This is a genomic window from Sphingomonas sp. ID1715 (assembly GCF_013044515.1).
Lineage (GTDB): Bacteria > Pseudomonadota > Alphaproteobacteria > Sphingomonadales > Sphingomonadaceae > Sphingomonas_B.
On sequence record NZ_JABEPR010000001.1, the window covers coordinates 391621 to 504872 of the forward strand.

The 113252-nt window shown below is 64.5% G+C and carries 115 protein-coding genes and 3 tRNA genes (1 of these 118 running past the window's edge); 38 read left to right on the forward strand and 80 right to left on the reverse strand.

Translation table 11 applies throughout. The features are described 5' to 3' along the window. Positions 1–45: 45 nt before the first annotated feature. The 9 genes from HJG53_RS01915 to HJG53_RS01955 all read right to left on the reverse strand — a co-directional run bounded on the left by HJG53_RS01915 (position 46) and on the right by HJG53_RS01955 (position 6419). A complete protein-coding gene (locus HJG53_RS01915) occupies positions 46–501 on the reverse strand; it encodes a hypothetical protein (RefSeq protein ID WP_058454895.1) in 456 nt (151 codons plus the stop codon). A 54-nt stretch (positions 502–555) separates the two neighbouring features. Beyond that, positions 556–1197, reverse strand: a complete 642-nt coding sequence (locus HJG53_RS01920; protein ID WP_058454896.1) for a lytic transglycosylase domain-containing protein — start codon at positions 1195–1197, stop codon at positions 556–558. After that, positions 1185–1706, reverse strand: a complete 522-nt coding sequence (locus tag HJG53_RS01925) for a S26 family signal peptidase (protein ID WP_058454897.1) — start codon at positions 1704–1706, stop codon at positions 1185–1187. Before HJG53_RS01925 ends, HJG53_RS01920 begins: the two co-directional genes overlap by 13 nt. Next, positions 1699–2007: a helix-turn-helix domain-containing protein gene (locus HJG53_RS19030; RefSeq protein WP_082657684.1), complete on the reverse strand. Its 309-nt coding sequence runs from the start codon at positions 2005–2007 to the stop codon at positions 1699–1701. Before HJG53_RS19030 ends, HJG53_RS01925 begins: the two co-directional genes overlap by 8 nt. A gap of 30 nt (positions 2008–2037) precedes the next feature. Further along, positions 2038–2919, reverse strand: a complete 882-nt coding sequence (locus HJG53_RS01935; protein ID WP_082731460.1) for a phytanoyl-CoA dioxygenase family protein — start codon at positions 2917–2919, stop codon at positions 2038–2040. 5 nt (positions 2920–2924) lie between these two features. After that, on the reverse strand, positions 2925–3539 hold the full coding sequence (locus HJG53_RS01940; protein ID WP_058454899.1) for an acyl-homoserine-lactone synthase: 615 nt from the start codon (positions 3537–3539) through the stop codon (positions 2925–2927). A 92-nt stretch (positions 3540–3631) separates the two neighbouring features. Then, on the reverse strand, positions 3632–4378 hold the full coding sequence (locus HJG53_RS01945) for a LuxR family transcriptional regulator (RefSeq protein ID WP_066113774.1): 747 nt from the start codon (positions 4376–4378) through the stop codon (positions 3632–3634). Positions 4379–4464: 86 nt separating this feature from the next. Further along, a complete protein-coding gene (locus tag HJG53_RS01950) occupies positions 4465–4767 on the reverse strand; it encodes a helix-turn-helix domain-containing protein (RefSeq protein WP_302477340.1) in 303 nt (100 codons plus the stop codon). A 506-nt stretch (positions 4768–5273) separates the two neighbouring features. Further along, positions 5274–6419: a CaiB/BaiF CoA-transferase family protein gene (locus HJG53_RS01955; RefSeq protein ID WP_041685272.1), complete on the reverse strand. Its 1146-nt coding sequence runs from the start codon at positions 6417–6419 to the stop codon at positions 5274–5276. 32 nt (positions 6420–6451) lie between these two features. Between HJG53_RS01955 and HJG53_RS01960 the strand changes: the two genes are divergently transcribed. Then, positions 6452–7501, forward strand: coding sequence for a LysR family transcriptional regulator (locus HJG53_RS01960; RefSeq protein ID WP_011415069.1), 1050 nt, complete (start codon positions 6452–6454; stop codon positions 7499–7501). A 164-nt stretch (positions 7502–7665) separates the two neighbouring features. On the opposite strand, the gene HJG53_RS01965 is transcribed toward HJG53_RS01960, so the two are convergent. The 14 genes from HJG53_RS01965 to HJG53_RS02030 form a co-directional block, all read right to left on the reverse strand. Next, positions 7666–9819: a TonB-dependent receptor gene (locus tag HJG53_RS01965; protein ID WP_254447470.1), complete on the reverse strand. Its 2154-nt coding sequence runs from the start codon at positions 9817–9819 to the stop codon at positions 7666–7668. A 190-nt stretch (positions 9820–10009) separates the two neighbouring features. After that, positions 10010–10912 carry an SDR family oxidoreductase gene (locus tag HJG53_RS01970; RefSeq protein ID WP_054525393.1) on the reverse strand — a complete coding sequence of 301 codons (903 nt, stop codon included), beginning with the start codon at positions 10910–10912 and terminating at the stop codon, positions 10010–10012. A gap of 105 nt (positions 10913–11017) precedes the next feature. After that, positions 11018–12163 (reverse strand): acyl-CoA dehydrogenase family protein, encoded by a 1146-nt coding sequence (locus HJG53_RS01975; protein WP_011415064.1) that lies wholly within the window; start codon positions 12161–12163, stop codon positions 11018–11020. 37 nt (positions 12164–12200) lie between these two features. Beyond that, the gene (locus HJG53_RS01980; RefSeq protein WP_011415063.1) at positions 12201–13439 is read right to left on the reverse strand and encodes a thiolase family protein; all 1239 of its coding nucleotides are present in this window, start codon (positions 13437–13439) and stop codon (positions 12201–12203) included. A 43-nt stretch (positions 13440–13482) separates the two neighbouring features. Beyond that, positions 13483–14277, reverse strand: coding sequence for an enoyl-CoA hydratase/isomerase family protein (locus tag HJG53_RS01985; protein ID WP_054525391.1), 795 nt, complete (start codon positions 14275–14277; stop codon positions 13483–13485). A gap of 66 nt (positions 14278–14343) precedes the next feature. Further along, positions 14344–15888: a class I adenylate-forming enzyme family protein gene (locus tag HJG53_RS01990; protein ID WP_026108915.1), complete on the reverse strand. Its 1545-nt coding sequence runs from the start codon at positions 15886–15888 to the stop codon at positions 14344–14346. A 129-nt stretch (positions 15889–16017) separates the two neighbouring features. Continuing rightward, complete coding sequence (locus tag HJG53_RS01995) at positions 16018–17652, reverse strand: GMC family oxidoreductase (RefSeq protein ID WP_171127518.1); 1635 nt, start codon at positions 17650–17652, stop codon at positions 16018–16020. A 76-nt stretch (positions 17653–17728) separates the two neighbouring features. Then, positions 17729–19153 carry an aldehyde dehydrogenase family protein gene (locus HJG53_RS02000; RefSeq protein WP_067678632.1) on the reverse strand — a complete coding sequence of 475 codons (1425 nt, stop codon included), beginning with the start codon at positions 19151–19153 and terminating at the stop codon, positions 17729–17731. A 1-nt stretch (position 19154) separates the two neighbouring features. Further along, the gene (locus HJG53_RS02005) at positions 19155–19298 is read right to left on the reverse strand and encodes a hypothetical protein (protein WP_011415058.1); all 144 of its coding nucleotides are present in this window, start codon (positions 19296–19298) and stop codon (positions 19155–19157) included. Positions 19299–19383: 85 nt separating this feature from the next. After that, positions 19384–21927, reverse strand: coding sequence for a TonB-dependent receptor (locus tag HJG53_RS02010; RefSeq protein ID WP_058802514.1), 2544 nt, complete (start codon positions 21925–21927; stop codon positions 19384–19386). Positions 21928–22536: 609 nt separating this feature from the next. After that, positions 22537–23466, reverse strand: a complete 930-nt coding sequence (locus tag HJG53_RS02015) for a 3-keto-5-aminohexanoate cleavage protein (protein WP_011415056.1) — start codon at positions 23464–23466, stop codon at positions 22537–22539. Between the two features lie 13 nt (positions 23467–23479). Then, a complete protein-coding gene (locus tag HJG53_RS02020; protein ID WP_011415055.1) occupies positions 23480–24271 on the reverse strand; it encodes a cyclase family protein in 792 nt (263 codons plus the stop codon). Positions 24272–24287: 16 nt separating this feature from the next. Beyond that, positions 24288–26438, reverse strand: coding sequence for a TonB-dependent receptor (locus tag HJG53_RS02025; protein WP_231729059.1), 2151 nt, complete (start codon positions 26436–26438; stop codon positions 24288–24290). A 238-nt stretch (positions 26439–26676) separates the two neighbouring features. Beyond that, positions 26677–28095 (reverse strand): amidohydrolase family protein, encoded by a 1419-nt coding sequence (locus HJG53_RS02030; RefSeq protein ID WP_058454905.1) that lies wholly within the window; start codon positions 28093–28095, stop codon positions 26677–26679. Positions 28096–28217: 122 nt separating this feature from the next. Here HJG53_RS02030 and HJG53_RS18950 point away from each other — a divergent pair, with 122 nt between their 5' ends. Beyond that, on the forward strand, positions 28218–28925 hold the full coding sequence (locus HJG53_RS18950; RefSeq protein ID WP_058454906.1) for a TetR/AcrR family transcriptional regulator: 708 nt from the start codon (positions 28218–28220) through the stop codon (positions 28923–28925). Between the two features lie 219 nt (positions 28926–29144). On the opposite strand, the gene HJG53_RS02040 is transcribed toward HJG53_RS18950, so the two are convergent. From HJG53_RS02040 to HJG53_RS02050, 3 genes are all read right to left on the reverse strand, one after another. Next, complete coding sequence (locus HJG53_RS02040) at positions 29145–30470, reverse strand: integrase arm-type DNA-binding domain-containing protein (protein WP_082657688.1); 1326 nt, start codon at positions 30468–30470, stop codon at positions 29145–29147. 190 nt (positions 30471–30660) lie between these two features. After that, a tRNA-Met gene (locus tag HJG53_RS02045) sits at positions 30661–30737 on the reverse strand. A gap of 56 nt (positions 30738–30793) precedes the next feature. After that, entirely contained in the window at positions 30794–31294 is a 501-nt protein-coding gene (locus tag HJG53_RS02050; protein WP_171127519.1) for a 2'-5' RNA ligase family protein, read from the reverse strand. Positions 31295–31317: 23 nt separating this feature from the next. On the opposite strand from HJG53_RS02050, the gene HJG53_RS02055 reads away from it, so the two are divergent. Beyond that, positions 31318–31983: a glutathione S-transferase family protein gene (locus HJG53_RS02055; protein WP_171127520.1), complete on the forward strand. Its 666-nt coding sequence runs from the start codon at positions 31318–31320 to the stop codon at positions 31981–31983. Here HJG53_RS02055 and HJG53_RS02060 read toward each other — a convergent pair. Beyond that, positions 31980–33929: a potassium transporter Kup gene (locus HJG53_RS02060; RefSeq protein ID WP_171127521.1), complete on the reverse strand. Its 1950-nt coding sequence runs from the start codon at positions 33927–33929 to the stop codon at positions 31980–31982. The two genes, HJG53_RS02055 and HJG53_RS02060, sit on opposite strands and share 4 nt — an antisense overlap. Before the next feature lie 124 nt (positions 33930–34053). Then, positions 34054–34518 carry an Lrp/AsnC family transcriptional regulator gene (locus tag HJG53_RS02065; RefSeq protein ID WP_171127522.1) on the reverse strand — a complete coding sequence of 155 codons (465 nt, stop codon included), beginning with the start codon at positions 34516–34518 and terminating at the stop codon, positions 34054–34056. Positions 34519–34625: 107 nt separating this feature from the next. Here HJG53_RS02065 and ald point away from each other — a divergent pair, with 107 nt between their 5' ends. The 3 genes from ald to HJG53_RS02080 all read left to right on the forward strand — a co-directional run bounded on the left by ald (position 34626) and on the right by HJG53_RS02080 (position 36902). Next, positions 34626–35729 (forward strand): alanine dehydrogenase, encoded by a 1104-nt coding sequence (gene ald / locus HJG53_RS02070; protein WP_171127523.1) that lies wholly within the window; start codon positions 34626–34628, stop codon positions 35727–35729. A 173-nt stretch (positions 35730–35902) separates the two neighbouring features. Further along, complete coding sequence (locus HJG53_RS02075) at positions 35903–36121, forward strand: DUF3072 domain-containing protein (RefSeq protein ID WP_171127524.1); 219 nt, start codon at positions 35903–35905, stop codon at positions 36119–36121. A gap of 151 nt (positions 36122–36272) precedes the next feature. Next, positions 36273–36902: a PEPxxWA-CTERM sorting domain-containing protein gene (locus HJG53_RS02080; protein WP_171127525.1), complete on the forward strand. Its 630-nt coding sequence runs from the start codon at positions 36273–36275 to the stop codon at positions 36900–36902. A gap of 13 nt (positions 36903–36915) precedes the next feature. On the opposite strand, the gene HJG53_RS02085 is transcribed toward HJG53_RS02080, so the two are convergent. The 8 genes from HJG53_RS02085 to HJG53_RS02120 all read right to left on the reverse strand — a co-directional run bounded on the left by HJG53_RS02085 (position 36916) and on the right by HJG53_RS02120 (position 44405). After that, positions 36916–37548: an N-acetylmuramoyl-L-alanine amidase gene (locus HJG53_RS02085; protein ID WP_171128104.1), complete on the reverse strand. Its 633-nt coding sequence runs from the start codon at positions 37546–37548 to the stop codon at positions 36916–36918. Between the two features lie 56 nt (positions 37549–37604). Continuing rightward, complete coding sequence (locus tag HJG53_RS02090) at positions 37605–38492, reverse strand: DMT family transporter (protein WP_368039481.1); 888 nt, start codon at positions 38490–38492, stop codon at positions 37605–37607. Between the two features lie 43 nt (positions 38493–38535). Continuing rightward, a complete protein-coding gene (locus HJG53_RS02095) occupies positions 38536–39369 on the reverse strand; it encodes a protein-glutamate O-methyltransferase CheR (protein ID WP_171127526.1) in 834 nt (277 codons plus the stop codon). Then, complete coding sequence (gene cheB, locus HJG53_RS02100; RefSeq protein ID WP_171127527.1) at positions 39366–40442, reverse strand: chemotaxis-specific protein-glutamate methyltransferase CheB; 1077 nt, start codon at positions 40440–40442, stop codon at positions 39366–39368. The genes HJG53_RS02095 and cheB overlap by 4 nt, the downstream gene beginning before the upstream one ends. Before the next feature lie 31 nt (positions 40443–40473). Further along, positions 40474–40839, reverse strand: a complete 366-nt coding sequence (locus HJG53_RS02105) for a response regulator (protein ID WP_171127528.1) — start codon at positions 40837–40839, stop codon at positions 40474–40476. 84 nt (positions 40840–40923) lie between these two features. Continuing rightward, on the reverse strand, positions 40924–41358 hold the full coding sequence (locus HJG53_RS02110) for a chemotaxis protein CheW (protein WP_171127529.1): 435 nt from the start codon (positions 41356–41358) through the stop codon (positions 40924–40926). Continuing rightward, a complete protein-coding gene (locus tag HJG53_RS02115) occupies positions 41358–43706 on the reverse strand; it encodes a chemotaxis protein CheA (protein ID WP_171127530.1) in 2349 nt (782 codons plus the stop codon). The genes HJG53_RS02110 and HJG53_RS02115 overlap by 1 nt, the downstream gene beginning before the upstream one ends. A gap of 54 nt (positions 43707–43760) precedes the next feature. Further along, the gene (locus HJG53_RS02120; protein WP_171127531.1) at positions 43761–44405 is read right to left on the reverse strand and encodes a histidine phosphotransferase family protein; all 645 of its coding nucleotides are present in this window, start codon (positions 44403–44405) and stop codon (positions 43761–43763) included. Positions 44406–44628: 223 nt separating this feature from the next. Between HJG53_RS02120 and HJG53_RS19035 the strand changes: the two genes are divergently transcribed. Then, positions 44629–44874, forward strand: a complete 246-nt coding sequence (locus HJG53_RS19035) for an SWIB/MDM2 domain-containing protein (RefSeq protein ID WP_368039508.1) — start codon at positions 44629–44631, stop codon at positions 44872–44874. Here the strand turns inward: HJG53_RS19035 and HJG53_RS02130 are convergent. After that, positions 44855–45253, reverse strand: coding sequence for a M67 family metallopeptidase (locus HJG53_RS02130; RefSeq protein WP_368039482.1), 399 nt, complete (start codon positions 45251–45253; stop codon positions 44855–44857). The two genes, HJG53_RS19035 and HJG53_RS02130, sit on opposite strands and share 20 nt — an antisense overlap. 16 nt (positions 45254–45269) lie before the next feature. Here HJG53_RS02130 and HJG53_RS02135 point away from each other — a divergent pair, with 16 nt between their 5' ends. Both HJG53_RS02135 and rpoH read left to right on the forward strand, forming a co-directional pair. After that, positions 45270–46226: an RluA family pseudouridine synthase gene (locus tag HJG53_RS02135; RefSeq protein WP_171127533.1), complete on the forward strand. Its 957-nt coding sequence runs from the start codon at positions 45270–45272 to the stop codon at positions 46224–46226. A 62-nt stretch (positions 46227–46288) separates the two neighbouring features. Beyond that, positions 46289–47194 carry an RNA polymerase sigma factor RpoH gene (gene rpoH / locus HJG53_RS02140; RefSeq protein WP_171127534.1) on the forward strand — a complete coding sequence of 302 codons (906 nt, stop codon included), beginning with the start codon at positions 46289–46291 and terminating at the stop codon, positions 47192–47194. Positions 47195–47295: 101 nt separating this feature from the next. Here the strand turns inward: rpoH and HJG53_RS02145 are convergent, their stop codons facing one another. Next, complete coding sequence (locus HJG53_RS02145; protein WP_171127535.1) at positions 47296–47685, reverse strand: GIY-YIG nuclease family protein; 390 nt, start codon at positions 47683–47685, stop codon at positions 47296–47298. Positions 47686–48025: 340 nt separating this feature from the next. Between HJG53_RS02145 and mtgA the strand changes: the two genes are divergently transcribed. From mtgA to HJG53_RS02170, 5 genes are all read left to right on the forward strand, one after another. Continuing rightward, positions 48026–48754: a monofunctional biosynthetic peptidoglycan transglycosylase gene (mtgA, locus tag HJG53_RS02150; protein ID WP_171127536.1), complete on the forward strand. Its 729-nt coding sequence runs from the start codon at positions 48026–48028 to the stop codon at positions 48752–48754. Further along, positions 48742–50862 carry a penicillin acylase family protein gene (locus HJG53_RS02155; protein WP_171127537.1) on the forward strand — a complete coding sequence of 707 codons (2121 nt, stop codon included), beginning with the start codon at positions 48742–48744 and terminating at the stop codon, positions 50860–50862. Before mtgA ends, HJG53_RS02155 begins: the two co-directional genes overlap by 13 nt. A 76-nt stretch (positions 50863–50938) precedes the next feature. Continuing rightward, positions 50939–51157 (forward strand): hypothetical protein, encoded by a 219-nt coding sequence (locus tag HJG53_RS02160; protein WP_171127538.1) that lies wholly within the window; start codon positions 50939–50941, stop codon positions 51155–51157. 92 nt (positions 51158–51249) lie between these two features. Next, positions 51250–51909 (forward strand): transcriptional repressor LexA, encoded by a 660-nt coding sequence (gene lexA, locus HJG53_RS02165; RefSeq protein ID WP_171127539.1) that lies wholly within the window; start codon positions 51250–51252, stop codon positions 51907–51909. A 238-nt stretch (positions 51910–52147) separates the two neighbouring features. Beyond that, positions 52148–52612, forward strand: a complete 465-nt coding sequence (locus HJG53_RS02170) for a hypothetical protein (protein ID WP_171127540.1) — start codon at positions 52148–52150, stop codon at positions 52610–52612. A 217-nt stretch (positions 52613–52829) separates the two neighbouring features. Here the strand turns inward: HJG53_RS02170 and HJG53_RS02175 are convergent, their stop codons facing one another. Then, positions 52830–55019: a ComEC/Rec2 family competence protein gene (locus tag HJG53_RS02175; protein WP_171127541.1), complete on the reverse strand. Its 2190-nt coding sequence runs from the start codon at positions 55017–55019 to the stop codon at positions 52830–52832. Between the two features lie 56 nt (positions 55020–55075). On the opposite strand from HJG53_RS02175, the gene gltX reads away from it, so the two are divergent. Genes gltX through HJG53_RS02190 form a run of 3 tightly spaced genes read left to right on the forward strand, consistent with a single transcriptional unit; the run spans position 55076 to position 58298 of the window. Next, positions 55076–56518 (forward strand): glutamate--tRNA ligase, encoded by a 1443-nt coding sequence (gene gltX / locus HJG53_RS02180; protein WP_171127542.1) that lies wholly within the window; start codon positions 55076–55078, stop codon positions 56516–56518. A gap of 3 nt (positions 56519–56521) precedes the next feature. After that, entirely contained in the window at positions 56522–57805 is a 1284-nt protein-coding gene (locus tag HJG53_RS02185) for a citrate synthase (RefSeq protein WP_171127543.1), read from the forward strand. Continuing rightward, positions 57783–58298, forward strand: coding sequence for a DUF3833 family protein (locus HJG53_RS02190; RefSeq protein WP_171127544.1), 516 nt, complete (start codon positions 57783–57785; stop codon positions 58296–58298). Before HJG53_RS02185 ends, HJG53_RS02190 begins: the two co-directional genes overlap by 23 nt. Here the strand turns inward: HJG53_RS02190 and HJG53_RS02195 are convergent. Beyond that, entirely contained in the window at positions 58295–59608 is a 1314-nt protein-coding gene (locus HJG53_RS02195; protein WP_368039483.1) for a sensor histidine kinase, read from the reverse strand. The two genes, HJG53_RS02190 and HJG53_RS02195, sit on opposite strands and share 4 nt — an antisense overlap. Continuing rightward, on the reverse strand, positions 59605–60681 hold the full coding sequence (locus HJG53_RS02200) for a DUF2336 domain-containing protein (protein WP_171127546.1): 1077 nt from the start codon (positions 60679–60681) through the stop codon (positions 59605–59607). The genes HJG53_RS02195 and HJG53_RS02200 overlap by 4 nt, the downstream gene beginning before the upstream one ends. Positions 60682–60786: 105 nt before the next feature. On the opposite strand from HJG53_RS02200, the gene HJG53_RS02205 reads away from it, so the two are divergent. After that, entirely contained in the window at positions 60787–62238 is a 1452-nt protein-coding gene (locus tag HJG53_RS02205; protein WP_171127547.1) for an ABC transporter substrate-binding protein, read from the forward strand. A 46-nt stretch (positions 62239–62284) separates the two neighbouring features. Beyond that, complete coding sequence (locus HJG53_RS02210) at positions 62285–62725, forward strand: DUF4112 domain-containing protein (RefSeq protein WP_171127548.1); 441 nt, start codon at positions 62285–62287, stop codon at positions 62723–62725. Here the strand turns inward: HJG53_RS02210 and HJG53_RS02215 are convergent. The 8 genes from HJG53_RS02215 to HJG53_RS02250 form a co-directional block, all read right to left on the reverse strand. Then, positions 62703–63005, reverse strand: a complete 303-nt coding sequence (locus tag HJG53_RS02215) for an I78 family peptidase inhibitor (RefSeq protein ID WP_171127549.1) — start codon at positions 63003–63005, stop codon at positions 62703–62705. The genes HJG53_RS02210 and HJG53_RS02215 overlap by 23 nt on opposite strands. After that, positions 63002–63850, reverse strand: a complete 849-nt coding sequence (gene nadC, locus HJG53_RS02220; RefSeq protein ID WP_368039484.1) for a carboxylating nicotinate-nucleotide diphosphorylase — start codon at positions 63848–63850, stop codon at positions 63002–63004. The genes HJG53_RS02215 and nadC overlap by 4 nt, the downstream gene beginning before the upstream one ends. Beyond that, positions 63843–64853 (reverse strand): quinolinate synthase NadA, encoded by a 1011-nt coding sequence (gene nadA / locus HJG53_RS02225; protein ID WP_171127550.1) that lies wholly within the window; start codon positions 64851–64853, stop codon positions 63843–63845. Before nadA ends, nadC begins: the two co-directional genes overlap by 8 nt. Before the next feature lie 42 nt (positions 64854–64895). Then, complete coding sequence (locus tag HJG53_RS02230; protein ID WP_254447473.1) at positions 64896–65684, reverse strand: hypothetical protein; 789 nt, start codon at positions 65682–65684, stop codon at positions 64896–64898. A 61-nt stretch (positions 65685–65745) separates the two neighbouring features. After that, positions 65746–66399, reverse strand: coding sequence for a DUF4230 domain-containing protein (locus HJG53_RS02235; protein ID WP_171127551.1), 654 nt, complete (start codon positions 66397–66399; stop codon positions 65746–65748). Next, positions 66378–67238, reverse strand: coding sequence for an MBL fold metallo-hydrolase (locus HJG53_RS02240; protein ID WP_171127552.1), 861 nt, complete (start codon positions 67236–67238; stop codon positions 66378–66380). The genes HJG53_RS02235 and HJG53_RS02240 overlap by 22 nt, the downstream gene beginning before the upstream one ends. Before the next feature lie 41 nt (positions 67239–67279). Next, positions 67280–68920 carry a M56 family metallopeptidase gene (locus tag HJG53_RS02245; RefSeq protein WP_171127553.1) on the reverse strand — a complete coding sequence of 547 codons (1641 nt, stop codon included), beginning with the start codon at positions 68918–68920 and terminating at the stop codon, positions 67280–67282. Then, complete coding sequence (locus HJG53_RS02250; protein WP_171127554.1) at positions 68917–69285, reverse strand: BlaI/MecI/CopY family transcriptional regulator; 369 nt, start codon at positions 69283–69285, stop codon at positions 68917–68919. The genes HJG53_RS02245 and HJG53_RS02250 overlap by 4 nt, the downstream gene beginning before the upstream one ends. A gap of 135 nt (positions 69286–69420) precedes the next feature. On the opposite strand from HJG53_RS02250, the gene HJG53_RS02255 reads away from it, so the two are divergent. Together HJG53_RS02255 and HJG53_RS02260 are read left to right on the forward strand one after the other, a co-directional pair. Continuing rightward, positions 69421–71181 (forward strand): copper resistance system multicopper oxidase, encoded by a 1761-nt coding sequence (locus HJG53_RS02255; RefSeq protein ID WP_171128114.1) that lies wholly within the window; start codon positions 69421–69423, stop codon positions 71179–71181. A 173-nt stretch (positions 71182–71354) separates the two neighbouring features. Continuing rightward, complete coding sequence (locus HJG53_RS02260) at positions 71355–72029, forward strand: copper resistance protein B (RefSeq protein ID WP_254447474.1); 675 nt, start codon at positions 71355–71357, stop codon at positions 72027–72029. On the opposite strand, the gene HJG53_RS02265 is transcribed toward HJG53_RS02260, so the two are convergent. The 7 genes from HJG53_RS02265 to HJG53_RS02295 are packed head-to-tail and all read right to left on the reverse strand — an operon-like array spanning position 72026 to position 78382. Next, positions 72026–72937 carry a fumarylacetoacetate hydrolase family protein gene (locus HJG53_RS02265; protein WP_171127556.1) on the reverse strand — a complete coding sequence of 304 codons (912 nt, stop codon included), beginning with the start codon at positions 72935–72937 and terminating at the stop codon, positions 72026–72028. The genes HJG53_RS02260 and HJG53_RS02265 overlap by 4 nt on opposite strands. A 17-nt stretch (positions 72938–72954) precedes the next feature. After that, on the reverse strand, positions 72955–74079 hold the full coding sequence (locus HJG53_RS02270) for a cupin domain-containing protein (RefSeq protein WP_171127557.1): 1125 nt from the start codon (positions 74077–74079) through the stop codon (positions 72955–72957). 9 nt (positions 74080–74088) lie between these two features. Beyond that, entirely contained in the window at positions 74089–75093 is a 1005-nt protein-coding gene (locus tag HJG53_RS02275; RefSeq protein WP_171127558.1) for a carbon-nitrogen hydrolase family protein, read from the reverse strand. Between the two features lie 39 nt (positions 75094–75132). Continuing rightward, positions 75133–76368: a kynureninase gene (kynU, locus tag HJG53_RS02280; protein ID WP_254447475.1), complete on the reverse strand. Its 1236-nt coding sequence runs from the start codon at positions 76366–76368 to the stop codon at positions 75133–75135. Further along, entirely contained in the window at positions 76368–76994 is a 627-nt protein-coding gene (gene kynB, locus HJG53_RS02285) for an arylformamidase (RefSeq protein ID WP_171127560.1), read from the reverse strand. Before kynB ends, kynU begins: the two co-directional genes overlap by 1 nt. Continuing rightward, positions 76991–77905 (reverse strand): tryptophan 2,3-dioxygenase, encoded by a 915-nt coding sequence (locus HJG53_RS02290; RefSeq protein ID WP_171127561.1) that lies wholly within the window; start codon positions 77903–77905, stop codon positions 76991–76993. The genes kynB and HJG53_RS02290 overlap by 4 nt, the downstream gene beginning before the upstream one ends. 3 nt (positions 77906–77908) lie before the next feature. Further along, complete coding sequence (locus HJG53_RS02295; RefSeq protein ID WP_171127562.1) at positions 77909–78382, reverse strand: Lrp/AsnC family transcriptional regulator; 474 nt, start codon at positions 78380–78382, stop codon at positions 77909–77911. A gap of 196 nt (positions 78383–78578) precedes the next feature. Here HJG53_RS02295 and phhA point away from each other — a divergent pair, with 196 nt between their 5' ends. Continuing rightward, positions 78579–79409, forward strand: a complete 831-nt coding sequence (gene phhA / locus HJG53_RS02300) for a phenylalanine 4-monooxygenase (RefSeq protein WP_171127563.1) — start codon at positions 78579–78581, stop codon at positions 79407–79409. 33 nt (positions 79410–79442) lie between these two features. Here phhA and HJG53_RS02305 read toward each other — a convergent pair whose 3' ends face one another. After that, positions 79443–79754 carry a helix-turn-helix transcriptional regulator gene (locus tag HJG53_RS02305; protein ID WP_171127564.1) on the reverse strand — a complete coding sequence of 104 codons (312 nt, stop codon included), beginning with the start codon at positions 79752–79754 and terminating at the stop codon, positions 79443–79445. A 131-nt stretch (positions 79755–79885) separates the two neighbouring features. On the opposite strand from HJG53_RS02305, the gene HJG53_RS02310 reads away from it, so the two are divergent. Beyond that, complete coding sequence (locus tag HJG53_RS02310; RefSeq protein WP_171127565.1) at positions 79886–80620, forward strand: SDR family oxidoreductase; 735 nt, start codon at positions 79886–79888, stop codon at positions 80618–80620. 43 nt (positions 80621–80663) lie between these two features. On the opposite strand, the gene epsC is transcribed toward HJG53_RS02310, so the two are convergent. From epsC to HJG53_RS02335, 5 genes are all read right to left on the reverse strand, one after another. Beyond that, positions 80664–81641: a serine O-acetyltransferase EpsC gene (epsC, locus tag HJG53_RS02315; protein ID WP_171127566.1), complete on the reverse strand. Its 978-nt coding sequence runs from the start codon at positions 81639–81641 to the stop codon at positions 80664–80666. 119 nt (positions 81642–81760) lie between these two features. Next, positions 81761–81836, reverse strand: a tRNA-Glu gene (locus HJG53_RS02320). A gap of 72 nt (positions 81837–81908) precedes the next feature. Further along, complete coding sequence (locus HJG53_RS02325) at positions 81909–83456, reverse strand: DHA2 family efflux MFS transporter permease subunit (RefSeq protein ID WP_171127567.1); 1548 nt, start codon at positions 83454–83456, stop codon at positions 81909–81911. Beyond that, on the reverse strand, positions 83456–84601 hold the full coding sequence (locus HJG53_RS02330; protein ID WP_171127568.1) for an HlyD family efflux transporter periplasmic adaptor subunit: 1146 nt from the start codon (positions 84599–84601) through the stop codon (positions 83456–83458). Before HJG53_RS02330 ends, HJG53_RS02325 begins: the two co-directional genes overlap by 1 nt. Beyond that, entirely contained in the window at positions 84601–86043 is a 1443-nt protein-coding gene (locus HJG53_RS02335) for an efflux transporter outer membrane subunit (protein WP_171127569.1), read from the reverse strand. The genes HJG53_RS02330 and HJG53_RS02335 overlap by 1 nt, the downstream gene beginning before the upstream one ends. 51 nt (positions 86044–86094) lie before the next feature. Between HJG53_RS02335 and HJG53_RS02340 the strand changes: the two genes are divergently transcribed. Then, complete coding sequence (locus HJG53_RS02340) at positions 86095–86724, forward strand: TetR/AcrR family transcriptional regulator (RefSeq protein WP_171127570.1); 630 nt, start codon at positions 86095–86097, stop codon at positions 86722–86724. Then, positions 86712–88061 carry a family 43 glycosylhydrolase gene (locus HJG53_RS02345; RefSeq protein WP_171127571.1) on the forward strand — a complete coding sequence of 450 codons (1350 nt, stop codon included), beginning with the start codon at positions 86712–86714 and terminating at the stop codon, positions 88059–88061. Before HJG53_RS02340 ends, HJG53_RS02345 begins: the two co-directional genes overlap by 13 nt. On the opposite strand, the gene HJG53_RS02350 is transcribed toward HJG53_RS02345, so the two are convergent. The 3 genes from HJG53_RS02350 to HJG53_RS02360 are packed head-to-tail and all read right to left on the reverse strand — an operon-like array spanning position 88055 to position 89908. Next, a complete protein-coding gene (locus HJG53_RS02350; protein ID WP_171127572.1) occupies positions 88055–88873 on the reverse strand; it encodes a phytanoyl-CoA dioxygenase family protein in 819 nt (272 codons plus the stop codon). The two genes, HJG53_RS02345 and HJG53_RS02350, sit on opposite strands and share 7 nt — an antisense overlap. A 34-nt stretch (positions 88874–88907) precedes the next feature. Beyond that, entirely contained in the window at positions 88908–89291 is a 384-nt protein-coding gene (locus HJG53_RS02355) for a VOC family protein (RefSeq protein ID WP_171127573.1), read from the reverse strand. A 20-nt stretch (positions 89292–89311) separates the two neighbouring features. Further along, the gene (locus HJG53_RS02360) at positions 89312–89908 is read right to left on the reverse strand and encodes a methyltransferase domain-containing protein (protein ID WP_171127574.1); all 597 of its coding nucleotides are present in this window, start codon (positions 89906–89908) and stop codon (positions 89312–89314) included. 55 nt (positions 89909–89963) lie between these two features. On the opposite strand from HJG53_RS02360, the gene HJG53_RS18300 reads away from it, so the two are divergent. After that, positions 89964–90248, forward strand: a complete 285-nt coding sequence (locus tag HJG53_RS18300; protein WP_217352561.1) for an HNH endonuclease — start codon at positions 89964–89966, stop codon at positions 90246–90248. 9 nt (positions 90249–90257) lie between these two features. On the opposite strand, the gene HJG53_RS02365 is transcribed toward HJG53_RS18300, so the two are convergent. Together HJG53_RS02365 and HJG53_RS02370 are read right to left on the reverse strand one after the other, a co-directional pair. Beyond that, a tRNA-Gln gene (locus HJG53_RS02365) sits at positions 90258–90332 on the reverse strand. A 52-nt stretch (positions 90333–90384) separates the two neighbouring features. Further along, positions 90385–91470 (reverse strand): branched-chain amino acid aminotransferase, encoded by a 1086-nt coding sequence (locus HJG53_RS02370; RefSeq protein WP_217352562.1) that lies wholly within the window; start codon positions 91468–91470, stop codon positions 90385–90387. Positions 91471–91519: 49 nt separating this feature from the next. Here HJG53_RS02370 and HJG53_RS02375 point away from each other — a divergent pair, with 49 nt between their 5' ends. Beyond that, complete coding sequence (locus HJG53_RS02375) at positions 91520–91960, forward strand: helix-turn-helix domain-containing protein (protein ID WP_171127576.1); 441 nt, start codon at positions 91520–91522, stop codon at positions 91958–91960. On the opposite strand, the gene HJG53_RS02380 is transcribed toward HJG53_RS02375, so the two are convergent. Continuing rightward, the gene (locus tag HJG53_RS02380; protein WP_171127577.1) at positions 91957–92763 is read right to left on the reverse strand and encodes a pyrroline-5-carboxylate reductase; all 807 of its coding nucleotides are present in this window, start codon (positions 92761–92763) and stop codon (positions 91957–91959) included. The genes HJG53_RS02375 and HJG53_RS02380 overlap by 4 nt on opposite strands. Before the next feature lie 100 nt (positions 92764–92863). Between HJG53_RS02380 and HJG53_RS02385 the strand changes: the two genes are divergently transcribed. Next, positions 92864–94000, forward strand: a complete 1137-nt coding sequence (locus HJG53_RS02385; protein ID WP_171127578.1) for a GGDEF domain-containing protein — start codon at positions 92864–92866, stop codon at positions 93998–94000. Positions 94001–94336: 336 nt separating this feature from the next. On the opposite strand, the gene HJG53_RS02390 is transcribed toward HJG53_RS02385, so the two are convergent. From HJG53_RS02390 to HJG53_RS18505, 7 genes are all read right to left on the reverse strand, one after another. Beyond that, positions 94337–94849 (reverse strand): YbjN domain-containing protein, encoded by a 513-nt coding sequence (locus HJG53_RS02390; RefSeq protein ID WP_171127579.1) that lies wholly within the window; start codon positions 94847–94849, stop codon positions 94337–94339. 115 nt (positions 94850–94964) lie between these two features. Next, positions 94965–95234 carry an accessory factor UbiK family protein gene (locus tag HJG53_RS02395; RefSeq protein WP_171127580.1) on the reverse strand — a complete coding sequence of 90 codons (270 nt, stop codon included), beginning with the start codon at positions 95232–95234 and terminating at the stop codon, positions 94965–94967. A 12-nt stretch (positions 95235–95246) separates the two neighbouring features. Then, entirely contained in the window at positions 95247–95801 is a 555-nt protein-coding gene (locus HJG53_RS02400; protein ID WP_171127581.1) for a TspO/MBR family protein, read from the reverse strand. A gap of 54 nt (positions 95802–95855) precedes the next feature. Further along, positions 95856–97772, reverse strand: coding sequence for a TonB-dependent receptor (locus HJG53_RS02405; protein WP_171127582.1), 1917 nt, complete (start codon positions 97770–97772; stop codon positions 95856–95858). Positions 97773–97822: 50 nt separating this feature from the next. Then, the gene (locus tag HJG53_RS02410) at positions 97823–98566 is read right to left on the reverse strand and encodes a TlyA family RNA methyltransferase (RefSeq protein WP_171127583.1); all 744 of its coding nucleotides are present in this window, start codon (positions 98564–98566) and stop codon (positions 97823–97825) included. Positions 98567–98920: 354 nt separating this feature from the next. Continuing rightward, a complete protein-coding gene (locus tag HJG53_RS02415) occupies positions 98921–100117 on the reverse strand; it encodes an exo-beta-N-acetylmuramidase NamZ domain-containing protein (RefSeq protein ID WP_171127584.1) in 1197 nt (398 codons plus the stop codon). After that, on the reverse strand, positions 100114–100962 hold the full coding sequence (locus tag HJG53_RS18505; RefSeq protein WP_254447476.1) for a GIY-YIG nuclease family protein: 849 nt from the start codon (positions 100960–100962) through the stop codon (positions 100114–100116). Before HJG53_RS18505 ends, HJG53_RS02415 begins: the two co-directional genes overlap by 4 nt. Before the next feature lie 91 nt (positions 100963–101053). Here HJG53_RS18505 and tyrS point away from each other — a divergent pair, with 91 nt between their 5' ends. Beyond that, on the forward strand, positions 101054–102283 hold the full coding sequence (gene tyrS, locus HJG53_RS02425) for a tyrosine--tRNA ligase (protein WP_171127585.1): 1230 nt from the start codon (positions 101054–101056) through the stop codon (positions 102281–102283). Here tyrS and HJG53_RS02430 read toward each other — a convergent pair. Further along, complete coding sequence (locus tag HJG53_RS02430; RefSeq protein ID WP_171127586.1) at positions 102280–102792, reverse strand: DUF1697 domain-containing protein; 513 nt, start codon at positions 102790–102792, stop codon at positions 102280–102282. The two genes, tyrS and HJG53_RS02430, sit on opposite strands and share 4 nt — an antisense overlap. Before the next feature lie 56 nt (positions 102793–102848). Between HJG53_RS02430 and HJG53_RS02435 the strand changes: the two genes are divergently transcribed. Next, on the forward strand, positions 102849–103310 hold the full coding sequence (locus HJG53_RS02435; protein WP_171127587.1) for a PA2169 family four-helix-bundle protein: 462 nt from the start codon (positions 102849–102851) through the stop codon (positions 103308–103310). Here HJG53_RS02435 and HJG53_RS02440 read toward each other — a convergent pair. Continuing rightward, positions 103307–103759 carry a hypothetical protein gene (locus tag HJG53_RS02440; RefSeq protein WP_171127588.1) on the reverse strand — a complete coding sequence of 151 codons (453 nt, stop codon included), beginning with the start codon at positions 103757–103759 and terminating at the stop codon, positions 103307–103309. The genes HJG53_RS02435 and HJG53_RS02440 overlap by 4 nt on opposite strands. 81 nt (positions 103760–103840) lie before the next feature. On the opposite strand from HJG53_RS02440, the gene HJG53_RS02445 reads away from it, so the two are divergent. The 6 genes from HJG53_RS02445 (at position 103841) to HJG53_RS02470 (ending at position 108635) form a co-directional block, all read left to right on the forward strand. Further along, the gene (locus tag HJG53_RS02445; protein WP_171127589.1) at positions 103841–105241 is read left to right on the forward strand and encodes a leucyl aminopeptidase family protein; all 1401 of its coding nucleotides are present in this window, start codon (positions 103841–103843) and stop codon (positions 105239–105241) included. Between the two features lie 137 nt (positions 105242–105378). Beyond that, positions 105379–105735, forward strand: a complete 357-nt coding sequence (locus HJG53_RS02450) for a MarR family transcriptional regulator (protein ID WP_171128116.1) — start codon at positions 105379–105381, stop codon at positions 105733–105735. Continuing rightward, the gene (locus HJG53_RS02455; protein WP_171127590.1) at positions 105680–106051 is read left to right on the forward strand and encodes a hypothetical protein; all 372 of its coding nucleotides are present in this window, start codon (positions 105680–105682) and stop codon (positions 106049–106051) included. Before HJG53_RS02450 ends, HJG53_RS02455 begins: the two co-directional genes overlap by 56 nt. Further along, positions 106048–106986, forward strand: coding sequence for an N-acetyl-gamma-glutamyl-phosphate reductase (argC, locus tag HJG53_RS02460; protein WP_171127591.1), 939 nt, complete (start codon positions 106048–106050; stop codon positions 106984–106986). Before HJG53_RS02455 ends, argC begins: the two co-directional genes overlap by 4 nt. A gap of 33 nt (positions 106987–107019) precedes the next feature. Further along, a complete protein-coding gene (gene purB, locus HJG53_RS02465) occupies positions 107020–108336 on the forward strand; it encodes an adenylosuccinate lyase (protein ID WP_171127592.1) in 1317 nt (438 codons plus the stop codon). Positions 108337–108392: 56 nt separating this feature from the next. After that, a complete protein-coding gene (locus HJG53_RS02470) occupies positions 108393–108635 on the forward strand; it encodes a hypothetical protein (protein WP_171127593.1) in 243 nt (80 codons plus the stop codon). Positions 108636–108652: 17 nt separating this feature from the next. On the opposite strand, the gene dnaJ is transcribed toward HJG53_RS02470, so the two are convergent. Then, positions 108653–109768, reverse strand: a complete 1116-nt coding sequence (gene dnaJ, locus HJG53_RS02475) for a molecular chaperone DnaJ (protein ID WP_171127594.1) — start codon at positions 109766–109768, stop codon at positions 108653–108655. A gap of 103 nt (positions 109769–109871) precedes the next feature. Then, positions 109872–111785, reverse strand: a complete 1914-nt coding sequence (gene dnaK / locus HJG53_RS02480; protein WP_171127595.1) for a molecular chaperone DnaK — start codon at positions 111783–111785, stop codon at positions 109872–109874. Between the two features lie 156 nt (positions 111786–111941). Here dnaK and HJG53_RS02485 point away from each other — a divergent pair, with 156 nt between their 5' ends. Both HJG53_RS02485 and HJG53_RS02490 read left to right on the forward strand, forming a co-directional pair. Then, entirely contained in the window at positions 111942–112385 is a 444-nt protein-coding gene (locus tag HJG53_RS02485; RefSeq protein WP_217352564.1) for a copper chaperone PCu(A)C, read from the forward strand. 8 nt (positions 112386–112393) lie between these two features. Continuing rightward, the gene (locus tag HJG53_RS02490; RefSeq protein WP_171127596.1) at positions 112394–112849 is read left to right on the forward strand and encodes a vgr related protein; all 456 of its coding nucleotides are present in this window, start codon (positions 112394–112396) and stop codon (positions 112847–112849) included. A gap of 355 nt (positions 112850–113204) precedes the next feature. On the opposite strand, the gene HJG53_RS02495 is transcribed toward HJG53_RS02490, so the two are convergent. Then, positions 113205–113252, reverse strand: the end of a protein-coding gene (locus tag HJG53_RS02495; protein WP_217352565.1) for a hypothetical protein. Its footprint extends 1197 nt past the window's final position; 48 of the gene's 1245 nt are visible here — the last part of the coding sequence; its start codon lies beyond the right edge, outside the window; the stop codon is at positions 113205–113207.

The window sequence follows — 113252 nt, forward strand, 5'->3', positions numbered from 1 at the left end:
ACGGTGACGCGGAGGCGAGCACTCGGCCGACTGACCCGCCGCGGATCAACCGTGCAGCGGGGATCCGTGCGAACCGGTGCGAGCGGTCATCGCGGGCAACAGGCTCATCATGGCGGCACTGGCGATGATGATCGCGCCGACCGCCGCGGCGATGCCGGTCGCGGTCGGCCGCGCGCCGCCGAGATGCATCAGGCCGGAGACGACGCTGTGGCCGGCGATCCCGGCGGGCACAGCGAAGAGAAAAGCGACCGCCCCGCGAACTGGAACCGGCAACCGTGACGCGATGAGCATGCGTCCGATCAGCAAGGCCGCGACGCCGACGACGAGGCCGAGAAGCAGGCCGAGCAACAGCCCCAGCTCGCCACCCGCCGCCCACAGAAAGGTGGCCGCACCCAGCCCGACCGGGAGCGCGAAGACGGCGAGCCGGAACATCGCCCAGGCGAAGAGGACGATGCCGGTGGCGGAAAGGATCAGACCGAGCAGCATGACGACCAACTCCATAGCCTCGGAACATAGCAGAAACACGAATCCGCATGAAGCCCGGATCGGTGCTCACTACGGACGGCCTGGCGCAGCCGTCTCGGGCGGCCCTGCGCGTAGCACGACGAACAGCGTGGCCGCGCCGGCTTCGCTCCGGCCGGCAGGGGGCCGGTCGCCGATCGCGAAGAAGATGGCATTGGCGGTACGCGGCGTTGCACTGGCGGCCGCGACAGCCGACTGGGAATTGACGGGCACTCCGGCGACGCTCGCGAGATAGGCGCGGGTCTCGCCGGGCAGCGCGCGGCCGGTCCGCACGTGCTCGGCATAGCGTGCCGGTCCCGCATTATAGGCTGCGAACAGACCGGGATAGCCGAAGCGGTCATACATCAGGCGAAGATAGAGCGTCCCCGCCAATATGTTGTCGCGCGGGCTATGTGGATCGGACCCGAGCCCGAGCCGCGCGCGCATTTCGGACCAGGTGCCGGGCATGAGCTGCATCAGCCCCATCGCGCCGGCGTGGCTGGTGATCGGGCGACCGTCCAGCATCGTGCGTCCGCCGCTCTCGGCGCGCATGACGCGCTCGATCCATTCTACCGGCACGCCGAAACGCGCCGAGGCTGCCTCGATATAAGGCCGCCAGTGAACGACCGACTGCGCGCCAGCCGGCGCCGCCGCTAGCAGCGCCAAGGCGGTGATGGCGACCCTCAGCCCAGCCACAACAGCCGCGCCTCGCCGATGACGTCGCCGCGCGATGTCGGTCCGAAATAACGCCCGTCGAACGAATCCGGGCTGTCCATCAGGAGGAACAGCGCACCGGTTCTCAGTGTCACACATCCGCTCCACCGCGGCATCGGCCGCCCGCGGCCGTCAGCTTCGCGGCGATCAGTGACTGGGCGGCCATTTACGGAGATATCGCGACCACGGGCGCAAACGCGGTCGCCGGGCACGGCCGCGACGCGCTTCACCAAAGGGACGTTGATCGGAATGTAGCGCCGCTCGGCGGCGAGCCGGCGCCAGCGGTCGGGCACGCGGGCCAGCACCATGTCGCCAGCCGCGATGTCGTGACGGCCGCCAACGGCATAGAGGCCGATCGGCGCGCTGGCCGACACGTTCCAGACCAGCCGCGGCGTCGGGGGCAGCGCGATCGTCGCCGTCAGCGCGGCGACGCCAACACTGATCAGCACGGAGGCCCGAACCGGCAGACGGGAGGGTAACAGCCTAGCCATTTCCGCCATCCCGCATGTTCGCGCGCGACCAGGCCTCGATATCGTCGATATGGTAGCGCCAGACGGTGCCGTGTTTCCGGCAGCACGGACCGCGCCGCTCGCGGCGCATCTTCTTGAGCGTGTCCGCTGCGAGGCCGAGATGGAACGCGGCCTGCTTGGTTGTCAGGAACGGGCAATGTTCGCGTGCCCGCCGGGCGCGCTCCGCGGTCGAAGATACAGCTCCACCGTTCACAGCGGGCGGCGCCACCTCGGTCGGTGTTCGTGCGCCGCCGCCTGCTTTGTCGTTCGGATCGTGTGTCATGGATGCAGCGTCTAGTCCGACGAACCCGCGTTACCCGCCGATCAGGCCCGCACGCGCCGCTTCCTGATCCGCGACGTAGGCGTCCAACATGTCCGCCTGACCGGGAAGCAGCGCGTCGATCGCCGGGAGGCCGTCAATATCGTCGCGGTAAAGCAGCACCGATGGGCACTGGCCTTCGACATTACCGAGATTGGGGCGATGCTGGGCATAGCCGATGAGCGCGGCCAGATCGGGATCGAACGCTCGAGCGATGGCGGGCGGGTAGACGAGATACTGATTCTCGAACGTCCGCAGCCATCCGAGGCAATAGGAGGTGATGACCGCGCGGCGCACATGATCGGACTGGTTAGCGCCGGCACCATGCAGGATCGATCCGAGGAACAGCAGCGCGGAGCCGGGTGGCATTTCGGCGGCGACCGGACGTGCATCGCCCGGTTGCGATGCCGCATCGTGATGGCTGCCCGGCCAGACCAGCGTCGCGCCACTCTCCAGCGTGAACGGATCGATCGGCCAGATGACGTTGATCTGATAGTGCATCCCGGTCTTGACGCCGCCCCAGAGATCCTGGTCGCGGTGCGGCACCTGCGCGAGCGCGCCGGGATGGATTTCGATCGCCTGGGTGAGGTTGAGAACGATACGATCGCACCATTCCCCGAGCACCGTTTCGGCGATACCGCAGATGATCGGGTGCAGCACAAGGCCGGCGATATGCCGTGAACGCCGCAACAACGCGCCAAAGCGCTTGGTGCGGGCTCCGTAGAATCCGCCTTCGCAAAAGGGCGTGGCGACGAAGCGCGGTGCGAGTTCGGCTTCGAGCGCGGTGATTAGCTCGGTCGGCACGGCGTTATCGACAATGACATAACCGTCGGCGAGCAGCATCGCGGCTAGGCGGGCGGGGTCGTGCATCGCCATTCCCTTCACGCGGCTCTTGCCGCCGCATCGGGAGTGATCGCACCCGGCACATAGATGCCGTTCGACGCCAGCAGCGCAGGCGTACCGGCGCAGATCTCGATGCGGAACGCTCCAAGGAACGCGCCATCGATGCGGCGCGCGGGGCCGAGCGGCGCTGCGCGCCAGCCCATCGCCAAAACCTCCTCGCGAAAAGCAGCGGTCACGACGCCGGTTAGCATGGTGATTCCGCTGCCGAGCGCATGATCGACCATCGCCGAGATGAGCCGGTTGCGGACACGCAGGCGTCCGGGGGCGCCCAATCGTTGCGGCAGGCAAAGTCGCGTAATCTCGCGAACCTGCTCCCCCCGGGGCGCATCGCACTCGCAGAGCGACGCGAAACGATCGGCGAGCAGATGCGCGCCCTCTGTCGATAGCAGCCGCATCGACCCCTGGTGAATGCAGCCATCGTCGGTGGCGATCAGATAGACCGCCTTGTCGCCGTCATAGCTGTCGATTTCATAGCGGCCGCCGACGACCGGAACATCCCAGCCCAGCAGATCGACGAACAGGGTCTTGCGGTCCTCGAACATCGAGGCGGCGCGCGCATCGGTAAGCGAGCACCCTTGGACAATATGGATCATAGCAGTAGCTCCCGTTCAACGTGAACGGTCGCAAAAGGAGCAGAGATGCGGAGTTCAAACAGTCGTCAATATTGAGGATGCGGCGATCCTACTCAGAAGCGCGGGACGATCTCCTCGATGCAGACGATCCCGCAGGCGAGCGCGATCGCCGGGAGCTGCGCGCGGGAATAGATGCCGAAATGCTCGCGCAGGTCGCGCATGTAGGTGCGCACGGTCGTTGGCGCGATGTGCATCATGATCCCGATCTCGACGTCGCTCTTGCCCATCGCCGCCAAGCGAAAGCATTCGAGCCGCTTTGGGCTGAGATGGGGCAATTCCAGGCGGCGCGCCGGAAAGCCGTGCAAGCGCCGCGCCTCGGTAAAAGCCTCGCTCGCCATCAGCGTCGCGATCCGGCAGATATGCGATGGCGGCAATTGCCCGTCGCGCGTTGCGAACGTACAGCATCCGGGCGGCTCGCCGGCGACGCCAATCGGAACGGTGAGGCCGTTGCGCAGGCCATGACGCGCGGCTTCGCGCACGATGCGCGCCTGCCGCCGCGTGAAGCCGCCCAGCAGTCGCTCCATTTCGTGCCAGCCGAACGCCCGGCTTGTCGAGCGCGCCGCGAGCAAGGCGGGATCGTCGCGGTAATAGCCTTCGGCGACGAAAACGTCGCCCCAGCTCTGGAAATTGTCCATGCGGAAATATCGCCCACCGGGCTGAAAGAAGGCCATGCTCTGGACGATCGCGAGCCATGGGAGGCCGAGCTGGCGTGCGGCGGCCTCGCTGCAACTGAACAGCTCGCGATCACTGTTCGCGCGCCTGGCCTGCTTAATATAGGCATCGAGGTCGCGAAACGGCACCGAGGGGCACTCCTTTCGACGCGCGCGTTGCGGGCGCGTCTATCGGGCGCGTGGTTCCAGCCCACGCGCGTGCAGCCCCCGATGATTTACTTGGTCTTGCTCGGCCGCCCCGTCGGCTTGTGCGGATGGCGCCGGAGCGTCACCGCCGGGCGCGCCAGTATCGCGCCGATTTCCAGTTCGTCGTCCGAAACGATCGAGATCGATATCCGGCGGGACAAGAGATAGACGGCATTGACGCCGAGTGCCTTCGCGAGCCGCTCCATTGCTTTCAGCGTCGGGCTCGACCGGCCATTTTCGATCGCACTCAGATAAGAGCTGCTCGTGCCCGCATCATGGGCGAGCGCTTCTTGCGTGATGCGCATTGCAAGCCGCAATTTCCTGAGATTCAAACTGAAGGACTTCGACGCATCCCTAAGGGCGTAAGTTCACGCCCTGCGACCATTACTCCACACTGGATACAGGTTGGAGTTATTATCTATATTATTACGTTTTTACAAATATTTAAATGAGATTCCCGAACAACGCGCACTCAACTCTGATGCGGATTCTCAGGCGCGCCAAAAGACCGCATTCGGACGGTCGAATCGGTCGATGACCGAAGCCCTCACGCCAGGACATTGGCCGTGGCCGCCGCAGTGGAAATCCCATCGGCGTCGTCACATCCGGGGCGAGCATTGATTTCAAGCGCCGAGCGAATCACGATGCGAACAACGTCCCGTGGACACGTCCGCAATCGCCGTTCCGGCGTGGCGTACAGGAATCATCGGATAGTTTGACGTGCCTGTGTGTCGTTGTCTCCTTTGATTTGAATGCAGCGAAGCGGAGCGTCGCATTGGTTCATAGTTATGAAATCACCGTTCGTGTCGGGCCGCTGGCCGCCCACCATGCCAACCGACTACTCGCAACAGTCGGTTCTGGCGGTAATCCCGCAGCGGTCCGGTTTGCTCCAGCCCCGCCGAATTGTACTCGGATCTTCATGATGCAGCGGGATCGGTCCGGGGATCGGTAGTGACGAGCCCGAAAAACGTGGCGCCGGCATTGCCTGAAGGATATTGTCGATCTCCCGATAGACGCCTCGCGCTGCCATATGAGGATGGCGCGCCGCTTCGTCCGGATCAAGCACGGGGGCAAAGCAGGCATCGCTGCCTTCCAGCAGTGCGCGCCATTCTTCCCGTGTCCGCATGGCGAATATCTCGCTAAAACGCTGCTTGAGCTCGGGCCAGGCATCACGATCATAGCCGTCGTCAAAACTGCTATCGCCGGCCAACCCCAGCTTTTTGCAAAGCAGCGCATAGAACTTGGGCTCGAGTGATCCGACTGAGATGAAATTCCCGTCGGCGCACCGATAGGTCGAGTACCAGTGAGGGCCGTCAAGGATGCTGCAGCCGCGTATGCTGGCAACCTGGCCGGCGGCCTTCAGGCTCAGGAGCAAGTTCATCATGTGAGCGCTCCCATCGACGATCGCGGCGTCAACCACTTGCCCATTCCCGGTATCCCGGGCGTGCATTGCCGCTGCGAGGACGCCGATGGCCAAATAAAGCGCTCCACCCCCAATATCGCCTACCAGGCTTGGCGGCGCCATTGGCGGTTCACCAGGATGCCCAGCATACCAAAGGGCTCCTGACAGCGCGATATAGTTGATGTCATGGCCGGCCGCTTGGGCGAGAGGTCCCTGCTGCCCCCAACCCGTCATGCGACCGAATACAAGGCGGGGGTTACGCGCTAGGCAAACCTCGGGACCAAGGCCGAGCCTCTCCATCACCCCAGGCCGCATGCCTTCGATCAGTACATCGCCCCTTTGGACGAGATCCAGGACATGCGCGACGCCTTCGGGGGACTTCAGATCCAAGGCAATTACACGTTTCCCGCGGTTCACAATGGCGCCGCTGCCAAGATCGATATTTTCGGAGTTAGGGCTTACGCGTTCAATGACGACGACATCGGCGCCAAGGTCGGCCAACAGCATTCCGCAAAACGGCGCCGGGCCGATGCCCGCAATTTCGAGTATTTTGAGGCCTGCAAGCGGACCAGTTTTCGTCATTCAGGCATACCTGCGTCTGAGACCTTGGCGCTTTGATCCAGGCCGTTTCGCCGCTCCAGATTTCGAGACGGGTTGCAGTCGTGCTGGGCGGCAGTGTCGAAAGTAAGATTGGCAAAATGACCTTGATTCGCCTAATTCATTCTCTGGAGCAATTATTCCTGTGGGGCATGTCCATGCTCGATTCTCGCCTCAAGCATGCCGTCGCGGTTGGTCAGCTTCGTTCCTTCTCCAGGGCAGCGGATGCGGTTGGTGTCACGCAGTCGGCGGTGACCAAGAGTGTCGCTGAACTCGAACGGTATCTTGGCTATTCCCTTTTCCATCGGACCTCACGGGGCGCGATGCCGACAGAGGAGGGACGCGAATTTATCGATCGCGCAGCGCGCTTGCTTGCCGACGCAGCTGAACTACTCGGAGATACAGCCCGCCGCGCCGACGCCTATGCGGGCCCGCTTCGAATCGGACTGTTCCCAGGGTCAATCGACTGGTTGCTCACCCAACCTCTGGTTTCTTTGCTGCGGCGCCATCCGGCAGTGCGCGTCGAAGTCGTTTCGGGCAACAGCGAAAGGGGCGTGCGACTCCTGTCGCGCGGCGATATCGATGTCGCCTTTGGACTTGAAGCGGCCTTTGCACGCTGGCCGGAATTCAAGTGCGAGCGGGTCGCCTCGATCGAAATACTGCCTTTTGTGCGGAACAATCATCCCATTCTGGGGATAAACCCGACCAGCAAGGAGCCGCTGGTCCAGTTCGAATTCGTAGTGCCCTCATCTTCCGAACCCTACACATCGATCATTCAGCAGATGTACGAAAAAAGCGGTAAGCGTCCCGCTGACTGGATCCACATGACAGACTATTTTCAATTGGTTCGACGGATCGTTGCCACATCCGATGCTATCGGGATGGTTGCAAAACAGTTCACCGAGAACTCATGGTTTCGCGCCAATTTCGTGGCCTTGGAGGGAATCGGTTTATTCGATCCATTGACGCTTTGTTATGCTGTGCGTAGCCGCTGGCAGGTAAAACCGGCTGGCCGTGCGCTCGTCAGCCTTGTTCGTCAGGCATGGCGCACCGCACCATCGGATTAACGGCAAGGGGGCGGGGTGCGATCGGAAATCCGCTGCATCCGTCGCGATCAGCTAGAGCATTTCGCGCAGAAGTGGGAACCGGCTTTCCGGCAGGAAATGCTCTAGCAAATTGATCTTGGGCATTTTCCGAGTTGGCGGGTGATTCCACTCGCCTCGAAAATGGCCTAGAAGCTAATCGCCACTTCTCCGCCGATGACGCGCCCCCTGTTTAGCGGTGAAAGGCTTGCACCCGTGCCCCCGAAGGCCGCCGGCAAAGGTGTATCGCCGCCAATCGTCACCTCATTCAGGAGGTTTCGGCCATAGATGGAGAAGCGCCAGTGCTTGTTGTCGGTCGCCAATGTGAGGCTCGCATCGAGCATATCGGCGCCCTGAAGGAAGCCGACGTTGTTGTCGGTGAATGCCGCCTTGTCGCGATGCGTGAAGCTGACACGCGCCGTTGCTGTCCCCAATTCGCCAAGCTGCTGATCATAAGTCAGCCCCACGCCATAGGTCCATGGCGACAGCCTTGGCAATTTGAGCGCACGATCCACATCGTTGATGACGCCATCACCGCTGAGGTCGAACTGGACGTTGCGATACTGGCCATTCACGTAGCCGAGCTGACCCGAAATCACGAGGTTGGACAAAAGAAAAAACTGCCCCTCGGCCTCGACGCCTTTGATTGTGGCGTCGGCGGTGTTCCGTATGACCTGGCTGACGCCAAGCGGTCCGGGCAGGTTGATCTCGCGCTGCAGGTCCTTCATGCGATTGTAGAAGGCCGCCAGGTTGATCCGGTGGCGCCCGAATTGCTTCTTGGCGCCGAGTTCGAAACTGTCCTGGGTCTCTTGATTGAATGGCCCCGGCGGCACAGCGGGATCGGTGTTGCGCAAATTATATCCGCCGCTGCGGAACCCGCGCGTGTAAAGGCCATAAATCTGCGTGTCGTCATCCGGCTTCCACTGAAGGCCGATTTTCGGCGTAAACCCTCGCCATTTTGCCGCGTCGGCGAAATTGGTTGCACAGATCAGCGTGTCTAGATTGCAACCATTTGCGCGCAAGGCCGAGACCCGAACGGCTTTGCGTTCCCAGCTATACCGCGCGCCGAGATTCAAGGTCAGCGTATCGGTGAAATGCCAGTCGGTCGAAGCAAAAATGCCCCATGTTGTCTGGTCTTGCGTACCCCCACCGGAAACGATCCGAGCACCGCCCAAAAGATTCCGCAGCTCGGCGTAACGAAGATCCTGGGAAAAATAGTATAGACCGGTTGTCAATTCGACGTCACCGAACCTTCCGGCATAACGAAGTTCGTCGCTGAGCTGATCCTGGTCGATTTCGAAAAAGGCATGAAAGAAGGACTGTGGTGTTCCATCGATATCAGCGCCCGCGGAGGATCGGAATTTCCGATAGCCAGCGATGTTGGTGAAGACGCCTCCGCCCAGACCGACATCGATGTTGGTTTCCACGATCGCCTGGTCCCATTTGGCATCATAGAAACCTGGGAAATTGATCGAAAACCTGAAGCTGTCGCGGGGAAACAGCGCGTGACTCTGGACAGGGGCTCCATCGCTTTCGACATCGCCATGCTCATAGCGGAGATCCATTCGGAAGCGGTCGCCACCCTTGAGCGAAAGTGCCGGGCGAATGATAAGGTCATGTGATTTACCGAAGCTGCGATTGTCGAAGCGGTTGCGAAACCAGCCATTGTCGTCGCTGTAGTAGACGGCCAATTTGGCAGCCAAAACGTCATCGACGATAGGTCCGGTAACCGTGCCGCTTACGGTCTTCTTCAGTCCCGTTTCAATGGATAGCTTGGCTTTGGCTCCAAAATCGAAGCTGGGCCGTGTGGTCCGCACAACCACGGCACCGCCGGTAACGTTGCGACCGAAAAGCAAGCCTTGCGGTCCACGCAGAACTTCGATCCCCTCAAGGTCGAAGTTGTCCAGCACGACACCAGCGTTGATGCCGAGGTAAATACCGTCAGTGAAAACGCCTACGGTGGGGTCGATCGATGGGATCGTGCTGTTGATGCCGAGGCCCCGGATAGTGAAATTGGCATAGCCCGGTGCCGTACCCACATCCTCGAGCTGGACGTTGGGAACGTCGTAGCTCAGACTTTGAAGATTCTGGACGAACTTGGCATCCAACTGCGCTTCACCAAAAGCCGTGACCGCCATCGGTACTTTCTGCACGCTTTCGCCATAGCCCTTTTTGGTGGCGGTAACGACAATGTCCTCAGCCAGCGCTTCCGTGGCGCTCCCGGTTTGGTCGTTCGCCTGGGGCGTTGCTTCCTGGGCAAAATTTTTCCCGAGCACAACAACGCGGCAGACGCCAATAGACATCCTCTCATGGCTGATCCTCTCTTCCCAGGAGATATTGTGTAGTTCATGCCGTTTGGCGGCATTTGAGGGCCGTCGTCCAATTCAATTCGCTGCAGAACTATTCCTGCTGCTCATCGATATCTGGCGGCGGCACGACGCCATCGGCAGCCCGACGGCCGCTCAAAAATATCATGGTAATTCATTGGGTTGATTACGCTCTCAGCGCCCGTTCTACCGCCTCAAGGCTGTCATTCAGCCCGAGCGGGTGCTCGGCATCCGTGAAGTCGACAATTCTACCCCAGTGCCGGGCGACATCATCGAGCGTGAACGCCCTGTCCGCTCCGAAGGCGTGCCCAAGCGCGCGCTCCCACCTAAGCTTGGCGATATAGCCGGCTCCAACTTCAAAAAGCCCTTTGGTTTCGCTGCAATTCTCGTGCGCAAGCCAACCGACCAATGGACTGATCGCTTCCGCTCTGAGATTGGCGAGAAACTCTTGTGGAAAGGCGGTCGCGGTCATACGCGATGCGGCGATTGGGGCGATCGTATTAACCTGGATGTTTCTGGACCGCCCCTCCTCCGCCAGCGCGTTCGCAAGCCCCAATATTCCGAGCTTGGCTGCGGCATAGTTGGCCTGACCGAAGTTGCCGTAGATTGCGGCTGCAGACGTGGTCATGACGATGCGGCCATAGCCCTTGTCGCGCAGTATCGGCCATGCTGCCTGCGTCACTGCCCGCGTCCCATTCAGATGGACCCGCTGAAGCAGTGTCCAGTCTTCGTCGGTCATTTTGTGGAAGCTCACATCGCGCAGGATGCCGGCATTGTTGATGACGACGTCAACGGTTCCGAAGTTGTCAAGCGCGGCTTGGATGATCAGCGCGCCCTCCTCGACCGACGCATAATTTGCCACCGCCTGACCGCCCGTGGCTCGAATTTCGTCGACCACATTGTCAGCGGCTGTGGAGCAGCTGCCGCTCCCTTTCTCGTCGCCACCCAGATCATTCACCACCACCTTGGCTCCGCGCCCGCCAAACATCAGCGCGTACTGGCGCCCAAGTCCGCCTCCGGCTCCGGTCACAACCACTACCCTGCCATCGAAACGAAGCTCTTCGTCCATCGCTTGTCTGCCTCTTTTACCTGAGCGACGCATCTGCGCATTTGATCCTGTGCGAGTCAGGCACGCGGCTCCATTTCCGTCGACGCTGTCGTTTTCGTCTGAGCCTTACCGAAAGGCTTGAATGCCGGTCAGGGCGCGCGAAACAACAAGCTTTTGAATCTCCGTCGTGCCATCGGGGATGGGGCAAATGATCGCCTCACGCACCAGCCGCTCGACGATGAATTCGCGGGTGACGCCGTTGCCGCCATGGATCTGAAGCGCATCGCGCGTCGCTTCGATCGCCATTTCGGTGGCGTACCACTTGGCCATCGAGCATTCCGTCTCTGCGCGCGTGCCCGCCTGGACGAGGGATATTGCCCGGTGCGTCAACAGACGGGCTGCGTCGATCTTGGTCGCCATGATGGCGATCTTGTCGGCGATCAGCTGATGGCCGGCGATCTTCTTGCCATGCTGCGCGCGATCGCGAGCGTACGCGATCGCCTCATCCATTGCTCGCCGTGCGATGCCGATACTCCACATCGCCATATGGCAGCGGGCAATCTCGAACACTTGCAACGTATTGCGCAATCCATCGCCGACCCGGCCGATCGTGTTTGCCACCGGTACGCGGCATTCGGTCAGGAATATCTGTGCAGTCGATTGGCCGTTGAGCGCCATCTTCTGGATATCGCGCACCTCATACTCACTCTCGTCACGATCGACCAGGATGTGAGTGACTTCATTTTCGCCAGTCTTGCACGTACAGATGAAGATGTCCGAGTAGGCTCCGTTGGTGATCCAGGTCTTTTCGCCATTGATGACCCAGAAATCGCCGTCTCGTACGGCGCGTGTCTTGATGGCGGCGACGTCCGAGCCGACATCGGGCTCCGAGATGCCGAGCGAAACGAACTTCTCGGCCGCGACGAGGTCGGCAAGATAGCGTTGCTTGATCGTCTCCGGGGCGAAGCGGCGGATGAGTTCTGCGCCAACCGCGTTGATGAAGCCGGGTATGGCCACATCGAGCGAGGAATAGGCGATCTCCTCGAAAATGAGCAGATGAGTGAGCCATCCCATATCAAGCCCGCCCCATTGCTCCTGATGCGGTGCGGTAATATGGCCATAGCCGGTCAGTGCTTGAGTCCATTCCTTCATGAGCGGTTTGGGGATGAACCGCTCCCCATGCCGGCGGATTTCCGGCTCAAGCTTGTTGTCGAGAAAGCGGCGGACGGTTTCCACCGCCATGCGTTGTTCATCGGACAGCTCAAAGTTCATATCGTGACCCCGTGTTTCCCTAGGCGCGCTCTGACAACTACCGGCCCAGGATCGTGACGGCGACCACCGCCTCTTCCACCCCGATGACACCTCCGCCGTTCTGCGCGATCGCGAACCGGGCATTCGGAACCTGTCGATCTTCCGCCTCGCCGCGCAATTGCAGCGCAAGCTCGTAGATTTGGCCGAGCCCGGTGGCGCCGATCGGATGTCCCTTGCATTCAAGCCCGCCCGACGTGTTTACCGGAATACGCCCACCCAGCGCCGTCTCACCGCGCTCTGCCGCGAGTCCGCCCTCGCCAGGCGGCGTCAGGCCGAGCGCCTCGATTTCAATGATCTCGCCAACCGCCGTGGCGTCATGCACCTCCGCGACGCCAATATCTTCTGGCCCCACGCCGGCCATCGCATAGGCCCGGTTCGCCGCAAGGCGGCTGACATGGTGGTCATAATCAAAGGGATCGCGCGCGGCGCCGGTTTGCAGCACAGACGCCAGGATTCTTAGCGCCCTGTCCGGGGCTGCCGACAGTTTGCGCCGACCGGCTTCGCTGCAGATGATCGCAGCGGCGGCGCCGTCGCTGATCGGAGAGCACATCGGCAGTGTGAACGGGTAAACGATCGGAGGCGCAGCGAGTACACTTTCGACGGTATATGGGAGGCGATACTGGGCAAGCAGATTGCGCGTCGAATGCATGTGATTTTTCGCCGAGACGGCCGCGATTTGCGCTTGCGTCGAGCCGTAGGTCTTCATGTGCGCGCGTGCCATCGCGGCGTATACATCCATGAAAACGCTGTAAGGCTGACTCGATGTCGTTCCTTCCGGAACATCGACGCCATTGCCCATGGCCAGCAGCTGCGCGCGGCCCGACTCGGTTTCATGCACGTCCCAAGCGCCATCGAATGCACTGAACATGAGCGCCTTGTCGGGCGAGTACATCTTCTCCGCGCCGAGCGCGAGTACGACATCCGCTGCCCCCGATCGAACATAGGCGGCGGCCATGTGCAAGGCCGTGGAAGCCGTCGCACATGCGTTTTCGACATTCACCACGGGAACGCTTGAGATGCCCATCGCTCGCGCCACGATTTCGCCGCGGATCATGTCCTGGCCCTCCATATGCCCCTGGACGCAATTGCCGAAGAAGATGGCTTCGACATCGCCGGCGGTGCATCCTGCGTCGGAAAAGGCCTGCGACGAAGCTTCGGCGCAGAGCATTTTCAGGCTCTTGTCGAACTGTTTTCCGAACGGGGTCATCCCAACCCCCATGACGAATATGTCGGTCATTCGTTGATCCATTCTTCCAATGTGTTCCGCATCCGATCAGGTCTCACCGGTCGGAAAAATCGGGCTTCCGCTTCTCCCGGAATGCCGCCAGTCCTTCGACAATGTCGTTGGACAAGGCGTAAGCAGCCATGGCTTCGAGTTCCTGACGCAGCCCGACTTCGAGCGAGCTATCCTGCGCAGCGCGGACTAGCTGCTTCATGTAGGCGAGCCCTGGCCGGCTCTTTTCTGCAAGAGATTCTACCAGCGCTTGCGCTGCCGCAATGAGATCCTCGGGAGCAACCAGTTGGGTCACGAGTCCGGCTTCCTTCATCTCGGCAGCCGAGATGGTCCCGCCGGTCATCATCAGATGTTTCGCACGCGCTTCGCCGATCTTCCTAGGGAGTCGAACCGACCCTCCACCGCCGGGCAACAGGCCGTAATTTGCATGGGCGTCGCCAAATCTGGCCGGGTGCGCGGCAATGACGAGATCACAGCACAACACCAGTTCCAAGCCGCCGGCGAGCGTAAGGCCGTTGACCGCCGCAATTATCGGAAGGCGCGACGTCTCGATCCTGTTAAAAGCCTGACCGAGCCGCGGCAGAAACAGATTTAAGCGTTCGGCGAGAGTTTGTCCGCCTGTTCCATCGCCAATTGCGAGCAGATCCGCGCCAGCGCAAAACGCCCGTCCGGCGCCGGTAAGAATGCAAGCGCGCACCGTCGCATCTGCTTCCGCTGCCTCGATCGCTGCGGCTAGTTCCTCGGCCAAAGCCAACGACAGACTGTTCAACGCTGCCGGCCGGTTGAGGGTCACCCAAAGCGCTGGGCCGCGTTGCTCAACCAGGATGTATTCATAATCCATTGCAGTCTCCCGCGCGCCGGCAGGCGGTCACCGGAATAGAGGATGTGGCTAGGATGGCTGCGTCGGTCATGCCCCCGAAATGCGCCGGTCCTGGCCCGCCCAATAGGGCTCTCGAAGCTTTGAACGAAGCACCTTTCCGACATTGCTCAACGGCAGTGGCTCGGCGGTAAAAACGACCTTGCTTGGCTTTTTTGCGGAGCCCAGACGCTGGCGCACCAAATCTATTATCTCGGTCTCCGTGATTTGTGCTCCGGGCTTGACACGCACCATTGCAAGCGGCGTTTCACCCCATTTTTCATGGGGCACGCCAAAGACCGCGACCTCGAGTACACCGGGATGGTCGGCAATTACGTTTTCGATTTCGGTGGGATAGATATTGAAGCCGCCTGACACGATCATGTCGTTGTTGCGATCGAGCAGATACAAAAATCCGTTTGTGTCGATCATGCCGACATCGCCGGTTTTGACCCAGCCATCTTCCATGCGCCGGGCGGTTTCCTCCGGATCGTTCCAGAATTCCTCCATCTGGCCATTTTCGAACCGTGCGACGATCTCGCCGGGCTCGTTTGGTCCCAGCACCTTTCCGTCCTCGTTACGGATTTCGATATCGGCGCCGCTCATGGGACGTCCGACCGCCCGAATTGGGGCAGAACCTTCAAATTCGCCGAACCACTCGTTGGGCCCCATAGACGCGATGGGCAGGATTTCGGTCTGTCCATAGCCCGAATGAAGAACATGATTCCCGAATATCTGGCACGACTTGCGAAGCGTCGGCTCGGAGATCGGCGCTGAAGCACTCAGCAGAAACTTCAAATTCGGAAAGTGGCGGCCATATGCCCCGTCGTGATGCACTATGGCATTGAGCATGGTGGGGGCTACAAAGGCATGGCTGATCCGTTCCTGCTCGAGAGTGTCAAGAAAGGACGCTGGATCGAAGCCGTCCATCATCACGTTGCGGGCGCCGCAATACCAGGCCGGCACGAACAGGAAGCCCGATGCATGGGACAACGGGCCGACATGCAGAATGGCATCCCCTGGAGCCACTTGGGGGCCGATGCTGAAAAATGCGGCGGAGATCGTCATCCATGAACGGTGCCGATAGGCAACGCCCTTGGGTTTGCCCGTCGTGCCGCCGGTGTGGCGGATGACACAATAGTCCTCCGGCGCGACGACGGGATCGGGATCCCGGTCCGAGGCTGTCGCCAACCAATTCTCATAGTTGTGATCGCGGATAATGATCCGCTCAAGCGTCGGAGCTTGGGCATCCAGCCCCGCCAACTCCGAAGCCAATGCCTCATCGACCAGCGCCAACCGAGATCCGGTACTCGCGATCATATGGGCGTGCGCTTCACATCGGTTGCGCGCATAGAGAGGAACACGCGTATAGTTTCCAATGGCAGCCGCCAGTATGATGTCGGCGGCCTCGATGGAGTTCTTCTCCAGCGTAGCAATCCGGTCACCCGGTTGAAGGCCGCACTCCGCAAGAGCATTTGCGAGCTTCACGCCGCGCAACCAGGCTTCCGAGAAAGTCAACCGCCTGTGGCCGTGAACGAGAGCCTCTTGCTGGGCGAAATAACGTGCGGCGCGACGTATTTGCGTACGGACGTCCATCAGCCGCGCTCCTCTAAGGCGCTCGCCCACAATGGCGCAGTCGACACATAATAAACTGACATGCGATAGGCCTCTCCGGACTTCTTTTCGTAAGCATCTGTGTCTGCAGCATTGATCCAATCGTCCAATTCAATATTCTGCGATGCTATTCTTGCTGCTCATATTATCGTGCCGGATCATGTCGGCGGCTTTCTCGCCGATCATGATGCAGGTTGCATTGGTGTTGCCGTTGACGACTGATGGCATGATCGAGGCATCGGCCACGCGGATATTTGCGAGGCCGTGAACGCGCAGGCGGTTGTCGACCACCGCCATCTCGTCGGTGCCCATCTTGCATGTTCCCACCGGATGATAAGCATGATTGGCTTCTGCCCGGATATAGGCGTCGATCTCTTCATCAGTTTCAAGGTAGCGGTCAGGATAGAGAGGCCGTTTCATCATCGCCTTCATGCGATCCGAATGCAGGATCTCCTGCACGACACGGAAGGCATTGCGCAACGTCTTGAGGTCGTCGGGATGACTCAAGAGATTGAGGTCCATCTTGGGATCGGATTCGGGGTTTGAGTCATGTAAGGCAACCCAGCCGCGGCTCTTTGGGCGCCCAATATTGAGAATGATCGTATAGCCCCATTTCGTCATCAGCTTGTAGTCGCGCGCATGGTCGCGATAGGCGACCGGCACGACATGGACCTGGCAATCCGCCCGGTTCTGCCCCGGCGCGGATCGCAAGAAACCGCCTGCAGCCGTGGGCGGCGATGCCAGCCAGCTTTTCCTTTGCGTGAGATACTGGAATAGGTCTCGCACGGTCTTGATCGCGCCAACGACATTGAGTGCGATCCCGAGCCGCTTCTTCGACTGGTAGATCAGCATCAGGTCAGGATGGTCGTGAAGATTCTGGCCGACACCGGGAATATCATGAATCACTTCGATTCCATGCTTCTCCAACTCATCACGCGGTCCGATACCGGAAAGCATCAACAGTTGGGGCGAATTATAGGCGCCGCCGCTGACAATGACTTCCTTTTCGCACGGGATCGTCTTCAACTGCCCGTCCTGGGAATACTCGACTGCCACCGCGCGGTTGCCCTCAAACCTGATACGATGGACGCGGGCATGTACTTCGACGCGGAGGTTGCCGCGCCTGCCCATCACCGGATCAAGGTAACACGCCTTCACGCTGGCGCGCTTCCCGTCCTTCACGGTAAACTGATAGATGCCGACACCTTCCTGGCTGGCCCCATTGAAGTCCGGATTGGCTTGATGGCCCAGTCCAGTCGCCGCCTCGATGAAAGCATCATAGACATCGAATTCGCGCTTGCCGTTGGATACGTGAAGCGGTCCCGACGAGCCGTGAAACTCATCCTCACCGCGCTCATTATTCTCAGCCTTGCGGAAATAGGACAGGACATCGTTGTAACCCCAGCCGTCGTTGCCGAGTTCGGCCCAGTGGTCGAAATCCGACCGGTCGCCGCGGATATAGACCATCCCGTTCATACCGCTCGATCCACCCAGCATCTTCCCGCGCGGATTGTAGAGGCGGCGGTCGTTGAGCGCCTTTGAAGGGTCGGTGTTGAACCGCCAGTTGAGCGTATTGATCCGATAGTCTTGGATCAGCGCCGCAAAAGCGCCGGGCGTGGACACAAGCGGCGAGGTGCCTGGGCCGCCTGCCTCGAGCAGGCAAACGGTGACATCGGGGTCCTCGGACAACCGGCTGGCGATAACGCCGCCCGACGACCCACCTCCAATAATTACATAGTCAGCCATTTGCTTCCCTTGTCATTCGACCCATGCTGGCGACCCGGCGTCATGCAACATGCCAGCATCAACCGCCGCAGCCACGTCAGAGGATCTTTTCGAAGATGTTGAGTAGTCCTTCGGTCTTGCTCGAATAGGGTGGCAGAAGTTGACCAAGCAGGCTGAGTTTCGGCTGAGAGAACACCGGCTTGTAATGAGTGAAGCGCTCGAAACTGGCGACGCCGGTATAGGCACCGATGCCGCTCTGTCCGATGCCACCGAAAGGCAGCCGGCGCTGGAAGACGTGCATGACCGTGCCGTTGAGAGTCACGCCGCCAGCGTGCGTTTCGGAAATGATCTTGCGCCGTTCCTCACTTTCGTCGCCAAAATAATAGAGCGCCAGCGGGCGCTCATGCCGGTTTACGTAGCGAATGAGATCGTCTTCGGAGCGATATGGCATGATCGGCAGGATCGGTCCGAAAATCTCCTCCTGCATCATCGCCATGTCATCGGTAACGTCGAGAACCGCCAACGGCACGATCCGATGCCGTTCAGGAAGCGTTCCATCGCCGTTGTCCGAGAGGTTGAGCACCGTCGCGCCCTTGGCTTCGGCATCATCGAGCAAACCTTGGAGCCGCGCGAACTGTCGGTCATTGATGATACTGGTGAAATCGGGGTTGCTTGCCGCGTTGGGGTAGCATTTGGCAACCTGAGCGCGGAGTGCGGCGACGAAGCTTTCCATCTGATCGACATGGACGAAGGCATAGTCAGCGGCGATGCAGGTCTGGCCGGCGTTGAGCAGCTTGCCGAACACTAAGCTTTCACAGACTTGTGCAAGCGATGCACCCTTGCCCACGATGGCAGGGCATTTGCCGCCAAGTTCCAGAGTAACAGGTGTAAGGTTGGCAGCCGCCGCTTCATAGACTTTGCGGCCAACCGCGGGTGAACCGGTGAAGAGAATATGGTCGAAAGGTAGGGCCGTCATCGCCTGTGCCATGTCGGGCCCGCCCTGGACAATCGCGAATTCCTCTTCGGCGAAATACCGGCGCACAAGCCGCTCGCTGGCTTCGGCGGCGTTGGCGGAAACTTCGCTCGGCTTTGCGATCACGCGGTTGCCGGCCGCCAATGCACCGGCCGCGCCAACGAATATGGTGCCGAGCGGATAGTTCCACGTGCCGAGAACGCCCACCACACCTAGGGGCTGGGGGACCAGGCGCGATGAACCGGGAAGGCCGAAGATGTCAGTCTTCACCCGCCGCGGCCTCAGCCACGTCTTCAGATTGCGGCGCGCAAATTTAATTTCCGATATGCCAAGCATCAGGTCGAGCAGGATAGTCTCGTAGCGGGATCGAATGCCGAAATCGGCGGCAACGGCATCGACCAATTCGTCTCTGTGCTGCTCAAATATCCGGCCAAGGCGCCCGAGCAGGTCCATGCGTTCTTCGTAGCTGCGCGAAACCTGCTCACGCGTCCCTTCGCGTTGGGTCGCGAAAATTCGTTCCAGCTCAGTTCTGTTCCAAGACGCATCCACGTTAAATCGTCCGGAGGCGCGCCGGCCGCTCGGCGCTGCTCGCCTGGGCGGTGCTTTCAGCTGCGCCGATCTCAGTGATCGCAGCGCGCTCGATTCTGTACGCCGTGCCGATGAATGAGGGACCGTTGCCGGTGGAACGCATCATGGATGCTCCTCGGTCTGAAAGTCAGGTCGAAAAATCGGGGGCAGCGGGCGGGAGAGGATGCCCGCCGCCCCCGTCGCAGCAGCGATCAGAACTTGACTGTCGCTTCGACGCCATAAGTGCGCGGCATGCCGCGGTTCAGATAATCGTAGCCGAACACGTTGAGGTTGAGGCCGTAGGTGTAGTAATATTTGTCGAACAGATTCTTCGCCCACAAGCTAACCGACATATTGTCGTGCGCATAGGTTAATCGCGCATTGGCGAGCCAGTAGCCCGGATTTGCGCATGTAATCGCCTTACCCGCGAGCGTTATGTTCGATCCCGCTGGGGGTGTATCGCACGGTGTCTGCCCATAATTCTTGAACGGATCAAAATAGTACTTGCCCATGTAGGACGCATCACCGCGCAAGGTCAGCTTGTTGGTGCCGTCATCGATCATATCCCAGTCGAATCCGGCCTGGAACGTAACCTCCGGCGCGTTCGGGAAGGGATTGCCGTTGACGTTCAATGTCGGGCTTGCCGGGTTTGCCGGATCGATCACATTGCCTTTGTACTTGCTGTTGAGATAGCCCAGCGAAGCATCGAAACGCAACGTATCGGCCACCTGCCAGGCGAGTTCGGCCTCGCCACCGAACAGGCGACCATTGGCGCTGCGCGTGAAGGTTGTAGCGCCAACCACCTGCGTTACTTGGTGATTCGAATACTCGTAGTAGAAGCCCGCGAGGTTAAGTTGGACGCGGCGATCGAACAGCCGGGTTTTGAGCCCCGCCTCATATGCATTCACCTTTTCAGGCTGGATATAATAGACTTGATTGACGCCCTGATAGGCAAGCCCGTTGAAGCTGCCGCTGCGGTAACCGCGACTGTACTGGAGATAGCCCATGATATCATCGGCGAACTCATAGCTGACATTGATACGGCCGGTTAGCCTGTTTGCCTTTTCGCGCTGCTCAAGCGGCGCGAGATTGGGGTTGTATGGATTGCTGTAGGGGATCAGGTTGACAACCGGCGTCGTACCGTCGAGCGCATAGAGGAAAGTGCTGCCGTTAAGGTAATTGACCTTATCCTGGGTGTAGCGTGCACCCACCGCCACGGTCAGCCGCTCGGTCGTTTTCCAGGTTACGTCGCCGTAGATCGCCTTCGAGGGGCGCGACACGTCAAAACGCTGTTCGCCGAGGATCGGGGTGAACGGAGGCGCGCCTGCCCCGGCGCAGCCCGCCGAAAAGCTACCCCCCATGCCGCCATTGCCCGTATTATTGATCGCGATGTCGGTCTGGAGTGCAATCAGCGAGCGTGCATCAAGGAAGCCGTTGGGATTGATCTCGATCGCGTCGCAGAATCCGGCATCGCCAGGCCCCAACGCCGGATTGGCGGCAAAGGCTGGGATATAGCGGATCGCGTCGGGCGTTCCGATTGCGGCGTTATTGTAGCTGCCCGGAAGACCGGCGCCAAGCAGCAGCGGCCTCAGCGCCCCGAAAAAGTCCGGGTAGTTGACCGTCTTGACCTTGTCCCTGCCATAATAAAGGCCGGCAATGATATCGAGGCGGTCGTTCGAATAGCTGAAACGCAGATCCTGGTTGAAATTCTTGCTCGTCGACGTGTAGCCGATCGAGCAGAGATCGGCTGGGCCGCCATCGCAATCATCAGGATTGTTGATATAGTCGCCGGTGTCGTAGCCGGTAATCGAGGTGACGGAGAATTGGTCGCTGACATCCCATTTGATGTTGAGGGCTATCCCTTTCGACTTGCTGATGTTCTTACCTACCCGATCAACTGCGACCTCATTGTCACGCAGCAACCGCCCGCCTAGGAAAGGTTGCGGATCGTAACGCGAATAGCCGAGCGCATCCTGCCCGCCCGCGAGTTGACCACCTGCATAGGGCGCGGTGCCCCATGGATCGTCCTTCGCGGCATAGAGCTTCAAATTGATGTCGAGATCGGGATCGGGCCGGAAGCGGATCGAGATGCGACCGCCGATCGTATCGGTGGTCCCTAGGTCGCGCTCATTCCCAGGCAGTACATTGCGCTGCCAACCATCCCCTTTTGCAAAAGTACCGGCGACGCGGACGCCCAAGATGTCGGGAACCAGCGTCGCTTCAGCGGCGCCCTGCACCGTGAAAGTGTCGTAATTGGCATAGCCGGCGGTCAGATAGCCATTGGCCTCTCCCAGATCCGGCTTGCGCGTGAAGAAGCTGATCGCGCCACCCGTGGTGTTGCGACCGTAGAGTGTTCCTTGCGGTCCGCGCAGTACCTCGACCCGGTCGATGTCATAGAGTTGCAGGCCATGGCTCGCCCGGAAGCTCTGATAGACTTCATCGACATAGACGCCAACCGGCGACGCAGTGGAGGCGGAAAATTCGTTCGCCACTGAAATCCCGCGCAGCGAGAAATTCGGTTGGGTGCGACCATAGGGAGTGGTGACTTGCAGGCTGGGGATCGCGCCCATCAAGTCTGAGGTCTCCGTGATGCCGCGCGTGCGCAGCGTCTCGCCGCCTATGGCGGAAACGGCGGCCGGAACATCCTGCAAATTCTGTTCGCGCTTCTGCGCCGTGACGACGATTGTCTCAAGGCCACCTTCCTGCGCCTCGGGCTTTTCGCCCTGCGATGCAGCGTCCTGGGCATGTGCCGGCACTGCAAGCGCACACGCGATCGATAGCGCGGTGGCACAAAGCAAATTTGTCCTAAAGGCTGTGACCATGACTGTCCTCCCCACGGCATTTTTTGAGTTGGCGCCATTTGCCGCGCCTTGGGGCTCATCGTCCAATTCAATTTGTTGGCGAACTATTCCTTCCACTCATTGATTGAGGATTGTTGAGCCTGCACCGGCGACGTCTCGTGGCGGAGCAAATGACCCCATACACTTCATTGGAATAGTCACGCTGAGCGCGCCCAGCGGGACGGATGCGCGCGCGCGAGGCGTTCCAATCCAGCTTTTCCAAACGGTGTATCGGTGTAATCGGCGGTGCCAACGGTTTTCCCTTGCCGAGTAGCAAAGGAAATCAGCTATTCGGGTGACCGTGAATGCACCATCTCTGTCGCCGTGAGCGGCGACAGCGCGCCTTGAAAGCAGCCCCGTCGACATCCGCGTATACGGGCTGTGCATTGTGCCGTTGTTGGATCATGAAGATGAGGTACGAATTCATCTGGCGATACGGATTCTCAGGCACGCCAAAGGGCCGTGTCTGGACGGCCGAATCGGTCGATGACCGAAGCCCTCATTCGCTTGCTTCCTGTGCACGGCTCAGAAGGCGACGCGGTCACTGCCCTTGAGACCGAGGATTTCCCTCGCTTCGGCGGGGCTCGCGGGTTCGTGACCCATTTCGGCGAGGATGCGCTTGATCTTCTCGACCTGCTGGGCATTCGAAGCCGCAAGGACGCCGCGTTCGATGAAAAGGCTGTCCTCGAGCCCGACGCGGACATAGCCGCCGAGCAACGCCGCCTGCGTCAGAAAGGGCATCTGGTGCCTACCCGCGGCGAGCACCGACCAGCGGTAATTGCCGCGTCCGAAGAGGCGATCGGCGGTTTCCTTCATATAATGAAGATTTTCGAGATCGGCACCGATGCCGCCCAATATGCCGAAGATCATCTGGACGAAGAAGGGTGGCTTCACCAGGCCGCGATCGACGAAATGGGCGAGATTGTAGAGATGGCCGACGTCATAGCATTCATGCTCAAATTTGGTACCCGCCTCCGCCATCGTCGTGAGGATCGTCTCGATATCGCGGAAGGTGTTGCGGAAGATATAGTCGTCGGAGCCGGTGACATAGTCCTTCTCCCACGCGTATTTCCAGTCGGCGATGCGCTTCGCGGCGGGGAAGAAGGCGAAATTGAGCGAGCCCATGTTGAGCGAGCAAAGCTCGGGCTTGAAACGCGCAGAGGCGGCGAGGCGCTCGGCGACCGGCATGGTGGCCGCACCGCCCGTCGTGATGTTGATGACGGCGTCGGTGCGCTGCCGGATCACGGGCAGGAAGCGGGCATAGACCTCGGGATCGCCGGTCGGCCTACCGTCCTCGGGGATGCGGGCATGGAGATGCAGGATCGCCGCGCCCGCTTCGGCGGCGGCGATCGACTGCTCGGCGATCTCCTCGGGCGTGACCGGGAGCGCGTCCGACATCGTCGGCGTGTGCGCCGATCCCGTCACCGCGCAGCTGATGATGACCTTGTTGCTCATGGCCAGACTCCATTCAATCGTCGAGGACGGCGACCGCGCGGGTCCAGCCTGCCGAAGCGCCTTTGATCTTGGTCGGGAAACACATCACGGTGAATCCGGAGGATGGAAGCGCTTCGAGATTATGCAGCTTCTCCAGATGGCAATAGCCGATTTCCCGACCCGCTTTGTGCCCCTCCCAGATCAGGTCGGCATTCCCGGTTTCGGCATATTTCTGCGCCGTGTAAGTGAACGGCGCGTCCCATGACCATGCATCGGTCCCTGTCACCCGGACACCGCGCTCAAGCAGGTGAAGCGTGGCTTCGCGGCCCATTCCACACCCCGCGTTGACATAGTCATCCGTGCCGTAGGCCGAACCGGCCCGCGTGTTGATGACCACGATGGTCAGCGGGCTGAGCTTGACGCCGATCCGATCGAGTTCAGCCCGAACATCCTCGGCGGTCACCACATAGCCATCGGGGAAATGCCGGAAATCGAGCTTGACGCCTGGTTGGCAGCACCAGTGGAGCGGAACCTCGTCGATCGTGATCGCCCGCTTGCCCCCATCCATCGTCGAATGAAAATGGTAAGGTGCGTCGAGATGCGTGCCGTTGTGCGTGATCAGCTCGACATGCTCGATCGCCCAGGCCTCGCCATCGGGCAGGTCGCTGGCCGTCATTCCGGGGAAGAAGGCCAGCATCTGTTCTCGTGTATCATCGTGCCCGAAATATCGGACCCGTGGACGAAAGGCCGCCGGATCCGATACGATATCATTCTCGATGGGCATCGAAATGTCGATGATGGACTCGGCGGTGGGAATCGTGATCATGAGAATATATTCCCGGCTAGAACTTATACCCGATGGTCACGCCATAGGTTCGCGGCTCCTCGAGGAAGCCGTTGACGCCAAATCCCACGATGCTGGAGCTGACAAAGGCGTTTGAGATGTACGTCTTGTTGGCGAGATTCTTGCCGTAGACGGTCACGCTCCAGCGATCGCCCGGATCGGTGTAGATCAGCGAGGCATTGAGCTTGGTCTTTGCCGGCTGCGACACCTGCGGAACGTTGAAGGCACTGAAATAGACCTTATCGACCCACAAGACCTCTCCGCGAAGGGCAAAGGATCCATGGTCCGAGCGCACGGTATATTGTGCCATGGCGTCGACCGTCCATTTGGGGGCTTGCGGCAGGCGGTTGCCGGCGTTGTTGAAAGCCGGTGCGCCGGTCGCCGGGTCGACGGTGCGCCCGTCACCTCCGGGTCGCGCGGGATCGATACTGATGAAACTGTCGAACTTGGCGTTGAGATAGGAGCCGGTCAGACCCAGTTCTAAGTCGGGCGTGGGGCGCGCGCGCAACTCGAGCTCGGCACCGTAGATCGTCGCTGTCGCCGCATTCTCCAGCGCGAGTGACGCGTTGACCACCTTGCCGACCTGGAGATCCTTGTAATCATAATAAAAGCCGGCAAGATTTATGCGGAGCCGCCGATCGAGGAATTCCGATTTCAGGCCCCCTTCATAGGCCGTGACCTTCTCCGGCTTCACGGGCGGCTGCACGCCGCCGACATTGTAGGTGCCGCTTTTGAAGCCTCGCGAAACCGAGGCGTAGAGCAAAGCGTCGGGCGTGATTTGATACTCGAGCGCCACTTTCGGCGTGAAGGATCGGAAGGTCTTGTGCGGTTGGCAGGTCGGGACCGATGGGATATCGGCTCCGCACTGGGCGAGCGGCGCGACGGGATTGGCGGGCGAATAGGGTCGCGCGAGGTCGAACTGAAGCTGTTCGGAAATGCCTTTTCGCTCGATGCTGTAACGGCCACCGACGACGAGGTGAATCTCCGGGGTCAGATTGTAGGTCGCTTGCCCGAAGATGGCGCCGGCATCAGTCTCGAGACGCCCGCCGGCATAATAGCCCTGGCGGATGACGCCGGGACCGCCGAAGCCAATATCATTGTAGGGAATGATGATCGCGCCGGCGTCATTTTCGTGGAAATAAAATGCCCCCAGCAGCCATCGGAACCGGTCGGATTCGGACGAGAGCTGAAACTCCTGGCTGAACTGTTTGTCGTCTTCGTTCTGGAAGATCGGCGCGAGACGAAAACTGGTGGAATCGAGGTCCGATCCGGTAATGTATTTCGTGCTGCGATAGGCCGTGATCGACTTGGCTGTGACGCCGCCGAATCGATATGCAATCTCGCTGCTGACACCCCAGATCGTGCGCCGGTTGAACGGATCGGCTTCGTTTGCGATATCGCGCGGATTGCTTGCGGTGACGCCGCCGAACTGAATGCCGAAAGGTGTGATTGTCTGGCCGCTGGCAGTCTGGCCCGCGGGTCCGAAATAATGATAGCCGTTCGCGTTGTCATTTTCTCGATGATAGTCGGCGATCAGAGTGATGGTGAGATCGTCGGCGGGTAAAAGCTTCAGCGTACCACGGATCGAACGGGCATTGGTGTCGTCGATCCTAGTGCCGGTCGTGATGTTTCGGCCATAGCCGTTGCGGTCGTCCGTCGAGAAAGCGATCCGCGCGAGCACTTTATCAGAGACAATCGGGCCGCTGACGGCGCCGTCGAACGCCAAACGACCATAGTTGCCGACCGTGACATCGCCATAACCCGAAAACGTGTCGGTGGGCTGGCGCGTTATGAGGTTGATTGAGCCGCCGGTCGCGTTGCGGCCATAGAGCGTGCCCTGTGGCCCGCGCAGAACTTCCACGCGATCGACGTCGTAGAATGCGCTGAGCGCTGCGGCGCCGCGCGAAATGAACGCGCTGTTGAGGTGGAAAGCGATACTTCCCTCGGCGCCGGTGCTGAGGTTGTCGAGGCCGATGCCGCGCAGCGAGATTCTCGCGACGCCGAGCTGCTGGCCGAGGTTGAGATTGGGGACGGCGGCCTGCAGACCCTCGATGCTGTTGATGCCCGCCTTCGCGAGGTCATTGCCGGATAGGGCCGTCACCGCGAGAGGAATTTTCTGCACCGACTCGCTGCGCTTCTGCGCAGTCACGATGATGTCCTGAAGACCGGCGCCCTGATCCTGTGCGGCGGGCGTCGATACGGCCTCCGGCTGCGGAGTGCTCGCAGCCGATGAAGCCGGCTCAGTCTGTGCGTAAGCGCTTGTGCCAACGACCGCAGGCAAAAGAAGTCCGATCCGCGCGGCGCGCGGCCAAAGCTTATCCATTTCGTAATCCCCTCCTCGTTGGACGCCGACGCGGTTCATGCGGCGCCTTTGGTTTCCTACCCCGCTATGCGGCCAGGTTCTGGCGCGCGGTCTCCTCCATCTCTGCCATTGCCGTGGTGTTGGGCGGCGGAACGAGCGGACCGCGACGCAGGGCCTGCTCCATGATCCGCTCGCGCGAGCCCTCCGCCATGCGGAGCAACTGCTTGAAGTCGACGCCAGTCAAGCGACCGTGGCGCTTCACGACCTCGCCGCGCAGGACCACCGTATCGATGTTGGAAACGTTAGCCTGCAGCACGACCGCGCCCACCATGTCGTTCAGCGGCATGAGGTTGAAGTCGTTGGGCGCGATGAGAACGATATCGCCATCCTTGCCCGGCGTGAGCGATCCCGTGCGATGATCAAGACCCATCGCTTCCGCGCCGTTGATCGTCATCCACGCGATCGCGTCACGTACCTTGAATGGGATATCCTCAGGCATCCGACCTTGCGCATTGACCGGATCGTTGGCCAGGACGCGCGCGTCTTGAAGACCGAGGCGTGCCTGCGTGAGTAGGTCGCCACCGTTGCAGGAGATAACGTCGGCCCCAAGTGTAGGCTTGATGCCGACATCGTGGGCGCGGCCGATCAAGGGGTGGCCCATGCCCATCTGCAGTTCCGTATCGGGCGTGCATGAAACCTTGGCGCCATTATCGGCGAGCAGGCGAAGTTCGTTGTCTGTCACGGAATTGCAATGCACATGGACCTGGTCGGGTCCAAGGAGTCCGGCCGCCGCGAGTTCCTCTATACCGCTGCAAAAAGCGGAGCCCCAGAAACAGTTCGTGTGAATTGTTTGCTGCACGCCAAGTCGGCGGCCTGTCATGATCTCCTTACGCGTCGAATCGAACGGATACATCCCGACCTCGGTGATCGCGACCGCCATGCCCAGCCGCTGATCGTCCGACGAAAAATGCTGCGTCCTTATCCGTTCCGCATCGGCGATGCGTTGGTCGACGCTCGTAAAATAAGGCCGGTCGACCGGTGCTGGATAGAAGCCGTAGGCATAGAGGCCAGCAATCCGGGCGTCCCGCAGGCCGCGGATGGCCTCATCGGCATGTTCCGGACTGTGCGACGTATGTGAGAAGTCATAGAGCGTCGTGATCCCGGCGTTCAGAGCTTCTAGGGCGCCGATATAATTGCCCACATAGACATCTTCTGGCGTATAGACGGGCGAGATGTTGAAGCGGATGCAGCGCATATACTGCATGAGGCTCATGTCGGCGCAAATCGCGCGTAGCTGAGTCTGCCAAGTATGCCGATGCGTATCGACCATGCCTGGCATTACAATCGTGCCGGTCGCGTCGATCTCCTCTGCCTCATCATGGTGAAGGTTTTGACCGATCTCAGCGATGCGTCCGTTCACGATCAAAACATCCCCACTGGGCACGTCGCCGATCGCAGGATCGCCGGTGATGACATAGCCGTTACGGATCAGGATCGGTCTCACAGTTTCGTTCCCCTACCATCTATTTTTGTGACGGAAGCCAGCGTAGGCTGCGCGTCCTTGATCGAGTGATACGAACGTTCCACTCACATGTCAATTCGGGGCGCTTTTGGGGGAGAAGATGATTGAAATTACCAGATATTAAGCCAAAAAAGGCAATCTCCAAGCCGCAAACGGAACGACCGGATCTGCGCGAGCAGATCCTGGACGCCGCCGAGTCGCTGTTCGCGGACCGGGGCTATTTCGGCGTTTCGGTGCGAGAAATAACGGATGCAGCGTCCACACGGCTCGCCGCTGTGAATTATCATTTTGGAACCAAGGAAGCGCTGTTCACGGAAGTCATAGAACGCCGCAGCGCGTGGTTGAACGAAGAGCGGCTGCGAAGGCTTGCGGAGCTGGACCTCGATCCAGATCGCCCGGAAGCATCGGCTCGACTTCTCATCCGCGCATTTTACGGCCCCCTCTTGAGCCGTTTTGAATCCGGTGAGCCGGGGTGGATGAATTATTGTCGCCTCATCTCACAGATAGCAGGCGTGCAACTCTGGATGGACGAAATAGTTGCACCGCTATTTGATGAAATATCTCGCCGATATGTCGAGGCGATGATATCTATCAAACCAAAGTCATCGCGCGATGATGCCTTGCAGGCCTATCAGTTTATTCTGAGCTGTACGCTGTACACATTCGCCGACAATCGCCGGATCGATCACATGTCGGGTGGGCGACTTTCTTCACGGAACATCTCGGTGACCCTGAAGGCCATGGAGGACTTTTGCGTGGGGGGATTGTTATCGTGTCTTAGGGTACAGGGCATTGGCAAGCTCGATGGTTGATGCCGCTCACCGTGATTGCCTGCTTGATTGAACGAATGTCCGCCATGAGGGCGCTCTTCCGACGTAGGTGAATTTGTGACGTAGGGCATGGTAGGATATGATACGATACTGCTTCTTATTGTTCAGTCCCACTATTCACGGATGCATCTAAGTAACTGACGTTTATAATAATTATGGTGGAAAGCCGCGCTCTTAATCAGCGGTTCCGAGCCGTGACGCTTATCGCGAAGCCGCCCAACGAGGGCGCTGCCAATACGGCTGTCTCCGGTCGCTCGGCGGCAAGCGCTGGATGGGCGCAGAACAGCCCGTGAGCTGTGAGAACTCGATAGGATCCTTCTCGACATCCGACACTGCGGTTGCCGCGTCGATCACGTCGGCCCAATCTTGCAGCATCCGCCTTCGCGGGGTGAGATAGAGCGCGCTGTTATAGGCGCCGCGCACTTCGTCCTCATCCTCGTGGGCGAGCGCCATCTCGATCCAGTCGGGCTTGTAGCGTTCGGCTTCGTTCGCCCAGGTCGAGCCGAGCCCCCGAAACCCATGCACCGTCTGCCGGCCAAGATAGCCCATGCGGTAGCAGGCATAGATCATGGTGTTCTCGGAAATAGGCTTTCCAGGCTTGGCTCCGGGAAAGAGGAACGCATCGTTCGTCGCCTGCAAGCGGCGCTGAACGATCATTGCGGCCTGGCGGGACAGCGGAACAAGATGCTCACGTTCCATCTTCATGCGCTCCGGCGACAGACGCCATAGCGGGTTCGGTCCATAGAGATCCTCGAACTCGTCCCTGGCCGCGAAGCGGGTTTCGCTGGTTCGGACCCATGTGAGCAAGGTGAACAGCAGCGCGTCACGGGTGATCTCGCGGCGGCGCGGCGTGTCCTCGCCGTCATAGGCGAAGATCGCCCGCACCAGCTTCGGAAACTCCGCGAGCGGCACGCGCGCCATGTGCCTGACGGGCGGCTTGGGCTTGAGCGCATCGTTGAGGCCGAGCGTCGGATCGATGGTCGCCCAGCCGCTCGCGATCGCGAAGCGATAGATCTGGCTGACGTTCTGCTTGAGGCGACGGGCGATATCGAGGGCGCCGCGCGCTTCGACCGCGCGGATCATCTCGAGAATCTCGGGCGGGTCGATTTCCGTGATCGGACGCTTCCCGATGACCGGAAAGACGTCGCGCTCCATCCGGTTGATGACGCGCAGGGCATGGGCCGAGTCCAGCCCTTCAATACGATTGGCGTGCCAGGCCCGCGCAATCTCTTCGAACAGCTTGAGCGCGGCCCTCTGCTTCTTCGCCCGCTTCCTGGCCTCGGCGGGGTCCTCACCCTGATCGAGCAGCCGCTTGGCTTCGGTCCGCTTCTCGCGGGCGATCGCCAGCGTGACGGTCGGATATTTGCCGAAGCTCAGCAGTTTTTCCTTGCCGTCGAAGCGGTATTTCAGGCGCCAGAGCTTCGATCCGTTCGGCTGGACGAGCAGGTGCAGGCCTTCTCCATCGGACAGCTTGTAGGGGCGCTGCCGCTTGGTGGCGTATTTGACCTCAAGTTCTTTCAAAGCCATCTGGGGGTATCGCCTGTTTTGGGGACAGCCGAAAAATACCCCCAAAATACCCCCAATCCAAATCGCCGTGGGTGGCCGCAGCGGGTCGCACCGGGACGCCGGCGTACGCAACGGGACGCGAAAAATATTTGATTTTCCTCGAAAAATGTCTGCCAGTGGCCTCAGTGGGCCACCGGTGGACAATCCGGGATGGTAGCGGAGGAGGGACTTGAACCCCCGACACGCGGATTATGATTCCGCTGCTCTAACCAACTGAGCTACTCCGCCCCAGGGCAGGTGCGGGCCTATAGGTAAGGGGTTGGCGGCGGTCAACACGGTCGCTGCTAGCGGAAGCGGTGCTCGCTGAGCGGCTCCCAGGGGCCGCCGCGATACCACCAGCTGGCGAGGCCGGCGATCTGCAGCGGACGCGGCGCGAAGCTCCGTTCGAGTTCTGCCAGCAACGCCTTCGCTTCCTTCGGTTCGACCTTGTTCTGGACGGTGATGTGCGGCCGCCACGGCGCCTGATCCTGGGGCGTCAGCATGCCCGTGAAATGCTCGACCAGGCGCTGCCGGATCGCCGCCAGTCGGTCGCTGTCGACCACATACGCGACACCGCGGCCAAGATGGCGCAGGCCCGACAGCCGTGCCGCCGGCGCCTTCGCCCGACACTCGGCCTTGAGCTGTTCGCGCACTTCATCCGCAAGGCTCGGCGGGAGATGGTGGAACAGCGTGATGTGCGCCGGCACCTGATTGCGCTCGGGCGGAAAATGCCTGCGCCTCAGCCCGTCCGCCCAGGCAAAATCGCTTGCGCCGAGCAGAGCGGTGACGATGATCGGTGCGGACAAGTGAACCTCGACAGGAGCAACCGATGATCGACTTCTACACCGCCGCGACGCCGAACGGCTACAAGGTGTCGATCATGCTGGAAGAATGCGGACTGCCCTACACGCCGCACTTCATCGACATGGCGGCGCAGGAGCAGAAGTCGCCAGAATTCCTGGCGATCAATCCCAATGGGCGCATTCCGGCAATCGTCGATGATGGCTTCCCGGTGTTCGAATCAGGTGCGATCCTGATCTGGCTGGCGGAGAAGACGGGCAAGTTCCTGCCTAGCGATCCCAGGTCGCGCAGCACCGTCATCCAGTGGGTGATGTGGCAGATGGGCGGGCTCGGGCCGATGATGGGCCAGCTGAACGTGTTCAAGCGCTATTTCCCGGAGCACATCCCAGCCGCGATCGAGCGCTACGAGCGCGAAAGCTACCGGCTTTTCGGCGTGATGGACGGGCGGCTATCCGCTTCACCCTATCTGGGCGGAGACGATTACAGCATCGCCGATATCGCCTGCTGGCCCTGGGTCCGCGCCCACGAATGGCCGGGGCTGACGCTCGACAATCACCCGCACCTGAAGGACTGGGCCGACAAGGTCGGCGAGCGGGACGCGGTCAAGAGGGGCGTACAGGTGCCGCCGCGTGGCGAGATGACCGAGGAAGCGCGCAAGCAGTTCGTCGAGCGCGCGCGACAAATCCTCGCCTAGATCTCGACCTGGCTGCCGAGTTCGACCACCCGGTTGGTGGGCAGCTTGAAAAACTCCATCGCGCTTTCCGCGTTGCGCAGCATCCAGGCGAACAGCTTTTCGCGCCAGATCGCCATGCCGGGCCGGGACGAGGCGAGCAGGGTCTGGCGGGCGAGGAAGAAGCTGGTGTCCATCATCTTGAACTCAGGGCCGCAGCCGGTGATCTGAGCAAGCGCGGCGGGCACGTCCGGTTCCTGCATGAAGCCGTATTTGATCACCAGCCGATGGAAGCCGTGGCCGAGCGGCTCCAGCTGGCAGCGTGTCTCCTGCTCGATGAAGGGCACGTCGGCGATCTTGACCGTGAGCAGGATCACCCGCTCGTGCAGCACCTTGTTGTGCTTCAGATTATGGAGCAGCGCGTGCGGCACGCCGTCGGGCGTCGAGGTCATGAACACCGCGGTGCCGGGCACGCGAGTGGCCGAGGTCGCGGCGGATTCGATGAAGATCGAGATCGGCATCGCCGCTTCGCGCAGCCGCTCGATCATCAGCTTGCGCCCCTTCGCCCAGGTGGTCAGCAGCGTGAAGGCGATGATGCCGACCAGCAGCGGGAACCAGCCGCCATCGGGCACCTTGGTCAGGTTGGACGCGAGATAGGCAAGGTCGACCGTGAAGAAGACGGTCAGCAGCGCGACCGCCGCGGCCTTGTTCCAGTGCCATAGCGAGAAGAGCACGACGGCGATCAGGCAGGCGTCGATCGTCATCGCGCCGGTGACCGCGATGCCATAGGCGGCAGCGAGGTTCGACGAGGATTGGAAGAACAGGACGAGCAGGATCACCATCACCATCAGCGCCCAGTTGATCACCGGGATGTAGATTTGGCCGGCGGTGCTGGCGCTGGTGTGGGTGATGCGCAGGCGGGGGATGAAGCCGAGCTGGATTGCCTGCTGGGTGACAGAAAATGCGCCGGAGATCACCGCCTGGCTGGCGATGATTGTGGCAAGCGTGGCGAGGATGACCAGGGGCAGCCGGAACGCCTCCGGCGCGAGCAGGAAGAACGGGTTCTTGATCGTCTCCGCCGCCTCGGCAGGAGAAAGCGACAGCACCATCGCGCCCTGGCCCAAATAATTGAGCATGAGCGCTGGCAGCACGAAGAACATCCACGACACCCGGATCGGATTGCGTCCGAAATGCCCCATATCCGCGTACAGCGCTTCGGCGCCCGTAACCGCCAGCACGACGCTGCCGAGCGCGAGGAAGGCGCGCCAGCTATCGCCGATGAAGAAACGCATTGCGTACCAGGGATTGAGCGCTGCCAGCACGGCCGGCGCCTGCACGAGGTACATCACACCGAGCACGGCGATGGTGACGAAGTAAGCCAGCATGATCGGGCCGAACAGCCGGCCCACCGCGGCCGTGCCGCGCGACTGGATCATGAACAGGAAGACGAGGATCCCGACCGCCAGCGGCACCACGAAAGGCGAGAAGCGCGCCTCGACGACTGTCAGGCCCTCTACCGCCGAAAGCACCGACATGGCCGGCGTGATCATGGAATCGCCGTAGAAGAGCGCGGTGGCGAACACGCCCAGCAGCACGATCGGGGCAGTCCAGCGCTTGCCCGGCGTCGAGCGGTTGATCAGCGCGAGCAACGCGAGGCTGCCGCCCTCCCCCTTGTTATCCGCACGCATGATCACGGTGACATATTTCAGCGTCACCATCAGCATCATCGACCAGAAGACGAGGCTGAGCACGCCATAGATGTGCAGCGCGTCCGGCTCGAGCCGGTGATGCCCCGCAAAGGTCTCGCGAAACGCGTAGATGGGGCTGGTGCCGATGTCGCCGAAGACGATGCCGATTGCGCCGATGGCGAGCTTCAGCAGCCCCTGGCTGCCATGGCCGTGCGGGTCGACTGACGCCTGCGGCTCCACGACGCCGGCGACGACCGCCGGGTCTGCCACGGGCGCGCTCATCGGCGCGACATTTCAGGAAGGATCGTCATCATGAACATAACGTACGAACGCGGCCCATAGCCCCCTGCAAGGACAGCGGCGCGGGCGCCTAGCATGGCTTAGATGGGGGTGCAATCATCGCCCCTCAAGCACCGAACAGCGCATCCGCTTCGGTGCGGGTCGCGACCGAGCGCAGCACGAAGCTGGAACTGATCGTGGTGACCCCCGGCAGCCGCCCAAGATGTTCGCGGTGGAGGCGTTCATAATCATCCAGGTCCTTCGCGACGATCTTCAGCCGGTAATCGTGCGCTCCGGAGATGAGCGCGCATTCGACGATGCCGTCAATCTCGGCCACGGCGCGCTCGAAGCGGGCGAGATCCTCCTCGACTTGGGTGGACAAGGTAATGTCGACCAATGCGGTCACGTGAAAGCCGAGCTTCTTGTGACCGAGCCGCGCGCCATAGCCGGCGATGCGGCCGGAGGCTTCCAGCCCCTGGATGCGACGGGTGCAGGCGGATTGGGAGAGGCCGGCCGCTTCGGCGATGCGGCTGACCGGCGCGCGAGCGTCCTGCGCCAGAGTCTTCAGGATTGTTCGGTCGATACGGTCCATGACCGCACTTCTATGCACGCCGTGGCATCATCGCCACTGCTCTTTGCAAGGATTCGCGTCGGCAAGTTGCAGTATAGGCGCGACAACCCATCAGAAGGAGAGCGATCATGCGCGTCGGCGTGCCCAAGGAGATCAAGAACCACGAATATCGCGTGGGCCTCACCCCGCCATCGGTCGCGGAGCTGGTCGCCGCGGGCCATGAGGTGATCGTCGAGACCAAGGCGGGCAGCGGCATCGACTTCGACGACTCCGACTATGTCGAAGCGGGCGCGCGTATCGTCGGCACGGCGGCTGAAGTTTTCGCCCAGTCCGACATGATCGTGAAAGTGAAAGAGCCGCAGGCACAGGAGATCGCACTGCTGGAGCCCCGCCACCTGCTCTTCACCTATCTTCACCTCGCCCCCGATCCCGAGCAGGCGCAGGGGCTGATCAAGTCCGGCGCGACCTGCATCGCCTATGAGACGGTGACGGCGCGCGATGGCTCGCTGCCGCTGCTGAAGCCGATGTCCGAAGTCGCCGGTCGCATGTCGGTGCAAGTCGGCGCGCACTATCTTGAGAAGGAACAGGGCGGCCGTGGCGTGCTGCTCGGCGGCGTGCCAGGCGTGGCCCCGGCCAAGGTCGCGATCCTGGGCGGCGGCGTGTCCGGCGTGAACGCGGCTCAGATGGCGGTCGGCATGCGCGCCGACGTCACCATCTACGACATCAACAACGCTCGCCTTGCCGAGCTCGACATGTTCTTTTCAAACCAGATCAAGACGGCCTTCGCCTCCAAGGCGGCCGTGGCGGCGGCGGTGCGCAACGCGCATCTCGTGATCGGCGCCGTGCTCGTGCCGGGCGCCGCGGCGCCCAAGCTCGTCACCCGCGAAATGGTCAAGACGATGAAGCGCGGGTCGGTTATGGTCGATATCGCGATCGACCAGGGCGGCTGCTTCGAAACCAGCCACGCGACCACCCACCAGGATCCGGTGTTCGAAGTGGACGGCGTGATCCATTATTGCGTCGCCAACATGCCGGGCGCGGTGGCGCGAACCTCCGCCTTCGCGCTGAACAACGCCACCCTCCCCTTCGCCCTCAAGCTTGCGAATCTGGGTGCGGAAGCAGCGATGCGCGCCGATCAGCATCTTGCGAACGGCCTCAACGTAATGGGCGGCAAGATCAAGCATCAGGCCGTTGCCGACGCGCTGGGGCTGGAATATTCGGCGTTCGCCTGAGCCTTCGGTAGCAAAGGAATGTTTCGCTCGTCCCGAGCGAAGCCTGTCCTGAGCGAAGTCGAAGGGTCGAGGGGCGCAGCTCAGAGCTAGCGCCCTTCGACTACGCGCTTCGCGCTCCGCTCAGGACGAACGAGGTATGGAACGAACACAGAACGTCCCGCGTTTCCCAGCGCATGACCGACCAGCACAACCCCAAGGAACACGCCAACGGCAACGCCGAGAAGGACCCGGATGATTGGGTCACCGGCGACGAGCCGATGACCGGCGCTCAGGCGTCTTACCTCAAGACGCTCTCTGAAGAAGCGCAGGGAGAGTTCGACGACGAACTGAGCAAGGCCGAAGCCTCGAAGAGGATCGACGCGCTGCAGGAGAAAACCGGCCGAGGCAAGTAAGGCCCCAGACGCAAGTCGAGTCGCTCACCCCCACTCGTCCTCACATCCAGCCACCGTCACAAGTGACTGGATATTAACGAAGGTTAACGAGTCGTTGACCACCTCTTCAATTATGTGAGACGCTCAGACTTCAGTCGATCTGGGGGTTGAGATGAAGCATCATCGGATTTTGGCTGTGGCGGTCTCCGCATTGGCGCTGGCTACCGGCGCGCCGGCTGGTGCTGCAGAGCTTGTTACCTATTCCTGGACGACCACGAGCCAAGGCTTCGGCAACAATGTCGGCCAGCCAAGTTTGGCCACGTTCCAGGTGGCGCTTTCGGCAGTGCAGAGCGGTCGGATCGAGCTGAGCGATATTCAGAACATCCAGCTTGCCTATCCCGGATTGTCGCTGGACTCATTCGTCGCCTCCAGCGGCGGGCTGGAAAATGCCGCCTTCGTCGATCCGAATACAGGAGCGTTCATCTTCAACAACCTGAACCAGGGCCTCAGTGTAGTTGGTTATGAAGGCGGCTTGTTCTCGCTTTCATTTCTCTCCATCACGATCGGGAACCCCTACAGTCCCTTCGGACAACCGCTGAACAGCGTGGCCGACCAGTTCAATGCGCTGAAGAACGGTGGACCATTTGCGGGCTTTCCCACGGCTGGCTTCTGGACGGCTAGATTCCCGGACCCGACCCCGCGTGTTCCAGAGCCTTCGAGTTGGGCGCTGATGTTAGCCGGTTTCGGCATTCTGGGTTGGGCCGCGCGGAGATCGGAGAGGGCGTTCGTCAGCTACGGCTGACGCCGTTTCATCCTCACTCATCCCCCCGCGGCTTCGGCAGGAGCAGCGCGAGCAGTAGCGCGCGGCATTCGCCGTCGATGGTGCCGTCGATCAGTTCGGGGCGGAAGCGGCGTTGGAAGGCGACCGTGGCGGCGAGCGGGTCGGTGACTTCATAGCCGAAGCGTTCGAGCGCGAGTAGGAAGCCGGCATCGCTCCAGCCGGGATCCATCAGGTTCTTGGTCGGGCGCGGCAGTGCCAGGCGGAGCTTCGCCAGCCGTCCCCAGGGGAAGAGCTCGCCCGGATCCTGCTTGCGCGCCGGGGCGATGTCGGAATGGCCGACGATGTTGCCGCGGGTGATGCTATAGCGCTCCTTGATGCCCTGCATCAGCGGGATCAGCGCGTTGATCTGCTCGTCCGGGAAAGGCCGGTAGCCGAACTCGTGTCCGGGATTGACGATCTCGATACCGATCGAGGCGGAGTTCACGTCGGTGATGCCGCGCCAGTGCGAGCGGCCGGCATGCCACGCGCGCTTGTCCTCTGCGACCATGCGGACCACCTGCCCGTCTTCGGTGACCACATAATGGGCCGACACCTTCGCCTCAGGATTGGCGAGTTGCGCGATCGCCGAGGCGGCATCCTGCATGCCAGTATAATGGAGCACGATCATCGAAATCGGGCTGCTGCGCTCGTCGAAATTCGGCGAGGGCGTGTCGATGATCTCGGTCAAACCTGCTGCTCCCTCACCCGCGCCGAACGAATGGTGATGATCGCCACTCCGGTCAGCGCGACGATCCCGCCCAAAATCATCAGGGGCGTCAAGGGTGTGTGGAAGAACAACGAAGCGAACAGGACCGAAAGCACCGGCGAAGCGAGGGTCAGCGGCGTTACCGACGCGACGGGGTGACGCTGCAGCAGCCACGACATCGAGCCATGACCGATCAGCGTCGAGCCGATTGCGGAAAAGGCGACCCAACCGAAGCTCTTGAGCGGGATGGTCGGGATGCTCTGGAGACCGTGCGGCTCGAAGACCAGGGCGACCGGCGTGAGCATCACCGCGCCGACCAGCCCGATCCAGGCGTACATGGTCATGATCGGCACGCCCCTCAGATTCCGCTGGATAAGAGAGGAAGTCGCCCAGATCGCGCTGCCGAGGATGGTGAGCGCGATGCCGGGCAGTTCGTGCGCGACCGCGGGGTCGAAGACGAGAATGGTCACGCCCAGGACCGACAAAGCGACGCCGGCGATTCGGTATTTGTGGATGCGCTCCTTGAACACCAGAACGGCGAGCAGCAGCGAGAACGGCACGCCCATCTGGCTCGCGATCGCCAGGGCCCCGACATTGTCCGCCACCGCCATCGACAGGTTGATGACCAGAAAGAATGCGCCCCCGGTCAGAAATCCGAGCGCCAGCAATTCCTTCATGCGGCCCGGCACCACCCGCAGCCAGGACAGGCAGACCGCCAGTACGATGATCTGGCGGAGAAAGGCCGCGGTGAGCGGCGGGATCTCGGTCACCGCCATCTTCACGGCGATGATGTTCATGCCCCAGAGCAGGTTCATCACCGCGGCAACGGCAAAGTCGAGGGCGCCGAGGCGGGCAGAGACGGTCACTCCGCCGCTCTACCCGGCTAGGATCGGGCCGCAACCCGCTGAGTCAGGCGACGTGTCGCTTTTCGGATGGCACGCGGCAGTAAAGTCCGCGCGCACCCGGCGCAGACATGAAGGCTTCGGTCTGGCCAATCACCGTTTCCCCGGCACCCAGCATCAGCAGGCCGTCAGGCGCCAGCGAGTCGGCGAGCCGATCGAACGCCTCCCGCCGCCGTTCGGCCGAGAAATAGAGCAGCACGTTGCGGCACAGGATCAGGTCAAACCGCCCGGTCTGCGCCAGCAGCAGGTTGTGGCGGCGGAACCGAAGGTAGCGGGCCAGATCCCGTTTCACGCGCCACTGGTCGCCGACCTGATCGAACCAGCGCAACATCGACGTCACCGGCAGGCCGCGCTGGATTTCGAACTGGGTGTAAAAGCCGGCCTTCGCCTTGACGAGCGCAGCGTCCGATACGTCGGTCGCGGTGATGTCGATCGTCCAGCCCTGCCAACGCGCGGCGTCGCCGGCGAATATCATCGCCAGGGAATAGGCTTCCTGGCCGGTCGAGCAGCCTGCGCACCAGATCGACAGCCGGCGTGTACCGCTCCGCGCCTGACGCAGCCGCTCCAGCACGCTTGTGCGCAGCTGGTCGAACATCTGCGCGTCGCGAAAGAAGAAGGTCTCGTTGTTGAGCAGCGCCTCCACCACTTCGCTGGCAAGCGCGGGATCCCGCCCGCTCCGCACCGCGTCGGCGAGCGCCCCCAGGTCGGCGAGCTTGCGTTCCTTCATCAGGGATTTGAGGACGGTCTCTACCCGCCACAGACGGTTGGGGCCGATCTGCTGGCCGGTCCGTTGTTCCAGCAGTTCCGCGAACGCGCGCAGCGGCGCCTTGTCGTCCGTCATGCGGCGACGCGTTCGCGGCGGGAGAGCAGATCGGCGATCTGGAAGGGCGGCAGCATGGCGCTGGCGAGGCCCGCCGTGGCGACGGCGCCGGGCATGCCCCATACGACCGAACTGTCGCGATCCTGGACGAACAGATCCGCGCCGATCGCCGCCAGCTGTTCGGCGCCGCGCAGGCCGTCGCGGCCCATGCCGCTCAGCACGACGCCGATGCCGGACACCCCGAACACGTCCGCGACGCTGGCGAACATCGGATCGACCGAGGGCAGACAGCCGCTTTCGACGCGCTCATTGGTGATGCGCACGCGCGGCATGCCGCCGCCAAGCTCCACGCAGAGATGCCCCTCCCCCGGCGCCACGATGATGCGGCCACGCGCCAGGGGCATGCCCGCCCGGGCGACGGCGGTCGGCCGGCCGGACATTTCCTGCACCTGCCCTGCAAAGATAGGCATGAATGAAGGCGGCAGGTGCTGCGTGATCAGGATCGGCACGGCAAAGCTGGGCGGAAGGCCACGCAGCAGGTCCGACAAGGCATGGAGGCCGCCGGTCGAGGCGCCGATCGCCAGGCACGCGACCCGATTGTCGCCGAGCCGCCGGAGCGTCACCTTTGCGTTGGGCTGGCGATGGCACTCTCTCGCTGCGCCAGCGTCCGGGGCGTGGCCGATCCGGATCAGCTTTTCGGCAAGCAGGTCGGCGAAGCGACCGCCAAAGGTGCCGGCACCGGGTTTGGCGAGCGTGTCCGCAGCGCCGAGGGTCAAGGCGCGGATCGTTGCTTCGGCGCCCTGTTCGGCGGAGGACGAGACGATCAGGACGCGCGCCCCCCGGCTCGCTTCGAGCAGGGCCGGCAATGCCGTCAGGCCGTCCTGACCGGGCATTTCGATATCGAGCAGGATGATGTCGACGCGCTGGCTGGCCAGGAACACCAGGGCCGCGCTCGCGCTCGGGACGGTCGCGGCAATCTCGAACTCGCGCCGGTCACCCACCATCCGCGCGAAGACAGCACGGGCCACCGCCGAGTCGTCGACGATCAGCAGCCGAATGGGCCTGGCTTCGGCGGCGGCCTGGCGGGCTTTCATCAAGGCGCGGTGCGGCATCGCGCGGCTTCGTTCAGACGAGACCGACGATCTGGAGCTTGCTTGCGATCGTATCGCGGTCGAACGGCTTCATCACATATTCGTCGGCGCCGGCTTCGATCGCCGCCTTGATATGGCCGATGCCGTTCTCGGTCGTGCAGAAGACGACCTTCGGCCGCTTGGGCAAATCGGTCTGGCCGAGGGCCTTCAGGAACTCCATGCCCGTCATGACCGGCATGTTCCAGTCGAGCAGCACGACGTCGGGCGGGGACGCCTCGCAATGGGTGAGCGCGTCGCGGCCGTCGCCGGCTTCGGCGACCTCGAAGTCGAGCGTCTCGAGAATGTGGCGGGCGACCTTCCGGATGACCTTGGAGTCGTCCACGACGAGGCAGGTTTTCATCTTGCTTACTCGACCTTTTTTCTGGTGGACCCGTGCTTAACGGGAGAGAGTAAGGACGGAGTTAAGGGGCGATCGCGGCAACGCTCAGGCCGCCTGCGCCTCCTCGATACCCGCGATGATTTGCTCGGGGTCGACCAGCAGCAGCGCTTCGCCGTCCAGCTCCAGCATGCCAAGGGCGACCCGCGCCCAACCGGCCTCGAGCCGGCCGCGGATCGGCTGGGGCGGCTCGTCGATGACGCGGGCGTCGTCGATAGAGCCGACGAGCAGGCCATAATGATGGCCGTCGACGCTGACGACCACCGCGCGCTTGCCCTTGCTGCCGGTCTCCGCCAGGCCGAGCGAGCATTCGCAGCAGATCACGGTTAGCACCTTGCTGCGGAGCGCCGCCAGGCCGGCGACGTGCGACGGCGCGAGCGGCACCGGCGCGACGTCGCCAAGGTCCACGACCGACTCCACCAGCGATGCCCGGATCGCGATCGGCTGGCCCGCGATGGTGGCAATCAGATAGAGTTTTTCCATCACGCGCTCCGCTTCGCCAATTGCCGCTCGATCGTGGAGAGCAGTCCCGCCCGGTCGTAACGATAGACGCTGCCATCCTGCGCGCCGCCCAACTCTGCCCGCAGACGCACGACTGGCGCGGTCAGGTCGGCGGGCACCGGTTCCGTTCCGGCAAGGATGATATCGGGCGTCAATTCCGCCTCGCCGCCAAAGCACACCCGGTACCCCGCCGCCTGGAGAAGCGGACTGAGGATTTCGCGCGACCAGCGATCCTCCGGCTCGGCGATCAGGCAAAGGGGCTTGGCAGCTCCAGGGGCAGGCGCCGCCTCGGCCTGAGCGAATAGCCAGAACAGGTCGATCAGTTCGACCTGCTCGCCGTCGATCAGCGCGACGCCGGCAACCGGCCCCTCGGCAGCGGCGGCGTGCATCTGCGGCGGCAGCGCCACGATGTCGATGACATCGTCGATCGCATAAGCCAGCTCCGCGGCCCCATCGCTGAGGCGCAACAGCTTCACCGGGCGGTCATCGCTGAGCAGGATGTCCTCCGCACCCAGGAGCGGAAGCAAGCGTCCGTCCACCGCAACCCTCAGCCGTCCGGCGGTAAACGCGACCTGATCGGCAGGCACATCCTCCAGCCGCTCGACGATGCCGAGCCGGATACCGCGCCGGCGATCCGACAGATCCTTGAACAGCAGTGTCGATACGAGCTCTTCGCTGCTGCCCTCCGCCGCCTCCGGCTGGAACCCGGCAAGCACGTCCGTCTCTTCCGGCTGCACGCCCGCGCGGTCGGCAACGCCTGCAGCATCGAGCATCAGCATCGGCACGCCGCTGTCGGGCAGCGACATGCCGCCATAGACGCCGGTCGCCATCACCGCCGGCGACGCGGGCTTGATCACCAACTCCTCGTGATCATGCACAGCCTCGACGCACAGGGCATAGGACAGGCCCGAACCGGCCCCCACTACGACAATGGTCCGTCCGGAGACGGCCTCGGGACGCCCGATCCCCAGCACTTGTTCGAGGTGGACGAGCGGCAAGGTACGGCCGCGGATGGTCGCGAAATGGGCGTGGCCCAGCGCATCGACCCGGATGGCGGCGCTGGAGACGTGGACGATCTCCTCGATCGCGGCGCGGGGCAAGGCAAAGGACTGGCCGCCCGCCGATACGGTCAATGAAGCGATGATGGTCAGCGTCAGCGGCACGCGGATGACCGTGCGCAGACCCGCGCCAGGCCGGTTCTCCAGCTCGATCGAGCCGCCGATCCGTTCGATGTTCGACTTGACCACATCCATGCCGACGCCGCGGCCGGAAATGGAACTGACTTGGTCGGCGGTACTGAGCCCGGGTGAAAAGATCAGCGAGGCGCGCGCGGCGGGCGGCAGCGCGTTGGCGAGCTCCTGCGTGATCACGCCCAGCGAGACCGCCTTCGCGATCACCCGCGCCTCGTCGATACCCGCGCCGTCGTCCGCGATCTCGATCACGATCTGATTGCCCGACTGGCGCGCGCCGATCGACAGCCGGCCATGATCCGGCTTGCCGCGCTTGCGGCGCTGCTCAAGCGGTTCGATGCCATGGTCGATCGAGTTGCGGACCATGTGCGTCAGCGGGTCGCGGATCAGCTCGATCATTTCGCGGTCGAGCTCGACATCACTGCCGTCGATTTCCAGTTCGACCTGCTTGCCCAGTTCTGAGCAGGTGTCGCGGACCATGCGCGGTAGCGCCGAGAAGAGCTTCTCGATCCGTTGCATGCGCGTGCGCGTGATCGAGTCCCGCATCTCGGCCACGCAGTTGGACAGGCGCTCGAATGCGCCGCCGACGTCCGCCTCCACGCCGATCTCGCGCAGCCGGCGGGACAGTTCGTTGCGCGCCAGCACCATGTCCGAGACGCCGCTCATGATGCGGTCGAGCAAATCCAGCGGCACGCGAATGCTGCGGGTCGGCGCGCGCGACGGGCCGGCGTTCATCTGCGTGGTCGGGGTGCCGGTCACCGGACAGACGATGTTGTCCGCCGACAGCGCGGCGATCAGCAGCGAATCGTCTCCGCCCGGCAGCTCGGCTCCGCTTTCCAGGGCCTCGGTCAGCTCCCCGATCCGGTCGATGATCGCAAGGACCGCGCTGACCAGCGCGCCATCGGGCGTGCGCGTTCCGGCGCGGACGTCCGCAAGGGCATCCTCGGCCGCATGGCTCAGCCGTTCGAAGCGCGGTAGCTCGAGAAAGCCGCAGCTTCCCTTGACGGTGTGCACGAAGCGGAAGATCGCATCCAGGCGCCCGCGGTCGGTTGGATCGGTTTCCCACGCGATGATCTCGCCGGACAGCGCATCCAGCGTCTCGCGCGTTTCGGCCAGGAATTCAGCCAGCAGATCGTCCATCGAGCCCTCGACCTAATCGGCAAGGGCTATGCCGCCGCAAGCGTTAAGAGCGGGTTAGCCGTCCTTCAGGATTGCCCCGAACATCACGAACGGATCGTCGGGGCCGGACACCTGGATCGCGCCGTTCGCTTCCTTGACTAGCTCGCTCGCCATCCAGGCGGCGGCGGCGCGCGGCGTCACTTCGTCGGCCGCCGTCTTGCCTTCGAGCGCGCGACGCAGTTCGGGGTCGAGCACCAGCCGCGGCCCTTCGGCGCGGACGACCATCTCGGTGCCGCCCGAAGTCTTCTCGGCGCCGATGTCGAGCCGGCCGCCGCGCACCAGCGCGTCGCCCGCGATGAGCGCGAGGTTCAACAGCACCTTGATCGCCGGCTTGCTGAGCGTTGCCGGCTCGACCATCCAGCCGATCTCGGTCCGGCCGCCTTCCGCGAACATGCCTTCGATCGCGGTGCGGGCCTCGCGCGCATCGACCTGATCGCCGAAGCCGCCCGCCGCCCCGAAGGCGAGACGAAAGAATTTCAGCTTGTTGGCCGAAGCGCGCGCGCTTTCGTTGAGCAGATCGAGACAGCGCGCCCGCATCTCCGGATCATGCTCGTCGGCGAGCAACTCCAGCCCGTTGTTGAGCGCACCAACCGGGCTCAACAGATCATGGCATAGGCGGGAGCAGAGCAGGCTGGCGAAATCGATGGCGCTGGTCGTCATGGCGCCACCCTGTGGCGGAGCGTGGCGCGCCCGGCAAGCATTACCGACCGCGCTTACGCAACGATCCGGCGAGCCCGGCGTATTGCACATCAGTAACATAGGTGAGCAGCGAGAGGTGAAGGCGATGGCCCGGACGGCGGAAAAGCGCGGCAAGGACGAGACCAGGGCGGCCGAAAAGAAGGTCAAGGCAACCGGCAAACCGGCCGGCGGCGCGCGGGGCGGCATCACGGCACCCGTCACCCCTTCCCCCGAGCTCGCCGAGATCGTCGGCAAGGCCGACCTGCCGCGCAGCGAGGTGGTCAAGAAGGTCTGGGACTATATCAAGAAGAACGACTTGCAGGATGCCAAGGACCGGCGCCAGATCAACGCGGACGAGAAGCTCGGCAAAGTCTTCGGCAAGAAGAAGTCGGTCAGCATGTTCGAGATGAACAAGCATCTGAGCGCGCATCTCACCGCCAAGAAGGGCTGAGTTCCACCTCCTCGAACCCTCGCGCACCGGCGCGCCAGGCGCGGACCTCCGCTCCGCCGACGATGAGCCACAGCTTTCCATTCGGCTCCGCCATCGCCTGGTCGGTTGCGGACGGGAGGGCCGGCCCATGCGGATGCGAATGGTAATAGCCGAGCACCCCGGGGCCGCCTGCCCGCTCTCGCCGCAGCGCCTTGAACAGCGCGGTCGGATCGATTTCGAAGCGCCGGCGCGGGTCGTCGGCGATGTTACGGGCGGGCGCCGCGGCGGTGATCCTGTCCCCGGAGCCGAGCAAAAGGCCGCATACCTCATGCTCGGGATCGGTCGCCGCGTGCGCCTTGATCGCGGCCAGCGCCTCCCTTGAAATTTCGACCTTCGTCACCACATCCGCGTAACGAATGTGCCGGGGGGTTTCCATTCTTGAGACAGTGATCGGGGCCGATGCCGAGGGCTGGCGGCTGGACCGCGCCTTGGCCGCCGCACTGCCGACGCTGTCGCGGGAACGGATCAAGGCGCTCATCTCGTCCGGGCAGGTCCGGCGGGGCGACGGCCTCACCTTGCGCGATCCCGCGATCAAGGCGCGCGCGGGCCAAAGCTTCGCCGTTGAAGTGCCGGCACCGCGACCGGCGCATAACGAGGCCCAGGATCTGGGGCTGACCGTCGTCTATGAAGACGATCACCTGATCGTCATCGACAAGCCGGCGGGGATGGTCGTCCACCCGGCCGCGGGCAACCCGGACGGGACGCTGGTCAACGCCCTGCTCCACCATTGTGCCGGCAATCTGTCGGGCATCGGCGGAGTGGCGCGGCCGGGCATCGTGCACCGGATCGACAAGGATACATCGGGGCTGCTGGTTGCGGCCAAGACCGACCGCGCACATGAGGGGCTGGCGAGGCAGTTCGCCGATCACTCGATCGATCGCCGCTATCAGGCGATCGTCGCCGGGCGCCCGACGAGCGGCGACGGCACCATCGATGCCAATCTCGCCCGATCGGACGCGAACCGGAAGAAGGTCGCGATCGTCGGCACCGGGCGCGGCAAGCGGGCGGTGACGCATTGGCGGTTGGAGAGGCCGCTGCGCGACTCGGCACTGGTCGAATGCCGGCTGGAAACGGGGCGCACGCACCAGGTGCGCGTCCACATGGCATCGATCGGCCACCCGCTGCTCGGCGACCCGGTTTATGGCCGCAGCCGGCCCGGCACGCGCGACGTGTTGAAAAGATTGGGTTTCGAACGGCAGGCCCTGCATGCGGCACGGCTCGGCTTTCGCCACCCGATCGATAGTCGAAGTTTGTCGTTTGACAGTCGAATGCCCGATGACATGCAGGAACTGTTAAGCGCACTGGCGGTATAGGTTTGTTAAGCTTTGCTCTCCGGCAAAAGGCGGGGAGCGTTCGGCAGGGAGATTATAAGATCATGGCTGAAGGCAGAAACGTTCCGGCGACCATCCCGGCGCTGGGCGGCGAGGCCAGCCTCAACCGGTACCTCGCCGAGATCAAGAAATTCCCGATCCTGGCGCCCGAGCAGGAATATATGCTCGCCAAGCGCTATCAGGAGCATGGCGACCCCGAAGCGGCCGCGCAGCTGGTGACGTCCCACCTGCGTCTCGTCGCCAAGATCGCGATGGGCTATCGCGGCTATGGCCTGCCGGTGTCGGAGCTGATCTCCGAAGGCAATATCGGCCTGATGCAGGGTGTGAAGAAGTTCGAGCCCGATCGCGGCTTCCGCCTCGCCACCTATGCGATGTGGTGGATCCGCGCCTCGATCCAGGAATTCATCCTCCGCAGCTGGTCGCTGGTGAAGATGGGCACCACGGCGGCGCAGAAGAAGCTGTTCTTCAACCTCCGCCGGATGAAGAACCGCATCGACGCGTTCGAGGATGGCGACCTGAAGCCCGAGGACGTGACCAAGATCGCGACCGATCTCGGCGTATCGGAAGAAGATGTCGTGTCGATGAACCGCCGCATGGCGATGGGCGGCGACACCTCGCTCAACGTCACCATGCGCGAGGATTCGGAAAGCCAGTGGCAGGACATGCTGGCCGACACCGATCCGCTGCAGGACGAGCGACTGGCGGAGAGCGAAGAGAAGCAGGTCCGCCACGAACTGCTGCTCGAAGCGATGGACGACCTCAACGATCGCGAAAAGCACATCCTCACCGAACGGCGCCTCGCCGAAGAGCCGAAGACCCTGGAGGAACTCTCCCAGGTCTATGGCGTCAGCCGCGAACGTGTCCGCCAGATCGAGGTGCGGGCGTTCGAGAAACTGCAGCGAGCGATGATGCGGCTGGCCGGCGAGAAGCGACTGCTCGCCCTCGCCTGATCCAATCGCAAAGATTCGAAACAGGGCAAGGAGATGCCTATCGCCAGTGTGGCTGAGGAATTGTTCTGTTCCCAGCGGCTAACTGACCGCAACCGGCGTCCCTAACGATTGCCCTGCTGATTCCAAGGCGGGCGGATCATCTTGATCAGCCCGGTCTCCAAACCTGCGGCACCATCAACGGGCAGCCCATTCCAAGACATCGCGGGAGGCCGGGCGATCAAGACTGTCACGCTCCGATCGGCGGCCAAGGCGCCGAGGATCAGCTGCTTAATTCTGGCACTCGTTCTCTGTCGTTCGTGGCCATAGACGTAATGCCCTAGACGGGTACGCAGACCGAAACGGGTCAAGCCAACATAATGAACAACGCCTTCCACTGCGAAGGCGTAGACGCCTGCATCTGTGGGAGCCTGTTCGGAATAGGCGAATGCACCATCGCCATTGAGACGGCACTCGCCCAAGAGATCAAAACCAGCATCGATAAGCCTTTGCATCGGCCACGGCTCCGGAGCGATGCTAACTGAACGTTCCTTGGGCCTGGCCGGCGAGCTTGGCACACCTGATTGCACAAGGACGTTTCGCACGTGCTGGTACCGAATTTCGAGGAACTGCGCGATCTCGGTTCGAGTGAACCCTGCAGCGGCCAATGCTCTGATCTTGTCAGACTTTGTAGTTAGCTGCTGGATTACGTCTTGGGGAAGCGCTCTCATCCCCAACTCGTTTCACCTTTCACTGGGCCAAGCTAGTCACTTTTCGCGGAACTGCTCGTGCGTCAGTGACGCCAGCAGCACCGCGATCAGGTGACGGCGGCCTTTCGCTGGGTTAGCAATCCTCATGGCCGCGCGTGCTCCGTCCCGAACTTCATCCCGCCGCACAAAAGCGCGAGGGTTTCGACCGTTCCGCTTCCTGCTGCGGCTGGTCGCCGGCTTTCTGCTGATCTCACTGGCCTGGGTGCTGATCTACCGCTTCGTGCCGCCGCCCTTCACCTTCACCATGGCCGGCGACACGCTTGGCGGGCGGAGCGTCGACAAGGACTGGATGAGCCTGGACCGGATCGACCCCGATATGGCGCGCGCCGTGATCGCCGCGGAGGACTCCAAATTCTGCTCGCATCACGGCTTCGACGTCGACGCGATCGCCGCGGCCGCGCTCCGCAATGCGAGCGGCGGCAAGGTGATCCGCGGCGGCTCGACGATCAGCCAGCAGACCGCGAAGAACGCCTTTCTGTGGCAAGGCGGCGGCTATTTCCGCAAGGCCCTCGAAGCCTGGTTCACCGTCCTGATCGAAGCGATCTGGGGCAAGCGCCGGATCATGGAAGTCTATCTGAACATCGCGGAGACCGGCATCGCCACCTATGGCGCGAACGCCGGCGCTCAGCGCTATTTCAAGCACGATGCCTCGCGCCTGAGCCCGGTCGAGGCATCGCGCATCGCCGCCGTCCTACCGCTCCCTAAAAGACGCGCCGGCGCCGCGCCCACTGGCTACACCCGTCGCTATGGCAATGCGATCCTGCGGCGGGCGGGGGTGGTGCGCCGCGAAGGGCTCGATGCGTGCGTGCGTTGAAGCGCGCCGGCGCGGCGCTCGCGGCGCTGTTTCTGCTGATCGCCGCCCTCCTCGCCATCAACGCCGCCCTGAACGCGCCGCAGCTCGCGCGCTTTGAGGACCTGCCGGAGCCCGCAGCCAGCCGCGATGTCGTCATCCGCCGCGACCGCTGGGGCGTGCCGCATGTGAAGGGGCGGACTGACGCCGACGCGGCCTTCGGCCTCGCCTATGCCCATGCGGAGGATGATTTCACCACCTTGCAGGAGGTGATGGCGGGCACGCGCGGTCGGCTGGGGGAGCTGACCGGCACCAAGGGCGCGGCGCAGGACTATGCCTATCACCTGCTCAACCCTCGCGCCGACGTGGAGCGCGGCTACGCGACGCGCCTTTCCCCCGAGGTGCGGGCGATAGTGGAGGCCTATGCCGAGGGGCTGAACCTCTACGCCGCCCGCCACCCTGAGGAGCGGCGGCTGCGCGGCCTGTTCCCGATCACGGGCAAGGACATCGTCACCGGCTTCGCCCTCACCTCCCCCTTCTTCTTCGGTCTCGACCACACGCTCGGCGCGCTGGTCGAGAACAAGCCGCTGCCGAACGACAGCGGCTTCGAGCAGCCCAAGGGCTCCAACGCCTTCGCCGTCGCGCCCCGCCGATCGGACGATGGGGCGACGCGGCTGATCATCAACTCGCACCAGCCCTGGACGGGACCGGTCGCCTGGTATGAAGCGCATGTGACCAGCGACAGCGGTTGGGACATGGCAGGCGGACTGTTCCCAATCGCCCCCTTCCCGCTGCTCGGCCACAATGCCACGCTCGGCTGGGCGAACACCGTCAACCGGCCCGATCTGGTGGACGTGTATCGGCTGAAGCCGGTCGATGGCGGCTACCGCTTCGACGGCCGCACACTGCCGCTGCAAAGCCGTCGCGTGTGGCTGAAAGTGCGTTTCGGCCCCTTCGTGTTGCCGGTGCCGCGAACCGTCTACCGCTCCGTCCATGGTCCTGCCATCCGCAACGACGCCGGTGCCTTCGCGATCCGCTATGGCGGCATCGGCGAGATCGCCCAGGTCGAGCAATATTACCGCCTCACCAAGGCGCGCAGCTATGCCGAGTGGCTGGCGGCAATGCGCATGGGCGCGGTGCCAGCCACCAACTTCATCTATGCCGACGCGACCGGCCGCATCGCCTTTTTCTACAATGCGCGCTTTCCGGAGCGGGTCCCGGGTTTCGACTGGCGGCACATCCTGCCGGGCGACACCAGCCAGACGCTGTGGCGGCGTGCTCTGCCCTTCGACGCCGCGCCGCAGCTGGTCGACCCGCCGAGCGGCTATCTGGTCAATGCCAACAACGCGCCCTGGCTGGCGACCGACGCCGCATCCAACCTGAAGCGGGAAGCCTATTCGCCGCTGCTCGGCGTCGAAGAGAATGTCACCAACCGAGCGTTGCGGGCAACGGACCTCCTCTCGCGGATGCCGCGCATTTCCGCCGACGCCCTGTGGCGGGTGAAGATGGACACGGGCTATGACCCGCGCTCCTATGAGCGGCGCTATGTCGCCGCCGTCCTGGCGCTGGACCTGCGCAACGCTCCGGAGCTCGCCCGGGCCCAGCGCCTGCTCGCCACCTGGGACGGCACGCTCGACGGGCGCGGCGCCGCCGATGCCCTCGCCCTGCTCGTCATCAAATATCCGTTCCGCGCGCTCTACCGCAACGAAGCGCCGCCGCCGCCGCGCGAGGCGATCGAGGATGCCGTAAAGCGGCTCACCACCGGCTTCGGACGGCTCGATCCGCCGCTCACCTCGCTGGTGCGCCTGCGGCGCGGGAACAAGGATTTGCCGCTGACCGGCGGCCCCGGCGCGCTGCGGGCGATCTACACGGAATGGAGCGATGATGGCCGCCTGTCCGCCAATCTCGGCGACAGCTTCATCATGAACGTAACCTGGGACCGCGCCGGCCGTCTCTCGGCGACCAGCATCCACCAATATGGCGCCGCGACGAGCCGTCCGGCCTCGCCCCATTACAGCGATCAGGCGCCGCTCTTCGCGCGCGAGGCGATGAAGCCGGCGTGGTTCTCGGAAGCGGAACTGGCGCCCAACATTGCCTGCAGCTACCGCCCCGGCCAGCGCCGCCCCTGCTGATCCAGATCAGCGACAATCGCAGGAACTCCGCCACCCTCCGCGCGTTTTGTGTCCCGCGTAAGACTGTGGGGCATTTATGGCTTGGTATCGTCTCTATCATCTCGGTTCGGACGGGCAGCATGTGGCGCCCGAGGAAGTCGAAGCGCAGGACGATCTGAGCGCGGTGCGCAAGGCGCGGACCGTGCCGAACGGCTTCGGCGCGGAGCTCTTTCATGGCCGCCGCAAGATCGCCGACGTGCCGCCGACCGTGCTGCACCGCCAGATGGGGCGGCAAGTGGGCCTGTTCGGCGCCTGAGCCGCTTGCGTTCCGGGATGTTCCACTAACCGCTTGACCGTTACGCCTGCGCGTCATAGACGTTCCGCATTCGTTCTGCGGAGGTCCTGGCGGTGTTGACGCGCAAGCAACATGAACTGCTCTGCTTCATCCACGATCGTCTCGCGGAAAGCGGCGTCTCGCCTTCCTTCGAAGAGATGAAGGACGCGCTCGACCTGAAGTCGAAATCGGGCGTGCACCGGCTGATCTCGGCGCTTGAGGAACGGCAGTTCATCCGCCGCCTACCCAATCGCGCCCGCGCGCTCGAAGTGATGCGCATGCCCGAAAGCGCGGAACGCAAGGTCGTGCCGATTGCCAAGCCGAAGGTACCGGTGCCGGTCGCGGCCAACGAGAATGTCCTCGAAATCCCACTGCACGGCCGCATCGCCGCCGGTGCGCCGATCGAAGCGCTGGAGGGGCAGAGCAGCCTGTCCGTGCCAGCCGCCCTGCTCGGCCCCGGCGAACATTACGCCCTGGAAGTCGCCGGCGACTCCATGGTCGAAGCCGGAATCCTCGACGGCGACTATGCGCTCATCCGCCGCGCCGAAACGGCCCGCGACGGCCAGATCGTCGTTGCCCTGGTCGACGACGCCGAAGCCACCCTCAAATATTTCCGCCGCGAAGGCGCCATGGTCCGCCTCGACCCCGCCAACCGCGCCTACGACCCCCAACGCTACACCCCGAACCGCGTGCGCGTGCAGGGATGCCTGGCGGGACTGCTGCGGCGGTATTGAAGGGCGTTGTGACGAGGAGGCGGAACGTCCGCTAAGGGCGGATAGCGGACGTTGCGGTTTTCGATCCATTCCAAGCTCCTACTTGGCTTGAGACGGACCAAGAACTACCGTGCTTTTCGCAACAGGGATGTGGACCAGAATGCGAGTTTGGCAGAGGCACGTCATTGGCTTTGTCGCGCCGGTAATCGTAGCTGGAACCGTGTTCGCCTTGGCTCCGGAGTATGACGCACCAGAGTGGATGATCACCACTGCGGCCCTGGGTGTCATTATCGCGATCTGCTATGGCACTGTCGGCTTGTTCCAGTGGATGCATCAGCGACAGAACCATACTCAGGTATCTGCAACTCTTATCGCAGTGACGGTTCTCGGCCCCGTTCTAGCGTTCGCTTTTCAAGCCCAGGCTTGGTTCCTCACCCTTCCATTGGGTCCGGCAGCTGTAGGTATTTTCCTTAGTGGCTACTTTGGGCGAATGCATAGCAGCAACAAGCTCAATCCAGGGGCTAAAGCCGCCGCTCCGGCTCTACCTACATGGGCAGCCATTCCCCTCGTTTTGCTGTTGATGTCAGCAATGGCATACTCGTTCGCGAACGGAAGTTTTGACCTGCTGATTAAGGTGATCGCGCCGATAGCACTTGCGATTGGGTTCCTAGCGGTTGGCGTTCACAATATCACTCGCAAGCTTCGAGGCCGCATCTCGGGCTAGGTTGCAGCCGATAGAAATTGCGAAGCGCGTCGCTGCTGACGGTAAGGCGGAATGTCCGCCATGGGTCGTAAGCCGACATTCATTGTGAAGTAAGGCTGTCCTACAGGGCGCCTCATGTGCGAGGCTTAGTGGAGCTCTTTTCCATCGTTGAATATGGTCGACGGCTTTGACGAGCAGTATTGGTGCGCTGTCCGTCGCTCCGCGACGGGATCCATGGTCACTGGGAACATTCGTGACCTTTCACTCCGCCCGGCCTGCCACATCGGTTCGCCCCCAGCTTCTCTTGCCCCGGGCCGGTTCCAAGAGTTGGTGCCTGCACTGGCCGGGCCCAAGGGTGTCGATCGCCGGTCGCGTTTGTTACCCGTATCACCGGCGCCGAGCCGAACACGATCGCCACGCCACCCGTTCGGCTCAGCATCGGCTTGTCCAGCTTCAGCCACTTCGGCTTGCAAGTGCGCGGGAGGCGGCGGTCGCTGACGACGATGTCGGCGGCGGCGCAGGCGCGGTTCATCGTTTCGATCGGGACCAGATAGGCGCTGCGCGTGGCGAGGATCTGCCATCGGCGGCCGTCGCGCACGAGCGTCGCCCGGCAGGTATCGGCGGTGCAGGCCGCGCCGGGGAGCGCGTCGAGATCGGACAGGTCGTCGTCCATGCCGGCGGCTTCGGCGAGCATGGTGCGCACGAACTCCCTGGCCTTGGGGCGTAGCAGCGCATAGCCGCCGTCGCCCGTCCGCAGTGCCAGGTGCCTGCCGTCCGAGGTGACGAGCAGGTCCGGCGCGGGGGTTGCGAGCGCCCAGGCCGCGCCGGCCGCGAACGGCAGCGCGCCGGCCCAGCGCAGGCGGCTCCGCCACAGGCACGCCCACAATCCGCCGCCGACGATCAGCGCGAAGGCGCCGGTCGGCCAGCTCGGCAGCATCGCCACCGCGCCGGGCGCATGACCGGCCGTGTGCGCGATCCAGAGCAGCAGCGCGATGCTCTTGCCCCCCAGCCACCAGAAAGGGCCACCCAGGCCAAACAGATCGAAAACCAGCGCGAGCAGCTCGATCGGCATCACGATGAAGGTCGTGATCGGGATCGCGAAGATGTTGGCGACGGCGCCGTACAGCCCCTCCTTGTGGAAGTGGAACAGCGCGATCGGCGCCAGCGCCAGCTCGACGGCCAAGCCGCTCAGCAGCAGCGAAGCGGCGTTGCGCCCGAGCCGGAGCAACGGCCCTTCTTCGCGCGCCGCCATGAAGGCACGCATGCGGGGATGCTCGTGCAGCGCCACGATCGCGACCACGGCCGCAAAGCTCAGCTGGAAGCTGGGGCCGACCAAGGCCTCCGGCCAGATCAGCAGCACGATCAGCGCGCCCGCCGCAACCAGGCGAAGGGTCAGCGCCTCGCGCCCGATCGCCATCCCGGCGAGCACCAGCAGCGCGGCGACGCAGGCACGCACGGTCGGCACTTCCGCGCCGCTGAGCAGGGTGTAGGCGATGCCGGTGACAGCGCCCGCTCCCGCCGCGATCAGCATCAGCGGCCAGCGCAGCGCCAGCGTCGGGCTGAGGGCGAGCAGGCGCAGCGTGAGGAACATGGCCGCCGCCACCGCCGCGCTGATGTGCAGCCCGCTGACGGACAGGAGGTGCGCGAGGCCCGAGCGGCGCATCGCCTCTGCATCGGCCTCGCTGACATTGCCCTGATCGCCGGTGACGAGCGCCACCGCGATACCGGCGGCGCCGGAGGGTGCCCGCTCCCGAATGTGCGCACCGATCCGGTCGCGTACCGAGCCGCCGCTCGGCGAGGCGGAGACGCGTTCGACCCGGCCAAGCGCCTTGCCTGTCGCGCCGAGTTGCTGGAACCAGGCGGCGCGCGCAAAGTCGTAGCCGCCGGGCAGCGACGCGCCGGGCGGCGGCATCAGCCGCGCGCGCAGCTGCAGCCGATCGCCGCGCGCAAGGATCGGCGGCGCGTCGGCACTGGCGATGTTGACGCGTAGCCGCGGCGGCAGGTCGGGCGCGTTCAGCGGCCGCAGGACGGCGCGCACGCTGTCCTTCGCCGCGAGCTGCTGCACCCGCTCCACATCGGCGGTGAAGGTCGCGATCGCCGGGCGCTGCAGCACCGGTGCAGAGACAAGCTCCGCCTTCGCCCAGACCAGCCCGCAGCCGAGCGCGATCGCCACGCCCGCGACGATCAGCGCCGTCCCCGCCCGCCGCGCCAGTCCGATCGCGACTCCGCCTAGCGCCAGAGCGAAGCCGACGGTGATCAATGCCATCCACGCCGGCTCATTCGGCAGCAGGAACCAGCCGGCGATCCCGACGCCCAGCATCACCGGCAGCCAGAGCGGCAGCTGCTCCCGCTCCTGCTCCAGCCAGCGCTCCACGGCAGCGCCGATCCGGGCGAGCGGAGACCCTCTTCCGTGCGGGCCGAAGGCCATGCTAGGGGCGCTCGCACCTGAGATCATGTCAGCTACAGCGTAAGGAGCATCAGCGCGTGAGCGCAAGCAGCGTCGTCACTCGTTTTGCCCCTTCGCCGACGGGCTTTCTGCACATCGGCGGCGCGCGCACGGCGCTGTTCAACCTGCTCTTCGCCCGTCACCATGGCGGCAAATTCCGGTTGCGCATCGAGGACACCGACAAGGCGCGCTCCACTCAGGCGGCGATCGACGCCATTCTGGACGGCATGAGCTGGCTCGACCTGAACTGGGACGACGAGGTCGTCTATCAGTCTCAGCGCGCCGCACGACATGTCGAAGTGGCCGAGGCGCTGCTGGCGAACGGCCATGCCTATCGTTGCTATGCGACGCCGGAGGAACTCGCCGAGCTGCGCGAGCAGCAGCGCGCGGCCAGGCAGCCGCTGCGCTATGACGGGCGGTGGCGGGATCGCGAAGGCGGGCCTGAGCAGGAGGGCAAGCCCTTTGCCGTGCGGCTGCGCGCGCAGACGGAAGGCGAGACGGCGATCGACGATCTCGTCCAGGGCCGCGTCATCGTGCAGAACAGCGAGCTGGACGACATGATCCTGCTCCGTTCCGACGGCACGCCGACCTATATGCTCGCGGTGGTCGTCGACGATCATGACATGGGCGTCACCCATGTGATCCGCGGTGACGACCATCTGAACAACGCCTTCCGCCAGCTCGGGATCATCAAGGCGATGGGCTGGCCGGAGCCTGCCTATGCGCACATTCCGCTGATCCATGGGTCGGACGGCGCCAAGCTGTCGAAGCGCCACGGCGCACTGGGCGTCGACGCCTATCGCGACGAACTCGGCATGCTGCCGGAGGCGGTGAACAACTATCTGCTGCGGCTCGGCTGGGGCCATGGCGACGACGAGATCATCTCGCGCGAGCAAGCGGTGGAGTGGTTCGACATCGGTGGCGTCGGCCGTTCGCCCTCCCGCTTCGACCTGAAGAAGCTGGAGAATCTGAACGGCCATTATCTGCGCGAGGCGGCTGATGACCGGCTGGCGGAGCTCGTCGCGCCGCGGGTCGAGCGGCTGATCGGGCATGCGCCGGATCGCGCCTTGCTCGCCCGCGCCATGCCGGAGCTGAAGCCGCGCGCGAAGACGCTCGACGAGATCGCCGACGGTGCCTTGTTCCTGTTCGCGGAGCGCCCGCTGGCTCTCGACGACAAGGCCGCCGCCCTGCTAGATGCCCGTGCGCAAGCGCTGTTGGGACAAACCCGCGACGCGCTCGCCGCCATTTCCGAATGGTCGGGCGAGGCGATCGAAGCGGCGGTGCGGCAGGTCGCGGAGAGTGCCGGTATTGGCCTCGGAAAGGTCGCGCAGCCGCTGCGCGCCGCCCTCACCGGGCGGACCACCTCTCCGGGCATATTCGACGTGTTGGTCCTGCTGGGACGCGAAGAGTCGCTCGTGCGGCTCGGCGACCAGAGCGGGCAGGCAAAGAACGTGCACGCGCACGCGATTGAGGAGCAGTGACGAATGAGTGACATGGCAAAGCTGGCGCTCGGGGGGGCGGACACCCAGTTCCCGGTAATGAAGGGTTCGGTCGGCCCCGATGTGGTCGATATCCGCAAGCTCTACGCGCAGACCGGCGCCTTCACCTATGATCCGGGCTTCACCTCGACCGCGAGCTGCGAGTCCAAGATCACCTATATCGATGGCGACGAAGGCATCCTCCTTCATCGCGGCTATCCCATCCATCAGCTCGCCGAACAGTCGAGCTTCATGGAAGTTTGCTATCTGCTCCTGAACGGCGAGCTGCCCAAGCAGAACGAGCTCACCACCTTCACGCGTACGATCAGCCGCCACACCATGCTGCACGAGCAGCTGGCGACCTTCTACCGCGGCTTCCGGCGTGACGCCCACCCGATGGCGATCATGTGCGGCGTCGTCGGCGCGCTCTCCGCCTTCTACCATGATTCGACGGACATCACCGATCCGCAGCAGCGGATGATCGCCAGCCACCGGCTGATCGCGAAGATGCCGACCATCGCGGCGATGGCATATAAATATTCGGTCGGGCAGCCTTTCCTCTATCCGGACAACTCGCTGAGCTATGCGGGCAATTTCCTGCGCATGACGTTCGGCGTGCCGGCCGAACCCTATGAAGTGGTGCCGGCGGTCGAGCGGGCGATGGACCGGATCTTCATCCTGCACGCCGATCACGAGCAGAACGCATCGACCTCGACCGTTCGCCTGGCCGGGTCTTCGGGTGCCAATCCGTTCGCCTGTATCGCCGCGGGCATCGCCTGCCTTTGGGGTCCCGCGCATGGCGGCGCCAATGAAGCCGCGCTCAACATGCTTCGCGAGATCGGTACGCCCGACAAGATCCCGCACTATATCGAGCGGGCGAAGGACAAGAACGATCCCTTCCGCCTGATGGGCTTTGGGCACCGGGTCTACAAGAATTACGATCCGCGCGCGACCGTGATGCAGAAGACGGTGCGCGAGGTGTTCGAGGCGCTGAAGGTCAACGACCCCCTGTTCGAAACCGCGTTGCGGCTCGAGGAACTGGCGCTGAAGGACGATTATTTCATCGAGAAGAAGCTGTTCCCGAACGTCGACTTTTATTCAGGCGTGATCCTGTCGGCGATCGGCTTCCCGACATCGATGTTCACCGCCCTGTTCGCGCTTGCCCGCACCGTCGGCTGGATCGCCCAGTGGAACGAGATGATCACCGATCCCGACCAGAAGATCGGCCGCCCGCGTCAGCTCTACACCGGTCCGACGCAGCGGGACTATGTTCCGATCGGCCAGCGCTAAGGCCGGCCTGTTCGCAGTCGCCCTGGCGGGCGGCTGCGGCGGCCAGGCGGCTGGACCGGCCTCCGCCGGAGCCCCTTTCGACCCTTTGGTCTTCTTCGCGGGTCGCACCGCCGGCGAAGGCGAACTCAAGATCCTGTTCAAGGCCGCCCAGCCCATCCGGGTCCAAGGCCAGGGTCGCGTCGAGCCGGACGGCACGCTCGTCCTCGACCAGCAGGTCCGCCGCGGCGATCGCCCTGTGGAGCGCCGCCAGTGGCGCATGCGCCAGCTGGCGCCGGGCCGTTATCGCGGCACCTTGACCGATGCCTCAGGCCCGGTCGAGATCGAGAGCAAGGGATCCTTGCTGGCGATCCGTTATGCGATGAAGGGCGGCATGGAAGTGCGGCAAACCTTGTCCCTCGACCGCGCGGGCAGAACGGCTGCTAACCGCATGACGATCAGCAAGTTCGGGGTGGCCGTCGCGCATCTGAACGAGACCATCCGCAAGGTCGATTAGGCGCCCGAGGGGAGCACCAGCGTGAAGCGCGCGCCCTCACCCGGCGCGCTGTCGAGCAGGATCTCGCCGTCCATCGCCCGGGCAAGGCGGCGGGCGATGTAGAGGCCGAGACCGCTGCCGCCATCGGACTGGTCGAGCCGCGTGAATTTGTCGAAGATGCGTGCCTGGTCGATGCGGGCAATCCCCTGCCCCTGATCCGCCACCACGATGAGCGTACGGCTGCCCTGGACCTCGCCGCGCAGCCAGATGGCCGCATCGTCGGGCGAATGACGAATGGCATTGCCGATCAGGTTGACGAGGATCTGGAGCACGCGGCCGGCATCGCCAATCGCCGGCAGGGTCTCACCGGACGCCGGGCTGTCGATGCGGACGCCGCGCGCGGCGGCGCGGACCTTCAACAGGCCGGCGGCGCGGCGCGCCAGTTCGGCAAGGTCGATCTCGTCGCGGCGCGGACGGAAATCCTCGCGCTCGATGGCCTGCAGATCGACCAGGTCGCCGACGACGCCGAGCAGGTGACGGCCGGCGCTCGCGATATCCTGCGCATAGTCGGCATAGTCGCGGCGGATCGGTCCCTCGGCCTGTGCACCGATATTCTCCGCCTGCTCGACGATGCGCGAGAGCGGGTCGCGCAACGCCTTTTCGAGACGCGCGCCGAGCGCATCGACCTTCCCGCCTTCTTCGGCCGGAGCCGGCGCAGACGTGTCGGTGCGGAAGGCGCTGCCGCGATAGCCCGCAAAGCGGCCGCCGCCATCGACCAGCGGCAGTCCAGTCAGACGGACTCGTTCACCGGTGGTGCGGACCAGGGCTTCCTGCCCATCGAACCGCGCGCGTGCGGCAAGCGCCTCCAGAATGGGCATGCCTTCGCCCGCATCGACGAACTGGAAATAGCGGCTGAGCGGCTGACCCATGGCGTCGTTGGCCTCACTGCCGAGGGCAGTCAGGCGCAGCGCCGGGTCGGTTTCCCATAGCCAGTCGCCGCGCGCGCGCATGAAGTCATGGACGCGGTCGCCAGCGCCCTCGCCGCCCTTCGCCGGCCGGCGCGCCCAGCCGCCGATCGAGAGAGCAACCCCTTCCTCGTCCGGCCGCGCCTCGACCCAGAGGTCAAGATCGTCGGCGCCTTCGGCCGCGATCACGCAGCGGGAGACCAGGATGCCCAGGCGCTGCGCCAGCCGCGCCAGCGTGGCGATCTGCGGAACGGCGATGGCGTCGCCGAGCGTCCCGCCCGCGGCTTCCTGCAGCCGCGCGAGCGGTGCTTCGGCCTCGACCAGCCTGCCCTCGCGATCGATCCTGCCATGCGCGAGACTGCTCACCGCGACCGCCGTTCCCGGCCAATGTCGACAATGGCTTCGCGAAACGCCCGGTCCAGCTGCCATGGCCGGATCGCCTCACGCGCGGCGGCCACGTCGAGATCGAGAAAGTCGTTGACCCGCTCCTCGAGCTTCATGTCGCCGAGCCCGTTCACCGCCGCCATCTGGAGCAAGATCGGCGCGGCGACCTGGGTCGGCGTCTCGACCGCCCTGAGCAGCACCGCGAGCGCTCCGAGCGAAGGGTCGGCAGCGAGCAGGAAGGCGGGTCCGAAGTCGAGACGCGCGCGCACTGCGAGCATCGCCACGAACAGGCTGAACCGACCTGCCTGGAAGAGCTCGAGCAGCAACAGGTCGTCGCCCCGCACCGCCAAGGCCAGCCGCATGGCAAGCGCGGCAAGGCTGCGGCCCTCGTCATGCGCCGCCAGCCGCTCGCCGACGACAGCCGCGAGCGCATCATCGCGCAGCGGGCCGGAAAGTGCCGAAGAGCGCTCAAGATAATCGCGCAGCGCCGCGGCGGCGCGCCACAGCAGGCGGTGGAGCAGATCGGCCGGGAGATCGGCCAGAGCGAAGCGCGGCGCGCCCATGTCGCCGAAGCGGCGCGCCTCGGCGGCGAGCAGGCTCGCTTCGAGTTCGACCGGAGCATCGAGGCGCACCGCCGCCCCTTCGGCAGGGCGGAGTTCGGCAACGCGGCGGATCGTCTGTCCGATCCGGCATTCTTCCGATCGCGTGAGCAGCAGGCCGATCAAATCGCGGTCGCGCAGCACGCCTGCCCGGTCGAAGATGGGCCTTAGAATGGGGATCCGCTCTACCTCCAGCACCGGTGGTGCATCGGGGCCCAAGCGTGAAGCAAGCGCCAGGCGCACATCTCGCTCAAGTTCCTGCACCAGTCCGTCGAGCATCTGGGCCATGGCCGCGCGCTGGCTGTCGGTGGGCCGCACGAAATCGGGCAGGAACAGGTCGTGGAGGGCGGCGGTCAGACGCGCATCCGCCTGGCGCGCAACCTGGGCGGCGTCGGCAAGCAGCCGATCCGGTCCGCTGGGCGCAGCCTCGCCCCCTTCCAGCGCGCTCAAGGCCATGGTGGACCACTTAAAAACCAGGTGTGAAGGACGCGTTAAGTGTGCGCTTGGCGTCGGCGCGACTGGGCCATAGAGCAGGTCCGATTGCAAGAGGGCCCGGGCGGAATGAAGCATCGACTGCTTTCTCTGGTGCCGATCATCATGCTCGCGGCCTGCGGGGGGTCGGAGCCGGAGGGCCCGATCCGCGTCAGCGTCATCGGCGGCCCGCCGACCCTCGTCGACCCGAACCGCAAGGCGCCGGACGCGACGCAGCAGGCGCTGCTGGGCGCCGTGGCGGAGCCGCTCGTTACCTATGATGAAACCGGACAGGTTGCGCCCGCGCTCGCCCAGCGCTGGATCGTGACAAGCGACGGCCTCAGCGCCATCTTCCGCCTGCGTCGGGCCGCGTGGTCGAGCGGGAGCGAGGTGACCTCGCAGGATGTCGCGCGGCGCATGCGGGCGATGCTCGCCCCCGCCAGCCGCAATCCGCTCCGCATCGCCTTCGACTCGATCGAGGAAATCAATCCGACCACGCCCGACGTGATCGAGTTCCGCCTGACCACGCCGCGCCCCCCTCTGTTCGAGCTGCTCGCCCAGCCAGAAGCAGTCATGCTGTCGCGCAGCCTGGAAGGCACCGGCCCGTTCCGGATCGCGGAGCGGCAAGGCGATATGCTGCGCCTGAAGCCTCGCGAGGCCGCGCCCGGCGGTGCTCCGGCCGCTGCCGATCATGACATCGAACTTCGCGGCGAACGAGCCGCCCGTGCCATCGTTCGTTTCACCCGCGGCGAAGCCGACCTGGTGCTCGGTGGCACCTATGCCGACTGGCCGCTGATCGCATTCGCAAAGCCGCAGAACCGTGCGGTGAGGCTCGATCCGGCCGAGGGATTGTTCGGCCTCCTCGTGCAAAATGCCGACGGGTTTCTCGCCGACCCGATCAAACGCCAGGCGCTGGCCATGGCAATCGACCGAGATGCGATGCTGGCGGCCCTCGATGCGCCCGGCTGGACCGGCGTGCTGGCGGTCCTGCCACAACGCTATCGCTCGGCGGCCGACCCTGCCCTCCCCCTCTGGGCGGCGCTGGACATTGCCGGACGGATTGAAGAGGCGCGGCGGCGGGTTGCCGCCTGGCGTGCCGCTCACCCCGAAGGCGTGACGGTTCGGCTGTTTCTGCCCGATGGACCCGGCAGCACCCTTCTTTACGGCCGACTTGCGGCCGACTGGCGGCGGATCGGTGTGGAGACGATCCGGACCGGCGCGAACGAGGCCGATCTGCGCCTGGTCGATCGTGTGGCGCCCGCCGGCAGCGCCTTATGGTATCTGGCAACCATCGCCTGCCCCGCGCGAACAGCCTGCGCCGAAGATGCAGTCGCGGCGCTCGACGCCGCCCGCAAGTCGCAATCGCTGGCTGAGCGCGGGGTGCAGCTCGCCACCGCCGACCGCGCGATCGCCGATGCGGGCTTTTGGGTTCCCCTTGCCCGCCCGCTCCGCTGGTCGCTGGTCAGCCCGCGACTGAACCTATTCAAGGAGAATGCGCGCGCCCTGCACCCGCTCACGCGGCTGCACGACGAGCGGCGCTAGGCAAGCGGCCCGAGGCTTCCCATCTAATCCTTTGAAGGAGATGCGGATGGCCAGTCGTTATCGGGATGCGGAGCGGATCGCGCGCAGCCTGCCGTTGGCGCCCGGAGCAGCGGGTGTACGCAGACGCGTCGAGGCAGTGGAGCGATTGCTCGAGGGCCTGTTCACCATTCCGGGCACCAAGCGTCAGTTCGGTCTCGACGTGATCCTCGACCTCGTGCCCGGCGTCGGCAGCGTCGCCGCCGGCGGGCTCGGCGCCTGGATGCTGTGGGAAGCGCGCAACCTGGGCATGTCGAAATGGCAGATGGCCCGGATGGGCGCGAATGTCGGCATCGACACACTGCTGGGCATGATTCCGTTCATCGGTGCGGTGCCGGACTTCTTCTTCCGGTCGAACACGCGCAACCTGCGGATCATCAAGCGCCATCTCGACCGCCACCATCCGGAGACGGTGACGCTGGACGGCCTCAGCCGCAGCGGGCGGAGATGACCTTGCCGGCGGCGTCGACTTCGATGTTGAGCCGCTCGGCGACATAGTCCATCGAGACCATCTGGCCGGGCTGGATCACTCGCACGGACGTTGCCCCTGACGCATCGCGCGCACGAGTGGTCAGCGCCTCATCGAGCGTGGCGCCGATCAGGAATTTCAGATCCGAAGCGTCGCAGCCTTCCATGGCAGGCGGTGTAGCGAGCTGCGGCCGCGCCGTCTTCGTCTTCTCGGCGAAACTCGGCGCGCCGAACAATAGCGCGATGAGGAGCAGCTTGGTCATAGGCTCGCAAAGTCCAGTCCGATATCGGCGGCCGGCGCGGACTGGGTGATCCGCCCGACCGAGATGAAGTCGACGCCCGTTTCGGCAATGGCCCGGATCGTGTCCAGCCGCACGCCACCCGAGGCCTCCGTCGGCACCCGTCCGCCGACCAATGTGACCGCGCCGCGCAGCGTGGCAGGCTCCATATTGTCGAGCAGCAACCGGGTCGTGCCGGCCGCCAGTGCTGGCTCGATCTGGTCGATCCGATCGACTTCGACGATGATCTCGGCAATGCCGGCCGCGCGGGCGCGGCGGACCGCCTCGGCGACTCCGCCGGCGACCGCGACATGATTGTCCTTGATCATCGCCGCGTCCCACAGGCCCATACGGTGATTGGCGGCGCCGCCCATCCGCGTTGCATATTTCTCCAGCACCCGCAGGCCGGGAATGGTCTTGCGCGTGTCGAGCAGGGTCGCACCGGTGCCGGCAATCGCATCCACATAGGCGCGCGTGAGTGTCGCGATGCCGGACAGATGCTGGACCGTATTCAGCGCCGACCGCTCCGCCGTCAGCATGGCGCGAGCCCGGCCCCGCAGCCGCATCAGGTCGGTCCCAGCGGCGACGCGCTGCCCGTCATCAACGAGCATCTCGATCTCGACGTCCGGATCGAGTGCCCGGAAGAACCCTGCCGCGATCGACAGCCCCGCGACCACGATCGGATCGCGACTGTCCATCACGCCTTCGAACCGCAGATCGGCCGGGATCACCGCTTCGGAGGTGATGTCCTTGCCCGAGCCCAGATCTTCCGCCAGCGTCGCCTGGACGAACGCCCCCAGATCGAAGCCATCCAGCCGCAGCTCACTCACCGGTGACGCGTACCGGACCGAGGTCGCCCATGCCGACGGTGCCGCTGGCCATCGCCAGCATGCGGTCGAGGCTGGTCTTGGCCTTGAGGCGCAGCTCTTCGTCCAGTTCGATGCGCGGCTCCAGGTCGCGCAACGCGATGTAGAGCTTTTCCATCGTGTTGAGCGCCATGTACGGACAGATGTTGCAGTTGCAGTTGCCGTCCGCGCCCGGCGCGCCGATGAAATCCTTGTCCGGCACCGCCTTCTGCATCTGATGGATGATGTGCGGCTCGGTGGCGACGATCACCGTCTGCGCGTCCGACTTTTTGGCGACCTCGAGGATCGCACTGGTCGAGCCGACGAAATCCGCATGGTCGAGCAGGTGCGGCGGGCACTCCGGATGGGCCAGGATCGGCGCGTCCGGGTGCTGCGCCTTGAGCTTCAGCAACTCGGTCTCGGAAAAGGCTTCGTGCACGATGCATACACCCGGCCACAGCAGCAGCTCGCGCCCCGTCTTGCGCGCCAGATAGCCGCCGAGATTTCGGTCGGGGCCGAAGATGATCTTCTGGTCCTTCGGGATCTGCGACAGAATCTTCTCGGCGGAGGAAGAGGTCACGATCACGTCCGACAGCGCCTTCACTGCCGCAGAGCAGTTGATGTAGGTGAGCGCGATATGGTCGGGGTGCTCGGCCCGGAAGGCGGCAAAGCGTTCCGGCGGGCAACTGTCCTCGAGGCTGCAGCCCGCGTCCATGTCTGGCAGCACGACGATCTTTTCGGGTGAAAGAATCTTCGCGGTCTCGGCCATGAAGCGCACGCCGCAGAATGCGATCACGTCCGCATCGGTCTCCTGCGCCTTGCGGCTCAGCTCGAGCGAGTCACCGACGAAATCGGCGAGGTCCTGGAGCTCCGGCTTCTGATAATAATGCGCGAGGATGACGGCATTGCGCTCCTGGCGCAGCCGATCAATCTCAGCCCTTAGGTCCAGGCCGGTCAGCTTTCCGCCGATGCCGCCGCGTGCGTCCATGTGTCTCGCCTTCCTCAGCTCCGTAGAAAGGCAAATGGATAGCTATCGGCCGGTGATCAAGCGGCCTTTTGACGGGGGCGGATAGTTCGACGGCGGGATCGAAGCGCCCGGGCTGTTCGCGGCGACCGCTTCGGCCAGTCTGGCGGCCGCAGGGCTGCGCCCGATAAGCTCCATCGAGGCAAAGGTGGCAAGCATCACGCCGACACCCCAGAACCAGGCCGGGTGCACCGAGCCATCGCGCCGACGATCGGCAATCATACCCGCCAACGGGAACAGCAGTCCAGGGGTGGCGGCGGCCAGTCCGGCGAACGGGACCAAGAGCGGCATCGGCAGCAGCCGGCCAAAGGCGGGGCCGAGCAGCATGCACATCCCGCACAGCATCAGGCGCCGGTGCCAATCTGACTTGCGACGAAGCCGGATCGCGGCGGTGACCAGTCCCGCAAAGACCAGCAGCGTTGCCGGGTCCATCACCAGGAAATAGGCCGGCGTGAAAAAGAAGGGCACGGTTCCATGCCGGACCATGCGCACGACAGTGCCGATGCCGATCGCGACGAGTGCCGGCACATAGAACGCTGCGATCCAGCCGAGCCGACGATGCAGCGCCACCGAGCCCGTCGCCACGAGTGCATTTTGCAGCAGATAGAAGAATATCCAGCCGAAGAAGCTGATCGCGTGCAGATGGACCGGCCAAGGCGAGGCAAAGGTCGACCGGCCCGCCGCCAACTGCACCGAAAACGCCGTCACCACGAGCAGCGTCATCACGACTGCAGCGCCGAAGAAAAAGCGCTCGTCGCCCTGGGTGCGGTTCTGAACCAAAGCAAGCATCGCCATGCCGTTTCCCCCGAAAGGCAGGAGCGCTACATAGCCGCAAATGGCTCAACGGCCAATGCGGTCAGCGTGTACCGAGCGCTTCGTTGAGCGGGGTCGAACGGTCCATCTGCTCGCCAGAGCGGCCTTCATTCGCGAAGCGGACTCGAACCTTTGCCTCCTCGATGCCGGCGCCCCGCAGGAACAGCTCCGCATTCCTGGTCAAGGCATCGCGCGCGCTCGCTTCCGCCATGCGCATGAGGTCGGGCGCGCGCGCGAGCCGGCCAGCCTCTTCGCGCGCCTTGATCATGTTGCTGCGATCGAACGTGTCCCAAGTCGTCGCCGCCGCCGGCGGACCGGTGCGGAAGACGCGCTTGGCGACCGGGTCGAGCTCCGCGGGCTGCAGGACGACGGGCGGCGCGGTGATCGTCAGCGTCTTCCCCGCCGCGTCCCACGCGACATCGCGCTCGGTCAATCGCGACAGATCGACCGTGTAGCGCACCTTGGCCGGAATGATGCTGGTCTGCACGCGATCGAGCATGTCGAACATGCCGTCCCGCTTGGTCGTCGGCACCGCCACCACCTGCGCGCTGAACACGGTCAGTTCGTTGTGGCGCTGGAAGCTCGCGACCATCGACTGGGCCGACACCTCGTCGCCCCCCGAGGACCAGAGCCAGAAACCGGCCGCGCCCAAGGCCAGCGCCGCCAGCGCGACGATCAGCGTGCGGAGAGCGCCCATGTGGCCCCTCTTTCGGCAACGATGCCGCGATCGCGCAGGTCGATCAGGTGAGCGAGCACCGACCGGCCCGCCGCGCCGTGTAGCCGCGGATCGAGGCCGACATACATGCGCTCGACCATCGACGGGATCGCCTCGACACCTTCGCCGAGCAGCCGCAGGATCTGTCCTTCGCGCTGCTTGCGGTGGCCGGCAAGTCCGCGGACCAGCCGCTGCGGGTTTTCGACCGGATCGCCATGCGCGGGATAATAGATGCGGTCCGCGCGCCGCGTCAGGCGGTCGAGGCTCGCCATATAGGCGGCCATGTCGCCATCGGGCGGCGACACAACGCTGGTCGACCAGCCCATCACGTGATCGCCGGTGAACAGCGCGCCGCTCTCCTTCAGTGCGAAGCAGAGATGATTGGAGGTGTGGCCGGGCGTTGCCACCGCTTCGATCGTCCAATCCGCCCCGCTCAGCTGCTCGCCATCGGCAAGCACGCGATCGGGCGCATAGCTGGTGTCGAACGCCGCATCGGCGCGGGGCCCGCTATCGTCCAGCACCAGCGGGGCGCACCCGATGATCGGCGCATCGGTCGCCGCCTTCAGCGCCGCCGCCGCCGGACTGTGATCGCGATGCGTGTGCGTGCAGAGGATCGCCGTCACGCGCTCGCCGGCGACTGCCTTCAGTAGTGCCGCGACGTGATCGGCATCGTCCGGACCGGGATCGATCACCGCCACTTCGCCATGGCCGACGATGTAGGTCTGCGTCCCGGTATAGGTGAACGGACTCGGATTGCCGGCCAGCACCCGCCGGACCAGAGGCTCGAGTGCGATCGCGCGTCCGACGGGGGGCGTCTCCATGGCCCGGAGCGATGGAGCCGCCCCCGTTCGAAGGCAAGCCGCTATTTGCCCGCGCGGAGCTGCGCCAGCTTGCGGTCGATGGCGCTCAGCGCCTGGGTGCGCGCTTCGCGGGTCAGATCGGAGTCGAGGTCATGGGCGATGTCGCGCCGCGCCTCTTCCAATGCAGAGATCATTTCGCGCCGCATGTTGGCGCGATCGACGGTGAAGCCGCCGCCGCATTTCCACGCCGTGCGATGCCCTTCGTCATCGACGATCTCGAACTCGCCCCGACTGCCAGCGGCGCACCTGCCCGGCGTAACCGTGTGCGAGATCGTCCGGGCGCGTGCGGCGACGCGCTGCGCCTCGGTCCGTGCTCGGGACGCCTCCCGCCGCGCCTCTTCGCCGGCGCGCATCGCTTCGCGACGGGCCTCGGCCGCATCGCGCAATGCTTCGGCGCGCGCTTCGGCGGCGTCGCGGCGCGCTTCGGCGACGGACTCGCGGATTTCGCGGCTCAGCTCTTCATGGTTGATCGCATCATCGTCATCCCAGCTCGGAGGTGCCGGGGGTGCGGGCGGCGCGGGCGGAGCCGCGGCGCTCGGGGGAGCCGGCGGTACCGGCGGATGCGGGTGCAGCAGAGCAAGCTCGGTCCGCTCGACCGAGGGAACAGATGCAACGGCGGGCACCGAAGCAACCGTCGCAACGGGTGCCGGCGCAGCCATCGGCGCGATGGCGGGCACGACAGGGGCCAGCGCCGTACGCACCTGTTCTTCGACCTTCTTCGACGTTTCCGCGGCGATGCCGTTGGACGCGGTCAGCATCAGCCCGGCGCCGACCAGCGTCGCCGCGATCAGGCCGCCGGTCCGGGTCCGTGCCGGGTTCCAGCGATAGGTCTTCATCATCCTCAGTCTCCTCTTGAGGTCATCCCCGGCCCCAAGAGCGCAAGCGGCTACCGGCAGGCGGTCGCAGGCGGATTTTAACAGCGCCGAGCCATAGGCATGGCGCTCGTCAGGCGTCGCGCGCGCCAGCACCAGGGCGTCGCAGGCGAGTTCCTGGTCCTGGCGAAAGGCGCGGTGCGCGAAATAGGCGATCGGATTCCACCAGTGCAGCGCCAGCACCACGAGCGCGAAGAAGTTGGCGGACATGTCGCAGCGACGGTGATGCTGGACTTCATGCTCGATCGCCAGCCGCAGCTCGTCGCCGCCATAGCGGTGGCGGTAGTCCTGGGGCAGCACGATCGTCTTCAGGAAGATGCCCGCGGCGAACGGACCGGGTGCGGACGGGCTGGCGCAGACCTCGACGCCGTCCCGGTCAAAGCGCGGCAGCTGGGTCGCATCCGCCATCGCCCCGCGGACGAAGCGGCGGTAGCTGACGATGTGCCAGGCGAGGAATCCCAGACCCCCCGCCACCCACAGGCAGCCGAACAGCAGCGGCCACTCGGTCCAGGGCTCGACCACAGCAGCAATGGGCGCCGGATCGGGCGCCATCAGCAAGGCCTGCAGGTCGATCTGGGTCGGCAGGATGTGCAGAGGCTTGGGCGTCACCTGCTCCGGCAGCGGCGGCAGCAGCATGCGCAGGCCGGGCAGCAGCCACAGACCATAGGCGATATGCGGACCGAAGTGACGCGCGACCGGAACCCGGATCGCCAGCACCGCCAGCATCAGGATGGACGACGCGATTAGCGTTTCGACGGCCCAGCTGATCATGGCTTGAGCTCCCTGAGCAAAGCTTCGAGTTCGGCGATATCGTCCGCTGACAAAGCACGGCGTTCGGCAAGCTGCGCGATCAGCGGCGTCACGCGCCCGCCGAACAGCCGATCGACCAGCTTTTCGGATTCCCGGCCGACATAGGAGTCGCGCTCGATCGCCGGCCGGTAAAGAAAGCGGCGGCCATCCGCTTCGTGCGTGATCGCACCCTTGGCCATCAGGCGAGAGAGGAGGGTCTTGACGGTGTGGACGCTCCAGCCCCGTTTCGGGCCCGCGCGCTCGGCGACTTCGGCGGCGGTCAATGGCTGCTCCTCCCAGAGCACCTCCATCACCGCATGCTCGGCCTCACTGATCCGTTCAGCCATTCCCTCACCCTTTGCGTCTGTTACGACTACAGGTGTCATCGTTTAGCTGAACAATGGGTGAATTGAAAGCGGCTTCGATCCTCGAGCGGCCATTTGGAAGTTGCGACCAGCGGCTGAGGCCCTATGTCCCGCGCAATGAACGGCGCAGTCTCCAACAACCCGATCGACCGGCGCGGCCTGCTGCGGGGCGGCATGGTGGCGGCAGGTGGTCTGGCTGCGTCCGCTCTCTTCCCCGCCTGGGCGAGAATCGGCAGTCCCGGCCTGGCCGCAGACCTGCCAACCCTATCCGGCGAGGAAATCCGGCTGCGCATCGGTCACAGCGCCTTTCAGGTCGGCGGACGCACCGGCCATGCCATAACCGTCAACGGCGTTCTGCCAGCGCCGTTGATCAGGCTGCGCGAGGGGCAGCGGGTGCGGCTGCATGTCGAAAACGGTCTGGATGAGGACACGTCCATCCACTGGCACGGGCTGATTCTGCCCTTTCACATGGACGGGGTGCCGGGCGTGAGCTTCCCGGGTATCGCGCCGGGCAAGAGCTTCACCTATGAGTTCCCGATCGTGCAGAGCGGTACCTATTGGTATCACTCGCATTCCGGCCTGCAGGAACAGATGGGCCATTACGGGCCGCTGGTGATCGATCCCGCCGGCGCGGACCCGGTGGGCTATGATCGCGAACATGTGATCGTGCTGAGCGACTGGACCTTCCTCCACCCGCACCAGGTGATGGCCAAGCTCAAGCAGCAGGGCGGCTATTTCAATCGCCAGCGGCAGACGGCGGGGGCACGCGGACCCGAGAACCGGATGAGCGGCTCGGATCGGCTGATGTGGGGCCGCATGCGCATGGATCCGACCGACATCGCCGACGTGACCGGGGCGACCTACACCTATCTCGTCAACGGCCATGGCCCACAGGAGAATTGGACGGGGCTGTTCACGCCGGGCGAGCGGGTGCGGCTGCGGATCATCAACGCGTCGGCGATGACGATCTTCAACGTCCGCATTCCGGGCCTGCCGATGACCGTGGTGCAGGCCGACGGGCAGCATGTCCGGCCGGTGGAGACCGACGAGCTGCAGATCTCGGTCGCCGAGACCTATGACGTGATCGTCGCGCCCGGCGACCAGGGATATACCTTTGTCGCGGAGTCGATCGACCGGTCCGGCATGGCGCGCGCGACGCTTGCACCCAGGCTGGGTATGAGCGCGCCGGTGCCCGCACTCCGTCCGCGCCCGACTCTTGGCATGAAGGATATGGGCATGAGCCATGGCGCGGGCTCCTGCCCGGCCGAACATGCCGCGATGGGTCATTGCTCGCCGGGCGGGGGGATGGACCACAAGATGCGTGACACGTCGCTACTGCCGCCGCAGGTGAAGCGCGGTCCCGGCATCGACATGGTGGCCGCGATGGCCGTCGACCGAACCGGCGACCGGCCGCTCGGGCTTGAGGATGTGCCGCACCGGGTGCTGACCTATCACCAGCTCACCCCGCTCACGCCCTTTCCCGACAAGCGGGCGCCGACCCGGGAGATCGACATCCACCTGACCGGCAACATGGAACGGTTCATGTGGTCCTTCGATGGCAAGAAGCTCAGCGAAGGCGCCGAGCCGATCCGCTTCGAGCGCAATGAGCGGGTGCGGGTGAACCTGATCAACGACACGATGATGAACCACCCCATCCACCTGCACGGCCACTTCTTCGAGGTGGTGACGGGTCAGGCCCATGGCCACCCGGTCAAGCACACGGTCAATGTCATGCCCGGCGGCAAGGCAAGCTTCGACCTGACCGCGGACGCGCCGGGCGATTGGGCCTTCCACTGCCACCTGATGTATCACATGCACGCCGGCATGATGCGCGTCGTGAAGGTCCGGCCGCTCGCCGATGCGCCGCCGCGCGCATGATCGGACTTCTCGCCCTTGCCGCCTCCGCAGCGGACCCTTGTCCGCCCGAACATGCCGCCATGGGACATTGCACACCGGCGAAGGAGGCGCCTGCGAGTGCCCCTCCCCCGGTCTCGCCGCCTCCGGTTGTCGGCCCGGAAAATGCCGCGGACACGGTCTTTGATCCTGCCCTTATGGCCGAGAAGCGCCAGTCGGCCCTGATCGGCGAGCATGGCGGCATGCAGACCAGCCGCGTGCTGATCGACCGGCTGGAATATCGAGCGGCACAGGGCCGGGATGGTTTCGCCTGGGAAGGCGACGCTTGGACCGGCGGCGACTATGACAAGCTGTGGCTGAAGACCGAAGGCGAAGGTCTCACGCGCGGCGGCGTCGAAACGGCCGAAGTGCAGGCGCTGTGGAGCCGCGCCATCCGGCCATTCTTCGATCTGCAACTGGGCGTGCGCCAGGATTTAGGCAGGGGGCCTGACCGCACCTATCTGGCCGCCGGCATTCAGGGCCTTGCGCCCTATCTATTCGAAATCGATGCGGCCGCTTTCCTGTCGACCAAGGGCGACCTCACCGCACGCGTCCAAGCCGAATATGATCAGCGCATCACGCAGCGCCTGATCGCGCAGCCGCGAGTCGAGTTCGACCTTGCGGCGCAGGACGTACCGGAACTGGGCCTGGGCTCCGGGCTCTCCAGTGCCGAACTCGGCATCAGGCTGCGCTACCAATTCGTGCCCGAGTTCGCGCCCTATGTGGGGCTGGGCTATGAGCGCCGTTTCGGCGACACAGCGCGCTTCTCACGCAGCCAGGGCGAAGATGTGGGCGGCTGGCACTTGCTGGTGGGGCTGCGAGCCTGGTTCTAGGCGGCGACGACGGGATGCCGCAGCGTCCCGATGCCCACAACCTGCGCTTCGATAACGTCGCCGGGCCAGAGCCACTCCTGCGGGTCCATCCCCGCACCCACGCCGGCCGGGGTGCCCGTCGCGATGATGTCGCCGGGCTCCAGCGTGATGCCCTTGCTGATGTCCTCGATCAGCTCGTCGACCTTGAACAGCATATAGGCGGTGTTGCTGGCCTGCTTCTGCACGCCGTTCACCGTTAGGCTGAGATCGAGCGTCTGCGGATCGGGGACTTCGTCGGCGGTGACGATGCACGGCCCCATGGGCGCAAAGCTGTCCTGCCCCTTCGAATAGATCCATTGGCCCGCACGCCGGCAGTCCCGCGCACTCATGTCGACGATGACGGTGTAGCCGAACACATGGGACAGCGCGTCGGCGCGTGCGACGCCCTTCGCGGTGCTGCCGATCACCACGCCCAGCTCGACTTCCCAGTCGAGCTGTTGAGTGATCGTGCGGTCGTGAAGGATCGGTTCGCCGGGCCCGATCACGGTCGTCGGCGGCTTGGAAAAGATCACCGGCTGGCGCGGCAGGTCGGGCGAGGTGTCGAGCGACTTCGCCGATTCCGCGACATGTTCCGTATAATTGAGCCCGATCCCGAAAATATTCTTCCGCGGGCGCGGGATCGGCGCGAGCAGCTTTACATTGCCGAGCGGAATGGCGGCGCCCAACGGGAAGAGCTTGCCGGCTTCCTCAAGCAACCTGCCAACGATGGGGACCGCTTGCGGGCCGAGGTCGATGAACTCCAGCATCGTCGTCGGCAGCTGCACTCCTTGCGCCGCGCCGAGCTTGGCCAGGTCGACGACCAGATCGCCGGCGATCGCGCCGAGCCGGGCCTCCGCCTCGATATGGGCACGGTAGGTGACAAGTCGCATTGTTCGTCCTCGATCGCTCAGGAGATGATGGGCTGGTGGCCGCCATTTTCGGCCAGCGCTTCTTCCCGGTAGAGGCCGAGCGCGCGCATAACCGGCTGGTCGTGGAAGCTGAACAGGCAGGCATCCTCGCGGTCGGACGCATTGGCGTGCTCATGGTACATCCAGGCGGGCACGACGAAGATATCGCGCTCTCTCCAGTCGAAGCGGCGGCCATTGATGACGGAGTGCCCCGAACCCTTGGCGCACTGATAGACGAAGCTGCCGGTCTGGCGGTGCGCGCGGGTCCGCTCGCCGGGGCGCAGCAACTGCATCGATGCGCCGATCGTCTGCATCACCGGTCCGCCCGTGTGCGGATTCACATAGTCCATCAGCACCCCGTCATAAGGCGAGCCGTCGGTCACCGATGCATAGCGAGTCAGAGCCTCGTAAGTCGGCGCCCATTCGTACTTGAGCAGCGGCGAATAGAGCTTCGGCCAATCCACTCCTGCGGGCCGCAATCCGGCGCCGGCCCAGATCGCGGTCGAATCGTCGACTGGAAAGGAAACCGCCTGGTTCAGATCGGGGTGCACCTGGTAGAAATTGGCTTCCAGCGCGTTGATCAGCGGAATGTCCAGCCCGTCCTGCCAGATGCAGATGGTGCCCTCCTCCGCCACGCCATGTTCGTGCCAGGTGCCGTTTGGCGTGAGCACGAAATCATTGGCGCCCAGCGTTACGCGGTGGCCATCGACATTGGTGAAGGCGCCGCTGCCCTCCATGATGAAGCGCAGCGCCGAGGCGCTGTGGCGATGGCTCGACGCGCATTCGCCGGGCGCCATCACCTGCAGCCCCGAATAAAGCCAGCCCACCGCCGCGACGACGTCGCTGCGCCCGGGATTTTCCAGATAGACGACCCGTCGACCGGCCTGCTCGGGCGTGACCAGTTCCAGCGCCCGCAGCAAGTCACCGCGCAGTTCCTCATAGCGCCAGAGCATCGGCACCGAGCTGCTGGCCGGCTCCCAGGGTTCGATCTTGTTGGCGACGGTCCAGAGCGCGCCGGCGCCAAGCGCTTCGAGCCGCTTATAGTAGGCGATAAGTTCAGCCGTGTCGCGGACATTGGCCCGCCCGAGCACCTCTTCGCGGTATCGATCATAGCTGCTCGCCACGACGGCCTCCTAGCTTTCGTGATCTTGGGGGGTGACCGGCGCTGTTTCGGCCTGATCATCGAAGGTCGCCGATGTGCGCGGCCGACGGTCGATACGCAAATCGAAGATATCGAAGCGATTATAGGCGCCGATGATGTCGTGCATCTGCTTTGGTTGGATACAGGCATTCAGGTCGATCTCGGCATAGACGATGCCTTCGTCGTCGATCAGCGGATCACCCACCGGATTGCCCGCCGGATCAATGATGCCGGTGTAAGCGCTGTTCTTTCGCTCGAGCAGGGCTCGGTTGGCCGGCCGATCCGCCGACATCGCGGCGATGATCTGTTCGCTGACGGTCGAGCACGCAACCACGGTGAAAATCTTGCCTTCGAAACTGTGCGCCGCCGCGCGGATGCGGATTGCCGCAGCCATGTCATAGGATGCGGGCGCCACCGGCAAAGCGATATAGTTGGCCACATGCACGAGTTCGCCGGCCGACAGGAGCGCGAAGCGGGCCAGGGTGTTGGTGTTCTCGCCACATGCCAGCGTACCCAGGGGTCCAACAGCCGTGTCATGGACCCGCAGGCTCGAACCATCCCCGCCGGCCCAGGTCAGCTTCTCCGCCCAGGTGGGCACCAGCTTGCGGTGCTTGCCCAGCAGCGTGCCATCCGCACCGATAATGAGGTTGGTGTTGTAGATCGTGGCGACGGAGCGGGGATCCCGCTCATTGACGCCGATCACCACCACGCACGCATGCTCGCGCGCGGCAGCGCAGAGCCGATCGACTTCAGGCCCGGGCACGGTGATGGCGGCAAGGCACAGCCGTTCGAACCAGGGCCCGCCCTCGATCGGAGTCATCAGCCAGTTCCAATAGGGGTAGCCGGGCACGAACACCTCGGGAAAGGCGACCAACCTCGCGCCGTTGCCTGCGGCCTCCGCGATCAAAGCGCACGCCTTGTCGACCGTCGCCTCGGTGTCGAGGAAGACCGGCGCGGCCTGCACCGCGGCAACCTTCGACTTCGGCAGTTCGAGCATCGTGGTCCTTTCGCTGGTCAGGCTGGTTCGATCCGAGGCTCACGTCACCGCGGCGCGTTCGCGATATTCGGGCCTATCCCAGGCGCGCGTGACGCAGACCTCGCGGATGCGCTCCACTGCTTCCACGATGTCGGCGTAACGCAGGTAAAGCGGGGTCAACCCGAATCGGAGGATGTCCGGCGCGCGGAAGTCGCCGATCACATCCGCCGCCTTCAATGCCTGCACGATCTCATAGCCGTGCAGATGCGCGTAGGAGACCTGGCTGCCCCGCAGAGCCGGATCGAGCGGGCTCGCCAATCGGAAGCCGAACGCGCGGCACCGTTCTTCCATGCGCTCGATGAAGAGCTGCCCGAGCCGCAGCGACTTCTTGCGCACCGCGCACATGTCCGCACGACAGAGCAGGTCGACTCCAGCCTCGAGAGCGACCAGGCCCAGCACGGGCGGCGTGCCGCACAGGAAGCGGGTGATGCCCTCGGCAGGTCGGTAATCCTCTTCGAAAGCAAAGGGACTCGCATGGCCGAACCAGCCCGACAGCACCGGCCGCGCCTGATGGTGCCGCTCCGCGGCGAACAGGAAGGCGGGCGCGCCAGGGCCGCCGTTCAGATATTTATAGCCGCAGCCCACGGCGAAGTCGGCGTCCGCCCCGTTGAGGTCGACCGGAATCGCACCCGCGCTGTGGCTCAGGTCCCAGACCGTCAGGACGCCCTTTTCATGGGCGCGGCGAGTCACCTCCGCCAAGTTGCGGACGAGGCCCGATTTGTAATGGACCTGCGTCAGCAGCAGCACCGCCACGTTCTGGTCGAGCCGATCGAGTACGGCCTCGGGATCGACTGCGACCGACCGCACACGCCCGCCGCTGAACGCCTCGATGCCTTGCATCATGTAGACGTCGGTCGGGAAGTTCGTCGTCTCCGACAGGATGACCGCGCGGCCGGGGCGGAGGGACAAAGCGGCGGTTAGCGCCTTGAAGATGTTCACCGACGTGGAGTCCGCCGCGACAACCTCGCCGGGTTTTGCGCCGATGATCGTCGCGATCTTGTCGCCGATCCGCTGCGGGGCGGTCGACCATTGCGCGCCGAGCCACGACGTGATCAGCCCCTCGCCCCATTGTCGTGACACGGCATCGGCCAGTCGCGCGGCGGTTCCCGTCGGAGCCGCGCCGAGCGAATTTCCGTCGAGATAGATCAGGCCCTCGCGTAGCTGGAACTCGTCGCGAAAGTCGCGGAGCGGATCGTGCGCGTCCAGATCGGCGACCTCTGCCGTGCTCATCGGCATCAGCCAATCTCCCGCAGGATGGCACGGACGGGACTCGCATCGGCACCTGCGATCTTGAGCGGCAAGGCGATCAGTTCATAGCGCCCGAACGGCACGTCATCGAGAACCAGCCCTTCCAGAATGCGCATGTCTCCGGTCTGGACTTCGCGATGGGCGTCCATCGTCTTGGATTGCTCGGGATCGAGCGACGGAGCGTCGGTGCCCACCAAGCGCACCTCGGCTTCGCGCAGCCTCGCGATCACTGCCGGAGCGATGGCAGTAAAATCGGAGTTCCAGCGATCGGCGGGAAAACGATCATAGGTCCGAAAGATCACCCGCTCAGCGCCGGCAAGCGCCGACCAGTCCACATCGTCGGCCTCGACTCTTTGACGGGCGTGCCGTGCGTCGACCACCACGCATGGGCCGATGTATGGGTCGAGATCGAGGTCCGCACTGGCGAGGCCCCGGTCGTCATAATGAAAGGGAGAGTCGGCGTGGGTGCCGGCATGAAGCGGCGTTTCGATGGCACCGACATTCACAGGACATTGCTCGCCGATCATTGCGTTGCGGCGGACGACCAGTTCAGGCTCGCCCGGCCACATCGGCATGCCCGGCCGTAGGGTCTGGGAAATATCCCAAACCCTCATGCGCCCTGCCCCCGCGGGTCCGCATAGTTCGGCCCCTCCTTGGCCGCGACCATGCGCGTGCGCATCGACCAGAGTTCGGGAAAGAAACTCAGATTGAGCGCCTTGACCAGATAATCGACGCCTGCGGAACCGCCTGTGCCCAATTTGTGGCCGATCACGCGGGCGACGGTCTTCATGTGCTTGAAGCGCCATTCCTGGAAATAATATTCGAGCGCCGTGATCTTCTCGGCAAAGTCGTAGAGATCCCAGTGTCTCTCCACGTCCGAGTAGATCGCCAGCCAAGCATCCTCGACCGCCTCGGACGGCTGGTAGGGCCGGCTGAAATCCCGCTCGAGCGCCACCTCCGGAATGGCGAAGCCGCGCCGTGCCAGCAGCCGGAGCAGCTCGTCGTAGAGCGATGGCGCGTGCAGCGCCGCGCTCAGGCGCCCATGCGTTGCCGGGTCGTCTTGGTGGACAAGCAGCAAATCCGCTCGCTTGTTGCCCAGCAGGAATTCCAGCTCGCGATACTGGTGCGACTGGAAACCGGACGCCTTGCGCAGGAATCCTCGAAAGGTGAGGAAGTCGTGCGGGGTCAGTGTCGCCAGCACTTCCCAGCTGTGGATCATGTGGCGCTGGATCGTCGCGATCCGATCGAGCGTCTTGCCGGCACGCTCCAGATCGTCGGCCCGAACGCCGGCGACGACGAGCTTCGCTTCGTGCAGCACCAGCTTCAGCCACAGCTCCATGGTTTGGTGCATGATGATGAACAGCATCTCGTCGGGCTTGTCCGACACGGGAATTTGCGACGACAGCAAACGATCGGTCTGCAGATGCTTGGCATAGGACAGTCCCCTGTCCCACTGGATCGTCTCGCCGTCGATCTCCGCCTCGAAGCTCTCGACGCCGTCCTCGATAAAGGTGCGGATTGTCATCGGTCAGCGGACTCCGGTCGCGGGCGGCGTGGCCCACCGGGTCAAGGACGCCCGGGCTTTGATCGTCTTCAGGCACACGGTGGTGGAAAGCCGGTGCACGCCCGGCAGCTTCGACAGTTCGTTCCGCAGCAGATCATCGAGATGTTCGACCGACCGGGCAAAGATGCGCAGGAGATAATCGCTGTCGCCGGCGGTCGTGTGACACTCGATGATCGCCGGGTGAGCGCTGGCCGCCTCCTCGAACGCCTCGTGGCCGTCCAAACTGATCCGCACAAAGGCATAGCATTGCACGGCCAGGCCTAAAGCGGCGGGATCGATCGTCGCGTGATAGCCCTGAATCGCGCCATTGTTCTGCAGCTCTCGAACCCGTGACCAGCAGGGCGACTTCGACAGCCCGACCCGCTCGCCCAGGTCGGCGAACGACATGCGCCCGTCGCTTTCGAGCTCCGCCAAAATCTTCCAGTCAACGCGGTCCATGCGGTGTCTCCGATCGAAACTGGACGTTTCGCCATCGCGGATCGATCGGCAATTTCTGTAACCCTCTGCGAAACACTGGCCTTGTAGCCCCTCCTGTCCGGGACATTGTTCCAAATTTTGCGCAGACCGGATAGCCCTTCGGGACAATGTTTCGCCGCTGCGGCGATATGCTGGTTTCAGGACAGGGACGCCGGCAGTGGCCATCACGCACGTATACGAGACTCCGCCGGCAGGCGTCGCGCCAGACTGGACGATGCCGCAGCACTGGCATCGCTTCACCGACGCAGAGCATGCGACGTGGGACCGCCTATTCGCGCGCCAATCAAGCGCGCTGGACGGGCTTGCCTGCAAGGCGTTTTTGGAAGGCCTCGACATTTTGCGGCTGTCCAAGCCAGGCATTCCCGATCTGCACGAGCTCAACCCGCGGCTGGAAGCCGCGACCGGCTGGCAAATCGTCGCGGTGCCCGGAGTCATCCCCAACGAGGCGTTTTTCCGGCATCTTGCCGAGCGGCGTTTTCCGGCTGCGAACTTTCTGCGATCCGCGGACTCGCTCGACTATAGCGAGGAACCGGACCTGTTCCACGACCTGTTCGGCCATTTGCCAATGCTGACCGATCCGGTGTTCGCCGATTTCATGATGGCCTATGGCAAGGCGGGGCTCCGTGCACAGCGGCTCGATGCGACCGACTTTCTCGGCCGGCTGTACCTCCATACCGTCGAGTTCGGCATCGTCCGCGAAGATGGCGGCCTGCGAGGATATGGCGCTGGGTTGTTGTCCAGCTACGCCGAAACGCTCCACGCCTTGACCTCGCCCGATGTCCGGCGGCTGGAGTTCAACCTGGAGCGGGTCATGCGGACAGATTATCTGTTCGACAAGTTCCAGCCGACCTATTTCGTCATCGACAGTTTCGACCATCTGCTGACGGTCACCGCGGACACGGATTTCGCGCCCATCTACCAGCAGCTGAAGCAGAAGCCCCTCCTCACTCCCGATGCCGTCGCAGAGGGCGACGTGCCGTTCGCATAAGCGCAACGGCGAAGGATTTTTGCGCTTCACCCATCAGTCGGGTCGATTTGCCAGGACGACATCGAGCAGACCGGGGAAGCGCCGGTCGAACTCGGAGCGCCGCAGCGTGTTGATCATCTCGCGCCCGGCCTGGGTCGTCTCGACCAGTCCCGCCGCGCGCAGCAGCTTCAGGTGGTTGGACAAGGTGCTCTTGGGCATGGAGTCGCACGGTGCCGCGCCGGAGCAGCTCAGCCGCTCGGCTGCCGCCAACCGCGCCACCATGCTTAGCCGATTAGCATCTGCCAGCGCATGAAGCGCCAGATCGAGCGGAACGTCTTCCAGCCTGGGGTGGGTGAAGCGGGGCATTCCCGTTATATAGGCAAGTCGTGCGCCTTTAATAGTTCGGTATTGTTGAACTATTGAACACGACGCCCCATTTCGCCGCCTGCCGACAGCGAACGAAGGCGTGATCGCGGGCCATATTGCGGAGGATATCCATGTCACTTCAGGGCAAGAAAGCGCTCGTCACCGGCGGCTCGCGCGGCATCGGCGCGGCGATCGCCAAGCGGCTGGCAGCGGACGGCGCCACGGTCGCCATCACCTATGGCGGCAACAAGGCCGCCGCGGACGCGACCGTTGCGGCGATCGAAAGCGCCGGAGGCAGCGCCTTCGCGTTTCAGGCCAACGCAGCGGATCCTAGTTCCCAGCGTGCGGGCGTCGAGCAGGCCGCTGCGGCGCTAGGCGGAATCGATATTCTGGTTCACAACGCCGGAGTAGCCGAGTTCTCGGCCATCGCCGACGATACGGACGACACCTTCGATCGCCAGTTCGACGTGAACGTGAAGGGCTTGCACGTCGGCACGCGTGCGGCACTGCCGCACCTGGCCGATGGCGCGCGCATCATCCTGATCGGAAGCATTTCCGGCGAACTCGCCTTTCCCGCCACCAGCGTCTACAGCGCGACCAAGGCGGCAGTGGCGGCGCTGGCTCGCGGCTGGGCCAAGGACCTCGCATCGCGGAACATCCTGGTCAACGCCGTACAGCCGGGCCCCATCGACACCGATATGAACCCTGCGAACGGCGAGTTCGCACAGCAGATGACTGGGGTCGTACCGCTTGGCCGCTATGGCAAGGTTGAGGAGGTGGCGGGCGCAGTCTCGTTTCTCGCCGGACCGGACGCGAGCTACATTACCGGCGCCACCCTCAATGTCGATGGAGGCACGGCGGCCTGAAGCGACAAACGGCCCCTTTCCACCGGAGAGGGGCCTCAGCCACTCAGATCGTCGGCGATATCCGCCACTCCTCGATGCTGGGCTCGACATCCGGAGCGCGGGTTTCCGCACGGCTGCTGGCGATGGTCAGCGTCGTATAGGCCGGGACGTCCTTCGTGACCCAGACATTCCCGCCAAGGACCGCGCCCCGCCCCACCGTCACACGGCCGAGGACGGTCGCGCCGGCATAGATCACGACATCGTCTTCGATGATTGGGTGCCGCGCCGGATCGACCTGCACCGCCCCATGAGCGTCGGTACTCAAGCTTTTCGCGCCGAGCGTGACAGCTTGGTAGAGGCGCACATTGTTGCCGATGATCGCCGTCTCGCCGATGACTACGCCGGTGCCGTGGTCGATGAAGAAGCGTCGCCCGATGGTGGCGCCCGGATGAATGTCGATGCCGGTGCGCGAATGGGCGATCTCGGCAATGATGCGGGCGACGAGCGGTGCGCCCAAGCGGAACAACTCATGCGCGATGCGGTGATGCACGACCGCAATCAGGCAGGGGTAGCAGAGCAGCACCTCGTCCACGCTGCGCGCCGCCGGATCGCCATCATAGGCGGCTTCGACGTCGCTATCCAGGGTTTCGCGAATGGCCGGCAGCCGCTCGGCAAAGCGGCGCACGATGTCGTCGACCGCGCAATCATCGTCGATCGTCCACGCCGGGCCGCGGCTGTAGCGCACTTCCAGCCGGATCTGCGCCGCGAGTTGAGAGAGGGCCGTTTCCAGCGTCGCTTCGATGAACCTGTCCTCGCTTGCCTGGGTGATCTCCGGCGGCCCCAGGCGCAGCGGAAACAGGGCGGCGGCGAGCTGGCCGACGATGCGGTCGAGCGAACGGCGGGCCGGGAAGCCGTGGCGGCCATATTCCGCATTGCGCTCGTGCCGGACACGCCACTTTTGGCGCGCCGCGCGCAGCCCGGCAATCGCCGCCGATGTGCTCCAGGGTTCGTGGACCCGCTCGTCGCCAGTCTCTTCAGCCATGCCGCTGTCTAGAACGTGGCGCCCGACAGGCACCACCAGCCAAATCTTCCAGGCGGACAGTCTAGCCTTTCGCGTGTCGAACGGTGAGAGCAGCAATCTCTTGGTTGCAGCACTAAGTCTGGTGACCCCTACGGGACTCGAACCCGTGTTTTCGCCGTGAGAGGGCGACGTCCTAGACCGCTAGACGAAGGGGCCGTGCGCGGGCGAAGCGGCGACCTATGGTCGGGTAACGCCTGAGTCAAGCGATTGCATCCGTGGCAAGCTTAGTTAGTGCCCAACCCCGATGGATCCGCCCGCACGGCGCTTGGGCGCGATCCAGACGGAAAGCGCGGCGAGCAAAAACACCGCGCCTGCGACGAGGAAGATGTGGATGACGCCGATGGTTGCGGTCTGCACCTCGACCAGGCGGTCGATTGCTGCCCGCGACTGTTCGACGCTCGCGCCCCGAGCCTGCAACGTCCCCATCGCGCCGCTCACATCGTTGAGCGCCGGCACGATCTGACCGCGAGCATCAGCATTGGCGTCATCCCACAGAGTCGTGGCGAGCGCCGTGCCGATCGCGCCGCAAAGCGTGCGGCAAAAGCTCATCAGGCCGGCGGCCACCACGACCTTTTGCGGCGGCACCGAACTGAGTGCCAACGCCGTGAGGCCGATGAAGAAGAAGGGCATGCCGATGCCCTGCAGGATGTGCGGCAGCGCAAGCGTCCAATATCCGACATCCGTCGACCATCTCATGCGCAGGAACGACATCAGGAACAGCCACAGGATGCCGCCGCTGACGGTGATCCGCAGGTCGACCTTGTCGGTCATACGCGCGGCGAGCGGCGACACGAGAACCGCGAACAGCCCGATCCAGGCCACCACGAACCCCGCGTTAGTGGCGGTGTAGCCGAGCACTTGCTGCAGCCAAAGCGGCGTGAGCACCACCTGGGCGAAGAAGGCGCCGAAGCCCAGCGACACGGCGATCACCCCGGCGATGAAGCCGCGATAGCGGAACACGCTGATGTCCACGATCGGGTTCGCCTCCGTCGCCTCCCAGATCAGGAACACCGCAAAGCCGATCGCTGCGATCAAGGCGAGCCCGATGATCCAGGTCGAATGGAACCAGTCATTGTCGCGTCCGGTATCCAGCATGATCTGCAGCGCGCCGACGAATACGATCAGCAGCACCAGGCCGATCACGTCGATTCGGACCCGCTGGATCATCGTTTCGAAGGGCGTAACGAGCTGCGAAACGCCGAATGCGCAGACGGCCACGACCGGCAGGTTGATGAAGAAAATCCACGGCCAAGACCAGTTATCGCTGAGCACGCCGCCTAGAATAGGTCCGAGGATCGGCGCCGCGGTCGTCGTCATGGCCCAGATGCCCAAGGCGGCGCTCTGCCTTTCCTTGGGGAAGATGCGCATGAGCAGCGTCTGGGAAAGCGGCATCAGCGGCCCGCCCGACAGGCCCTGCATCACCCGAAAGAAGACAAGCATGTAGAGCGAGTTCGCCATGCCGCACAGGAAGGAGAACAGCCCGAACCCCATCAGCGAAATGAGGAACCAGCGGACGCTGCCGAAGCGCGCTGCCAGCCAGCCGGTCAGCGGCACGCTGATCGCATCCGCCACGGCATAGCTGGTGATCGTCCAGGTGCCCTGGCTCGGCGAAACCGCGAGGGCGCCGGCAATATGGGGCACCGAAACGTTCGCGATCGTGGTATCGAGCACCACGACGAAGTTGGCGAGGGCCAGCGTGAACGCAGCGGCGGCGAGGCGCCAGCCTCTGAGGCAAGCTTCTCCCTCGGGGCAGTCGGGATCGGCGGCGCTCGTCATCAGCGCCCCCGCGTATCCACCGTCGCCGACATGGAGAGACCGACACGGAGCGGATGCTCGCGCACCTGGGTCGGATCGAGCGCGATGCGGACCGGCAGGCGCTGCACGACCTTGATCCAGTTGCCGGTCGCATTCTGCGCCGGGATCAGCGCGAACGCCGCCCCGGTGCCCCCGGCGAAGCCCACCACACGGCCGCGATATTCCACATCGTCGCCGTAGAAATCGGAATGGAGCGTCACCGGCTGGCCAGGCCGCACCTTTGCCAGCTGGTCTTCCTTGAAGTTCGCATCCACATATGCGGCACCGACCGGCACCAGCACCATGATCGGCGTGCCCGCCGCGACGCGCTGGCCGACCTGCACCTGCCGCTGCGTCACGACGCCGTCGATCGGCGCGCGGATGACGGTGCGTTCCAGGTTGAGCCGAGCCTGGGCGAGCCGCGCCCGGGCCGCGACCACATCGGGTGCGGTATTGATGGTGGTGCCCTGGACCAGCGCCGCGCTCGCCTCGACTTCGCCGGCAGCGGCCGCCTGGGTCGCTTCGGCGCTCCGCACGCCAGCGCGTGCGGACGACAGCGCGGCTTGCGCCGCTTCGAACGCCGTGCGTGCCTGAGTCAGCTCCTCACCGGACACCGCTCCGGCGCCGATCAGCGCCTCGCGACGCCGCAATTCGACGCGGGCGCGAGCGGCGTTGGCCTCGGCTTCCTCCAGCCGCGCCCGCGCCTGCGCGATCTCAGAGCCGCGCGCTGCCTCCCTGCCCTGCGCAGCGCCGACCGTCGCCCGGGCCTGACGGTAACGCTGTTCGGCCTGGGCGAGGGCGCTTTCCGCCTGCGCGACATCGATCCGCGCATCGGCGGGATCGAGCACGACCAGTATGTCGCCCTTTTTCACGGCCTGGGTATTCGCCACCCGCACCTCGGCAACCGGGGCGCTGATCAGCGGAGTGACCTGCGCCGTGTCGGCGCCCACATAGGCGTTGTCGGTCGAGACGCGACCCGCCTGCGTGAGGAAGAACCACACCGCCCAGATCAGGGTCGCGAGCGCGATCACGCCGGCCAGGATGAGCAGCCAGCGGCGCCTGCGCCCCTTCATATCGGGCGCGGGCGCAACCGCCGCTTCGGTGAAGGGTTCGGGCTGATCGGCCATTAGCGCAGTCCTGCGAGTTCAGATTGATACCGAAAGCCACCACCCAGCGCGCGGACCAGCGCGACATCGAGGGCGAAGCGGCGCGCCTCCAATTCGGCCACGGCGCGGCGAAAGCCAAGGACGGTGTCGTCTGCCTGGAGCGCCGTGAGCTGGTTGGCCAGCCCCCCCTGATAGCGGATGCGAGCGATCCGCGCGGCCGCCTCTGCCGCCGCCAAGGCCGAGCGCTGTTCGACAAGCCGGACGTCCAGCGCCTTCAGGCTGGCAGTCGCATCCGCCACCTCGCGGAGCGCCGCCACCAGGGTGCCGTTATAGCGTGCCACCGCCTCGTCATATTGTGCTCGCGCCCCGCGATAGCCGCCCTCGCGACGGCCGCCATCGAACAAGGGCAGGCTGAGTGCAGGTCCGGCACTGCCGAAGCTGGACCCGCTTTCGAACAGATTACCGAGACCGATCGCCTGCAGGCCGACCAGCGCGGAAAGGTTGATGTTCGGGTAAAAGGCGGCGCGCGCGACCTTGATCCGGCTGGCGGCGGCTTCGCTGCGTAAGCGGGCGGCGACCAGGTCGGGCCGGCGTCCCAACAGATCCAGGTCCAGTCGCTGCGGCAACGCCGTTCCCGGCACGCTGATGGCGGGACGCGCGATGGTCGCACCGCGATCCGGGCCCTTGCCGACCAGCGCCGCCAGGCGATTGCGGGTCAAGGCGATTGCCTCGTCGAGCGCGGCCAATTCCGCCCGCGCCGCCGGCACCCGCGACTCCGCCTGGAGCTGCTCGCCGCGTGTGTCGAGGCCGTTGGCCACCCGCCGCGCCGTGAGCTCCGCCGTGTCGCCGCGCACGCGCACCGCCTCGGCGGCGACATCGCGCGACGCATAGAGCCCGGCAAGGTCGGCATAGGCCGAAGCGATGGCAGTGGACAGCAGCAATGCGGACTGTTCGGCATCGACACGCGCCGCCTCGGCTTCGGAGGTTGCAGCGGCCAGGGCAGCGCGATTGCGGCCCCAGAGATCGAGATCGAAGGAGAGAGTGCCCGCAACCCGTCCGATGTCCTGAATGCCCTGCGGCACGAACTGGCGGGGCGGCCCGTTATTGTAGCTCTGCTTGGCGGCGGCCACGCTGGCGTCCAGCTCGAGCGAGGGCACGAGCGCAGCGCCCGCCTGCTGCGCCGCCGCTTCGGCGGCGCGCAGGCGGGCGGCGGCAATGGCCACATCGGGCGACCCTGTCAGCGCCTCTTCGACCAAAGCATTCAGCTGCGGGTCGCCATAGCCACGCCACCAGGCCGAGATCGGCCAGGCAGCCGCGCTTCCGCGTAGCGACTTGGCTCCGAGTTGCCCGGCGCTCTGCAACAGCGGCTTCGGCCCAAGTTCCGGCACGCCGGCGCAAGCGGAAAGACCTAGGACAACGCCGCCCGCAAATAGATGTTTGAAGCTCCGCAAATCAGCCACCATACTGACCGGTACGATTCGCTTTGACCCTCGCTCTAGCGGCTGTCAACATCAATGATACCGACCAGTACAAACGAGCAGAAATCCGGGACGTCCGACCGCCGTCGCGAGCGGTTCGTCGAAGTCGCCCGCCACGCCTTCTTCGCGCATGGATATGGCGCCACATCGATGTCGTCCATCGCAGCACAGGTTGGCGGCTCGAAAACGACGCTTTGGACCTATTTTCCGTCGAAGCAGGATCTGTTCGCCGCCGTACTTGACGACCTGGTAGAGCGCTATGGCCGGGCGCTGGAAGTGAGCTTCGACATCGAAGCCGATGTCGCAAGCGAGTTACGCCGCTTCGGGCAGGCACTGCTCCAGACGCTTCACTCGCAACCGATCGTAGACATGCATCGGCTGGTCATCGGCGAGGCGGGCCGTTTTCCCGAGCTTGGCGAGATGATGTATGAGCGCGGAGCCGCGCGCGGCAAGCGCAACCTCCGCGCCTTCGTTGGCGAGGCTATGACGCGCGGAAAGCTGCGCGCGGGCGATCCGGCGGTCGCTGCGCAGCAGCTGGTCGGAGCGATTCAGCTCGGCTCGCCGCAGATGCACTTGCTCGGATTGGCCGGCGCACCGACTGCAGCCGAGAGCGAGGTGGAGATCGAAACCGCCGTCGCAGCGTTCATGCGGGCATGGGGCATCTGAACCTGTACTTTTCGGCCACCGTTTCGCACCAGGGTCATCTCATCGTGTCCGGCCCTTCCGTGCATGGCCCCATCGAGACGCGCGAGTATCCGCTCGGCGATCGGCAGCATGGGGCCTGGCTCGATGCCTTCCGCGGAATCGCGGAGACCTTCGGCACTCGCCTGCCCCGCAACCGCGAACACCCCCAGCCCACCGGACACTGCGCCGCCATCGAGCCATTGCTGACGCGCAATATCGGCACGGGCATTCGCGACGGCTATGGCGATCCCGCGGTCCTGCACACCGAGCACGGCTATTTCCTCGTCGCCACCTCCAACGACGCGCCGGATTCCTTTCCGATCCTGCATTCGTACGACCTGAACGACTGGAAGCATCTCGGCTTCGTCTTCCCCGCGGGTGTGGCACCGCCCTGGGCGATCACGGGCGAGGGCATCGCCGATTTCTGGGCGCCCGAACTGCACCAGGTCGGCGACGAGTATCTGCTCTGCTTCACCGCGCGCAACGCGGCGCGCGAACTCTGCATCGGTCTCGCCCGCGCGGCTCACCCGGCCGGTCCATTCACCGCCGATCCCGAGCCCTTGCTCACCGGTGGGGTCATCGACCCACATTTGCTGGTGTGTGAAAACCGAACCCTGCTGTTCTGGAAGGAGGACAGCAATGCCGTCTGGCCGCGCCGCCTCGCTGGCCTGCTCGAAGCGGAGCCCGGTCTGGCCGAGCGCGTGTTCGACGATGATGCGGATCGGCGCACCGCTCACCTCTGCGCCGCGCTCTGGGGCTGGGCGCGGAGGGCGTCGCCGATGGAGCAATTCTTCGCGTTGCAGCCGATGATCGAAGCCGCCGTCGCCCACTATGACGATGTTCGCCTTCGCGCGCAGGATTATCCGGAGGTGGCCGAGGCCATGCGGACGCGCGTCTTCGCGCAGCAACTGGCAGCGGACGGGCGTTCCCTTGTCGGCGAGCGGACAGTCGTCCTGGTCAACGATCTCGCCTGGGAAGGCCATCTGATCGAGGGCAATTGGGTGACGCGCCAGCACGGGCGGCATTATCTCTTCTACTCAGGCAACGACTTCTCGACGCCCGATTACGGTATCGGCGTCGCCCTCGCCGACGAGCCGACCGGGCCGTATCGAAAGATGCCCGAGCCACTGCTGCGGACGAACGTGTCATGGTGGGGTCCGGGGCATCCTTCGGTCGCTTCCGGGCCTGACGGCGTGCCTCGCCTCTTCTTCCACGCCTTTCCGCCCGGCACCGGCGGCTACAAGCAGTTCCGTGCGCTGCTCAGCGCCCGCCTCGCCTTCCATCCTGACCGGGTCGATCTGCTCACGCCCGATCAGTAGGCCGGCTCGAGCAGGCCGGCGATCGTGTGGTGCTGCACGATCGGCTCGAGCCGCTCGACGACGCGATACGTCAGATGTTCGCGCACCCGAGGCGGCAGAGCGTGGAGATAGCCGCTAGTCACCTGCAGGTCATGGTGCTGGGCGTTGGTGGCGTCGGTTGCGTCGACGCCGACGACCAGCACGGGCCGCGGTTCGTTCGAGCGGTTGGCGGTGCCGCGATGGACGGTCAGCGCCGAACGCACCGACATGTCGCCCCGTTGCGGCAGCTTCTGCTCAGCGCGCTCGACATAGCGCGGCCACAGCTCGCGCGGCGGGAACATGCCCTTGGCGCAGCCTTCGAACTGGTCCCATTGAGTGCCGGGCGCAATCTCGAACGGGCCATGCTCCGGCCGGGTGTCGACGGCCGTCAAGTTGAACGCCAGCGAGTTCAGGCGACGACCCCTGGCCGTCGCCTCCGGCACTGCGAAGTCGCGGTGCCAAGGCTGGTCGGCCGCACCCGGAAAGGGGATGTCGAAGCCGACTTCGACTATCCTATAGTCGGGCCCGAGCACCGCTTCGCACACCGCCACGAACCACGGATGGGTGACGATGTCGACGAAGCCGCTGACCCGCTCCGGATGGACCTCGACGTACCATCTTTGCGGACCGCGCGGCAATGCCCCGCCGGGCACGTCCTTGACCTCTTCCCAGATCGTCCAGATGTCCGCCGCCATCCGGTCTGCCCATTCCGGCGGAAAGGCGCCCTTCAGGCCGGTGATCCCCGGCCCGTAGAGCGCCCCCATGATCTGCGCGACGTCGTACCGGTCGTCCATGTGGCAAAAACCGTCGAGCCGACCGGCGGCTCCCTCAGTTCGGCATGCGGTGCAACGCACACAACTTATTGCCGTCGGGATCGCGCAGATAGGCAAGGTAAAGCTTGCCGAAGCCACCTTCCCGCACGCCGGGGGGATCCTCGCAGCTGGTGCCGCCCGCCTCGCAACCCGCCTTGTGCCAGGCGTCCGCCTGCGCCGGGTTCTCCATCGCAAAGCCGACGGTGCCGCCATTCGCATGGGTGGCCGGTTCGCCGTTGATCGGGCTCGTCACCATGAAGATGCCGCCATTGTGCATGTAGATCAGGCGGCCCTTGTCGTCGTGGATGGCGGGCTTGCCGCCCACTGCGGTGAACAGCGCATCGTAAAATTTCTTCGATCGGTTCGTGTCGTTGGACCCAACCACCATGTGACTGAACATCGTTGCTCCTCCTCCCAAGTCTATTCAGCCGCCTCGCGGACGGGCTGCGCCAGTGCTGCGACGCGTGAGCGATAAACCCACACGCGCGCGGGTGGCAGATTACGCCACACCTGCTCAGCCAGAGCGACCTCAAGCTCGTGCGATCGGGGCAGTGGCGGACGGACGCCATAGGAATATTGGACGAACGGCGCTCCGGGAGGAATCAGCCGCAGCAACGTCAGCACCAGCTCGATGCGGTCGTGCGCCGGAAAGTTGAGCAGCGGCAGGCTCGAGATGATGCCGTTGAAGGGTCCCAGTTGGTCCAGCCGTTCGGCATCTGTCGCATCGCCTTCGATCACTTCCAGTCGTGGAAAGCGGGATCGCAGCATACGGGCGAAGGTCGGATCGGCTTCGATCGCGAGGACGCGCTCAGCGCCGAGCCCGCGCCGGACCAGTGCCTTGGTGATGGCGCCGGTGCCGGGGCCCAGTTCGAGCACGCGGCCGGGTGCAGAGAAATCGATCTGCGCCGCCATTGCCTCGGCAAGCGCGGGGCTGGCAGGGCTGATAGCGCCGATCGCCCGCGGATTGCGGGCCATGCGCTCGACGAAGCTCAGCCAATCCTTCAACGGTCCGGGCACGGGCGTGCCATGGCCGTTCCGCCGACGGAGCGCAACGGGCTAAGTCGGTGTTCTAATGGGCATGAACGAACCAAGCTGCTGGCTTTGCGCGCGCCCGCTCGGGCGGCGGATCGAATATCATCACCCCCGCCCGAAGAGCCGCGGCGGCCGCGAGACCGTTCCGGTCCACCCGATCTGCCACCGCACCATCCATGCCCGCTTCTCGAATCTGTCTCTCGCTAGGTCGCCCCACGCAGAGACGATGCGGAAGGACGCCGAGATTGCACGCTTCCTGGTGTGGATCGCCAGCAAGCCACCGGATTTCAGCGCACCGACCCGGCGGCGCAAAGACAGAGTCTGAGCTGGAGACTGGCTGGGGCGGCAGGATTCGAACCTGCGAATGCCGGTACCAAAAACCGGTGCCTTACCACTTGGCGACGCCCCAACAGGCGGGCGCCTCTATAGCGCCCGCCGGTTCGCTGAAAACCCTCTAATCGCTAGACGATGCGTTCCATCCAGCCGTGCGGATCGGGGGCGCGGCCGAACTGGATGTCGGTGAGCTGCTGACGCAGGCCCTCGGTCACCTGCCCCGGCCCGCCGCTGCCGACGGTGAAGTCGAGATCGTCCGATTTTACCCGGCCGATCGGCGTGACCACGGCGGCGGTTCCGCAGGCAAAGGCCTCGGTCAACCGCCCGCTGGCGGCATCCGCCTGCCACTGATCCAGCGAGTAGGGCTCCTCCTCGACTTTCAGGCCCTGGTCGCGCGCCAGGCGGATGAGAGAGTCGCGCGTAATGCCGGCCAGGATCGTTCCGCCGAGCGGCGGCGTGCGCAGCCGACCGTCTTCGAATACGAAGAACACGTTCATGCCGCCCAGTTCCTCGATCCAGCGGCGCTCCACCGCGTCGAGGAATACGACCTGATCGCAGCCCTGACGCTGCGCCTCGGCAAGGGCAATCAGGCTGGCCGCATAATTGCCGCCGCATTTCGCCGCGCCCGTCCCCCCTGGCGCGGCGCGTGTGTAGTTGCGCGACGCCCATAGGGTCACTGCCTTAACTCCGCCCTTCCAGTAGGAGCCGACCGAAGAAGCGATGACCGCATAGATATATTCGGACGAAGGTTTGACCCCCAGGAACACCTCGCTCGCGATCACGAACGGCCGCAGATAGAGCGCGCCGTCGGGAATGCTCGGAACCCAATCCCGGTCGGTGCGGACCAGCGCGCGCAGGGACTCGCGAAAAATCTCCTCCGGTAGCTCCGGCATCGCCATACGGCGCGCGGACTCCCGAAGGCGCCGCGCATTCGCGTCCGGCCGGAACAAGGCGATGCCGCCGTCCGGTAGACGATAGGCCTTCAGCCCCTCGAATATCTCCTGCGCGTAATGCAGCACGGCGGAGGCAGGATCGGTCGAGATGGGCCCGCGCGCCACGATGCGGGCGTCATGCCAGCCCTGACCCTCGGCATAGCGAACGACCGCCATGTGATCGGTGAAGACCCGGCCAAAGCCCGGATCGGCCAGCAAGGCATCGCGTTCGCCGGTCGCCAGCGGCGCCGCGTTGGGCTCGAAATCGAAGGTCAGGCTCATCATCCCCTCTCGCTTGCCGTCGCCTAGGGCCAATGGCAAGGCGAAGGCAATGGCGTCCTTTCCATCCGCCCTGTTCCTCCGCGAACCCGAAGTGCGCCGCGGGCTGGAGCTGATGTTCGCGGGACAAGCGGAGCTGGCGCGGGCGGTCGAGCCGATCCTGGCGGGCGCCAAGCTTGGCCGGGCCCATCAACGTGCGCTCTACTTCATCGGCCGCCACGCGGACTCGACTGTCGGCGCCCTGCTCACCCGGCTCGGCGTGACCAAACAGTCCTTCAACCGCACATTGAACGAGCTGGTCGAACGAGGATTGGTCGAGGTTCGGGTGGGCCGCGACGATCGCCGCCAGCGGCTGCTGCGCCTGACGGACAGCGGGCGTGCGCTGGAAGCCGAGCTGTTCGAGGCGATGCGGGCGCGGCTGGCCTCTGCCTATGCGCAGGCGGGGCAGCAGGCGGTCGGCGGGTTCTGGGCGGTGCTTGAAGGTCTCGCCTAGCGAGTCTGCTCCGCCAGTTCGCGCGCGCGCCGCTCTGCGGCCTGCATGGTTCTCGTTATCAGGCGGACGAGTGCACCCTCCTCATCAAGTACGTCGAGCCCCTTGCGCGTCATGCCCCCGACACTCGCGACGCGCTCGGCGAGCTGGTCGGGGCTCTCGCCCGAGCCACGCGCCAGACCGGCCGCTCCGTCCGCGGTGCCCAGCGCCAAGCGGAGCGCCTGAGCCGGTTCAACCCCCAGCGCGGCGCCAGCGGCCGCCATGGCCGATATGAAACGGAAGACGAACGCCGGCCCGCTCGCCGTCAACGCGCTCGCAGCATCGAAAATGTGTTCGTCGTTCAGCCATTCCGACGACCCGAGCGGTGCCAACAAATTTTCGAGCGCTTCGTGTCTTTCTCCGGCCTGCCCGTGCAGCAGGACGACACCCCGCCCCAATGCCACCGGCGTATTCGGCATCGCCCGAACGATCGCTCCTGCGGTAGGGAAACGCTGCCACAAGGCGCCCAACGACGTGCCCGCCAGGATCGAGACGAGCAGCGTTTCCGGCCCGACAGCTTTCGCCACGTCGGGAGCGACTTCGTCGAGCTTCTGCGGCTTAACGCCGAGCAAGAGCAGGCGTGGCGCCGCCTCGCCCTCGGGCAAGCGGTCGAGCGTGCGGACTTCAGGCGCCGGCTCCACGCCGCTCGGCCGAATGACCGTGACCTGGGACGGCGGCAGCCCGGCGCCGAGCCAGCGGCGCAGCATGGCACCCGCCATGTTGCCGCAGCCGATCAGCCAGATCGGACCATCATCGAGCCAGCGCATCGTGCCGCCTAGCCACGCGCGCCGAGGGACGGCAAGCCGCACCGCAAAAAATCACTGCGGCGCTCCTCAAGAAGTCGAGCCGAGTGCCGTATTGATGAGCATGAGCACGTCTTTCACCTCCGCCAGCGCCATTCCGATCGACGCCACACCGGGGGTGAACCGACGCTCCGCCCATAACGACGATGCCCGGCAGCGCGGCGGCCGCCTGTCGCAGGCCGTGCGCAGTTGGTTCGGCAAGGAAGAGGAGCAGGAAGCGCCCTCGCTGTTCCAGCAGATCGGCCTGTTCCTCGACTCACACCAGCTCGAGCCCTCGCCCGCGCACTATGAACTGGCCCACGGCTATCTCACCCGGTCCGACCGCAAGCTGATCGAGGCCGTCGACCGCGCGATCGCCCGGCTCGGCCGCCTGACGCCCGACGCAGCCGAACTGATCCTGGGCGAAGTGCGCACCGACATGTCGGCCGAAATGCTCGCGGGCCTGATCGACAAGGCCCAGTCCGGGCTGACTCACATTGCCGGCCTCGCGCGCCAGTCGGGCGCGGATGCCAAGGCCTATGGTCAGGCACTGGAGACCAAGGTCGCCGATCTGCTTGAGGGATCGCGCGACGAGACGATCGCGGCCCTGGTCGAGCTGACCGGCTCGATGATCGAGAAGACCCGCGCTGCCGAACAGCAGCTGCGCGACGCCGGCAAGCAGATGAACCAGCTGCGCGGCAGCCTCGCCGAGGCGCGGCGCCTCGCGGAAAGCGACCAGCTGACCGGCCTCGCGAACCGCCGCGCGTTCGAGAACCGCTTCCGTCGCGCTGTCATGCAGGCGCGCGAGACGGGCAAGCCGCTCGCGCTCGCCTTTTGCGACATCGACCACTTCAAGCAGATCAACGACACGCACGGCCATGATGTTGGCGACCGCATCCTGAAGTTCGTCGCCCAGCGGCTCGCCTCCGCATCCGGCAACAACTGCTTCGTCGCACGCCACGGCGGCGAAGAGTTCGTCATGCTCTTCGAAGGCATGACCGCCGAAGAGGCGGGCCGCGTCGTCGACAATGTCCGCGCCGACTTGGAAGAGCGGCGCCTTGTGGCCAAGCAGTCGGGCGAGCCGATCGGTCGAGTCAGCTTTTCCGCAGGCGTCGCATCGCTGATGGAGGCGGACACCGGCCGAGCGATGCTCCGCGCCGCCGACCAGGCGCTCTACCGGGCCAAGAACGAAGGCCGCAACCGCGTCGAAGTCGCGGGCTAGGGTCCGTACTCAATCACCAGATCGAGCGTGATCGCCCGGAGCTGCGCGCTGGCGAGGAGCGCAGCGCAGTCGCGTAGCTGATGCTACGCGCAAGCAAGCGACGATGAGGCCGGCCGCCATGTCCCCCAGACATGGCTGAAACTGTCCGGGGGACAGTTTCACCTGCTCATCAGCGCGCCGCTCCGGACGACCCCTTCGGGGCGGGGCGCCTTTTGGCCTGTGGAGGGCGTCGCTCGATCGGTCACGATGTGCAACATCGCTCCCTCCTCGCTCCTACCCACAGGCCAAAACTCGCCCAGTCACGCCGACCTGGCGATTGAGTACGGACCCTAGAGCTCAGGCTTCGCCTTGGGTCTCGATCAGCGCGGCGGCAATGGCCTCGCGCGGCGACTTGCCGCCCCACAGCACGAACTGGAACACCGGGTAGTAGCGTTCGCATTCGTCGATCGCCGACTCGATGATGCTTTCGGTCTGCGGCAGCGACAGGCTCGGCTCCTCGCCTTCCAGCAAGGCCGCGTGCCGGAACAGCAGGATGCCACTGGTCGACCAGAGCTCGAAATGGCCGAGCCAGAGTTGCTCGTTGACGAGGCCGATCGTCTCGTAGAGCGCAGCGCGCTTGTCTTCCGGTACCTTGATGTCGGGTAGCGCCAGAAACTGGAGCACCCGGTCTTCGTCGCGCCAGACGCCGCGCAGCTCATATTCGGTCCAGCTGCCCTTTACCGTCGCGATGATTTCGTCATCGGCAGACCGGTCATAGGACCAGCCGTGCGCGGCATAATAGCTCTCGAGCATCTCGATCGGGGCGGCGGTTTCGCCTTCAGCTTCTTCGAAATCTTCTAGCGTCATCATGGCCGGTCCCCGGTAGCAGCCCCATGCCGGCCATGATCGCAGCGTGCGAACAAGCCAGCAAGCGCGCCCCTGTGGGCGAGTTCATAAAGCTGTGGATAGGCTTGGAACAAGTTGTTCAAATAACAGGCGGCGCTTGCGTCCCATTCTGAGCCGCTTCTAGCGCCGCGATGCGGACGCGCAGCGCATCGGCTTCGTCGCGCGCGGCAGCCGCCATCGCCTTCACCGCTTCGAATTCCTCGCGGCTGACAAAGTCCATGCCGCCGATCCATTCCTTCATCCGCTCGCGCATCGAGGATTCGGCTTCGCGGCCCATGCCCGCCACCGTGCCGGCGACGCCATTCAGCATCTTGGCGAAATCATCGAAGAAACGGTTCTCGGTCTGCATGGTCGCTCCTGATCAGCGTCCTATGTGGGTGCTGGCGAAGCCGGGCACAAGCTGCTCCGCATCCGGGTTCAAGCGCCGGATGTCGTTGTTGAGCGCGGCGGCGAAGCACAGCCAGGCGAGATAGGGCACCATCAGCCACGCCGCGAGCGGCCGGACGCGACCGAACACAAGGGTGGTGGCGAGCGCGGCCACGAAGATCGCGGCGATCAGCCACAAGGCGGCGGTCACCTGGTGCAGCCCGAAGAACAGCGGCGACCAGGCCAGGTTCAGCGCCAGCTGCGCGACAAACAGGGCAACGGCAAGTCCCCGCAGCCGATTGCCGCGCGCATTCAGGATCATGGCCAAGGCGAGGCCCTGCAGGACGTAGAGGACGGCCCAGGCCGCGCCGAAGGCCCAGCCGGGCGGCATCGCTTCCGGCTTCGCCAGCATCGCGAACCATGGGTTGTCGTTGCCCGAGCCGGCGAGTCTTCCGGACAAGAAGCCCAGCCCGACGACCACCGGCACCGTTATCAACGCCCGCCGCAGAAAGGCGCCTCTCAACTGTTCACGCGACGCGATCTGGCTCACAGAATCTCCACCCCTGTCGCGCGGCTCCCTAGCGTCGCCACACAGAGAGTCGAGTCAGATGTCGGCGGAAAGCGTCAGGCTGAAGCGGCGCGGCAGGTTGTAGACGAAGAAGCCGCTGCCGCCCACGCCATAGCCATAATTGTTGAAGATGTTGCTGACCTGAGCGCGGACCAGGGCGCTGCTCTTGCCGACGTTGAACCGGTAGCGCCCGCCGACCGCGAGCACCGCGCGGGGCGGCACGACCAGGGTGTTCTGGATGTTTGCGACCCGGTCGTCCGTTTCCTCGAACACCGCGTCGATCGAGAACGGGCTCTTTGGAAAGCGATAGTCGACGCTGCCGATCGTACGGCGCTTGATCGAGCCGACCGGCTTGCTGCCGATCGCGCCGCTATCGACCAGTTCGCCGCTCACATCCGCGTCGAGGAACAGCGTGCCCGCGACCATGTTGAGGCCGGGCAGGATCTGCCCTGCCACTGAAACCTCGACGCCCCGATGGCGCAGCTGGCCGAGATTGCCGAACCGGCCGGTCATGCTGTTGAAGGCGTAATAGGGCTTGGTGATCTCGAACACGCCGACTAGCGCGCTAAGGCCGGGCTGGACGGTCCAGCGGACACCGGCGTCCTTCTGCTCGGTCAGGATTGCCGGCGGCGCTTCGTTGCGGTTGACCGCCCGCTCCGGCGCGACCGGGCTTTCCTCCAGCCCCTTGGAATAGCTGGCATAGACCGCGACCGTGTCGGTCAGGTTGAGCGCGACGTTGGCCGTCGGCAGCCAGGGCGAGGACTTGCTCGTCACATCCTCTCGGTCGGGGAAGTCCACCGACTTGGAATAGTCCGTCTTCTGCAAACCGATGCCGAGCTCGCCGACTTTTGCCCAGCGCATCTGGTACCCCAGCCCAAACGTCTTCTGGCTGACCTGATCGCGCGTCTTCGCGCCGATGGTGAACGCGGGCAACGGCTTGAAGTCCGGCACGCCATATTGGGTCGGACCGAGGAAGAGTTCGGCCGTGCCGCCATAGCGACGCCGCTGCTCCCGCACCCGCGCGGTCGCGATCAGCGTGTGCCGGCGATCGCCTTCGTCCAGGCTGCGCGACACCCGGAACTCGCCCGAATTGGCCGCAAACTTGTTGTCCTTGTCGGCAAGCACCAGTCGTTCGCCGCTGCCGTCCGGCTTCAAGTCGACAATCAGGTCGATGAAGTTCTGATCGTCGTGGTTGAGCGAGCGGAAGCCGCCCAGGGCAAGGTCGAAGCCGCCCAGCTTCGCCTTGGCGATCGCGCCCATGTTCCAGCTGGTGCCCTCATAAGTGGCCCAGGGCTGGCCGGCAAAGACGCGTCGCTTGACGCGTGAGGGGCGATAGTCGCCGGCGGTGAATGCCAGCGTCTGTGCCTCCTGCGAGCTGGTCTGGATCGAGCTCCAGAAGCCGAGCACTTCGATATCCTCGGAGGGCCGCCACACCGGCGTAACCGCCATCGACAGATATTTGGGTGTGCCGCCGAAATGCTGCGGCTCGTCGAAATAGCCGACCGCCGCCGCGACGCCGAGGCGCTGCCCGTCGATCGGCAGTTGCAGGTCCAGTTGCCCGACCTTGGCATCGAACGGGCCGACGCGCCCGACCAGGCTGACCAGCGGCTTGGCACCCGGCTTGCGCAGCGAATAGTCGGCGATGCCGGTCGGCGCCGGAAACGGATAGCCTTGTGCGGCGATACCGACGCGCATGGTGGACCCGTCGACCAGCCGGTCCGTGGGGTTAGCCTGCTGGAAGAAATACAGCCCCTCGATGCGCGTATTCCCCGCCTCCACGGCGGAAAAGCCGCGCACGTTATTAGGATCGTAGATGCCGATGCGCTCATCACCGACACTCTTGCCGAAAGCGTCGGTGGATTGGGTGGTGGCATTGTCGTCCGTCCGCTGGGCGTAAGCCGTGGCCGGGGCGATCAGGGCGGCAAGGGCCGCGCTCGACAGGAGGTGACGCATCCGCGCGGTATCCGCCGGCGCGAGCGGATCAGCGCCTCCCTTTCGACCAGTTACAACTGTTTTCGACGGACGGCGGCGATCAGAAACTCGATATTGCCCTCCGGCCCAGTGATCGGGCTCTGCACGACGCCCTGAACGGACCAGCCGGCGCCTTCCAGCCAGGCGCGCACCTCCTCGCACACACGTGCGTGCACGGAGCGGTCGCGCACCACCCCACCCTTCCCGACTTCGTCGCGGCCGGCTTCGAACTGCGGCTTGATCAGCGCCATCAGCCGGGCGCCGGGGGCCGCGAAACGGAGCGGCACGTCCAGCACCTTGGCAAGCGAGATGAAGCTCGCATCGCAGACGATCAGGTCGACGGGCTCCGGGACGTGCTCCGCCGTTAGCAGCCGCGCGCTGAGTTGCTCGAGCACGACGACCCGCGCGTCCTGTCGCAGCTTCCAGGCCAGCTGATTGGTGCCGCTGTCGACCGCATAGACGCGCGCGGCGCCGCGGGTCAGCAGCACGTCGGTGAAGCCGCCGGTCGACGAGCCCACGTCGATGGCGATCGCGCCGCTCACGTCCCAGCCGAAATGATCCAGACCATGCGCAAGCTTGACGCCGCCGCGCGACACCCAAGGATGATCGCGCCCGCGCACTTCGATCGGGGCACCGTCGGGAACGGATTGTCCGGGTTTGTCGATCCGCCGCTCGCCGGAAAAGACGAGACCGGCGAGGATCAGCGCCTGGGCGCGGGTGCGGCTTTCGGCCAGGGCACGGTCGACGAGAAGCTGGTCGGCGCGCTGCTTGGCCATGCGCGCCGCTTAGCGGGGGTAAGAGCCCCCGCCAACACTCAGTTCAGGCGCAGAGCTCGCGCGCCTTGCGGGCGAAGTTCTCGGCCAGCGCCTGGCGGCGCATTGCGGCCTCGGGCGTGACCGCCTGGCGGGCGGCAGCAGCCTCGAATGCAGCGCGACGCATGTAATAACGACCGTTCGATTCCACAGCGACCTTCTCCCCGGCGCTCGAAAAGCGATCCCCATCGCTCCCAAGCCTATGCTGCCCCGCAATCGTAAAATGATGGTTAAAGCGGCCGCCTCGATTCACGAATAGCAGCAGCAATCATTTCATCGGGATTCCAGCACGTTTCGGTCCAGCTATGGAACGCCTCCTCAATAAAGAAGGAATGGCACGCGCTCTTCGGCCCAGGCGGCTTCATCGGATCGGGTGAGGATATCGAGATCCCCCGGCGCCGCTGCGGGGTCGTCGACCCATTCTCGGAGCGCCGGACCGCCATTGATGACGTCGATCGCCAGCTTGTCGAACTCGTATTCGTAAGGGAAATCGCGCCACAGCGGATAGTGGGGCTGCAGCCGCCGGATCGCCTTGAACGCGAGCGCCTGCAGCCGCCAGGGCTTGAACGCCTGGTGATCGTAGAAGCGGCCCTCGGCGTGGATGTGGAGGCCGCTGCACAGCGTTCTCACATGCTTGTGAAAGGTCGGTTCGAACCAGATCTCGCGCAGCGCACACCCCGCCAGCCAGTCGGGAGCGAGCCGTCGCATTTCCGCAGCCACGGCCTTGGCGTCGATGTCGGGCGCACCGAACAGCTCCAGCGGCCGCGTCGTGCCTCGCCCTTCCGAAAGTGTCGTGCCCTCCAGCATGACCGTTCCGGCATAGGCACGCGCCATGTTGAGATTGGCGGCGTTGGGGCTCGGATTGACCCAGACGCGGTCGGTCGGCCAGCCGAAGCCGGGCGCCGCGTCTGGCGCATAGCCCTCCATCTCGATCACGCGATAGGCGACATCGAGCTTGTAGTGGTCGATGAACCAGCGGCCGAGTTCGCCCAAGGTCAGGCCGTGGCGCATCGGCATCGGACCCGCGCCGACAAAACTCTCCCAGCCCGGACGCAGCGTCAGCCCCTCGACCGGTCGGCCCGCGGGATTGGGACGGTCGAGCACCCAGACTTCCTTGCCATGCTCCGCCGCCGCTTGCAGCACGTAAAGGAGCGTCGTCACATAGGTGTAGATGCGGCAGCCGAGGTCCTGCAGGTCGACCAGCATCACGTCGAACGTATGCATCGACTGGCCCGTCGGACGCCGCACCTCGCCGTAGAGGCTGAATACCGGAATGCCATAGGTCGGGTCGGTGAAGTCCGGCGACTCCATCATATTGTCCTGCAGGTCGCCGCGCACGCCATGCTGCGGCCCGAACATCGCCGATACATTCAACCCCGATGCCACCAGGGCATCCAGCGAATGGGTCAGGTCTTCCGTCACGGACGCGGGGTGCGCGAGGAGCGCGACGCGCTTGCCCTCCAGCGGCTTGCGCAGATCAGGGTCGGCGAGCAGCCGATCGATGCCGAACTTCATGCCTCGCCTGCTGACGGGAGTTCGAGCGCAAAGCAATCGGGATGATGGAAATCCGGTCTCTCCCCTGGCGGATGACGCAGCGCCCAGTAGGATTTGGTACCGTCCAGTTCCTCGATCACGGCGGAGAGGCCGATGTCGGTTGCTTCGGCCGGCAGGTCGAGTTCAGCGGTGAGCTGCAACCGATGTGCGCTCCGCTCCACCCGAATCCCCGGCGGCTCGACTGCGAGCTGGGACATGTTCTCGCGATACCCGCTGAATGCGTAGGCCGCCCACTCCGTCGAGAGGGAGAGGTTATATTCGATGTAGCCAGTCCAGGTTCGTGCAAAGAGCTCGAAGCAAGTGTGCTGCCATAGATTGTCGCGGCGGGCCGCGGGTGAGCGGGTAGGAACCAGCAACAGGTCGACGGCCCCACTCAGCGTGAATCCTACGCGAGCTTTGTTCTTACCGAGAGCAAGGCGTGCTTCGATGCTGAAGGGTTGGCTGGGCAGCAACGCACTGTGCGGATGCAGGAAGGCTGTTCCCAAATCGGTTTGGGCTGAGCTTGTCGAAGCCCTCCCTTCCTCTTGCCTAAGAGATCGGCCGAGCGCCGAGATCAACGCCCAGTCACCGCGTATCAACGCAAGCTTCTTGGCCCTTCCCCACCCCTTGATCTGGCGTTCGGCTTCCAGAGCTTCGTCTCGCGTGCCGAACTCCTGACTCCAAACGAGGTGCAAGGGGTGGCGCGAAGCCGTGTAGCCTTTGAACGTCCGATGCTGATGCTCTGCCCAACGCTGGTCCAGATTGTTCGTGTGACCGACGTAGAGCGTGCGATCGCCACATTGGATCATGTAAGTCCAGAAGCTCATCGCTGCCTGTAAAGAAGAAAGGGAGGGCTTCGACAAGCTCAGCCCAAACCGGTGGTGAAAACGGACAAACATCCGCTAAAGGCCACGCGCCATGACCAAATACCGATCCGACCTCCTGAACCTGCTCTCCTCGCGCGGCTATATCCACCAGGCGACCGATGCGGCGGCGCTCGATGCGCTGGCGGCCAAGCAGGTGGTGCCGGGCTATATCGGTTTCGATCCGACCGCGCCGTCGCTGCATGTCGGCAGCCTCGTGCAGATCATGCTGCTGCGGCGGCTGCAGCAGGCGGGGCATAAGCCGATCGTGCTGATGGGCGGCGGCACGGGCAAGATCGGCGACCCGAGCTTCAAGGACGAAGCGCGCAAGCTGATGACGGACGAGACGATCCGCGCCAACGTTGCGTCCATCAAGACGGTGTTCGAGCGGTTCCTCAGCTTCGGCGGCGGCCCGACCGATGCGGTGATGGTCGACAACGCCGAATGGCTCGACCGGCTGGAGTATATCCCCTTCCTCCGCGACATCGGCCAGCATTTCTCGGTCAACCGCATGCTCAGCTTCGACTCGGTCAAGCTGCGGCTGGACCGCGAGCAGTCGCTGTCCTTCCTCGAGTTCAACTACATGATCCTGCAGGCCTATGACTTTCGCGAGCTGTCGCGGCGGTTCGGCTGCCGGCTGCAGATGGGCGGCTCGGATCAATGGGGCAACATCGTCAACGGCATCGAACTGACGCGGCGCGTCGATGGCGTGGAGGTGTTCGGCGTCACCACGCCGCTGATCACCACCGCCGATGGCGGCAAGATGGGCAAGACCATGTCGGGTGCCGTCTGGCTGAACGAGGACCAGCTCTCCGCCTATGATTACTGGCAGTTCTGGCGAAACACCGACGACCGCGATGTCGGCCGGTTCCTGCGCCTGTTCACCGACCTGCCTCTCGACGAAATCGCACGACTGGAAGCGCTGCAAGGCGCCGAGATCAACGAGGCGAAAAAGGTCCTGGCCAACGAAGCGACCGCGATGTGCCGGGGCCGTGCAGCCGCCGAAGAAGCAGCCGAGACGGCGCGCCGTACCTTCGAGGAAGGCGCGGCCGGCGAGGCCCTGCCCACGCATGCGGTTGCAGGCGGCAGCATCGGCATCGTCGAGGCCCTGATCGCCCTCGGCTTTGCCGGCTCCAAAAACGAGGCGCGGCGATTGATCAAGGGTGGCGGCGCGCGCGTGGACGGGCAAAAGGTGGAGGACGAAGCGCTGGCGATCAGCGTCGGCGCGTCAACAGTGCGCGTTTCCGCCGGCAAGAAAAATCACGGCCTGCTCACACCCGCCTAAGCCAGTTCGCTCGCCATCTGCGCGAGCTTGGCCACGGTATTCATGTTCCGGGCGGTTCCCAGTCTGGCGGCCGGGATCACCAGCTTCGACGATCCCATGCCCTCGGGATAGTGGATGTAGAGCTCGCGCCGGCCGAGGCGGATCTCCTCCGCCTCGCGGTGTCGCACGTCGTCGATCGCGGCTTGCGTCGGCGCCTCATCGAAAAACAGCGCGAAGGTCCGGCTCGGCGTCGCGCCCGGAAACGGACTGTCGGCAAGCACGCTGCGCATAGCGGCCGCATCTCTGACCAGCACGGCCACCGGTTTGCCAGCATAATGTTTCAGCCGGCCCTCGAGTTCAGACTTCACCTCGGCTTCGCCGAGCACCGCGCCGAACACTGCGTTACCACTGGCGATATAGGTCCGCGCCTGTTCGAACCCCGCCGCGTCGCACATGGCCTTCAGTTCGGCCATCGGCAGCTTGAAGCCTCCGACATTCACCGCGCGCAACAGCGCGACATAGGCCGTCATCTGCACCCTTTCCGCGTCATGGTCGTTGTCCGGCCGATCCAACAAGGAGAGATAAGATGATCGGCTCGAACACGGACGTCACCACGCTCAACTCGCTGATCGCGACGACGATCGACAGTATCAACGGCTATCAGGAATCGGCCGACGCCGTCGAGAACCCGCAGTTCCGCGAGATGTTTCAGGAGCTCGCCCGCGATCGCCAACAGGTGCTGCCGCAGCTGCAGGCCGCCGTCGCGCGGCTCGGCGGCAATCCGGAGGATGACGGAACGGCGCTCGCAGCGGCCCACCGCACCTTTGTCGACCTGAAGTCCGCCATTACCGGCCGCGACGACAAGGCCGTCATCAACGAAGTCGAGCGCGGCGAGGACCATATCAAGCACAAGTACGAAGCAGCCTTGAACGACACCAGCCTCTCCGCCGAGGCGCGGCAGGTCGTGCAGGAAGCCTATGCTTCGGTACGGCGGGGCCATGATCGCGTGCGCGATCTCAAGCACGCACTCGAGGGCGCGCGGGCCTAGAAGCGGAACCTGCCGCCGAGCGTCAGGCGCGAGTCGCTGGCGGTGCGCCATGTACCGCTGAGCGCCGCGCCGATGTCGCTGACCTGCTGCTGGCGCGCGTCGACAGACAGCGTCCAGCCGGTGCCCGCGGGATCGCCGCTGCGATAGAATGAGCCGGTGAGGCGCACGCCCCGCGAATGCATCGCCTTGCCCGATACGATCTCGGCGGCGCGCGCCGTGGCGGGGTCAAGGCGCGCGCCCTGCTGAAAGCCGGCAAGCTCAAGCGCGCCGTCGTCGCTCCACATTCCCAGCATCGCCGATACGCCCCGGCCGGTCCCGCTCTTGCCGCTGACCGCCACCCCCACCTGGTCGTTGCTCGACACCGGCACGGACAGGCGCGGTGCGGCGGCCGTCGGACCGGCCAGGCCCAGGCAGAAGAAAAACAGCACTGCCCGAAGTTGGGTACGCATAAGCAACCTTGCACAACCGCGCTTTGCGGCCGGCCCGCTATATGTCAGGAGCTCTGATCTCTTGGTTTCGGAACAGGGTTAGTGAACTCTTTCAGCGATCTTCTGCAGGCCGATCGCGGCCAGCCTGCCCACCCCCTCCTGCTGGTCGACCAGGCCGGGTTCGAGGGCTGGCTGAAGCAGCTCACGCCGCGGATGCGCGCTGCTGCCGGAGCTCAGCGGTTTGCAGGTAAGCCAGGCGAGCTAGCGATCCTGCCGGGCGAAGGGCCAGAGGATTGGAGCGCGGCTCTCGGCGTCGAGTCTATCGACACCCTCGGTCCTTGGGACCTGGCCAAGGCGGCCGATGCCTTGCCGGAGGGCAGCTACCGGCTCGAGGTTTCGCCCGGTCAGGCGCTGCTCGGCTGGCTCCTCGCCCAGCATCGGTTCGAGCGTTATCGTAGCCCCGAAACGCCGGCGGGACCGAGGGTCCTCGTCACGGCTGACGCGGCGCGCATCGATGAGTCTGTCCGGCTGGCCGGGGCAGTCGCTCTCGTGCGCGACCTAGTGAACACGCCGACCGAAGACATGGGGCCTGCACAGCTCGAGACTGCTGCGGAGGAAGTCGCGGGGCGCGGCGGTGCCAGTCTCCGCATCACCAAGGGCGACGATCTCGCGCGCGACTTTCCCCTCATCAATGCTGTCGGTCGAGCGGCGGCGGCGGACCGTGGGCCGCGGCTGATCGAGCTGGAATGGGGCAATCCGGCCAATCCCCGTATCGCGGTCGTCGGCAAGGGCGTGTGCTTCGACACCGGCGGCCTCGACATCAAGCCGTCGTCCGGCATGCGGCTGATGAAGAAGGATATGGGCGGGGCCGCGCATGCGCTCGCGCTCGCGCAACTGATCGTCGAGGCGCGCCTGCCGGTCCGGCTGCATCTGCTGATCCCGGCGGTGGAAAACGCCATTGCGGGCAATGCCATGCGGCCTGGAGACGTGCTTCGCAGCCGCAAGGGGCTCAGCGTCGAAGTCAGCAACACCGATGCGGAGGGCCGGCTGATCCTCGCCGACGCGCTGACTCGTGCGGGCGAAGAGAAGCCCGAATTAGTCATTGACTTCGGCACGCTGACCGGCGCGGCGCGAGTGGCCCTCGGCCCCGACTTGCCCGCGACCTTCGCCAATAATGACACGCTGGCCGACGACCTGCTCACCGCGGCCAGGGATGTCGCCGACCCGCTTTGGCGCATGCCGCTCTGGTCCGGCTATGACGAGATGCTCCGCTCTGACATCGCTGACCTCGACAATGCTCCGGAAGGCGGCATGGCGGGTGCGGTCACGGCAGCCTTGTTCCTGCAGCGTTTCGTCGATGCGTCAACCCCTTGGGTCCATCTCGACACGTTCGCATGGCGCCCGTCGCCCAAGCCGGGGCGGCCGAAAGGCGGCGAGGCGCTGGGCCTGCGCGCCTGCTGGGAGCTGCTGCGCCGCCGCTACCTTTCGGTCCCTGCTGGTTAATTTTCGATTCCCTCGCGAAACCGACGCCACCGACACGCGTTCGAGTCTCCAAGATGTAAAGCCATCCGGATCTTTGCCAGCAGATGCACGGATGGCCGAGGAGAATGTCCGTGGCGGAAACCGGCCTGCATTCGTGGATGCGCACCCTGTTGAGTTACGTCCGATCCGGCGATCCGGATCTGACCAATCGGCAGATGGCGTTGTTGTTGCTTGTATATTTAAAGCCTGGTCCGCATACGGTGCGTGGCCTCGCCAAGGCATTGAACGTGTCGAAGCCGGTCGTCACCCGCGCCTTGAACAGGCTTGGCGCTCTCGGCTATCTGCGCCGCCAGCGCGACGATGCGGACCGCCGCAACATCTTCGTCGCACCCACACGGGAAGGGGCGGATTTTCTTGAGCACTTCAAATCGCTCATCGGCACGAGCGGCGGCAACGGCAATGGCGGCGAAAAGCGCAGCCAGCGGACCGAGAGTCGCGAGCCCGTCCACGCCTGAGCGGAGGCGCTTCTCCCTTTCCGGTCCGTCCCGGCCGCTCGAACTGACGCACAATGCGGCACGCCGCGACCTGGCCGACATCCGCCTGGCCGGTCGCTGGTTCGCCCCGCACTATGCGGTGCCACAGCTCTGGTCCTGTTGCGGCGGCTGCACGGTGCTTGCCGCCCGCGAGGGTGAAGCTCTCGGCGAACTTGCCTCCGGCGAGCGGTTCGCGGTGCTGGAAGTCGCCGGTGATTGGGTCTGGGGCTTTCGTGATCGCGATGGCTTGGTCGGATATGTCCCGCTCGCCGCCCTCTCGCCAGCGCCTGCGGCATGACGGCGCAGGTCTTCATCGATGGCGCCGCGGGCACGACGGGCCTCGAGATCGCGGACCGGCTCGCCGGGCGCGCGGACTTGTCGCTGATCCGCCTGGACGACACGCGGCGGAAGGATCCCGCAGCGAGGCGCGAGGCACTGAACGGCGCCGACGCCGTGATCCTCTGCCTGCCGGACGATGCCGCGCGCGAAGCGGTGTCCCTGATCGACAATCCGCACACGCGCGTGATCGACGCCTCGACGGCGCATCGGGTGGCGGACGGCTGGACCTATGGCTTTCCCGAGCTGGAGCCGGACGGCGCCGCGCGCGTCGCGGAGGCGAAGCGAGTCTCCAATCCCGGCTGTTACCCGACCGGCTTCCTCGCGCTCGTGCGGCCGTTGGTCGTTGCGGGCCTGTTGCCCCCCGACGCGCCGATCACGGTGAACGCCACCTCGGGCTATTCGGGCGGCGGCAAGGCGATGATCGCCGCCTTCGAGCAGGCCGATGCGCCTGACGCGACCGATACCGCCTTCCGGCTCTATGGTCTCTCGCTTGGTCACAAGCATGTCGCGGAGATGCAGGTGCATGCCGGCCTGACCACGGCGCCGCTGTTCGCGCCGGCGGTGGCGCGCACCTATCGCGGGATGATCGTGCAAGTGCCGTTGCCGGCCGCCCCGCCGCTGGAAGAACTTCGACAGGCGCTTCAGGAGGCCTATCAAGGTCGGCCGTTGGTAACCGTCGTCGAAGGCGAGGAGGCCGGGGCGATGTCCGTGGTCACGATCGAACGACAGGCGGGCACCGACAGGCTGGAGCTGCTGGTCTTCGGCAATGAGGCGCGGCGTCAGGCGCGGCTCGTCGCCTGCCTCGACAACCTCGGCAAGGGTGCGGCCGGCGCCGCCGTGCAGAGCCTCAATCTAATGCTTGGGCTGGACGAACTCAGCGGCCTCAGGCTTTAGAGCACCGCCGCTTCTCCAGCCCAAGGACCGACCATGATCCCCCGCTACTCCCGGCCCGAGATGGTCGCCACCTGGGCACCCGAGACTAGGTTCCAGATCTGGTTCGAGATTGAGGCGCATGCGCTCGATGCCATGGCCGAGTTGGGCATCGTGCCGAAGGAAGCGGCGGCCAAGGTGTGGGAGGCTCACAAAGCCGCGCCTCCGTTTGACATAGCCCGCATCGACGCAATCGAAGCCGAGACCAAGCACGACGTCATCGCCTTCCTGACCCACGTCGCCGAGCGGACCGGCGCGGAGGCGCGCTTCCTGCACCAGGGCATGACCAGCTCCGACGTGCTCGATACCTGCCTGGCCGTGCAGCTGTCGCGCGCGGCCGACATCCTGCTGGCCGATCTGGACGCGTTGCTGGAGGTGCTGAAGCGCCGCGCCTTCGAGCACAAGCTGACCCCCACGATCGGCCGCAGCCATGGCATCCATGCCGAGCCGGTCACCTTCGGCCTGAAGATGGCCGAAGCCTATGCCGAGTTCACCCGCGCCAAGGCACGGCTGATGGCGGCCCGCCTCGATGTCGCCACCTGCGCGATCTCGGGGGCGGTCGGCACCTTCGCCAATATCGACCCCCGGGTGGAGCAATATGTCGCGGATAAGCTAGGGCTCACGGTCGAGCCGGTATCGACCCAAGTCATTCCACGCGACCGTCACGCGATGTTCTTCGCGACCTTGGGCGTGATCGCCTCCTCGATCGAACGGCTCGCGACCGAGGTGCGGCACCTGCAGCGCACCGAGGTTCTGGAGGCGGAGGAATATTTCTCGCCTGGCCAGAAGGGCTCGTCGGCCATGCCCCACAAGCGCAACCCGGTGCTGACCGAGAATCTCACCGGTCTTGCCCGCATGGTGCGCGGCTATGTGACGCCCGCGCTTGAAAATGTCGCCTTGTGGCATGAGCGGGACATCAGCCACTCGTCGGTCGAACGTTATATCGGCCCGGACGCCACGATCACCCTCGACTTCGCGCTCGCGCGGCTGACCGGAGTGTTGGACAGGTTGCTCGTTTATCCGGAGCGGATGGCCAAGAACATGAACCGGATGGGCGGGCTCATCCATTCGCAGCGCGTGCTGCTGGCGCTCACCCAGGCGGGAGCAAGCCGCGAAGACGCTTATCGGCTCGTTCAGCGCAACGCGATGAAGGTTTGGGAATCGGACGGTGCACTCTCGCTGGAAGACCTGCTGAAGGCCGACCCCGAAGTCACTGCCCTAATGTCAGCAGACGAAATCACCGACAAATTCGACCTCGGCTATCACCTGAAGCATGTCGACACGATATTCGATCGGGTCTTCGGCAGCCATTGACGCCGATCGCGCGCGCATGAATGTAAGCGCATCGTCTTCAAACAGGGGGGAATATGTTGCTCAGCCTTGCCGCGTTGCTGCTTCTGACGGGTCAAACTCCGGCGGCCGATGCGCCGGAGCCAAAGGACAAATTGATCTGCAGGCGCGAAGTGCCAATCGGCTCGCTGATCGCCAGCCGCAAGGTATGCCTGACCAAGGCGCAGTGGGTGCAGCGGGAAAAAGACGGCAACGACGCCGCGCGCAAGATGGCCGACGACAATATGGGCCGCCCCAGCTGCAGCTCAGCGGCCAGCTGCTGAAGCGACTGGGGGCGGGCCTACGCCCCCAGAGCTGACTTTAGTTTTTCGAAGAAGCCGCGGCTCTCCGGGCATTCGTCACCCGTCTCGGTCGCACGGAATTCCTCCAGCAGAGCCTTCTGCTTGGCGGTCAGCTTGGTGGGGGTCTCGACCTCCACCTGCACGACCATGTCGCCTTGTCCGCGGCCGTTCAGCACCGGCATGCCGGCCCCACGCTGGCGCAGCTGCTTGCCGGACTGGATGCCTGCCGGAATGCGAATCTCGTGCGCCTGCTTGTCGAGGCCCGGCACCTCGATCGACCCGCCCAATGCCGCGGTCGTGAAGCTGATCGGGCAGCGGCAATAGAGCGTGGTGCCTTCCCGTTCGAAGATCGGGTGCCGCTTGACGTGCAGGAAGATGTAGAGGTCGCCGCACGGTGCTCCGCGTGGCCCGCACTCGCCTTCACCCGACAGGCGGATGCGCGTGCCTTCGTCGACGCCGGGAGGAATGTTGACGCTCAGCGTCTTCTGCTTGTCGACCCGGCCCTCGCCATAGCAAACGTTGCACGGGTCGGAGATAACCTCGCCGGCCCCGTGGCAGGTCGGGCAGGTCCGCTCGACCACGAAAAAGCCCTGCTGCGCCCGCACCTTACCCATGCCGCCGCAGGTGTTGCAGCCGCGCGCGCCGGCACCGGCCTTGGCCCCCGTGCCCGCGCAGGTGCCGCACTGCGTCGAGACCTCCAACGAGACTTCGGTCTGCTTGCCGTGAAATGCCTCTTCGAGCGTGATCTCCAGGTCGTAACGCAGGTCGGCGCCGCGCTGCGGCCCGCGCGGACCTTGCCGGCCCATGCCGAAGATGCTCTCGAAGATGTCGGAAAAGCCCTCGAAGCCGGGGTCGCCGCGGAAACCGCCACTACCCATGCCGCCATTCTGGAACGCAGCCTTGCCGAAGCGGTCGTAAGCGGCCCGCTTCTGCGGATCCTTCAGGCAGTCATAGGCTTCGTTGACCGCCTTGAACTTCGCTTCGTGATCCTTGCACCCGCCATTCTTGTCCGGGTGATATTTCATAGCGAGCTTGCGGTAGGCGGACTTGATGGTCGCGTCGTCCGCGGTACGCTCGACTTCGAGCAGCTCGTAATAATCGACTTCGGTGCTCATGCTGACCCCAAGCGTAAGCGTATCTCGACTTCGCTCGATACGAACGGGGTTCTAAGCACCTTTCCGTTCGCTTCGAGCGAAGTCGAGAAGCGTTTCAAGGCAATCAGCCCTTGTTCTCGTCCACTTCAGAGAATTCGGCGTCGACGACATCGTCATTGGCGCCGTCCGGAGCGTCGGCGCCCGGCGACGCTGCCGCGGCCTGCTCTTTCTCGTAGATCGCCTGGCCCAGCTTCATCGCCGCCTGGGCAAGCGCCTGGGTCGCCGAGTTCATCCGGTCGACGTCTTCGCTCTCGACCGCCGACTTAGCCTCCGCCACCGCGCTCTCGATCTCCGATTTGATCGACTCCTCAACCTTGTCGCCATGTTCGGACAGCTGGCGCTCGGTCGTGTGGATCAGGCTCTCGGCATTGTTTTTGGCTTCTGCCGCCGCACGCCGCTTCTTGTCCTCTTCGGCGAACTTCTCGGCATCGCGGACCATCTGCTCGATGTCCGAATCCGACAGGCCGCCCGAGGCCTGGATGCGGATCTGCTGTTCCTTGCCGGTGCCCTTGTCGCGCGCCGACACGTTGACGATGCCGTTCGCGTCGATGTCGAAGGTGACTTCGATCTGCGGCACGCCGCGCGGCGCCGGCGGGATGCCGACCAGGTCGAACTGGCCCAGCAGTTTGTTGTCCGCCGCCATTTCGCGTTCGCCCTGGAACACGCGGATCGTCACCGCCTGCTGATTGTCGTCCGCAGTCGAGTAGGTCTGCGTCTTCTTGGTCGGGATGGTCGTGTTGCGGTCGATCATCCGCGTGAACACGCCGCCCAACGTCTCAATGCCCAGCGACAGCGGCGTCACGTCGAGCAGCAGCACGTCCTTGACATCGCCCTGCAGCACGCCCGCCTGGATGGCCGCGCCCATGGCGACGACCTCATCCGGATTGACGCCGGTATGCGGTTCCTTGCCGAAGAAGTCCTTCACCGCCTCGCGGACCTTGGGCATCCGGGTCATGCCGCCGACGAGCACGACCTCGTCCACGTCCGCCGCCTTGATGCCGGCATCTTCCAGCGCCTTCTTCATCGGCGCCTTGGTGCGTTCGATCAGGTCGGCGACCATCTTTTCGAGGTCGGCGCGCGTGATCGTCTCGACCAGGTGAAGCGGGGTGGTCGCACCGCCTTCCATGCGGGCGGTGATGAAGGGCAGGTTGATCTCGGTCGACTGGGTCGAGGACAGCTCGATCTTCGCCTTTTCGGCCGCTTCCTTCAGCCGCTGCAGCGCGAGCTTGTCGGTGCGCAGATCCATCTGCTCCTTGGCCTTGAACTTGTCGGCCAGATACTCGACCAGCTTGGCATCGAAGTCCTCGCCGCCGAGGAACGTGTCGCCGTTGGTCGACTTCACCTCGAACACGCCGTCGCCGATTTCCAGGATCGACACGTCGAAAGTGCCGCCGCCCAGATCGTAGACCGCGATCGTCTTGCCGTCCTGCTTCTCAAGCCCATAGGCGAGCGCCGCGGCCGTCGGCTCGTTGATGATGCGCAGCACTTCGAGACCGGCGATCTGGCCGGCGTCCTTGGTTGCCTGGCGCTGCGCGTCGTTGAAGTAAGCGGGAACGGTGATCACCGCCTGGGTAACCGTCTCGCCGAGATAGCTCTCGGCGGTTTCCTTCATCTTCTGCAGCGTGAAGGCCGAAATCTGCGACGGCGAATAATCCTCGCCGCCCGCCTTGACCCAGGCGTCGCCATTCTTGCCCTTGACGATCTGGTAGGGAACCAGCTCGGTGTCCTTCTTGGTCACCGGATCGTCGAAGCGGCGACCGATCAGGCGCTTGACCGCGAAAATGGTGTTGTCGCCATTGGTGACCGCCTGGCGCTTGGCCGGCTGGCCGATGAGACGTTCGCCGTCCTTGGTGAAAGCGACGACGGAAGGCGTGGTGCGCGCGCCTTCGGCATTCTCGATCACCTTGGGCTTGCCGCCCTCCATCACTGCCACGCAGCTGTTGGTGGTGCCGAGATCGATCCCGATAACTTTGGCCATTTTTCCTCTGTCTGCCCCTAAGTTCAAAGCGTTGATCGGTCGGTCCCAAAAGAGGCGACCGCCCGGTTACGGCTGCGATATAGGTGCGCTTGTTCTTGCCGCAAGGAGAGCGCGGACGTAGGGGAACGGAGCCGTTCCGATGGAGCTTGTCCGCTTATGATCCGCACCTTGCCCATCCTCCTGCTGGCGGCGCTCACGGCCTGTTCGAAGGAAGAGCAGCTGAGCGTGACCGATGCCTATGTGCGCTTCTCGCCGGTCCGGGAGAACCCGTCGGCCGCTTACTTCACCATTCATGGCGGGCCGCAGGATGTGAGCCTGATCGGCGTGTCGACCGAAGTCGCGATCCGCAGCGAAATGCACGAGTCCATGGCGGGCATGAACGGGATGGCGGGAATGAAGCCGGTCACCAATGTCCAGGTGCCCGCCGGCAGCGAAGTGAAGTTCGAACCGGGCGGCAAGCATGTCATGCTGTGGAACATCAATCCTGGCATCAAGCCGCCCAAGCGGATCACCCTCACCTTCTCATTCTCCAACGGTGAGCGCATCCAGGCCGACGCGCCGCTGGTCGCGGCCGGTCAGGAGCCGCCCAAGGGCTCCTGACCGGACCGATGCGCAGCCAAGGCCGTCCCCTGACCGAAGGCGAGCGCAACCTGGCCGCCGCCATGTTCGGCCGCGCCATCGACTATGAACAGGTGCGCATCCACGCCGCGAAATGGTGGCCGTTCCAGCCGCGCCGCGTCGCCATGTCGCCGGACGGGCACCTGTGGTTCCACCCGGAAGGCGGGCTGTTCAAGGATGATTATTCCACCTGCCCGCTGGGCGACCAGGGACTGTTCATCCACGAAATGACGCATGTCTGGCAGCATCAGCGCGGCGTCTGGCTCCCCCTCGCCCGCCACCCCTTCTGCCGCTACGACTACTCGATCAAACCCGGCTGGGAATTGACGCGCTACGGCCTCGAACAACAGGCCGAAATCGTCCGCCACACCTTCCTGCTACGGCAAGGCGCCCATGTCCGGGGCGCCCCGTCTCTTCAGCAATATGAGACCATTTTGCCGTTCTAAACTCGGCACTCGGAACGGATGAACTTTAGAGAGTGTTAAACGTTACGGCAGTGTAGTCCATCCGACTGGGTGTAGCGTAGGAGGAAGGGGAAATGGGGAACGACCTTGCATTTCACCTGCCAGGTCAAAGGTTTGGCGAAACCTACATGGAGTTCTGCGATCGGATGCGGCAAATGCCGGTCCAGCGGTCGCACGGGCTCACCCAGGCACTGATCATGACGGGTCTTTTCAGCTTGGTCGGATCCTGTCGGCCCGTGCAAGAGCTGATCGGCGCTGCGTTCACGGCCTGACGTCAATCTGCCGATCACTCGGCGTCCAGGGCGTCCCTGCATCGAGGCAGTTCAACCTCCACAAATCATTGCCAGTCAGTGTCGGCAGTGAGCTGATGTCGGGCAGCGATCTC

Bases quoted from the DNA above. Each gene is read 5' to 3' on its own strand.
- HJG53_RS01915 (WP_058454895.1), bottom strand. From the start codon at position 501: ATGGAGTTGGTCGTCATGCTGCTCGGTCTGATCCTTTCCGCCACCGGC.
- HJG53_RS01925 (WP_058454897.1), bottom strand. From the start codon at position 1,706: ATGGCTAGGCTGTTACCCTCCCGTCTGCCGGTTCGGGCCTCCGTGCTG.
- HJG53_RS19030 (WP_082657684.1), bottom strand. From the start codon at position 2,007: ATGACACACGATCCGAACGACAAAGCAGGCGGCGGCGCACGAACACCG.
- HJG53_RS01935 (WP_082731460.1), bottom strand. From the start codon at position 2,919: ATGGCGATGCACGACCCCGCCCGCCTAGCCGCGATGCTGCTCGCCGAC.
- HJG53_RS01940 (WP_058454899.1), bottom strand. From the start codon at position 3,539: ATGATCCATATTGTCCAAGGGTGCTCGCTTACCGATGCGCGCGCCGCC.
- HJG53_RS01955 (WP_041685272.1), bottom strand. From the start codon at position 6,419: ATGACGAAAACTGGTCCGCTTGCAGGCCTCAAAATACTCGAAATTGCG.
- HJG53_RS01965 (WP_254447470.1), bottom strand. From the start codon at position 9,819: ATGTCTATTGGCGTCTGCCGCGTTGTTGTGCTCGGGAAAAATTTTGCC.
- HJG53_RS01970 (WP_054525393.1), bottom strand. From the start codon at position 10,912: ATGGACGAAGAGCTTCGTTTCGATGGCAGGGTAGTGGTTGTGACCGGA.
- HJG53_RS01975 (WP_011415064.1), bottom strand. From the start codon at position 12,163: ATGAACTTTGAGCTGTCCGATGAACAACGCATGGCGGTGGAAACCGTC.
- HJG53_RS01980 (WP_011415063.1), bottom strand. From the start codon at position 13,439: ATGACCGACATATTCGTCATGGGGGTTGGGATGACCCCGTTCGGAAAA.
- HJG53_RS01985 (WP_054525391.1), bottom strand. From the start codon at position 14,277: ATGGATTATGAATACATCCTGGTTGAGCAACGCGGCCCAGCGCTTTGG.
- HJG53_RS01990 (WP_026108915.1), bottom strand. From the start codon at position 15,888: ATGGACGTCCGTACGCAAATACGTCGCGCCGCACGTTATTTCGCCCAG.
- HJG53_RS01995 (WP_171127518.1), bottom strand. From the start codon at position 17,652: ATGGCTGACTATGTAATTATTGGAGGTGGGTCGTCGGGCGGCGTTATC.
- HJG53_RS02005 (WP_011415058.1), bottom strand. From the start codon at position 19,298: ATGATGCGTTCCACCGGCAACGGTCCCTCATTCATCGGCACGGCGTAC.
- HJG53_RS02015 (WP_011415056.1), bottom strand. From the start codon at position 23,466: ATGAGCAACAAGGTCATCATCAGCTGCGCGGTGACGGGATCGGCGCAC.
- HJG53_RS02020 (WP_011415055.1), bottom strand. From the start codon at position 24,271: ATGATCACGATTCCCACCGCCGAGTCCATCATCGACATTTCGATGCCC.
- HJG53_RS02040 (WP_082657688.1), bottom strand. From the start codon at position 30,470: ATGGCTTTGAAAGAACTTGAGGTCAAATACGCCACCAAGCGGCAGCGC.
- HJG53_RS02055 (WP_171127520.1), top strand. From the start codon at position 31,318: ATGATCGACTTCTACACCGCCGCGACGCCGAACGGCTACAAGGTGTCG.
- HJG53_RS02060 (WP_171127521.1), bottom strand. From the start codon at position 33,929: ATGAGCGCGCCCGTGGCAGACCCGGCGGTCGTCGCCGGCGTCGTGGAG.
- HJG53_RS02065 (WP_171127522.1), bottom strand. From the start codon at position 34,518: ATGGACCGTATCGACCGAACAATCCTGAAGACTCTGGCGCAGGACGCT.
- ald (WP_171127523.1), top strand. From the start codon at position 34,626: ATGCGCGTCGGCGTGCCCAAGGAGATCAAGAACCACGAATATCGCGTG.
- HJG53_RS02075 (WP_171127524.1), top strand. From the start codon at position 35,903: ATGACCGACCAGCACAACCCCAAGGAACACGCCAACGGCAACGCCGAG.
- HJG53_RS02080 (WP_171127525.1), top strand. From the start codon at position 36,273: ATGAAGCATCATCGGATTTTGGCTGTGGCGGTCTCCGCATTGGCGCTG.
- HJG53_RS02085 (WP_171128104.1), bottom strand. From the start codon at position 37,548: ATGATCGTGCTCCATTATACTGGCATGCAGGATGCCGCCTCGGCGATC.
- HJG53_RS02095 (WP_171127526.1), bottom strand. From the start codon at position 39,369: ATGACGGACGACAAGGCGCCGCTGCGCGCGTTCGCGGAACTGCTGGAA.
- cheB (WP_171127527.1), bottom strand. From the start codon at position 40,442: ATGAAAGCCCGCCAGGCCGCCGCCGAAGCCAGGCCCATTCGGCTGCTG.
- HJG53_RS02105 (WP_171127528.1), bottom strand. From the start codon at position 40,839: ATGAAAACCTGCCTCGTCGTGGACGACTCCAAGGTCATCCGGAAGGTC.
- HJG53_RS02110 (WP_171127529.1), bottom strand. From the start codon at position 41,358: ATGGAAAAACTCTATCTGATTGCCACCATCGCGGGCCAGCCGATCGCG.
- HJG53_RS02115 (WP_171127530.1), bottom strand. From the start codon at position 43,706: ATGGACGATCTGCTGGCTGAATTCCTGGCCGAAACGCGCGAGACGCTG.
- HJG53_RS02120 (WP_171127531.1), bottom strand. From the start codon at position 44,405: ATGACGACCAGCGCCATCGATTTCGCCAGCCTGCTCTGCTCCCGCCTA.
- HJG53_RS02135 (WP_171127533.1), top strand. From the start codon at position 45,270: ATGTGCCGGGGGGTTTCCATTCTTGAGACAGTGATCGGGGCCGATGCC.
- rpoH (WP_171127534.1), top strand. From the start codon at position 46,289: ATGGCTGAAGGCAGAAACGTTCCGGCGACCATCCCGGCGCTGGGCGGC.
- HJG53_RS02145 (WP_171127535.1), bottom strand. From the start codon at position 47,685: ATGCAAAGGCTTATCGATGCTGGTTTTGATCTCTTGGGCGAGTGCCGT.
- mtgA (WP_171127536.1), top strand. From the start codon at position 48,026: ATGGCCGCGCGTGCTCCGTCCCGAACTTCATCCCGCCGCACAAAAGCG.
- HJG53_RS02160 (WP_171127538.1), top strand. From the start codon at position 50,939: ATGGCTTGGTATCGTCTCTATCATCTCGGTTCGGACGGGCAGCATGTG.
- HJG53_RS02170 (WP_171127540.1), top strand. From the start codon at position 52,148: ATGATCACCACTGCGGCCCTGGGTGTCATTATCGCGATCTGCTATGGC.
- HJG53_RS02175 (WP_171127541.1), bottom strand. From the start codon at position 55,019: ATGGCCTTCGGCCCGCACGGAAGAGGGTCTCCGCTCGCCCGGATCGGC.
- HJG53_RS02185 (WP_171127543.1), top strand. From the start codon at position 56,522: ATGAGTGACATGGCAAAGCTGGCGCTCGGGGGGGCGGACACCCAGTTC.
- HJG53_RS02190 (WP_171127544.1), top strand. From the start codon at position 57,783: ATGTTCCGATCGGCCAGCGCTAAGGCCGGCCTGTTCGCAGTCGCCCTG.
- HJG53_RS02200 (WP_171127546.1), bottom strand. From the start codon at position 60,681: ATGGCCTTGAGCGCGCTGGAAGGGGGCGAGGCTGCGCCCAGCGGACCG.
- HJG53_RS02205 (WP_171127547.1), top strand. From the start codon at position 60,787: ATGAAGCATCGACTGCTTTCTCTGGTGCCGATCATCATGCTCGCGGCC.
- HJG53_RS02210 (WP_171127548.1), top strand. From the start codon at position 62,285: ATGGCCAGTCGTTATCGGGATGCGGAGCGGATCGCGCGCAGCCTGCCG.
- HJG53_RS02215 (WP_171127549.1), bottom strand. From the start codon at position 63,005: ATGACCAAGCTGCTCCTCATCGCGCTATTGTTCGGCGCGCCGAGTTTC.
- nadA (WP_171127550.1), bottom strand. From the start codon at position 64,853: ATGGACGCACGCGGCGGCATCGGCGGAAAGCTGACCGGCCTGGACCTA.
- HJG53_RS02230 (WP_254447473.1), bottom strand. From the start codon at position 65,684: ATGGCGATGCTTGCTTTGGTTCAGAACCGCACCCAGGGCGACGAGCGC.
- HJG53_RS02235 (WP_171127551.1), bottom strand. From the start codon at position 66,399: ATGGGCGCTCTCCGCACGCTGATCGTCGCGCTGGCGGCGCTGGCCTTG.
- HJG53_RS02240 (WP_171127552.1), bottom strand. From the start codon at position 67,238: ATGGAGACGCCCCCCGTCGGACGCGCGATCGCACTCGAGCCTCTGGTC.
- HJG53_RS02245 (WP_171127553.1), bottom strand. From the start codon at position 68,920: ATGATCAGCTGGGCCGTCGAAACGCTAATCGCGTCGTCCATCCTGATG.
- HJG53_RS02250 (WP_171127554.1), bottom strand. From the start codon at position 69,285: ATGGCTGAACGGATCAGTGAGGCCGAGCATGCGGTGATGGAGGTGCTC.
- HJG53_RS02255 (WP_171128114.1), top strand. From the start codon at position 69,421: ATGAACGGCGCAGTCTCCAACAACCCGATCGACCGGCGCGGCCTGCTG.
- HJG53_RS02260 (WP_254447474.1), top strand. From the start codon at position 71,355: ATGGCCGAGAAGCGCCAGTCGGCCCTGATCGGCGAGCATGGCGGCATG.
- HJG53_RS02265 (WP_171127556.1), bottom strand. From the start codon at position 72,937: ATGCGACTTGTCACCTACCGTGCCCATATCGAGGCGGAGGCCCGGCTC.
- HJG53_RS02275 (WP_171127558.1), bottom strand. From the start codon at position 75,093: ATGCTCGAACTGCCGAAGTCGAAGGTTGCCGCGGTGCAGGCCGCGCCG.
- kynU (WP_254447475.1), bottom strand. From the start codon at position 76,368: ATGCCGATGAGCACGGCAGAGGTCGCCGATCTGGACGCGCACGATCCG.
- kynB (WP_171127560.1), bottom strand. From the start codon at position 76,994: ATGAGGGTTTGGGATATTTCCCAGACCCTACGGCCGGGCATGCCGATG.
- HJG53_RS02290 (WP_171127561.1), bottom strand. From the start codon at position 77,905: ATGACAATCCGCACCTTTATCGAGGACGGCGTCGAGAGCTTCGAGGCG.
- HJG53_RS02295 (WP_171127562.1), bottom strand. From the start codon at position 78,382: ATGGACCGCGTTGACTGGAAGATTTTGGCGGAGCTCGAAAGCGACGGG.
- HJG53_RS02305 (WP_171127564.1), bottom strand. From the start codon at position 79,754: ATGCCCCGCTTCACCCACCCCAGGCTGGAAGACGTTCCGCTCGATCTG.
- HJG53_RS02310 (WP_171127565.1), top strand. From the start codon at position 79,886: ATGTCACTTCAGGGCAAGAAAGCGCTCGTCACCGGCGGCTCGCGCGGC.
- epsC (WP_171127566.1), bottom strand. From the start codon at position 81,641: ATGGCTGAAGAGACTGGCGACGAGCGGGTCCACGAACCCTGGAGCACA.
- HJG53_RS02325 (WP_171127567.1), bottom strand. From the start codon at position 83,456: ATGACGAGCGCCGCCGATCCCGACTGCCCCGAGGGAGAAGCTTGCCTC.
- HJG53_RS02330 (WP_171127568.1), bottom strand. From the start codon at position 84,601: ATGGCCGATCAGCCCGAACCCTTCACCGAAGCGGCGGTTGCGCCCGCG.
- HJG53_RS02335 (WP_171127569.1), bottom strand. From the start codon at position 86,043: ATGGTGGCTGATTTGCGGAGCTTCAAACATCTATTTGCGGGCGGCGTT.
- HJG53_RS02340 (WP_171127570.1), top strand. From the start codon at position 86,095: ATGATACCGACCAGTACAAACGAGCAGAAATCCGGGACGTCCGACCGC.
- HJG53_RS02345 (WP_171127571.1), top strand. From the start codon at position 86,712: ATGGGGCATCTGAACCTGTACTTTTCGGCCACCGTTTCGCACCAGGGT.
- HJG53_RS02350 (WP_171127572.1), bottom strand. From the start codon at position 88,873: ATGGACGACCGGTACGACGTCGCGCAGATCATGGGGGCGCTCTACGGG.
- HJG53_RS02355 (WP_171127573.1), bottom strand. From the start codon at position 89,291: ATGTTCAGTCACATGGTGGTTGGGTCCAACGACACGAACCGATCGAAG.
- HJG53_RS18300 (WP_217352561.1), top strand. From the start codon at position 89,964: ATGGGCATGAACGAACCAAGCTGCTGGCTTTGCGCGCGCCCGCTCGGG.
- HJG53_RS02370 (WP_217352562.1), bottom strand. From the start codon at position 91,470: ATGAGCCTGACCTTCGATTTCGAGCCCAACGCGGCGCCGCTGGCGACC.
- HJG53_RS02375 (WP_171127576.1), top strand. From the start codon at position 91,520: ATGGCGTCCTTTCCATCCGCCCTGTTCCTCCGCGAACCCGAAGTGCGC.
- HJG53_RS02380 (WP_171127577.1), bottom strand. From the start codon at position 92,763: ATGCGCTGGCTCGATGATGGTCCGATCTGGCTGATCGGCTGCGGCAAC.
- HJG53_RS02385 (WP_171127578.1), top strand. From the start codon at position 92,864: ATGAGCACGTCTTTCACCTCCGCCAGCGCCATTCCGATCGACGCCACA.
- HJG53_RS02390 (WP_171127579.1), bottom strand. From the start codon at position 94,849: ATGATGACGCTAGAAGATTTCGAAGAAGCTGAAGGCGAAACCGCCGCC.
- HJG53_RS02395 (WP_171127580.1), bottom strand. From the start codon at position 95,234: ATGCAGACCGAGAACCGTTTCTTCGATGATTTCGCCAAGATGCTGAAT.
- HJG53_RS02405 (WP_171127582.1), bottom strand. From the start codon at position 97,772: ATGCGTCACCTCCTGTCGAGCGCGGCCCTTGCCGCCCTGATCGCCCCG.
- HJG53_RS02410 (WP_171127583.1), bottom strand. From the start codon at position 98,566: ATGGCCAAGCAGCGCGCCGACCAGCTTCTCGTCGACCGTGCCCTGGCC.
- HJG53_RS02415 (WP_171127584.1), bottom strand. From the start codon at position 100,117: ATGAAGTTCGGCATCGATCGGCTGCTCGCCGACCCTGATCTGCGCAAG.
- HJG53_RS18505 (WP_254447476.1), bottom strand. From the start codon at position 100,962: ATGAGCTTCTGGACTTACATGATCCAATGTGGCGATCGCACGCTCTAC.
- tyrS (WP_171127585.1), top strand. From the start codon at position 101,054: ATGACCAAATACCGATCCGACCTCCTGAACCTGCTCTCCTCGCGCGGC.
- HJG53_RS02430 (WP_171127586.1), bottom strand. From the start codon at position 102,792: ATGACGGCCTATGTCGCGCTGTTGCGCGCGGTGAATGTCGGAGGCTTC.
- HJG53_RS02435 (WP_171127587.1), top strand. From the start codon at position 102,849: ATGATCGGCTCGAACACGGACGTCACCACGCTCAACTCGCTGATCGCG.
- HJG53_RS02440 (WP_171127588.1), bottom strand. From the start codon at position 103,759: ATGCGTACCCAACTTCGGGCAGTGCTGTTTTTCTTCTGCCTGGGCCTG.
- HJG53_RS02450 (WP_171128116.1), top strand. From the start codon at position 105,379: ATGCGCACCCTGTTGAGTTACGTCCGATCCGGCGATCCGGATCTGACC.
- HJG53_RS02455 (WP_171127590.1), top strand. From the start codon at position 105,680: ATGGCGGCGAAAAGCGCAGCCAGCGGACCGAGAGTCGCGAGCCCGTCC.
- argC (WP_171127591.1), top strand. From the start codon at position 106,048: ATGACGGCGCAGGTCTTCATCGATGGCGCCGCGGGCACGACGGGCCTC.
- purB (WP_171127592.1), top strand. From the start codon at position 107,020: ATGATCCCCCGCTACTCCCGGCCCGAGATGGTCGCCACCTGGGCACCC.
- dnaJ (WP_171127594.1), bottom strand. From the start codon at position 109,768: ATGAGCACCGAAGTCGATTATTACGAGCTGCTCGAAGTCGAGCGTACC.
- dnaK (WP_171127595.1), bottom strand. From the start codon at position 111,785: ATGGCCAAAGTTATCGGGATCGATCTCGGCACCACCAACAGCTGCGTG.
- HJG53_RS02485 (WP_217352564.1), top strand. From the start codon at position 111,942: ATGATCCGCACCTTGCCCATCCTCCTGCTGGCGGCGCTCACGGCCTGT.
- HJG53_RS02490 (WP_171127596.1), top strand. From the start codon at position 112,394: ATGCGCAGCCAAGGCCGTCCCCTGACCGAAGGCGAGCGCAACCTGGCC.